Source organism: Paenibacillus glycinis, assembly GCF_009909185.1.
GTDB lineage: Bacteria > Bacillota > Bacilli > Paenibacillales > Paenibacillaceae > Paenibacillus_Z > Paenibacillus_Z glycinis.
On the sequence record NZ_JAAAMV010000023.1, the window covers coordinates 57,672 to 173,014 of the forward strand.

General features: G+C 56.0%; 95 protein-coding genes and 1 riboswitch (2 of these 96 cut by a window edge). Of the genes, 4 read left to right on the forward strand and 91 right to left on the reverse strand.

All coding sequences use genetic code 11. From position 1 onward, the window contains the following. The 5 genes in view from GT019_RS22750 to GT019_RS22770 are tightly spaced (at most 18 nt apart) and all read right to left on the reverse strand, a layout consistent with a single transcriptional unit that may run on beyond the window. A protein-coding gene (locus GT019_RS22750) for a rhamnan synthesis F family protein (RefSeq protein ID WP_161745726.1) crosses the window boundary here: on the reverse strand, window positions 1-2,007 show its 5' portion. It extends 84 nt beyond the left edge of the window; the window shows 2,007 of its 2,091 coding nt (coding positions 1-2,007); its start codon is at window positions 2,005-2,007; the stop codon falls past the left edge of the window. Between the two features lie 8 nt (window positions 2,008-2,015). Then, on the reverse strand, window positions 2,016-4,145 hold the full coding sequence (locus tag GT019_RS22755; protein ID WP_161745727.1) for a hypothetical protein: 2,130 nt from the start codon (window positions 4,143-4,145) through the stop codon (window positions 2,016-2,018). A gap of 12 nt (window positions 4,146-4,157) precedes the next feature. Then, window positions 4,158-4,874, reverse strand: a complete 717-nt coding sequence (locus GT019_RS22760) for an IspD/TarI family cytidylyltransferase (protein ID WP_161745728.1) — start codon at window positions 4,872-4,874, stop codon at window positions 4,158-4,160. Next, complete coding sequence (locus GT019_RS22765; protein ID WP_161745729.1) at window positions 4,871-7,504, reverse strand: CDP-glycerol glycerophosphotransferase family protein; 2,634 nt, start codon at window positions 7,502-7,504, stop codon at window positions 4,871-4,873. Before GT019_RS22765 ends, GT019_RS22760 begins: the two co-directional genes overlap by 4 nt. Before the next feature lie 18 nt (window positions 7,505-7,522). After that, complete coding sequence (locus GT019_RS22770) at window positions 7,523-8,584, reverse strand: NAD-dependent epimerase/dehydratase family protein (RefSeq protein WP_161745730.1); 1,062 nt, start codon at window positions 8,582-8,584, stop codon at window positions 7,523-7,525. 357 nt (window positions 8,585-8,941) lie between these two features. On the opposite strand from GT019_RS22770, the gene GT019_RS22775 reads away from it, so the two are divergent. Then, on the forward strand, window positions 8,942-10,879 hold the full coding sequence (locus GT019_RS22775) for a tetratricopeptide repeat-containing glycosyltransferase family 2 protein (protein ID WP_161745731.1): 1,938 nt from the start codon (window positions 8,942-8,944) through the stop codon (window positions 10,877-10,879). Window positions 10,880-10,975: 96 nt separating this feature from the next. On the opposite strand, the gene GT019_RS22780 is transcribed toward GT019_RS22775, so the two are convergent. From GT019_RS22780 to GT019_RS22940, 33 genes are all read right to left on the reverse strand, one after another. Then, window positions 10,976-11,305, reverse strand: coding sequence for a hypothetical protein (locus tag GT019_RS22780; RefSeq protein WP_161745732.1), 330 nt, complete (start codon window positions 11,303-11,305; stop codon window positions 10,976-10,978). 10 nt (window positions 11,306-11,315) lie between these two features. Then, on the reverse strand, window positions 11,316-11,693 hold the full coding sequence (fliS, locus tag GT019_RS22785) for a flagellar export chaperone FliS (RefSeq protein ID WP_161745733.1): 378 nt from the start codon (window positions 11,691-11,693) through the stop codon (window positions 11,316-11,318). 22 nt (window positions 11,694-11,715) lie between these two features. Next, entirely contained in the window at window positions 11,716-13,194 is a 1,479-nt protein-coding gene (gene fliD, locus GT019_RS22790; protein ID WP_161745734.1) for a flagellar filament capping protein FliD, read from the reverse strand. A 17-nt stretch (window positions 13,195-13,211) separates the two neighbouring features. Next, window positions 13,212-13,610 (reverse strand): flagellar protein FlaG, encoded by a 399-nt coding sequence (locus GT019_RS22795; protein WP_235949025.1) that lies wholly within the window; start codon window positions 13,608-13,610, stop codon window positions 13,212-13,214. A gap of 78 nt (window positions 13,611-13,688) precedes the next feature. Next, window positions 13,689-14,762, reverse strand: coding sequence for a glycosyltransferase family 2 protein (locus GT019_RS22800; protein ID WP_161745735.1), 1,074 nt, complete (start codon window positions 14,760-14,762; stop codon window positions 13,689-13,691). An 84-nt stretch (window positions 14,763-14,846) separates the two neighbouring features. Continuing rightward, complete coding sequence (locus tag GT019_RS22805) at window positions 14,847-15,623, reverse strand: flagellin N-terminal helical domain-containing protein (protein WP_161745736.1); 777 nt, start codon at window positions 15,621-15,623, stop codon at window positions 14,847-14,849. Window positions 15,624-15,758: 135 nt separating this feature from the next. Further along, window positions 15,759-15,992 (reverse strand): carbon storage regulator CsrA, encoded by a 234-nt coding sequence (gene csrA / locus GT019_RS22810; RefSeq protein ID WP_161745737.1) that lies wholly within the window; start codon window positions 15,990-15,992, stop codon window positions 15,759-15,761. Further along, window positions 15,986-16,441 carry a flagellar assembly protein FliW gene (gene fliW / locus GT019_RS22815; protein ID WP_161745738.1) on the reverse strand — a complete coding sequence of 152 codons (456 nt, stop codon included), beginning with the start codon at window positions 16,439-16,441 and terminating at the stop codon, window positions 15,986-15,988. The genes csrA and fliW overlap by 7 nt, the downstream gene beginning before the upstream one ends. 106 nt (window positions 16,442-16,547) lie before the next feature. Further along, complete coding sequence (locus tag GT019_RS22820; RefSeq protein WP_235949028.1) at window positions 16,548-17,126, reverse strand: DUF6470 family protein; 579 nt, start codon at window positions 17,124-17,126, stop codon at window positions 16,548-16,550. A 1-nt stretch (window position 17,127) separates the two neighbouring features. Beyond that, window positions 17,128-18,036: a flagellar hook-associated protein FlgL gene (gene flgL / locus GT019_RS22825; RefSeq protein WP_328804025.1), complete on the reverse strand. Its 909-nt coding sequence runs from the start codon at window positions 18,034-18,036 to the stop codon at window positions 17,128-17,130. Between the two features lie 19 nt (window positions 18,037-18,055). Then, window positions 18,056-19,576 (reverse strand): flagellar hook-associated protein FlgK, encoded by a 1,521-nt coding sequence (flgK, locus tag GT019_RS22830; RefSeq protein WP_161745740.1) that lies wholly within the window; start codon window positions 19,574-19,576, stop codon window positions 18,056-18,058. Window positions 19,577-19,595: 19 nt separating this feature from the next. Beyond that, window positions 19,596-20,096, reverse strand: a complete 501-nt coding sequence (locus GT019_RS22835) for a flagellar protein FlgN (RefSeq protein ID WP_161745741.1) — start codon at window positions 20,094-20,096, stop codon at window positions 19,596-19,598. 10 nt (window positions 20,097-20,106) lie between these two features. Beyond that, the gene (flgM, locus tag GT019_RS22840) at window positions 20,107-20,385 is read right to left on the reverse strand and encodes a flagellar biosynthesis anti-sigma factor FlgM (RefSeq protein WP_161745742.1); all 279 of its coding nucleotides are present in this window, start codon (window positions 20,383-20,385) and stop codon (window positions 20,107-20,109) included. A gap of 147 nt (window positions 20,386-20,532) precedes the next feature. Next, on the reverse strand, window positions 20,533-20,961 hold the full coding sequence (locus tag GT019_RS22845; protein WP_161745743.1) for a TIGR03826 family flagellar region protein: 429 nt from the start codon (window positions 20,959-20,961) through the stop codon (window positions 20,533-20,535). 367 nt (window positions 20,962-21,328) lie between these two features. Beyond that, window positions 21,329-22,138: a ComF family protein gene (locus GT019_RS22850; protein ID WP_161745744.1), complete on the reverse strand. Its 810-nt coding sequence runs from the start codon at window positions 22,136-22,138 to the stop codon at window positions 21,329-21,331. 8 nt (window positions 22,139-22,146) lie between these two features. Next, window positions 22,147-24,183: a DEAD/DEAH box helicase gene (locus GT019_RS22855; protein ID WP_328804026.1), complete on the reverse strand. Its 2,037-nt coding sequence runs from the start codon at window positions 24,181-24,183 to the stop codon at window positions 22,147-22,149. A 178-nt stretch (window positions 24,184-24,361) separates the two neighbouring features. Beyond that, window positions 24,362-25,045 (reverse strand): glycosyltransferase family A protein, encoded by a 684-nt coding sequence (locus GT019_RS22860; protein ID WP_161745745.1) that lies wholly within the window; start codon window positions 25,043-25,045, stop codon window positions 24,362-24,364. 288 nt (window positions 25,046-25,333) lie between these two features. Next, entirely contained in the window at window positions 25,334-26,068 is a 735-nt protein-coding gene (locus tag GT019_RS22865; RefSeq protein WP_161745746.1) for a response regulator, read from the reverse strand. Between the two features lie 7 nt (window positions 26,069-26,075). Next, the gene (locus GT019_RS22870; RefSeq protein WP_161745864.1) at window positions 26,076-27,236 is read right to left on the reverse strand and encodes a sensor histidine kinase; all 1,161 of its coding nucleotides are present in this window, start codon (window positions 27,234-27,236) and stop codon (window positions 26,076-26,078) included. A 71-nt stretch (window positions 27,237-27,307) separates the two neighbouring features. After that, window positions 27,308-30,010, reverse strand: coding sequence for a stalk domain-containing protein (locus GT019_RS22875; protein ID WP_161745747.1), 2,703 nt, complete (start codon window positions 30,008-30,010; stop codon window positions 27,308-27,310). Window positions 30,011-30,159: 149 nt separating this feature from the next. Further along, window positions 30,160-34,503, reverse strand: coding sequence for an Ig-like domain-containing protein (locus GT019_RS22880; RefSeq protein WP_161745748.1), 4,344 nt, complete (start codon window positions 34,501-34,503; stop codon window positions 30,160-30,162). 226 nt (window positions 34,504-34,729) lie between these two features. Further along, window positions 34,730-35,932, reverse strand: a complete 1,203-nt coding sequence (gene metK / locus GT019_RS22885) for a methionine adenosyltransferase (protein WP_161745749.1) — start codon at window positions 35,930-35,932, stop codon at window positions 34,730-34,732. A 236-nt stretch (window positions 35,933-36,168) separates the two neighbouring features. Then, window positions 36,169-36,438, reverse strand: coding sequence for an alpha/beta-type small acid-soluble spore protein (locus GT019_RS22890; RefSeq protein WP_161745750.1), 270 nt, complete (start codon window positions 36,436-36,438; stop codon window positions 36,169-36,171). Between the two features lie 89 nt (window positions 36,439-36,527). After that, a complete protein-coding gene (locus GT019_RS22895) occupies window positions 36,528-37,046 on the reverse strand; it encodes a hypothetical protein (protein ID WP_161745751.1) in 519 nt (172 codons plus the stop codon). 172 nt (window positions 37,047-37,218) lie between these two features. Next, complete coding sequence (locus GT019_RS22900; RefSeq protein ID WP_161745752.1) at window positions 37,219-39,726, reverse strand: hypothetical protein; 2,508 nt, start codon at window positions 39,724-39,726, stop codon at window positions 37,219-37,221. A gap of 150 nt (window positions 39,727-39,876) precedes the next feature. After that, complete coding sequence (locus GT019_RS22905) at window positions 39,877-42,813, reverse strand: S-layer homology domain-containing protein (RefSeq protein WP_161745753.1); 2,937 nt, start codon at window positions 42,811-42,813, stop codon at window positions 39,877-39,879. Window positions 42,814-43,323: 510 nt separating this feature from the next. Beyond that, window positions 43,324-47,499, reverse strand: coding sequence for an S-layer homology domain-containing protein (locus GT019_RS32525; protein ID WP_161745754.1), 4,176 nt, complete (start codon window positions 47,497-47,499; stop codon window positions 43,324-43,326). Window positions 47,500-47,666: 167 nt separating this feature from the next. Then, complete coding sequence (locus GT019_RS22915) at window positions 47,667-48,800, reverse strand: glycosyltransferase family 4 protein (RefSeq protein ID WP_161745755.1); 1,134 nt, start codon at window positions 48,798-48,800, stop codon at window positions 47,667-47,669. A gap of 231 nt (window positions 48,801-49,031) precedes the next feature. Next, window positions 49,032-50,198, reverse strand: coding sequence for a polysaccharide pyruvyl transferase CsaB (csaB, locus tag GT019_RS22920; RefSeq protein WP_161745756.1), 1,167 nt, complete (start codon window positions 50,196-50,198; stop codon window positions 49,032-49,034). Continuing rightward, window positions 50,147-52,267, reverse strand: coding sequence for a DUF5693 family protein (locus tag GT019_RS22925; protein WP_161745757.1), 2,121 nt, complete (start codon window positions 52,265-52,267; stop codon window positions 50,147-50,149). The genes csaB and GT019_RS22925 overlap by 52 nt, the downstream gene beginning before the upstream one ends. A gap of 58 nt (window positions 52,268-52,325) precedes the next feature. Continuing rightward, entirely contained in the window at window positions 52,326-54,038 is a 1,713-nt protein-coding gene (locus GT019_RS22930) for a phospho-sugar mutase (RefSeq protein ID WP_161745758.1), read from the reverse strand. 73 nt (window positions 54,039-54,111) lie between these two features. Further along, complete coding sequence (fabZ, locus tag GT019_RS22935) at window positions 54,112-54,543, reverse strand: 3-hydroxyacyl-ACP dehydratase FabZ (RefSeq protein WP_161745759.1); 432 nt, start codon at window positions 54,541-54,543, stop codon at window positions 54,112-54,114. Between the two features lie 160 nt (window positions 54,544-54,703). Continuing rightward, a complete protein-coding gene (locus tag GT019_RS22940) occupies window positions 54,704-55,288 on the reverse strand; it encodes a CDP-alcohol phosphatidyltransferase family protein (protein ID WP_161745760.1) in 585 nt (194 codons plus the stop codon). Between the two features lie 449 nt (window positions 55,289-55,737). On the opposite strand from GT019_RS22940, the gene GT019_RS22945 reads away from it, so the two are divergent. Continuing rightward, window positions 55,738-57,915, forward strand: a complete 2,178-nt coding sequence (locus GT019_RS22945; protein WP_161745761.1) for a hypothetical protein — start codon at window positions 55,738-55,740, stop codon at window positions 57,913-57,915. A gap of 293 nt (window positions 57,916-58,208) precedes the next feature. Here GT019_RS22945 and GT019_RS22950 read toward each other — a convergent pair whose 3' ends face one another. From GT019_RS22950 to GT019_RS23180, 47 genes are all read right to left on the reverse strand, one after another. After that, window positions 58,209-58,562, reverse strand: a complete 354-nt coding sequence (locus GT019_RS22950; RefSeq protein WP_161745762.1) for a DNA-directed RNA polymerase subunit beta — start codon at window positions 58,560-58,562, stop codon at window positions 58,209-58,211. Window positions 58,563-58,573: 11 nt separating this feature from the next. Beyond that, window positions 58,574-59,398, reverse strand: coding sequence for a flagellar hook-basal body protein (locus GT019_RS22955; protein WP_161745763.1), 825 nt, complete (start codon window positions 59,396-59,398; stop codon window positions 58,574-58,576). Window positions 59,399-59,438: 40 nt separating this feature from the next. Then, window positions 59,439-60,305, reverse strand: coding sequence for a flagellar hook-basal body protein (locus GT019_RS22960; RefSeq protein ID WP_161745764.1), 867 nt, complete (start codon window positions 60,303-60,305; stop codon window positions 59,439-59,441). A gap of 186 nt (window positions 60,306-60,491) precedes the next feature. Continuing rightward, on the reverse strand, window positions 60,492-61,499 hold the full coding sequence (gene mreB, locus GT019_RS22965) for a rod shape-determining protein MreB (protein WP_161745765.1): 1,008 nt from the start codon (window positions 61,497-61,499) through the stop codon (window positions 60,492-60,494). 104 nt (window positions 61,500-61,603) lie between these two features. Further along, on the reverse strand, window positions 61,604-61,891 hold the full coding sequence (gene spoIIID / locus GT019_RS22970; RefSeq protein WP_090575384.1) for a sporulation transcriptional regulator SpoIIID: 288 nt from the start codon (window positions 61,889-61,891) through the stop codon (window positions 61,604-61,606). Window positions 61,892-62,075: 184 nt separating this feature from the next. Next, on the reverse strand, window positions 62,076-62,555 hold the full coding sequence (locus tag GT019_RS32065) for a M23 family metallopeptidase (protein ID WP_235949031.1): 480 nt from the start codon (window positions 62,553-62,555) through the stop codon (window positions 62,076-62,078). Window positions 62,556-62,926: 371 nt separating this feature from the next. Then, window positions 62,927-64,102: a stage II sporulation protein D gene (gene spoIID / locus GT019_RS22980; RefSeq protein ID WP_161745767.1), complete on the reverse strand. Its 1,176-nt coding sequence runs from the start codon at window positions 64,100-64,102 to the stop codon at window positions 62,927-62,929. A gap of 185 nt (window positions 64,103-64,287) precedes the next feature. Continuing rightward, window positions 64,288-65,700, reverse strand: a complete 1,413-nt coding sequence (gene murA, locus GT019_RS22985) for a UDP-N-acetylglucosamine 1-carboxyvinyltransferase (RefSeq protein ID WP_161745768.1) — start codon at window positions 65,698-65,700, stop codon at window positions 64,288-64,290. A gap of 215 nt (window positions 65,701-65,915) precedes the next feature. Continuing rightward, window positions 65,916-66,164: a DUF1146 family protein gene (locus GT019_RS22990; protein ID WP_161745769.1), complete on the reverse strand. Its 249-nt coding sequence runs from the start codon at window positions 66,162-66,164 to the stop codon at window positions 65,916-65,918. 17 nt (window positions 66,165-66,181) lie between these two features. Beyond that, complete coding sequence (locus GT019_RS22995; protein WP_161745770.1) at window positions 66,182-69,217, reverse strand: S8 family peptidase; 3,036 nt, start codon at window positions 69,215-69,217, stop codon at window positions 66,182-66,184. Between the two features lie 303 nt (window positions 69,218-69,520). Continuing rightward, on the reverse strand, window positions 69,521-71,086 hold the full coding sequence (locus GT019_RS23000; protein WP_161745771.1) for an NADH-quinone oxidoreductase subunit N: 1,566 nt from the start codon (window positions 71,084-71,086) through the stop codon (window positions 69,521-69,523). A gap of 5 nt (window positions 71,087-71,091) precedes the next feature. Continuing rightward, window positions 71,092-72,723 (reverse strand): complex I subunit 4 family protein, encoded by a 1,632-nt coding sequence (locus GT019_RS23005; RefSeq protein ID WP_161745772.1) that lies wholly within the window; start codon window positions 72,721-72,723, stop codon window positions 71,092-71,094. Continuing rightward, window positions 72,723-74,600 (reverse strand): NADH-quinone oxidoreductase subunit L, encoded by a 1,878-nt coding sequence (nuoL, locus tag GT019_RS23010; protein WP_161745773.1) that lies wholly within the window; start codon window positions 74,598-74,600, stop codon window positions 72,723-72,725. Before nuoL ends, GT019_RS23005 begins: the two co-directional genes overlap by 1 nt. A 6-nt stretch (window positions 74,601-74,606) precedes the next feature. Continuing rightward, on the reverse strand, window positions 74,607-74,909 hold the full coding sequence (nuoK, locus tag GT019_RS23015) for an NADH-quinone oxidoreductase subunit NuoK (RefSeq protein ID WP_161745774.1): 303 nt from the start codon (window positions 74,907-74,909) through the stop codon (window positions 74,607-74,609). After that, window positions 74,910-75,428, reverse strand: a complete 519-nt coding sequence (locus GT019_RS23020) for an NADH-quinone oxidoreductase subunit J (RefSeq protein ID WP_161745775.1) — start codon at window positions 75,426-75,428, stop codon at window positions 74,910-74,912. A gap of 3 nt (window positions 75,429-75,431) precedes the next feature. Next, window positions 75,432-75,887, reverse strand: coding sequence for an NADH-quinone oxidoreductase subunit NuoI (gene nuoI, locus GT019_RS23025; protein WP_161745776.1), 456 nt, complete (start codon window positions 75,885-75,887; stop codon window positions 75,432-75,434). Window positions 75,888-76,095: 208 nt separating this feature from the next. After that, window positions 76,096-77,106 carry an NADH-quinone oxidoreductase subunit NuoH gene (nuoH, locus tag GT019_RS23030; RefSeq protein WP_161745777.1) on the reverse strand — a complete coding sequence of 337 codons (1,011 nt, stop codon included), beginning with the start codon at window positions 77,104-77,106 and terminating at the stop codon, window positions 76,096-76,098. After that, window positions 77,106-78,206, reverse strand: coding sequence for an NADH-quinone oxidoreductase subunit D (locus GT019_RS23035; protein WP_161745778.1), 1,101 nt, complete (start codon window positions 78,204-78,206; stop codon window positions 77,106-77,108). The genes nuoH and GT019_RS23035 overlap by 1 nt, the downstream gene beginning before the upstream one ends. 6 nt (window positions 78,207-78,212) lie before the next feature. Then, entirely contained in the window at window positions 78,213-79,463 is a 1,251-nt protein-coding gene (locus GT019_RS23040) for an NADH-quinone oxidoreductase subunit C (RefSeq protein ID WP_235949049.1), read from the reverse strand. After that, window positions 79,460-79,978 (reverse strand): NuoB/complex I 20 kDa subunit family protein, encoded by a 519-nt coding sequence (locus GT019_RS23045; protein WP_161745779.1) that lies wholly within the window; start codon window positions 79,976-79,978, stop codon window positions 79,460-79,462. Before GT019_RS23045 ends, GT019_RS23040 begins: the two co-directional genes overlap by 4 nt. After that, window positions 79,963-80,349, reverse strand: coding sequence for an NADH-quinone oxidoreductase subunit A (locus GT019_RS23050; protein ID WP_161745780.1), 387 nt, complete (start codon window positions 80,347-80,349; stop codon window positions 79,963-79,965). The genes GT019_RS23045 and GT019_RS23050 overlap by 16 nt, the downstream gene beginning before the upstream one ends. A gap of 287 nt (window positions 80,350-80,636) precedes the next feature. Beyond that, window positions 80,637-81,671: an FTR1 family iron permease gene (locus GT019_RS23055; RefSeq protein WP_161745781.1), complete on the reverse strand. Its 1,035-nt coding sequence runs from the start codon at window positions 81,669-81,671 to the stop codon at window positions 80,637-80,639. A 58-nt stretch (window positions 81,672-81,729) separates the two neighbouring features. Next, window positions 81,730-82,527, reverse strand: coding sequence for a hypothetical protein (locus tag GT019_RS23060; protein WP_161745782.1), 798 nt, complete (start codon window positions 82,525-82,527; stop codon window positions 81,730-81,732). Between the two features lie 175 nt (window positions 82,528-82,702). Continuing rightward, window positions 82,703-84,502, reverse strand: a complete 1,800-nt coding sequence (locus GT019_RS23065; protein WP_161745783.1) for an ArnT family glycosyltransferase — start codon at window positions 84,500-84,502, stop codon at window positions 82,703-82,705. Window positions 84,503-84,628: 126 nt separating this feature from the next. Continuing rightward, complete coding sequence (locus GT019_RS23070; protein WP_161745784.1) at window positions 84,629-85,429, reverse strand: glycosyltransferase family 2 protein; 801 nt, start codon at window positions 85,427-85,429, stop codon at window positions 84,629-84,631. A gap of 40 nt (window positions 85,430-85,469) precedes the next feature. Then, the gene (locus tag GT019_RS23075) at window positions 85,470-86,930 is read right to left on the reverse strand and encodes an alkaline phosphatase family protein (protein WP_161745785.1); all 1,461 of its coding nucleotides are present in this window, start codon (window positions 86,928-86,930) and stop codon (window positions 85,470-85,472) included. Further along, a complete protein-coding gene (locus GT019_RS23080) occupies window positions 86,927-87,871 on the reverse strand; it encodes a lysylphosphatidylglycerol synthase transmembrane domain-containing protein (protein WP_161745786.1) in 945 nt (314 codons plus the stop codon). The genes GT019_RS23075 and GT019_RS23080 overlap by 4 nt, the downstream gene beginning before the upstream one ends. 314 nt (window positions 87,872-88,185) lie before the next feature. Beyond that, window positions 88,186-88,584 carry a F0F1 ATP synthase subunit epsilon gene (locus tag GT019_RS23085; protein ID WP_161745787.1) on the reverse strand — a complete coding sequence of 133 codons (399 nt, stop codon included), beginning with the start codon at window positions 88,582-88,584 and terminating at the stop codon, window positions 88,186-88,188. Between the two features lie 143 nt (window positions 88,585-88,727). Next, the gene (gene atpD / locus GT019_RS23090; protein WP_161745788.1) at window positions 88,728-90,146 is read right to left on the reverse strand and encodes a F0F1 ATP synthase subunit beta; all 1,419 of its coding nucleotides are present in this window, start codon (window positions 90,144-90,146) and stop codon (window positions 88,728-88,730) included. A 177-nt stretch (window positions 90,147-90,323) separates the two neighbouring features. Beyond that, the gene (gene atpG, locus GT019_RS23095) at window positions 90,324-91,184 is read right to left on the reverse strand and encodes an ATP synthase F1 subunit gamma (protein ID WP_161745789.1); all 861 of its coding nucleotides are present in this window, start codon (window positions 91,182-91,184) and stop codon (window positions 90,324-90,326) included. A 122-nt stretch (window positions 91,185-91,306) separates the two neighbouring features. After that, window positions 91,307-92,821, reverse strand: a complete 1,515-nt coding sequence (atpA, locus tag GT019_RS23100) for a F0F1 ATP synthase subunit alpha (RefSeq protein WP_161745790.1) — start codon at window positions 92,819-92,821, stop codon at window positions 91,307-91,309. Window positions 92,822-92,837: 16 nt separating this feature from the next. Beyond that, entirely contained in the window at window positions 92,838-93,386 is a 549-nt protein-coding gene (locus tag GT019_RS23105; RefSeq protein WP_161745791.1) for a F0F1 ATP synthase subunit delta, read from the reverse strand. Further along, window positions 93,383-93,865 (reverse strand): F0F1 ATP synthase subunit B, encoded by a 483-nt coding sequence (gene atpF, locus GT019_RS23110; protein ID WP_161745792.1) that lies wholly within the window; start codon window positions 93,863-93,865, stop codon window positions 93,383-93,385. The genes GT019_RS23105 and atpF overlap by 4 nt, the downstream gene beginning before the upstream one ends. Window positions 93,866-93,966: 101 nt before the next feature. Beyond that, complete coding sequence (atpE, locus tag GT019_RS23115; protein ID WP_110041963.1) at window positions 93,967-94,191, reverse strand: F0F1 ATP synthase subunit C; 225 nt, start codon at window positions 94,189-94,191, stop codon at window positions 93,967-93,969. 73 nt (window positions 94,192-94,264) lie between these two features. Then, window positions 94,265-95,020, reverse strand: a complete 756-nt coding sequence (gene atpB, locus GT019_RS23120; protein ID WP_161745793.1) for a F0F1 ATP synthase subunit A — start codon at window positions 95,018-95,020, stop codon at window positions 94,265-94,267. After that, the gene (locus GT019_RS23125) at window positions 95,020-95,430 is read right to left on the reverse strand and encodes an ATP synthase subunit I (RefSeq protein WP_161745794.1); all 411 of its coding nucleotides are present in this window, start codon (window positions 95,428-95,430) and stop codon (window positions 95,020-95,022) included. The genes atpB and GT019_RS23125 overlap by 1 nt, the downstream gene beginning before the upstream one ends. Next, window positions 95,430-95,684: a hypothetical protein gene (locus GT019_RS23130; protein WP_161745795.1), complete on the reverse strand. Its 255-nt coding sequence runs from the start codon at window positions 95,682-95,684 to the stop codon at window positions 95,430-95,432. Before GT019_RS23130 ends, GT019_RS23125 begins: the two co-directional genes overlap by 1 nt. Before the next feature lie 186 nt (window positions 95,685-95,870). Further along, window positions 95,871-97,019, reverse strand: coding sequence for a non-hydrolyzing UDP-N-acetylglucosamine 2-epimerase (wecB, locus tag GT019_RS23135; RefSeq protein WP_161745796.1), 1,149 nt, complete (start codon window positions 97,017-97,019; stop codon window positions 95,871-95,873). Window positions 97,020-97,034: 15 nt separating this feature from the next. Beyond that, a complete protein-coding gene (upp, locus tag GT019_RS23140; protein WP_161745797.1) occupies window positions 97,035-97,664 on the reverse strand; it encodes a uracil phosphoribosyltransferase in 630 nt (209 codons plus the stop codon). 182 nt (window positions 97,665-97,846) lie between these two features. Beyond that, complete coding sequence (locus tag GT019_RS23145) at window positions 97,847-98,920, reverse strand: glycine-rich domain-containing protein (protein WP_161745798.1); 1,074 nt, start codon at window positions 98,918-98,920, stop codon at window positions 97,847-97,849. A gap of 238 nt (window positions 98,921-99,158) precedes the next feature. Next, window positions 99,159-99,950, reverse strand: coding sequence for a sugar phosphate isomerase/epimerase family protein (locus tag GT019_RS23150; protein ID WP_161745799.1), 792 nt, complete (start codon window positions 99,948-99,950; stop codon window positions 99,159-99,161). A gap of 67 nt (window positions 99,951-100,017) precedes the next feature. After that, window positions 100,018-102,381 (reverse strand): alpha-L-rhamnosidase-related protein, encoded by a 2,364-nt coding sequence (locus GT019_RS23155; RefSeq protein WP_161745800.1) that lies wholly within the window; start codon window positions 102,379-102,381, stop codon window positions 100,018-100,020. 12 nt (window positions 102,382-102,393) lie between these two features. Further along, window positions 102,394-104,766: a spermidine synthase family protein gene (locus GT019_RS23160; RefSeq protein WP_161745801.1), complete on the reverse strand. Its 2,373-nt coding sequence runs from the start codon at window positions 104,764-104,766 to the stop codon at window positions 102,394-102,396. 4 nt (window positions 104,767-104,770) lie between these two features. After that, complete coding sequence (locus GT019_RS23165) at window positions 104,771-105,601, reverse strand: carbohydrate ABC transporter permease (RefSeq protein ID WP_161745802.1); 831 nt, start codon at window positions 105,599-105,601, stop codon at window positions 104,771-104,773. Window positions 105,602-105,605: 4 nt separating this feature from the next. Continuing rightward, window positions 105,606-106,559 carry a carbohydrate ABC transporter permease gene (locus GT019_RS23170; RefSeq protein ID WP_235949062.1) on the reverse strand — a complete coding sequence of 318 codons (954 nt, stop codon included), beginning with the start codon at window positions 106,557-106,559 and terminating at the stop codon, window positions 105,606-105,608. Window positions 106,560-106,689: 130 nt separating this feature from the next. Continuing rightward, complete coding sequence (locus GT019_RS23175) at window positions 106,690-108,066, reverse strand: ABC transporter substrate-binding protein (RefSeq protein WP_161745803.1); 1,377 nt, start codon at window positions 108,064-108,066, stop codon at window positions 106,690-106,692. 225 nt (window positions 108,067-108,291) lie between these two features. Beyond that, window positions 108,292-109,317 carry a LacI family DNA-binding transcriptional regulator gene (locus tag GT019_RS23180; RefSeq protein ID WP_161745804.1) on the reverse strand — a complete coding sequence of 342 codons (1,026 nt, stop codon included), beginning with the start codon at window positions 109,315-109,317 and terminating at the stop codon, window positions 108,292-108,294. Between the two features lie 263 nt (window positions 109,318-109,580). Between GT019_RS23180 and GT019_RS23185 the strand changes: the two genes are divergently transcribed. Continuing rightward, complete coding sequence (locus GT019_RS23185; RefSeq protein WP_161745805.1) at window positions 109,581-110,255, forward strand: Crp/Fnr family transcriptional regulator; 675 nt, start codon at window positions 109,581-109,583, stop codon at window positions 110,253-110,255. Window positions 110,256-110,438: 183 nt separating this feature from the next. After that, window positions 110,439-110,630: a YgaP family membrane protein gene (locus tag GT019_RS23190; RefSeq protein ID WP_161745806.1), complete on the forward strand. Its 192-nt coding sequence runs from the start codon at window positions 110,439-110,441 to the stop codon at window positions 110,628-110,630. 205 nt (window positions 110,631-110,835) lie between these two features. On the opposite strand, the gene GT019_RS23195 is transcribed toward GT019_RS23190, so the two are convergent. From GT019_RS23195 to GT019_RS23220, 6 genes are all read right to left on the reverse strand, one after another. Then, entirely contained in the window at window positions 110,836-112,083 is a 1,248-nt protein-coding gene (locus GT019_RS23195) for a serine hydroxymethyltransferase (protein ID WP_161745807.1), read from the reverse strand. A gap of 295 nt (window positions 112,084-112,378) precedes the next feature. After that, on the reverse strand, window positions 112,379-112,981 hold the full coding sequence (locus GT019_RS23200) for a TIGR01440 family protein (RefSeq protein ID WP_328804027.1): 603 nt from the start codon (window positions 112,979-112,981) through the stop codon (window positions 112,379-112,381). Window positions 112,982-112,995: 14 nt separating this feature from the next. Beyond that, window positions 112,996-113,463 (reverse strand): ribose 5-phosphate isomerase B, encoded by a 468-nt coding sequence (gene rpiB, locus GT019_RS23205; RefSeq protein ID WP_161745808.1) that lies wholly within the window; start codon window positions 113,461-113,463, stop codon window positions 112,996-112,998. Window positions 113,464-113,581: 118 nt separating this feature from the next. After that, a riboswitch (ZMP/ZTP riboswitch) is annotated at window positions 113,582-113,664 on the reverse strand. 70 nt (window positions 113,665-113,734) lie between these two features. After that, window positions 113,735-114,316 carry a low molecular weight protein arginine phosphatase gene (locus tag GT019_RS23210; RefSeq protein WP_161745809.1) on the reverse strand — a complete coding sequence of 194 codons (582 nt, stop codon included), beginning with the start codon at window positions 114,314-114,316 and terminating at the stop codon, window positions 113,735-113,737. A gap of 31 nt (window positions 114,317-114,347) precedes the next feature. Then, window positions 114,348-114,908 carry a manganese efflux pump MntP gene (locus GT019_RS23215; RefSeq protein ID WP_161745810.1) on the reverse strand — a complete coding sequence of 187 codons (561 nt, stop codon included), beginning with the start codon at window positions 114,906-114,908 and terminating at the stop codon, window positions 114,348-114,350. Window positions 114,909-115,192: 284 nt separating this feature from the next. Continuing rightward, a protein-coding gene (locus tag GT019_RS23220; protein ID WP_161745811.1) for an L-threonylcarbamoyladenylate synthase crosses the window boundary here: on the reverse strand, window positions 115,193-115,343 show its end. 1,079 nt of this gene lie beyond the right edge of the window; only the last 151 of its 1,230 coding nucleotides appear in the window; its start codon lies off the right edge, out of view; it ends in the stop codon at window positions 115,193-115,195.

The window sequence follows — 115,343 nt, forward strand, 5'->3', positions numbered from 1 at the left end:
TACACCCATTTCATCATCGGCTTTAATTTCTGACAATTCGTATATAGGATGATCCAAAAGTCGAATCTTTGTACGATGACCGTCTGAAACGATAAAGCCCTGAAAATCAACCTGCTCTGCTATCAGATTGGCAGCACATTTCAAGCCGATATCTCCCGCACCGTAAATAAATACTTTTTTATGCTGAAGTGCGAAATGATAGATATCCGCGCCTTTGGCCATATCCAAAGCATTACGATATGAATAACTATAATACGGGATACCGGATTTTTTTTTCAATTCGCGAATTATTCCATTAACCATATATCTGTAATTGACTATTTGAATCGCCGCATACTCTTCCGTCATCATGACCCCGCTATAATAGCCTTCGTGCTGAGCGACATAAGGGAAAATACGCTCAATCGCATGGCTAATCGTACCGTCAATCGGCATCGGCTCTTCCGCAAAATCCTCATACTTAAATCCGTATTCAAATAACGACTTTAGCGCTTGCGTACGACACCAAAAAGCGGTTCCAAGCGCAAACGGTCCCTTCTCTTCCGATAGCTTATCATCCAATCCTAAACGGTCTGACAAGATCTTAGTCGCCTGGTAACTCGATGTCCAACTTTCCGCACTTACTCCCAGATAAGATGCATGGTGGGGAGCAGGCGGGGCTAGCCAGCCAAGGCGAGGATTCTTTTCAAAGCAATCGAGAACATTCCAAATATACGCCGAGCTCTTCAGTGTGTTTGTCCATAACAAATCCATGAACGATTGTCCTATCTTCGCGACGCCCACTGCCCCACTTACTTTCTTGTCATGAACAAAGCAAAGATACTCATATCGCAAGAGTAAATCTTTGCACTGTACTAATAACGCGCTCTGTTCCCGTCCTCGGTTACGAGAGAAGACGATGTGCCCGTTGCGAATTCGATGTCGAGAAAAATAGTCCGCGATTCGTTCCCGGGTATCCTCTCTACTAGTCGTCACAATTACGTCAATTTCTTCAGGAATCTGAATAATATACTCGAAGCATTTATCGACCAAATCCGGGTAATAGATATGCGTAATGACAGCTGCCTTGTTATGTATATGTATCGGTTGGACTGCTTCCCTTGTCCTAGTCGAAAAAATATAGTTCAAATGCATGGTCTCGTATAGATCCGTAACATTACAAACACGCAACAGATGATCCCATATCATATTCTCATTGTAGTTAGTATGCTCCCTTATAAAAGCGAGAACATGCGACATATCTTCCCCAGCGGAAATCTCCAATGTTTCCTTTAGTGGGTTAGAAAAATTTTCGCGTTTGATTAGTGGACACTTGCACTCTGCGAGCAGCCTATAGGATTCATGCCAACCATAGGCATAATTATCCTCAGGATTCTCCACAGTAAATAGTTCGGAATCCACGTAAGTATCACGAACATATCCTAACTCTGTAAAAAAGACAGTCAATCTTGCTTCATAGTGAATAGCTGCTTCTTGATAGGTATGAATTTGAGGGAGTGTACTCCAAAAACGTCTAAAATCCTCACTATGTAGAAGTCTATTGCGTATAACCAAAAAATAAGTTTGAATGTGAGCAGGTAAATAGTACGAATCTATAGTTTGTGAGCTACTTTTATTAGGAAGCGAAGGCTGCTCTGTTAATCCCCAGAAATCAATTTCCTTCTGTTTCATTTTCTCAAAGACGATTTCTAGCGGGTACAACGGCCCATAGCAGGAGTTATTAACAATCACTAATTCGTCGTATTGATAAACCCGTTTCCAACCTAACAAGTCCTCAAGTGTCTCTTTAATAGCTGATGCATCGAATCCTTCATTCTTTCGTATGAACACATCTGTTGTATACGTCTGTAACGTTTCCAAACCTTCTTCATTTATGCTTCCGTTGCATACAATAACCAAGTGTTTAACATTTCGGATAATATCAGCCAATAGATGTTCGATGTAATCATCCACGATTCCATCCTCATCCTGCATTTGAAAGATTCCCAGTCGATTATCTGCAGCCATCTACCTGCTCACCCCCCCTTCAAACTAAAGTTTCGATTCGTAAACTCGTCCACTAAAGCTTCCGTTTCAAAATAATTGGTTCGCATAATGCTGTACTGCTCTCGCAAAGAGCGAATAAGCAGATCGGGAACTTCCAAATCCACCTCTCCAACATGCTTGAACCGAAGTTTAGTTTTCTGAAAATAGTCTTTGATCGCATTTTGAATCTCAGTTAAATGTTGAAATTGATCTGCTGTTCGATGCTCAATAGCAAAGACAGGCCTTCCATCTTTATCAAATTGCTGCAGTGAGGGTTCAAAGGACGTAAGAATATTTTCCATAAAGAAATAGTCATCAAGAAAATGCCAACTCGGTTCATAAATGTTGCGAATATCGTACATCGCTTCGATCTTTATATCACTCTTATAGCCGCCCTGAGAATTAATTCGGGCGAAGTAAAGCCCATATAGCTCAAAATCAACAAAATTGGATAACATTCTCTGACATGTTCCCGAAGATACAAAATCAAAAAAACCAACACGAGCCCCATTTGGTATAGCCGCTGAATCCAAGTAACGCGAATAACGATCTCGCGCGATGACTGCTTGTCGTAAAATGGCATCCTTATGCTTCAGTACATACTCCTCATCGCTTTCATTCGCCCGCTGCTGGATATCATCCGGACTCAAATGAAATCTGCTCTGAAGCATATCCCACGTCGAACCCGAGTAAGCCAGTTGAGCCGCATACAGAATATCCTCTTCCGAGTACAATCCTGCCGGTACGGCTGCAGCACGGGACGTATAGAAATATTGCGTGCGAGGAAAGTCGGGGAGCGCGCTACGCAAGGATTGGCTAATCAGCTCCATTAGATAGCCATCTCGCGCACTGAATAATATTCTGTCTAAATCAAGTTCCTTCGCCTTCGCTACAATCCAACTGAAGAAGCGGTATACGACTGGTGCTATGAACGCATACGCCATCTCATAGGGGCTATCGACGCGAAATTTGCCCTGCGTCTCAGCGAATAAAAACGGACTATTAAGCTGTCGTGCAATGAATTCCCCAATCATCAGCCTATTGCTTAGCTTGTTATCATGCTTCAACAGATCACTGGCGTAGCCATCTTCAAGCATGTTCAACGCACTCTTGATGTGAAAGGTATCATGGATGCCATAACGCTTGGCTGATCGTATGTCGGCCTCTTCATTGTCCCCAATGTGGAGCGTCTTTCGAGAACCGACCTTCTCTGTCAGTACATTGAAAAGACCAGCCTCTTTAGACACCCCGAAATCGCAAGAAACAAGCAGATGATCTTCTTGGACATGTATACCTAACTCGGATAACAATGAATACAGCGTGCTTCTCGGCAAATACATATCCGAGACCAGGTAGACATCCTTGCCTGATGAAGCTGAAAATGCGAGAAGCTCGCACATCGACTCTCTTCGCAAGAGAAACTCTCTTTCGATACGAACTTCAAGCTGCTGCCACTTCTGCTTTAGTTCATCAGTAATTAAAAGGAGCTCTTGAATTCTGTTATAGACGGCCGTCAGATTGGGATTCAATCCTTCTCTATATAACTCTCTTTCGGCCTTGATTCGAACGTTTGCGAATGCTTCTGCATGTTCATCTAATTCTTCTATTCTTTCTTGCATAATAAGAAATATATCTTGCGGGTACAGCGTTTGTCGCATGACCAATGTATCGAATACGTCGAAGCTCACCACTTCGGCAGCCATGATTTTTGAAAGTAATGAATGCATGTCCAATTGATTGTACGCAATCATAGACTTGGTCTGGGCAATATCTTGTCCTAGCAGATTGCCATAAATATCGTAAACTCGAATTGAATGCGCGGTACAAAAGTCAGCAATTCTTCTGTAAATTATTTTCACATTGTTGCTGCGTGCCACAATAACAATCATGTCCACATTGAGCATAAACGCTTGATCACACGAAAGTACCGACTTTCCGTAAATCGTCTCCCCTGTTCTTGCATCGTCCATTAAGCCCACTATGTTGTATGTTGAGCAGCAATCCAGAATATACTCGGTGTTTTTTCCAATTCCGTAGATCACAATATTCCGATTCTGATATTTGCCGAAGTTTGTCTGAAATACTTCGGTCACCTGCTCTCGCTCATCCAACGTCTTCATGATTGTCCTCTCTTAAATCCCTATGATCTGTTGATTCTCCAATGCCTCATGTAACGCACGGAAGATATAGTAGTCCGTCGGGCTCGTAATCTTCATATTATTAGCCGGACTCTTAACCATGTGCATTTCTACCTGGTAGATACTTAACATTTGGGCAGAATCAATGCAAAGCAATCCATCCTGAAGCGATTGTTGATAATATTTCCAGATCAATTCAAATTGGAACGTTTGCGGTGCTTTGGCAACATACATGCTTGATCGAGGAGGAACGGCATCGATACGATCGCCTGTGTTGCTCTGAATCACGCTTTCAATTGCAGATTCGACCGTAATCGCAGTTCCAAACTTCCTCGCTTTTGCGATATTTTCGGAAATTAGCTCTTCCGTTATCAACGGGCGCACGCCGTCATGGATCAACACAATATCTTCCGCTTGACAGACTTCGCTCAATGCCTGCAAGCCGTTGTAGATAGACTCGTGACCTGTTCCGCCGCCCGGAATGATCAATTTTACTTTTCCGATCTCAAATCTTCGCAATAACACTTTCAGCTCATCGATCCAACTTTCCAAACAAACAATGACGATGTTATCGATCTCCGAATGACGTTCAAAATGTTCCAACGTATACAAAAGAATCGGTTTACCATGCAGTTCAAGAAACTGCTTTGGCTTAGCACGAGAGTTCATGCGTTGGCCTGTGCCTCCTGCAAATATAAGGGCTGTATTCATTGCTTACCTCCAGTGGCAGTAAGTAGGGTGTGCTTATTGAATTCATGAATGGCTTGTCCCGCTGTTCCATTCAAATTACTTGTCATTTCTCGACAACGATCAAGCTGCTCTTCTGTCCGTGTCTGAGTAAACGGGAACTGATGAAACAGAGTAGTATAATCTAAAAATGTATCCAAACCTATAAGATTCTCAGTGTATATTACATCAAACACGTTGTGAGTTTTCGATAAATGTTTGTTGCTCGCTGTAAACATTAATTTCATGACCGCATTAAAGTCATGCTCGGAAAACGAAATGGGCTGCAGCTTATGCTGAGGCTCATTCATATCCCACTGGAATACAGCATTTCTCGTCAACGCGAGCATTTTATCGTCATGCTGTTTAGCATGAAGATAAGCAAAGTCCTTTGTTCCGGGCAGGTCAAACTCGTTTGCTACGTGAATGCTGTTGGTGTTTACATCAATTTTTAACGCTATACCGGCCTCATCCGGGATTAGCCAAATATAGCCCTGGGCATATATAATCGCTCGATATTTATTGGAGCCTTCAGTTATCACCTCATCCGAAATCATTATTTTTTGATATGACTGCGTATCGCGTTTCCATTTCACGACATAGTTGCCTTTTCTAGCTGTCAACCAGTAGTATTCACCGTCGTAACACACGCGAGAGTAACGTTCGTCTTGCTTCCCGATCTTATAGAATCGATGAGTTAACGTTTGCATGTCAAAGAACATAAGTTCATTTGACACAAATACATTGATTGCGATTTCAGACCCAACCACATGGCCTCCAAGGCACAACAGACCGTCAAAATCGCTTGTTTGTTGCCACTTCGGCCAATGAGGCGATTTTTTAGCTGCGTACTCCACATGACTGACCCAATCCGAACAATACGTCATTTCTCCGATTTCTGTATCGTAACGAATAATCGCCGGGTACATATGAGACACGAAGAACAAATACTGCCGATTCTGTACGACCCTGTTGAATGATTCGTTCTCGCCTGGTCGAAGCCACTTTAATCTTTCTTTATCATGGAACTGCAACTTTCCGAATGTATGTTTATTCTTGTCATAGATCCCAATGTAATTGGCGTAATAAGGTGCGAAATACAGCTTCCCATCCTGTTCCACGACATCCAAATAGAGAAAATGAGCATTTTCTTCAGCAAAACTTCCCATGTACTTCGCAATCATCGTATTCTTATCTACCCGAAACAATCCATTAAAATTATAAGTTGAACCCCATAAATACTGGCCATCGTCATGAATCGTGTTAAGAAGTGCCTTCTTATCCGCCAGCGTTGAGGATTCCATCAACTGTACCATCATAGGCTTTCCCGTGCACGCATAGAGTGCGACCACAGACCCTCCATCGCCATAATACGCATCCGATAAAGCAATGGCACGATGCAAGTCAGCCGTGTCGTCATAAATTCCAATCTGCTGCTGTTTATAATCCTCGACGATTCGCTCATATTCTTCCCGCAGATGCGGACGCATAGACTGATAAGCGGACTTACTAAGGGGATGCGGACGCCACAGCAGGACGACATCATCCCGTTTCTTAAATACCTCGATCACATCGCGCAACTTAACCAGAACCTTCTCGTTCCCTTCCAGCAACGCGGAAAGCGAAGTGTTGTACAGAATAACATGCTTCCCTGTGCCATTCGGCCGCTCGATCAACTTCCGCCATTCATCCGGAACAACACAATCCTCAAGCTTCGTATTCACCACTTTATCAAACTTCGGCGAACCGAGTGCAACGATCTTCTCTTCCACGTTACCGAAGAGGCCTACGCAACGATTCGTTTGTTCAAAGTGCTTAAGCACCCGAATATAGGTCTGCCTAATTTTATCCGATTGCACGATCACCCGATCGGCATGCAAGACTCCTGCGCATCTGCAGAAATGTTCATCCACATCGTCCAAACTAACGAAATACGGAACGTAGACAAGCAAATCCGTCATATCCTTGAGCCGCTTGCTGAAGAAGTCGGGGTGAACCATCGTCATTAAGTTACTGTCATCATAGGGGTTAATCGTGACGATGACATCTGGCCTACGCTCTTCGATGTTATAGCTTTGCCAATCCGTAATCGGCACATTGTCCGGGAATTGACTCCCCTCATATTGCATCTGTCCGATCGCGCCGCCCGGCAGCCTGTCAAAGTAAGGAATCGGCACTACATAAGCGTCATATTGTGGGTCCTTCTTCGCGGCCAGCCAAATGGATTCGCAACTATCCCACATACTGGCCTTATAAGGGAGAAAAGCAATCTCGATTTTGCTCTGTCTAAGCTCGGTCTTGACGCTATCTTCTATCTGCCCAAGCTGTTCCTGCAATGACATGATAGGCGAGGTATTATCGTCCCCATTGTCGGCTCCAACGCTTACGAAATAGAGAATGTCACAATACTTCTCCAGCAGGGATACCGTGTGAGTGCCCTCTCCTTCGAATTTCTCGATATATTGACCGATGTGAAGGGCGAAATCCTGGCAATCTGCCAGGAGCCCTACGAACACCCGCATGTTCTGTTCGGCATATAAACGCGTGAGTTCCCGCTGTGCTTCGTTTAACGTCTTAATGAGCTCCAGCACTTTCTCTTGATGATACTTCCTCATCTCGTTACCTCCGGCTCATCATACTTCTAACGTATTTGAAGCTTCATGCCAATCCGCTATCATTCGCTTGTACATCTCCGCGAGTCCGTACTGGGGCTTCCAGCCGAGCCCTTCCATCTTATCCGAGCTCAATCTCATCGTTACATCGGGGGCGTATCCATGTTTAACGACGTCGGAAGGTCGATCCACTTTAAAAGAGATGCTACCGCCGCTTACCTCGCTGGCAACCAATTCCGCCATCTCCCGAATGGTCATGCTCGTCTCCGGATTGACGATGTTATAAGTCTCGCCGTTTTCACCATTAAGCAATAATAGAATCAGTCCCCGAATTGCATCGCTGACATAACAATAATTACCGCGAGACTTCCCCTCCGTATGCAACACAATATCTGTACCAGATACTGAACTGCGAGCAAATTGCGCAAAAACTCTGGGGTCGTCTATCGGGAATCCTGCACCAAAAGTTTGTGCCAAGCGAGCCACCTTAACCGGAGTGCCGTATTGTGCGAAGGAGCAGTTGCACAGACACTCGCACATTCGCTTACTTTCCGGGTAACTGCTTCTTGGGCTTTGAAGATTGATATACCCCAGATCATTCTCACTCACCCAATCAAGAAAAGGGTCCGTCAGTCCGTATACTTCCATGGAAGACAAGTACACCATGCTCTTGCACCGCTTGTTCTGCGCGATTGTCAAGATGTTCTCGGTACCGCGTAACGAGGTCTCTATCACGCCTATCGGATTAGCCACCATCTCCACCGATCGCGTTACCGCTGCGCCATGAAGGATATAATCCACAGGCCCATTTATATTCAATGGATTTCGGATATCGTGTTCCACAAATTCCACATTGTTCATCTTACTGAAAAGCGTCTTGGCTCTATCTTTGTTCCTACCAAGCGCCAAAATATGCAAACCGAGTCCATGCCTCGCATCCGCTTCAACTAATACCTGAATTAGGAGTGCTCCGATTGCTCCGGTTGCGCCAGTAATTAGAATAACGCGATCGCGCAATTCTCCCCATGGTACATTCCGATCCGTGACAACTCCGTCTATATCTTCTAGTAAAACCTGCGACAATCCGTTCACGCCCCTAGATCTCAAAAATACGCCGTCTCTCTAACATAGATTACATTGATTATATCGGTTTAATTCAGCGCAGACTTAATATAATCCGGATTCAACATTCCTCAGACGGATTATCCAAGTCCAAATAACCTTCAAGAACGGTGAGTAACCATGCTACTACAATCAAAAATAAATTGCACTCCCTAAAGTGAAAGTCAACTCTAATCCTGTTAATCTCATTTGTTATGCACTCCGTTCCGCTATCAGTCATCACACTTTCATTAAACCTCTGTGTATCAAATGCCTAATATTCTAGTCTAGATATGTCGAAGTATAGGTATAACCTCTTATGTTAGGTGGACTACATAGATGAACAAATTGATTTCAGCATGCATGATCGTGAAAAACGAAGAAAAAGTCATTGAACGATGCCTCTCCAGCATTAAAGAATATGTGGATGAAATCATCATCATTGATACCGGCTCGACGGATCGAACGAGAGAAATCGCTTCTGCCTTTACGAATCATATCTATGATTTTGAATGGATCAACGATTTCGCCGCAGCCCGCAACGAGGGGATTCGACGCGCTACTTCCCAGTGGATTTTTGTCATCGATGCAGACGAATACTTTCCTCCGGCGGAAGCAGCAGCATTCAGACGCTTCCTCGAACAGGAACTCCCCGCAGAGGGCGTCGTTTATGAGCTAAGCGTAGTAAATCTTATGGGTGACTCCGAACAGACAAGCAATGCAATAAGCACGGGAGAAATACCACGGCTGTTTCCAAACCATCACGATATCTACTACACCCGGCCTATTCATGAACAACTCTATTGTCTGAACGGAACGAGCCTTCGTCATAAATTAGCCCCGGGATCCTTATTCCATACGGGATATTTAAATGAAACCATACAATCCAAAGACAAGCTTACTCGCAATGCAAGCATCTTCAGCGAGCTGAAAAATAAAAAGGGGCTGTCCGCTTACGATTACTTCACGATTGGGAATGAAAAGGGCATTCAACGCGACTTTCAGAGTGCGATTTATTATTTTGAGCGCAGTCTGAAAAAAGGAGAACGCGAAAGCGGCAACACCTGGTATCCTCGTTGCATCATTGCGTTAACGCAGGCTTATTTGGAGGAAAAGCGACTTTACGATGCATGGAGCGTGGTCGAAAACAAGCTCTCCAAATGGAATGCCTATCCAGAATATCATTCATTAAAAGGCTTAATCTATTTTCAACTGGGATTATTCGAAGCGGCCGCACAAGAAAGCATGGAAGCTCTTCAAACCGCAGAACGACTTGCCGAGAAAACGCATGTATTCTGGCTCGATAGGCCCGACTATGCTTCTACCTTCCCGTTACGTATATTGTTTCAAATCCATTCCTGGGAGAAAGATACGGAAAAATCCATTTATTATTTGACCAAACTATTAGTCCAAAACCCCTACGACCATGGCGCATTGACGCAATTGATTACGATTCTTTCGCAAACCCAGCCGGTTCAAGACATCGGGCGGTTACTGGAAGGGGTCGGTAGCGATCTGAAATATCAGCTTTATTTGTTTAAAACTTCGCTAACGCTTGGTAATGGCGACTTGGCTGCATACTTCCATGAAAAACTAGCCGCAGTTGCTTCGGAACTAAATTTGTTCGATCAACTTAACTACGCGCTTCTCAAACAAAACGAAGCGGATTTTGAAACCATATGGAATCAAATACATGGAGACGACTGTATGCAGTTCGATAAGCTCGTCACGATCACGCTTGGGTCCTTGGTGTGGGGAAAAGACTTTCTTGGCCAGGTAACCATCCCAGATGATCACGCTCTCTCCCAGAGCTATCAAGCAGTCAGGTCCATCATACAAAAAGAGTCCGTTATCCATCATTCGCATATCTATCCTCTATTGACCAAAAGCTATCTGTTTCAGTTCTATGAGCTGTATGACCAACTTGTCAATACGTACAATACGCCCGAAACAATAAACGCATTGGCTAATTTCTTCTATACCAAAAAGCAAGAAGACCTAGCGTTAAATTATTATTCGTTATTGCTGCGGAATAACGAATTGGATGCTACCAGCCTGGAGAATTTGGCAATGTATCATCTCTTCCATAATTATATTGACGATGGCCTCGAGTTCTTGCTTCTTGCCATCGAGAAACGTCCAGACGCCTTGCGTTTCTATACGCTTTATCTCGCATACTGCACAGATGCCGATGCAAAAAGGAACTTTATCCAGAAGTATGGAGATAAATTCTCATTCTATCGTAAAATCCCCGCCCTGGCGCATCTTCTTAGATAGCGGATTGCCGTGCGATAATTGGAATATCGGAAAAACCCCAGAAGCCTATCGGGCTGCCGCTCGATGGGCTTCTGGGGTTTTAACGTTCAAGCAGATCTATTTCTTTTTATCAAAAAACGCTCCGCCTTCGAATGCGTCGGAATCATATACGCGTTTCTGAAGCTTGGACACTTGTATTTTATTGATTCTCATGGAAGCGTCGTCCCTCAGCTCCTGCATACGCTTCATGATTTTTTTGTCGTAGCTCGATAACTCTCGAATGATTGCCCGATCCGTCTCGCCCACAGCATTTCCTGCTTGCAGTTCGGCCAGCGCTCGTTCACGCGACGCAATCAATTGCTCAAATTGCTCCTGCTGTCCTTGATCGAGTTGACTCATGATTGCAACAGTTTCTCTATATAAGGCAGCTAGTGCTGATTCGCTCATCACGAACTCCTTAATTGCCGACAGCTACGGCTGTTTTGGATATTTCTTTCCAAGCCTCGCGAAGCTCCTGCAGATGCTTAATGGCTTCATTGACAAGCGCGACATCCTTCTTCAGATTCGCTTGAATCAGACAATGAAGTACGTATTCATAGATCCTGACAAGTTCCTGCGAGATTTCATAATTGAAATTCAAAGAACCTATCAGCTCATGAATAATTGCCTCGGCCTTGCATAAGAATTGATTTGCTTTATCATAACGGCGTTGCTCGATGCCTTCAATTCCTTGTTTGGAGAAACGAATGGCTCCATCGTACAGCATTAAGACAAGTTGGATCGGTGTTGCGGTTTGCGCCGACAACTGCTGATATTTTTGTTGGGGTGTTAGCATCCTACCGTATCCTCCTTATTTTTTATTGATAGCTGGAAAATGCCGAGGATTGCGCGCTGTATCGGTTCATCGCCGTTTCCATCGCCGAGAACTGTGCGTAATACTGATCCTCTTTGCGCTTTAAGTAAGCGTCCTGATCCGATATTTGCTTCGTGAGGGTACGAAGCTGTTCGCTGATTGAAGAGTTTGCAATAAACGTGCCATTCTTGTCCGTACTGTATGCAGAGGTTCCTGCTTTAGTAGAGAGCATCTGCAGCGAATTCAAGACGGTAGCACTGATTTTGGTGAAGATTCCGGAGTCCGTGCTGGTAGGGTTTTTCGGATCCGTACCTGTTGCCGTAAAAAGTTTTGCTACGCCGTCCGGATTAGACTCTATGGCTTTGCGGAGCTTATCTTCATCGCCTATGACTAGCTTCCCGTAATCCGTCCACTGCCCTGTCGTGATACCAATGGATTGAAGGCTGATTTTGTTGCCTTTGCCATCGTCAAAACCGGTCACCATCATCGTCCGCATGCTGCTGATCATGGAGGATAACGTAGCGTCGTTGCTTAATAGACCGCTCTTCGCTTTGCTCTCCCAAAGCTCGGCTTGCTTATCGCTCATGGCATCTTCCTGATCCTGCGTCAGCGGCTTATAGTCGCGATATATGGCTTCATTCAGTTTGCCGTTTACCTGGTCAAGGATTGAATTGTAATCCGTGATAAAAGACTTGATCGCATTCACGATCTTATCCGTATCGACGGACGTGGAAATGATGGCCGCCCCGTTAGAGCCTGTTGCAGCCTTTAACTGCAGGCTAAAACCATTCACCGTAACATTATTTGTCGAAGAGGAATACGCGAGTCCGTTAATCTTGTAATTGGCGTCTTGTCCGACGACTCTTTGGTAACCCGGATCCGTGGATTCGATAAAGCCCGGACCCGTGATAACCGCGGCTTTCGCGGGATCGGAGGAACTTCCTGTAGCATTATTCGTGATGGATAACCGGCCATTCGAATACATGACCGTAGCATTGATGTCCTTGTCCGAATTGATGCGCTTGATGACGGAGTCAAGTGTATCGTCAGCCTTGATCTCTACCGTCTTGCCGTTTACGGTAAATGTATTTTGAGCGGGATCGGAAGTATTGTACGCGAAGGGATTAGTCCCCCTCGAGGAAACGTTATATATGCCGCTGGACGACGTGGCAACGTTCTGCACGGCTACGTTCATCGTGCCGCTTGCCGAACTGCTCGTCGAAGTGACGGCAACGGCCGAAGAATTTCCGGTCACTTCAGCCTTTCTTGACGTTAAAATGGAATTCAGATTATAGTTGCTCATCTTGTTTTGACGAAAATCGACGAGCGAAGTCGCCACGTCGCGGTAGGCTTCTTGTTTCCATTGCAAGGACGTCTGCTGTTGAACCAGCTTGTCTTTCTTGCCTTGCTCCGCTTTCATCAAAGTCTTGACCATTGCGTCAACGTCCATGCCCGAAGAAAGCCCCGTAATACGAACCGTCATGCTGCACCCTCCTTATATTAAACCCGGTGATCCACTAGAATGCCTGCAATTTCCATTAGCTTAGCCGCTACGTCCAACGTTTTCTCCGGCGGTACCTCGCGAATTAACTCACCCGTATCCTTGTCCATCACTTTGATCATGATGGTATTCGTCTCTTTATGTACCGAGAGATGAAGGCTTGTCTTTGGCCCCTCCATTGCTTTTATGGCCTTGTCTAGTATCTTGATCTTCTGTTCGTCGCCGGCCGAAATCTTTGCACCGCGAAGCTCCGCCAACTGCATGCTCTCCGTAGTATTAATCAAAGAGCTGACTCCCTGATCGCCGGACTGCGTCGTGTGATCCGGACTTGGCGCACCCACGCTCAAATCGGAAGAAATAAACTTGCTTGCGTTGACCGAAGATACATTCATTGACATAGCGACATGATCCTCCCCGATAAATCGTTCTTACCGTATTTATCGGTATAACACGGCTTTTACTTAATATTACATCGGCTATAGTCCCAGATGTGTCAACCTTATTTTTGCTTTCTCGTAGCTTAGATCCATTGCTTGTTTCAAACAATGAACCGCTTCGCTCATTCTTCCGAACGTTTCGTAATAGATAGCCAAATTGTACAGCGCAAGATATGAACCTGTGCCAGCAACCGTGTCATACCGATCCGTTTCGCCGAGAGCGATGCTTCTCTTATAAGAAGCTTCTATTTCCGGCAAATAGGCGATATATTGACCGGGATCGCTCATGACGAGGTCCAAATAAAATATGCCGCATGCAAAATGATAATCCGGAAAGGCCTGTAGCCAGCCGTAGTTCGCTTGTATAAGCTTTAACGCCTCGGTATAACGTTCGACTTCCTTTAATGCGTATATATAATGAACCGCCACGTTTGGCGCGTATCTTTCGTCACCGTTAAGCAGGTTGAATGCTCTTTCGAAGTATTCGCAAGCTTGCTGAAATTCTTGATTGCCTTGAAACTCTCTTGCCAGTTGAAAGTTAATATAACTGCTATTCGGGGTATTCTTTAATTCTGCCAACAATAATGGTATATTTCGGTTCGACTTGTTCCGATGCAAATAGCCGTCGTGAAGCACGGTAATCGGTACATGAATCCGCGGCAGATCCGATATGACCTGTTCATGGATACGTCCTACAAATCGAACGCCGGCAGGCAGCAGGCGCGTGATGTAGCCTCGCGCTTCATTCTGTTCGCCTTGCTCCGATGTCAGGCTGACGACCGTAATCCGACCTAAGCATGCTTGTTCGCTTAAAGCTTGAATAAGAGCGGCTTTATCCAACGCAGTGATATATTCATCTGCATCCAGCACCAGATTCCACGTTGACGTCGATTGGCTCAATGCGTAATTTCGGGCAGCCGCGAAATCATCATCCCAGATATAGTCGAAAACCCGAGCACCGAACCGTTCGGCAATTTGTTTCGTTTTATCGGTCGAACCCGTATCCACGATAATCATATCATCCACATATTGGACGGCGCTTTCCAAACAACGAGGTAAATTCGTTTCCTCGTTACGCACGATCATGACGAGAGCCATGCTGCTGCTATTCATGCCATAAACCACCTTGTTATAAATTGAAAAGAGGCCTTAGATAAGCATCTAAGACCTCTCCTGCTTCTGCTATTGAACCGTCGCTTAACGGAGCAACGACAGTACGCCTTGCGGCGCGGAGTTCGCTTGTGCCAGCATCGATTGCGAAGCCTGCAGCAAGATGTTGTTTTTCGTAAGATTGACCATTTCGCTTGCCATGTCTGTATCACGGATACGGGACTCGGAAGCTGTCAGGTTTTCGCTAGTCGTACCAAGGTTGTTGGACGTGTATTCGAGACGGTTTTGTACCGCACCCAATTTACCACGTTCCGATGCTACGGCAGTAATAGCATCATTAACGGTCGTAAGACCGCTGCTGTCAAGCGTAATGGAAAGGGATTTGAAATCAGTTGTCGTGATGGAACCAATGCTGATAACCGTACCTTTATCGTCAGTAACGATATCTGCGCCGCCAGTAATCGATTTACCATTGAACGTAGTTTTGTCCAAGATATTGTCGATTTGGTCGGACAGTGCCGTAAGTTCGGTTGTAATGTTCGTTTGGTCAGTCGATTGGTAAGTACCGTTCATACCTTGAATCGTCAACTCTTTCATACGGCTAAGCATTGCGGATACTTCGTTCAAAGAACCCTCAGCTGTTTGTACGAACGAGATTCCGTCTTGCGTGTTACGTTGAGCTTGCTCCAAACCGCGGATTTGGCCGCGCATGTTTTCGGAGATCGAAAGACCTGCAGCGTCGTCGGCAGCACGGTTGATGCGAAGACCGGAAGAGAGCTTCTCCATGTTTTTGGAAGCAGCCGTGTTGTTCAGGCCCATGTTGCGGTGCGTGTTAAGCGCACTGATGTTGTGATTGATAATCATTGGTAATTTCCTCCCTGAGATAACAAGTAGCCCGCATCCTTGCGGTAAAGTTGAAAAAAGGTCGGCCGCCCTTAATCAACTCTAAACTATATATCGGCAGAATTTGCTAATTGTTTAGTGCTTTAGACATTATTTTTATTTTTTGAACGCCTTGTAGCGGTCCTGAAGATCGGACAACGCGGACAACGAATTCCGCGCCTCCTTGTTCGTATCGGCAATCGCTACGAACAACTCCTTGCGCAGGATGCCGACCTCTCTAGGAGCCGAAATGCCAAGCTTCACCCCGTCCGCAAGTACCTCCAGCACCGTCAGCTCGATGTCGTTGCCGATCATGATCGTTTCGCCTTTTTTGCGGCTTAAGACTAACATGATGCACCCTCCCCTTCGTTGCCGGGCATCGACGCAAACAGCAAATGCTTGGTGCGGTAAGGCGTGTCTTGCAATACGACCTGAATGGCAGAACGGCTAACCGCGTTCCATACGATGGGGGCCGCAAGATTTGCCGTCGCCTCCTCGATCCCGTCTTTTACGGTTACGATGTTAAGAACCCCGATTTGTTCGGGTTCCGGGTTACCTAATTCATGCAAGACATCCGTCTTCAGCTCGAACTCGTAGTCCGGAAAAAATTCAAAGGGCGATGCCAATACAAAAGAAAGGCTTCCCTCGTCCACGGACTGCAAGAAATAAAACGGGCTGTCCTCCAACGAAATCATCGTATACTTTTTGTATTCAGGAAAACCGGGAATCCCCTGCGGGAAACAAATAATCTCGTTATCTTCGATCTCTAGCTGGCCAAACCGAATGGTTTGAACGATCATGATTCACACCTCGTTTTCATCTCATCTGCCGTTTTAAATACGCAAAAGCTATAGCACGTATGCACGATGCTATAGCTTTACGGGGTAGTTCGCTTTCCGCGTTTTATTATACCATCAGATCGACGATCGGCGGCGGCGTAACCGTTACTTTGGGGTAACGCTCCATCGTGTAATGGACTTTACCCGGCGTAAATTGGATATCCGGGTGCTGATTCGTAACGACATCGATCGAAACATTGCCGGGCTGCACCTGAATATCCGGCTTCTGCACCGAAAACTCGATGCGGGTATTCAGCCTCGATGCCGGGCCGAATACCGGAAGTGCCGGCTTTTGCCTGCCTATGGATGCATACGCCAAATCGGGAATCGGGTTTACCTTGGTTTTCGCCAAATCCGCGATGGTTCGCCATTTGTCGTTAGTTGCCTGAATATATTGTTGCACATAGCTAGTTGTCTGGGATACCAACCGCTTGGTTAATTCCTCAAGTTTACCGCCATTGATTGCATCCCAGGTAGCCGACTGATCCACATTCATCACCGGCCGATGCGATTGAACATCCATATGAGGCTGCTCGGTATGCACGTTCACTTCGGCCCGCTCCGACCGAATGGTCCTGACGCCCCATTCCGTCTGGATACCAAGCACCGCAGGCTGACTGGTGATTTGCAGCTGTGGCAGTCTCATCTTAGTTCAGGAAATTAACGAGCGATGGCGTAATGATCTTCGCTCCGACGGACAAGGAAGCCTGATAGACGTTCTGAGTCACCGTGGAGTCGATAAACAACTGATCGATGTCCGCATCCTCCGTCTTTGATTGCAGCGCGGTTAGCCCGTCGCTCATGGTTTCCATTCGGTTCTGCATCAGCTCTGCCCGGTTCGTCTTCGCGCCGTTTTCCGAACGGGCGGAGATGATTTTGTTCATGCGGGACTTGATGTTCGTGATCTCCGCCGAAACGCCCGCGTAATCCCCTGCCTGCAGGGCAGCCGACAAACGATCGAACGTCGAGAATACATTATCCGTCGTGCCTGCGGGATCCGCGTCGCCAAACACTTGATTCCCCGTCAGGTTGACATCCATCGTGATGCCTTCGCCGATCTCGTAGGTTACGCCGCCGGCGTCCGGAGAGACCGTCTTCGGATCGGTACCGGCCGGAAATGGAGGTTGCTCGAACATCTGGCCGCTAAATACATACTTTCCGTTGAAGCTGCTGTTGCCGATATCCGTCATCTGGTTTTTAAGCTGGGCGATCTCCTTGTTGATGCTCTCCAACGAGTCCGGCGTATTCGTTCCCGTACCGCCTTGAACGGCCAGATCGTTTACGCGCTGCAGCACCTGCGTCGCTTGGTCAAGCTGGGTATCGTAGAAGTCCAACCACGATAACGAGGAGGCGACATTATCCTGATATTGCGTATTCGCCGTAAGATCCGACCGGTAACGAAGCCCGTAGGTCATGCCCACCGGATCGTCGGATGGCTTGTTGATTTTTCGTCCGGTCGAGGTTTGATCCTGCTGAATCGCCATTTTGCGCATGTTCGCGTTCAAATTCTGAACCAAACGTGCGCTCGTCATGTTTTGGGTTACTCGCATCGACATTTCGCTTGCCTCCTAGTGTTTATCTGCCTACCGCACCCGTGCTGTTAATCAATTTATCGAGCGTCTCGTCGATCACGGTCATGAACCGCGCCGCGGCGTTATATGCATTTTGAAATACGATCATGTCCGACATCTCTTCATCCAAGGAAACGCCGCTTACCGATTGACGCGCGCTATCCGCCTGCGTCACCAAGGAGTTGGCATTGTCGTACTGCCGGTTTGCTTCCTGCGCCTGGATGCCGATCGAGCCTACCATGGAATTGTAGAACGTGCCCATCGTCGTGCTCGTAATCGGTCCGCCGGTCGCCGTCTGGTCAAAGGAGAATTTCGTGTCCTTCAACTGGGAAATCAGCAGCGCCATCGTATTGTTGCCGCTGACGACCGACGTGCCGGAGGTGCGCATGGATACCGCGATCTTGTTGCTGTCCTTCACGATATCCGGATTCACCCGGATGCTCGCGGCCGTAAAACCCGACGCGCCGGAAGTCGTATCGAACGTGAAGAAATCCGAGCCCTGCGTGATCGTCTTGTCGTTCGTGAAGCCTAATTTATGCAAGCCGTTCACGCCTTTGACCGTCACGACCTGATCGCTCGCCAGCGTCACGCCGTTGTAGACGGAGCCCGCAGGAATCGTAACCTGCAACTCGCCTTCGGCCAACGTCTTAGCGATCGTGTCGAGTTGATCCTGATAGCCTTTCACGTTCACGTCGCGCGAGACGATCGTCCCGAACAAATCGCCGTTGTTCAAATCCCCGGACGCGTAGGCGCCTTCGATCGACGCGGCCGTCAATTCCGTCACTTCCGTGCCCTGCACCAGATTCGTTCCGCCCATGGCAATGGTATACCCGTCGCCGGTATCGGACACGTTGACGTTCATCATCTTGGACAGCTGATCGGTATAAAGGTCGCGTTGGTCGCGCAGGTCGTTGGCGCTGTCGCCGGTCGATTCGATCCGTTTGATCTGCTCGTTGAGGTCGGCGATCGAGTGAAGGATGACGTTTGCCTGCTGCGCTTTCGTGCCGATCGATTCGGTCAGGTCGTCGCTCAAGCTCTGCAGCTGCTGGCTCGTCTGATTGAAAGCGTCGACAAGCGCGAGCGCGTTTTGTTTGACGATTTCACGATTCGTCGTGTTCTCCGGGTCCTTGCTGAGATCCGACCAGGACGACCAGAAATTATCCAGCACGGTACGAATGCCGGTATCGGAGGGCTCGTTAACGATCGTCTCCAGCTTGCTGAGCGTGTCCGAACGAATCTCCCAACTGCCGAGATACTTGTTCTCGTCGCGAAATTGCGTGTCGAGAAACGAATTGCGGATCCGATTGATCGCCGTTGCTTCAACGCCCGTGCCGATCTGGCCGGCAGCGGTCGAATGGGTCATCCCGAAAGCCTCGATCGGCCGGGACGCCTGAATTTGAACCCTCTGCCGGGTATACCCTTCCGTATTGGCGTTCGAAATATTGTGTCCGAGCGTGCCGAGCCCGACCCTCGTCGTCAATAAGCTGCGCTTGGCGGTTTCTATGCTATGAAATGTCGATGTCATCTCAGCCGACCTCCCTCAATCATCTTCTCTGATCATATCTTGCATACGGGTTTTTGCCGCGCGTATTGTTCTGGGGATGCTGGTAGGTATACTCGCTGTTCGGGTCATCCATCAGCAGATCGATCGAATAGTCGATGAACTTCAGCGATTGCTCGATGAGCTGCTGATTAAGCTGGGTGACATTCTTCAGCTCGCCTAGCGAATCCGTAAGCCGGACATGAAGCTCGGTCAGCCGCTGCTTCTCGTAGGGAGAGGTGACGGTTTTGATCATTTCGCTGATCTTGCCGCCTTTGTAACGCAGCATGTTCAAGCTCGTGAAATATTGTCCCGAGAGTCTCATGCGCTGTTGTTCCAGTTCCTCCGCCGTCTTCAGAAGCTTCCGTTCCTTCTGAATGGTGGCGTTCAGCAGATCCACTTTATTATGAACAAGATAAGGCGTCTTCTCTTTCGCCAAGGCCAGCAATTGATCGTAAACTTCCGCCTGCATTTCCAGCGTTGCGATAATCGTCTCGACGTTCACGGAAATTCACCTATTCTTGTTTATGATTTTTCAGATACGGGAGGAGCTTTTCGGCGATTTTGCCGGATTCCACTCGATAGGTTCCCGAGCTGACGGATTCCTTGAGCTCGTCGATCCGCTTTGCCCGTTCCGGATCGTTGACCCGGCTGTAGGACAGCATCTCCTGCGCCTCCGCCGAAATTTGAACCTCGTCCGTTTTCCGTTTGCGGCTTAGGCTGCCCGCCTGTTGGTCGTTTTGTTTCTGGTACGGATTCACCGCATTAACCCGCTGCGTTTGGTTGATCTTCACGTTCATCCCTCCAACATTTCAAAAAGCCGATTCGCTAATACAAGTATTATCGGCAATTCCATTTAATTATTTATAGCCAATCTTTGGCCTATAAAAAAGCCCGGCGGAGGAGAATCTACGAGATTCGCTTCGCCGGGCATGATGCGGTTATTTGTTTCGCGTGGTTCGATCCATGATGCGGTAGACGGATGCGACCGACGACGGCGCCTTCGCGGGGTCGGCCTGTTCCTTTGCCGGCTGATCCGGTCTCACCTTGTTCACCTCTTGCAGAAGTTTAGCCCGGCAGCTGTCGCATTTGTTATGCTCCCGGATCAGAGTGCCGCACATCTCGCACGGATACATCAGGTTCGGCGCGCCGATCAGGGATATCCGGCCCTCTTTGATAAACTTCGTGATTTGCTTGATGCTTACGTCCGTGGCTTCCGTCAGCTCGGTGATATTGGCGCCTTTATGTTTGCGGAGGTAGTCCGCGCACAACGTGTATTCGTTATCAATGGCTTTAATGCAGGCCGGGCAAACATCGCGGAAATTCTTCGCGAACAATTTGCCGCAGCGCGGGCAGTTGTCGAGATCCATCTCTTCATGCTCCCTTCCAGGTCGCGAATCGTGACTTCATATTAACTCATACGTTGACAAAATTCACCCTTTTTTTTGGACGGGCTGCCGGGAAAGAAACGCGCGCCGGCTGCCGTTGGGCCGGGAGCTGCGGGTATCCGGAAACGTTGCCGTTTACCGTGGCATTGCACGCTCCAATCGACGAGGTTGGCAGCCATCATGCGCCGTCACGCCTCGCCCGAGGAGCCGCGCGAGGTGCAGAAAGTAACGGAAGGACAATCAGAATCGCGGATTTGAATCGATCGTTCGGATCAGGCGAACGGATAGACAGGCAGTTAAACCGCGAGATTGCGAGGCAAGCGGCTGTAGCTGTGCATCGGTCTGATTCCTACGACCGTGCGAGCGTGAGACAGTAGATTTCAAAACGCAGGGTCGGCGCAGCTTGCCTCAAGGCGTCCGCCAAAGCCTCGGCGCAAGCGTTGACCGTGCTGCCGGTCGTGTAAATATCGTCGATCAGCAGAAGGCGGCAGCTGTCCGGCCGGCTGCGCGAATGCAGCAATTCCGCCACTGCGGCGCTGTCGGCCCGGAACAGATTATGCGTGTCGCGCAGCCTCGCGCCCCGTGTCTTGGCGCTTTGCTTGACGCTATGCCGCGTCCGCCGCAGCGCATCGACGAGCGGAATGCCTTCGGATTCCGCCAGGCGCCCGCCCAGCCGCTCCGCTTGGTTGAAGCCGCGCTCGAGAAGCCGGGCTTCGCTGACCGGCACGGGAATAACGGCATCGAAGCGCCGCGGCATGGAAGGCGGGAGCCGGAGTTCGGCGCAAAGGCCGCGATAGGCCATCGTCAGCAATTCGCCCAGCAGAGGTTCGAACGCCTCGTTGCCGCCGTATTTGTACTGCGCGATCCACGCCCGGATCGCGGCGTCATAGCGCACGGCCGAGCGGCTCAGCACGAACGCGGCCCGCGCGCGGCGAACGCAGTCGGGGCAATGCTCGGGCCGGCCGCATATCAGACAATAGACGCGGGTGATCCATGGAATGCCGCGAAAGCAAGTCCTGCACAGGGAGCCGAAATGTCCCTGCTGCCGCGGTTCGCAGCGGCCGCCGCAGACCAGGCAGGCATTCGCGTTCGCGGCGAGCAGCGCCGTGAACGCGGGAAACGCTCGCCGGAACGAGCGCAAAATCGAACCGACCGACATTCTTCCGGTCACCGCCTTTCATTCTCGATAAGATAGCCATGGCGCCTTGCAATGCGGTTCATGCTTCGAATCTGGGCAATCGCGGATGTCTGGGCACGCGTGCGTTCCGGCGCGCAGAAGTAGACGTTCCCCGCGGGATCGTCCTTCGATCTCCCGGCCCTGCCGGCCATCTGGATCAACGACGCCTCGTCGAACAGCCTGCCGTCCGCATCGAGAATGAAGACATCGCTCTTCGGCACCGTGACGCCCCGTTCGAGGATGGTCGTCGTGACGAGCAGCCGGATGGCGCGCGCGCGAAATTGCTGAACCTTGTCCGTTCGATCGGGGTCCTGCGACGAGGTGCCCGCGATGACGATCGCCGGGAAAAAGCGCCGCAGCTTGGCCGCAAGCGGCTCCACGTCGCGGATTTGCTGCACGAAGACGAACAGCTGCGCGCCGCGGTCGATCGAACGGCCGAGCGCGGACGTCAGTCCCCGCGGAAGGCCGCGCTGCCGAAGCAGCTTGCGCACGGGCGGCATGGAAAGCAGGGCCGGCACGGGAAGCGGATGCCGGTGGAATCGGACCGGAACGCGCACATGCGCCAATCGGCCAAGCCTGGCTTCCGCTCGGAGCGCGGCAGGCGGGGTTGCGGACAAGAGCACGTGAGTGCCGTCCGGCGTGCGCGCGTTCTCGGCGGCAAAGTGCAGCATCGGGTCGCCGTGATAGGGAAACGCGTCGATCTCGTCGACGATGACAAGATCGAATCCTTCGCGGAAGCGAAAAAGCTGATGCGTCGTGGCGAGCGTGATCTCGCCCTGCTCCCAGCGCTGCTCGCTGCCGCCGTACAGCGTGACGACCGCCGCGCCCGGGAACGCTTTGCGAATGCGCGGATCCAGCTCCAGCACGACATCCCGCCTGGGCGTGGCAATTAGCGCCCGGCCGCCACGGGCCAATGCCGATGCGATGAGCGGGAAGATCATCTCGGTCTTGCCCGCTCCCGTCACGGCCCAGAGCAGGAACCTGCGGCGGGGCTGCCGGGGGTCGCCCGGGGCGTTGATGTAAGCCAGCGCTGCGGAAGCGGCGGCCGTCTGCGCGGGGCTGAGGTTCCAGACGGCGAGATCGGGCGCCGCAGCTTGGCGCGGCATGGCTCGAGCCGCCGGCATGATGGGCTCGGACCGCGGGCTCACGGCGGGCGAACTGCCGCCGGCGTCGGGAGAGCCCGGCGAGCCGAGGATGAGCAGGCCGCATTCGCGGCTGCGGCCCATGGTGAGGCACGCCTCGCAGTACGCGCATGCGCGGCCGCACGCGGCGCATGGCGTTCGGCGCATGCGCGCCGTGCCGCTGCCGCAGCGCTGGCAGCGGAGCCGCGGGCGCGGCCTGGCGCCCAGCGCTTGCCGCCACCGCAGCAGCCGGGGCTGCGGCTGCGGGGCGACCGCGCCGCCGAGGCGCAGCCGGCCGAGCAGCGCGGCCAGCTGGAGCGCGGGCGCCCACGCGCTCCAAGTCGCCGGCACGGCGCCGGCCGGCCCGGCCGCGCCCGCGGCCTCGAGCAGGGCGAGCGCCTCGCTGACGAGCAGCGCTCGTCCCTGCAGCAGCGCAGCGGCGCGGCAAGCGCGCGCCGCCAGCGCATGCGCGTCCGCGCGGCCGGCGCCCGGCTCGGCCGCGCGCGGCACATGCGCCGCATGTGCCGCAGGCTGCCGCGGAACCGGCAGCCCCAGGCGGGCGTCGCCCGCCCACGCGTCCGCGATCAAACGCGACAACGTTTGATCCAAGCGCCGGCCCGGCAGGCGCCCGCCGGGCCACCGCTCCGCAACGGCCAGCGCATGGCCGAGCGGCAGCGGCTCCGTCCAGGCGACCAGCCGTTCCGCCTCGCCAGCCTCCCCAGCTCCGGCTGCGGGCTGTCGATCGTGCACCCGGCTAGGCGCGTCGTTCCCCTTTTCTCGAAACGCCAGCTCCGCCTCCGCCCGATACCCCGGATCAAGCCAATACGCCGTATCGATCTCGGGCGCCAGCGACCAGCCCGCCCAAGAGCGCTTGCCTGCGGCAACCGCATACACAACAACCTTCACTTGTTCTCCTCCTCCGCATGCCATGCGCCCGAAAAACCAAAAAAGCACGCCCACGAACCGCCTTCCGGCAGTCCTACGGGTGTGCTTCACTCGTCGAAATATTCAGTTGGTCTAATTATACATCGCCCTCCCAAGGCACGCAATCCTTCCGCGCGTTCGCCTGCCGATCCGTCGCCGATCAGAACGGCAGCTTCGACAAATCCGCCGGATCCCGCAGGTCGATCAGGACGGCATGCTCCCTCTCGGATACGATGCCCTCCGCCTGCAGCATCCACAGCAAGTGCGTCGGTTCCAGCGGCTTCCCGCTGCTTTTGCCCGATTGCCCGGACCCGTCCAAGCCCGCGGACGCAGCTCCGCGACCGCCGACTCTCCACCGCCAAACCGCGCGTAACCGTTGCCATTTTCCGGGGTGCCCGTCATGCTTCTTCGCCTCGTCTGCCTTTTCGACAGGGGAAGCCGGCGCAAGCGGCGGCAACTCAGCAGCCGAAGTCGTCTCGCGAACGGCCTCATGACCCCGCGTTCCGTCCCCTGGCCCGACGTCCATCCGGTTCGCCATCATCTCCGCGCTTTCGCCCGCATGTACCCGCACATTCATTCCGTGTTTGGCAAATACCCGCGCAATGCTCAGCGTGTCGTCCTCCGAGCCGTTGTCGACGATCGTCACCTTCACGTCCGTGCCGGTCATATGCGAGAAACGGCGAAGCGAGCGCATATACCATTCCATCCGCGCCCCCTCGTTGCCGGCGATCAGCACGTAATGCTTGGCGCGGCGTTCGCGCCCGAGGCGCATAGCCGAGAAGACGTAGACGACGGCGGCAGCGGCAACGTAGCAGCCCAGGATCCATAATAATACCGTAATCAAAGGCGTCCACCTCCTTTATGTGACATCATATGCCGCCGCGCGCCCAGAGGTTACGGCCATTTGTGGACAAGAAAGGGGCTTTCGGCGACTCGCGCAACAATCTGCGCGGAGGCGACGACGCGTGACGGCAATCAACCTCATGCGCGGAGGTAGCGCATCGTTCCATCCGCATGCATCGCGGTTATTCCGGTCATCCCTTCGATCAGTTCGTTCCCATAATGCCCTTCAACCGCGAAAAAGGCCCCCGCATCGATGCGGAAGCCTTTTTCGTTCGTATGTATAGCCCGTTTACAGCGTAACCCAGCCAAACTTGATGGAGTGAATGACGGCCTGCGTGCGGTCGTCGACTTCCATTTTCTGCAAAATGCTGCTTACATGGTTTTTGACCGTCTTCTCGCTGATGAACAAGAATTCGCCGATCATCTTGTTGCTCTTGCCCTCTGCCATCAACCGAAGCACTTCTGCCTCCCGGCGCGTCAGCGGATTGTCCTCGCTCGGAATGAACTTGACGCCGGTTTCCCTTGCCGCCGCCGCTCCGGAGGTCGCGCCGATCTCGTCGAGATAGGTCATGCGGCGAAGCTGGTTGATCAGCTTGCCCGTCACCTTCGGGTGGATGTACGCATAACCGTTCACGACGGAACGAATCGCGTTCGCCAACGCTTCCGCTTCCATATCCTTTAACAGGTAGCCGCTCGCGCCCTTGCGAAGCGTCTCGAAAACGTAGCTCTCGTCGTCGTGAATGGAGAGTATAATGACTTTTACTTCCGGGAAAATATCGCGGAGCCGTTCCGTCGCCACGACGCCGTTCTCGATGGGCATGTTGATGTCCATGAGCACGACTTCCGGCTTGTTCTGGTTGCAGAATTCCAATACCTGGATTCCGTCGTTGCATTCTCCGATGACTTCCAAATCATCTTCCATATTGAGAATCCGCTTAAGCCCTTCGCGGAATAGCTGATGATCGTCAGCAATCAATACTTTGATTTTGCGCTTGCCGCTAGAAGCTTTCATTTCGATCGTCATTCGTCATTTACTCCTTTCTAGTTTCCGCGTTGATGGGGATATGAATCGTGATTTTGGTGCCTTCGTTGATCGCGGATTCGATCTCCATCCTCCCTTCAAGCAGCTCCGCCCGCTCGCGCATGCCGATCAACCCGAAATGGACGCTGTTTTTGGCTTTGGATTCAATCAGGCTCGGTTGGAATCCGACGCCGTTGTCTTTGACGACAATTTTCACCATTTGCGCTTGATAGTTCATTTCGAGCGAGACATAAGACGGATTCGCATGCTTGAACGCATTGCTGAACGCTTCCTGCACCATGCGGTAAATCGCAGCTTCCATGGCCGAGGGCAGCCGGGCTTCCTTGCCGATCGTTTCGAACATCGTGCGAATCTTGCTTTTTTCTTCGTAATCCTGAATATACTTGCGAAGGGTAGGCACGAGTCCCAGATCATCCAACGCCATCGGACGCAAATTGAAAATGATCTTGCGGATCTCCTCGATGCCCGAACGTACCTGACTCTTCAAATCTATTAATTCTTCCTGCACGATTTGAAATTCCTGCTTCATCAGCATGCGTTCCGCAATTTCCGTCCTAAGCACTATATTCGCAAGCGATTGCGCCGGGCCGTCATGGATCTCCCGCGCGATTCGTTTGCGCTCTTCCTCCTGGGCCAAAATGATCTTCAGCCCGATCTGCTGTCGGTTCTTGGCGGACTCCAGGATACGCGTCACCTGATTCAAGTCTCCGGACAAGTACTCCAGCACCACGTTGATCTTGGAAGCGATCGATTCCGCCCGTTCGATGGACTTCTCGACATTGCGGACCCGCTTCTGCAATTCGTCGCGGCGGGCTTTCAGATACGTTTCTTTTTCCCGGAACATCATTAGATCCAGCTGAAGCTGCGTCGCTTTCTCGTAGGCCGTTTTGATGTCCTCTTCTTTATATCGGACAAAGTCCCGGCTGACTTCAGTCAACCGGATCCTTGCCCGGCGGTAGTCCAGCTCGAGCTGGTCCACCTTATCGATAATATTCCCGGCTTCTTCCAGTACTTGGCTCAATTCTTGGCCCAGCGAAAACATTTCTTTGCGCGCAGATTCGCAAATCTCGAAAATCTGATATTTGCTGTCCTCCATGACAAGAACGGCGTTCTTGATGACTTTATCGATATCGTCCACGCGATAATCCATGCTTCCCCGGCCCACTTTCTGCATGTTCTACTAATTCTATCATATCACATAATCAGTCGCAGGCATCCATATCATTCGACGGTAATCGTGCCCAATTTTCCATCCCAATTTACGCGTAGGCCTAATTGCTCGGATACGAGGCGAATCGGGACAAGCGTGCGTCCGCTGCGGGTGATCGGCGCGACTTCGGATTGCTTTCGCACGCCCGTCAGCACGAAATCGTTACGTCCGACCCACATTTCCAGCAATTGTCCGCCGCGCAGCACGGAGACGCGTTTCAGCGCAGCGTCCCAATCGATCTGGGCTCCCATGGCTTCGGTCACGAAGCGCAGCGGGAGATACGTCGTGCCGTTCAGCAGCAGCGGCGCCACGTCGAGCTTATACGCCTGGCCGCCGACGGTGGCGTTCTTGGAGCCCATCTTCAAGCCGATCTTCGCTCGCGGCGGCTCGGGCACGACCGCCGGGTACTGGAACGCAAGGTTGTCGAACGCCAGCGCGCCCGTCAGCGCGCGTTCGTCCTGCCCGTCTTCCAGCGAGGCGACGTAAAGCCGCTTCAACGTGACGGGATAGGCCATTCCTTCGGCCGCCAAATTTACTTTTATCGTCTTCCATCCGGTCCAATCCACTTGCTTGGCCAGCGTGATCAGGTGCGCGGCGCCCTTGCTGTCGATAAACTCGGCCCGTGCCCAGTTCAGGCTGCCGTCGCCCATCACGTCGATGGTCATCCCGGACGGGCTGCCGTCCACTTTGCGGCCCGTGCCGTTCAGGACGGCATAAGCGGCCTTCGTCCCGCTTCCGCCCGTAAAATCATACTGCAGCTGCACGACGCTCGAACTATTCGTCCCGGGCAATCCCGCGACGACGGAGGACGTGCCTACTACACCATTCGTACCTTGGAACGAAATTGGATAGGTCTGGCTCTCGAAATCTTCGAATTTTTTGTCGGCGCCCGCGGTAAGTACCGCCATCGTCGAGAAATTGTCGTAATGGGCAATGACGTAACCGGCTTCCGCGGACGGGTTCACGGCATCGATCGTGAGCGTGCCGTCCTTCACGGAGCCCGTGAAGCCGCGCAGCTCCCATTTGATCGAGGCTGCCGGAACCGTCATTTTGCGGCCGTCCTTCAGCGTGGCATGCACGGGAAGCGCCATGGATTTGCCTTGCTCGAGCACGAGCGAGCCGGCATCCACCGTCATGGAGGCGATGGCGTCGCCGCCCACGATCTCGATCGGCAGCTTGTCGCTTGCGTTGCCGGATTTTACGGTAATGGTCGTCGTGCCCGCTTTGGCCGCCGTGAACGTGTTGCCCGAGAAGCTGCCCAGCGCCGAGCCGACCAGCCATTGCGGCTGCAGCGTCCCGGGATCGATCGGATTGTAGAACGTATCGTAGGCTTTCATCGCGTACGTCGCCTGCTGTCCGACGAACAGCACGCTGCTGCCGCTCGCTTTGATGCCCATCAGCGCGCCCGCGGGCGCCGTCGAGAAGACGCCCAGGCCGTTCGCGACCAGGCGCTGCGTCACGCCGTATTCCGTCGGAAACGCGAGCTGCGCCGCCGTCTCCCCGAGCGGGCGGGAGATCATCGTCGTGGATCCGCCGCCGTCCAGGTTCATCCCTTTCCATACGCCCGCCTGCACCATAATCTGCTGCAATTCGGAGAGCGTTACGCCCAAGCTGTTATCGCTGTCCTCCACCGTGATGATGAACGCCTTGCTGCCGTCCTTCGAGTACCCCAGCGCCGTGCGCGCGCGGTCGCTGTTCGGACTGATGCTGCTCGTGCTGCGGGAGAAGGATGCCGCGGCGCCGCCGTTGACCAGGATGGTATGTCCGCCGATCAGCATTTGCAGCGAGCCCGGGTCGATCTTCTGGCCGGTCGATTGCGCGATCAGATTATAGCTGGCCGAGACTTGGGTTCCCACCTGCAAATGCGCGCGCGCGTATTCGGCCGCCTTGCCGTGCGTCCGGAGAATATATCCGTCGGCCGGCACGCTGCCCGCGATCATCTTATTGTCGGCGAACTGCGTGACGACGCCGTTCTGCACCAGAATTTCCGTCGGCGTCGTGGAGCTGTCGGTGATGTCCGGTCTCGTCTGCGTCCAAGCGCCCGTATAGATGTACATGGCGTTGGCATGGCTGAACGCGTTGTCCGGCTCCGTCTTGTAAGCCGCCTTGTTGATGCCGGACAGCGGGAAGACGGAACCGTCGGCCGCCGTTACCGCCCCTTCAAAACCATATGTATCAATCGTCGGCTTATGCTCGTTCGTCAGCGCGAAGGCATACATGCCCGTCAGCTGCGAAGGGCTCGAGACGAGCTGTCCGCCCGTCACTTCGGCGCCGATCGGATTGCCTTTGCCGCTGGCCGTATTGAAATAATCCCCGTTCACGCCGGCTACCGCGCCGGTTTGGCTCACCATGTTGCCGACCGAGCCGACGCTCGATACGGAGCCTGCCTTGCCGTTCATGACATCGAGCTTCACGTACGGATTCGTCAGGTCCACTTCGATGACATGCACCTTCGAAGGCGTTGCTCCGGCCTTGCCGGTCCACGAATAATCGACGCGCTTGGCGCCCGACGTAATCATTTCCGCATTGATCTGCACAAGCTGCTTGAGTGCGGCCTGCACGGCATTCGTGTTCGTTCCGTTAGCCGCTGCCGACGCAAAGGCCGGTACGGCAATCATCAATGGCTGCGCAAGCAGCGAAGCCCCAAGTGTCCATATCAGCAAGCGTCTGCCGTTTTTGCCCGGCATCCGGTTCGTCTTCTGTTCGTTCCGCATTTCTCTAACAACTCTCCCGTCTCAAAGTCTAGTAGTTTAGACTAAGAAACCAATGGAAAAGTTACGTCTGATAGAATAGTCCTATCAGCCTCTATTAACCGACAAAAAAAAGCTATCCGTGTCGATTCGACCGGATAGCCCTATTTCTACTAAATATCGAGGAAATTCACGTAGTCCAGCAGACGCTTCACCATCACGGCCGCTTCCGCGCGCGTCGCTTTGTTCTTGCCGCCGAACTTGTTCGCCGCCTGGCCGCTGATGATGCTCGCTTGGACCGCTTTCGCGACGTCGTTCTGCGCCCAGGTGCCGATCTTGCCGCGATCGGCGAACCGTTTTAAGATATTGCCGGCGGTATCCGAAAGCGTGATCTGAACGCCGGCGGCGCTGGCCGCGCGAATCATCATCGTCGCCATCTCTTCGCGGGTGACCGCGTTGTTCGGCTTGAACGTGCCGTCCGTCATGCCTTGGACGATGCCGGACGTGGCGGCCGCCCCGATGTAAGCCGCGAGGACCGTGGACGTGTTCACGTCCTTGAATTTCCCCGCTGCCGCCTTATCGCCGCTAAGCCCGAGTCCTTTCGCGATGAACATCGCGAATTCGCCGCGCGTAACGGGTTTATTCGGCGCAAAGGTCGTGAGCGTGCTGCCTTCGACGATATACTTGTTGGCCATAAGCAAAATGTCGTTCTGTGCCCAGTGCTTCGTCAGATCGGTATATTTCGTCGCGCCTTTCACGACGGCATATACGCTGTTCCCTTTCCGTTTGAACATAATCACGGATTGACCGTTGACCTGCGTTACCTGCGTCGGCACGTACGAAACCTTGTTCGTCTGCGGATCCAGCCAGACGACCGCCGTTTGCTTGCCGTCCACGTTCGCGGAAGTGGTAATCGTGCGGGTTACGTATCCGCTCAGGTTGTCCACCGGTTTCGTCTGCCCGTTGTTCGAGACCGCCAGCTGAAAGCTGACCGGACTCACGAGCGATTGCGCCCCTAAGCTGCCGAGCTGCGTGTTCAAAGCGCCGGCCAGGGAACCTGCGCTCGTGTCGATGGAGACGATCAATTGTCCGACTGCCCCGGCCGCGTTCATCATCTGCGCCAGTTGCGGGAAGTTCAGCGCGCTAAGCGGAATTTCGTACGTGACCGCTTTGTACGCGACGACGATCGAGGCATTGGAGGTCAATTTCTTGGCGTCCTCCATCGCCCCCAGCGGAAAGGCGACGATCGCCGCGTTTTCCGTACTCGGTACGGTAAAGACGACGCGAGGCAACGTGCCGCTGACCGAACGTACCGCATTATACGCATTCGTCATTTTCTCTGCCGTAATGGCGTACTGATTGGTCGGGATACCGGCGGGAGATACGGCGGACGAGGTTGTCGCAACCGATGTTTTGATCGCTATCCCGCCGCCGGTCGCCACTTCGAAGTCTCCTCCGGCGTTATCGGCCCACGTTGTCTGATTCGCCGCGGACACATCGGTAAAGGATGCCGGCATAACGCCCGTTGTCGAGCGGGGGCCGATGCCCGCGTTGCTGTAGCTGACTTTCACAGCGTCTCCGATGCTTATCGCAGGATACACCGTGAGCACGACAGCGGCGCCGCTAATCGTAGCATTGGAAATCGGACGCGTGACATTGTTTACTTTCACCGAGAATTGCGACGTCGTTGGCGTGTAGCCCGTGTTCAACGGCGCCGAGAAGCTGACGGTAATCGTGCCGCCCTTGGCGATAATTCCGTTCAAAGCAAGCGATGATGACCCGTTGCTGCCGTTGGTCGGCATGCTGCTGAAAGCCGGCGCCGCATTGCCGCCGAGATCCGTTAGCGCGGGAGATCCGCCAAGATAGGAGACAAGCACGGCATCTCCCGTCAATGTCGCCGCCGAGAGCGTCAATATGACCTGCGCCCCGCTGATTCTGACGTTGTAGACCGAACGCGCCGAACCATTGACCGTGACGATGAATGCCGATGTCTGCGGAACGAGCGACGAGTTCAACGCCTCGTTATAGGACAACGTAACGGTCGATCCGGATGAGGTTAAGCTTTGCAGTGCCGGGGCTAATTGGTCCTGGCCGTTCTGCACGTAAAAATTGCTGAAGGAAGCCAGCTGGTTGCCTGCCAGATCCTTGAGCGGATACGATGATGAACTTGAGTAGGATACCGACACGGTTTGTCCAGTCGACGGAGCAGCACCGTTGAACGTTAGGAATACGATATTATCCGAACTCGAGATATTCGTAACCGATCGATAAGAATTATCAACGTATACCGTGAACTGCGAACTCGCATAGGAGCTGACTGACGCCAATTCTTCGCTGAAAGTCAAGAGAATCATGTTGCCGCTGACCGAGCCGCTTGCTTGAACCGGCGGCGTCGTATCCGGAACATTGGTCACGTTGACGTTGGAGAAGTTGGCCGCCGCCGTGCCATCCAAATCCTTAATCGGTCTCGAGCCGGCGGAGTATGACACCTGAATGACTTGTCCATACGAAACGGCGCTTTGGAGCGTAAGCGTTACGACATTGCCGCTGATGCTTACGTTCGATACCGTGCGGCCGGCACCGTTTACCGTCACGTAGAAATTAGCACCAACCGGGGTCGCTGCAGCGCTTTCGTTCAAATTTTCGTTGAAGGTAATGGCGATTTTGGTCGAACCAATCAAATTCGCCCCCGTTACCGTAGGCGGACCATAGGAGCTGTTCGACGTCCTAAACCTCCATGCATATTGATTGAGAATCCCCTCATATTCATTTCCGACCAAATCGGTTACCGCGCCTGAGGCTATTTCAACGTAATATTCCGTATTCGCGACCATCGTTCCATTAACGGCAATGCGCAGCTTGCGGTTATTTGACGAATCGATGGAGATCGTGGTAGGTATAGACGAATTGCCGGCAGCCGGCTTGACATTGATTGCCGACGCATTGGAACCAAGCAAGATTGGCTCGTTGAACGTCGCCTCTAGAATCGTCCCTTGCAATGGGACGTTCTGGGCGTTGTTTGCCGGTAAAATCAAGACCATCGTAGGCTTATCATTGTCCTGCGTAACCGTGAAGGACCATGAAGACGATCCCGATATGCCGGCGAAATAGTTTCCTTTCGCATCCGAGAACGCTTGCCCGCCAATTTCCACGTAGTAGCTTGTGTTGCTAGCGTAATTTATGCTGCTGTCCGTTACCGTGATCTTCGTCGTCCCTCCGCCGCTAACCTTGGAGGACGTGACGGGAATGCTTGTGAAAACGGCACCGGAAGGCTGCGAACGAATCGTAATATTGCCTGCTCCCGGATACACCGGCTCGGAGAAATTCATTTCCAGGCTGACCGTTTTCGTTGCTTGCGCGCCTATCGGTTTACGGTCCGACAGCAGCGTCGGCGGCGTCGTATCGTTACCCGGGTCCGTCACGAAGCTCCACGTTCTCGCATCCGAGATGCCCTGATACAGCTTTGATGAATCCGATGCATCCTTAAATGCGTTCGGATCGATCAAAACGTAGAAGCCCGTATTCGGAGCCAAATCGGATGGGTTAATGATAACGTCCGTCCCGCCGTTTGAGCCGTTTGGCACATACGATACGCTGCCCGAGTTGACGTTAATCGTTTGCACCGTCGAATTATCGGAGATTCGATTAAGCGTGATCGTTCCCGTATTGGCAACAACCGCCCTGTTGAAGCTCAATACAAGATTCGTGGATACGCTGACCGCGTAAGAATCGTCAGCCGGCTGCAGCGTTGGATTGCCCAGCGGCGGAGCCGTGGTCGTAAACCTCCATTGCCCCGAGCCTACGCCTGCAAAAGAGTTGCCTGCCGCATCCTGGAAGGCGCCGCTCGGTACTCGGACTTCATAGTTGCTGCTTCCATTCAAAACGTTTGGAAGCGTGACGCTGATGGTACTGGTAGAGCTACCGCTAACCCCAATCGAATTAACACTGATCGACTGTTCATCGGATGACTGCGCCGTGTTCTTTACCGTGATGCTTCCGATCGCCGCATAGACCGGCTCGCTGAACTTCATCGTAAGCGTCGTGCCAACGCCTGCCGTTCCCCCATTCGCGGGAATGAACGGCGCTCCGGAGTTCAGTACCGGAGCCGTCGTATCCGCCGAAGCGACCGTCGTAAAGCTCCAACCGACCGCGCTCGTCAATCCGGCAAAATTGGCATTGTTGCTTTCATTCAAGAAAGCGCCTGCATCGATCGTGACATAATAGCTCGTATTGAGGGCGAAATTCGAGCTCGGCGAAATCGTCACGACATTGCGGTTGTCGCCTGAACCGATAGCCACTCTGCTGTCGGAGGCAACGACGAAAGATTCGACGACGACGTTGTCCAGCTGCCTGTGGAGCTGAATCGTCGCGCTGCCCGTTCCTTTCTTGACGTTCTCGTCGAACGTAAGGCTAAGGTTGGTATTCGTCGGAACGTTCGACGTGCTGGCCATCGGTAACTTGTTGATAATAACCGGACCGCTCGAAGCGGCTTTAACCTTCGTCGGTCCTGCGGTCAATCCGCCTATGACAACCTGCAGGACCAGTAATGCTGCGACTATGAATGATACCCAACTGCGAATACGTACCAAGATTCCCCACTCCCCAAATAAAGACACTCGTACTATAGTTTTCGGCTGGGAGCCGGATGAAATGAAGATGTTCGCGTAAAATGCCTGCCGTCTATCTGATCTTTCGCGCATAAAAAAGCCGCCCCTTCGCAGGAGCGGCTCTCTACGTATAAACTTAACGCAACGCGTCGGCCTTCAACTTATCGGCTTTGTCCACGCGTTCCCACGGGAAATCGATGTCCGTACGGCCAAAGTGACCGTAAGCGGCCGTTTTGCTATAGATCGGACGACGAAGGTCAAGCATCTTGATAATGCCTGCCGGACGCAGATCAAAGTTATTCTTAATGACTTCTACGAGTACTTCTTCATCAACATTGCTAGTGCCGTACGTATCTACGTTGATGGATACCGGGTTAGCAACGCCAATCGCGTAGGCAAGCTGAATTTCGCATTTATCCGCAAGACCGGCTGCCACGATGTTTTTTGCCACATAACGGGCTGCATACGCTGCGGAACGGTCGACTTTTGTCGGATCCTTGCCGGAGAAGGCACCGCCGCCGTGACGGGCGTAACCGCCGTACGTATCGACGATGATTTTGCGGCCGGTCAAGCCGGCATCGCCTTGCGGGCCGCCGATAACGAAACGGCCGGTAGGGTTAATGAAGTATTTCGTTTCTTCGTCCAGCCATTCAGCCGGAACGACCGGTGCGATGACATGCTTGCGGATATCCGCTTGGATTTGCTCCAGCGTGACCTCTTCGGCATGCTGCGTGGAAACGACGATCGCGTCAACGCGTTTCGGTTTTCCATCGACATATTCGATCGTGACTTGCGTTTTGCCGTCCGGACGCAGGTATTCAAGCGTACCGTTCTTGCGTACTTCCGACAATTGACGCGAGATACGGTGAGCAAGCGCGATCGGCAGCGGCATCAGCTCAGGCGTTTCGTTCGAAGCAAAACCGAACATCAAGCCTTGGTCGCCGGCTCCGATATCTTCGTTCTCTTGACGAACGTCTACGCCTTCGCGGGATTCCAGCGCTGCGTTGACGCCTTGCGCGATGTCCGCGGATTGCTCGTTAAGCGACGTCAAGACAGCGCAAGTGCTGGAGTCGAAGCCGTATTTGGCACGCGTATAACCGATTTCTTTGATGGTGCGACGAACGATCGACGGGATATCGACGTAATCCGCGCTCGTGCTGATCTCGCCGATTACGAGCACCAAGCCGGTAGCAACGGATACTTCGCATGCAACCCGCGCATAAGGGTCCACTTCTAGAAATGCATCCAAAACCGCGTCAGAGATCTGATCGCATATTTTGTCGGGATGGCCTTCCGTAACGGACTCGGACGTGAATAGATGGCGTCCTTTAAGTGACATTTAAACCTCAACCTCCTGTACCTCGATAAATTTTAAGTATGATGCATAACCTGCAACGGTTGCTGGGACTCTATGAAGAAATCGTCGTCCCATAAGGGATCTAACGCTGAACGTTTCGATTCCAAAAAATGAACCTTTTCCAATGTGGAAAAGGTCTCATTAAGAACTCTCTAAAACAGTATGATACCGAAACTGTCGCTTTGTGTCAATGGTAATGGGTACTTTCCCGCGCCTGTTTACAGACCTTTAAGCACTTGCTCGGCATGTTGGACGAGTCTTTTGGTAATGCTGCCTCCAACAGAACCCGCATCGCGCGTAGCCAGCTGCGACCAATTTACGTGAGCGCCTCCGGCACCGGCGGTACCGCCTAGCTCCGAACCAAACTCGGTATCTGCCCCACCGGCCGTACCGCCGGTCATCAGACCAAGCTCGGCTGCGATTTCGTATTTCATTTGGTTCAGGGCTTGCGCACATTCAGGCACGACTTTACGATTGCTTCTCGACATTGTAAGCACCTCCTAATGGGATGCTTGTATTGTGTGCGGAATTCCGGCTTTCGAAGCGGATAAGTTGTTGTCAGTTCGGGTAAAAATAACTATTGCTGGACCTGCAACTCGTAAGAACCGCGCACCATCACGGTCAAACCTGTTTTCTGCCCCGGTGCCGGAGTCACGCCTCTCCCGCCTCGCGGGAACAAGATAAGATGGTTATTCGGAACCGGCTTACTATTCGTAATATCCGTTCCATCCGTAAGGTCCGAAATCCCGTTGCTGTCCGCGCTGTAGGCTACAGCCTTTCCGGCGCGAACGATGAACTCGGTGCCATCCTTCGCAATCAGACGCTTCCCGACCGGCACCGTCACGACTTCGACTTTCTGCGCGCCGGTACCTTGGCTCGAATCCGTCTGGCCTCCGCCCTGCTTGGCAAGCTCGGCCTTCACCAAGTCAGCGACTTGCGTATCGATGTAGCTCTTGGTGACGACCGGGTCATTGACGGAGCCTGGCGTGACGACAGCGCTATCTCCTTCCGCGAGGGTAGGAATTTTCAACCCTATCCACAGGGCTGCACCTACGACCGTGATCGAAAGCGCCAGCTTCTTAGCATTAAACTTCACTATTCAGTCCTCCTTGCTTTTCTTTAATTTTCAATATCCGATTACTAGGTTATATCGGCATGAATGCTCAAATTCATAAAAGAAGAGCCGGATATTTATCCACCGGCTCTGCGAAGTTGGTTGGAAAGGATGCCTTAGATAGCAGATAGCGTTATTACGTTGTTCAACGACGCTATTGTCTTTCAAACCACGTCAATTCTTTGGTAGCAAGCAATACTTTTGCTCCCGCTACTTCGTCATATACATTCAATTTATAGTTTTTCATCAATTGAATGTTTGACAGTATGTCCGAATCACTAAATACAAATTCAAGTGGGATGCTTGTTCCGTATTTTAGAGAAGCTACAGATGCTGACTGACCTCCGGTAGGCGGCTCTTCCGTGCTGCTTTGATTAATCGCAAATTCCTTAGTATACGTTGTTTTTCCATAACCTTGGTCAACGAACTCAAACAGCAATTTATGATCTCCCGCGACGTAATCATAGGCTGGATCCAAGACCAAATCATAATCCATGTTCATTTTCACGCCATCCACAGTCGTGCCCGAAACACTAAACGTTGCTTGAATATTGCGCATGCTGAGTGCGTAGGCAGAGAATTTGATGGCGTTGAAATCATTTTTAATGACAGGCGTTTCATTTTTCATGAGATAGGATACTGGATTGACGGTGATTACCTCATCCGTAGTCGTATCTGTTTTCACTTTTACTCCATTACCGATGATAAGGCGATAATTATTCAAATTAAATGATTTTGTAAATTGCCCCCAAGCCGAGATAAGCGCTTTTCCATTTGAAGTTAACTTATCTTTTACGGGAGTAAACGTTACCGGTACGATGACTCCTGCATCATCCTCCAAATAGCCGCTGAGGTCGGACATTAACGCTGCTCTCGCTTCCATGTTTGTCATTTCGAATTCGGTATAAAGATAGTTGTTTTCTTCATTCGTGTACACGTTCGCATTAATTAATTTAACGTTTGATTTGCTACCAACATTATTGATGGCATATATGCTTTGGTTGGAAATTTGAGGAATGGATGATACAGCTTGGCTTGAATACTGATACAACTTTTTGGCATTGGCATCCTTTTGCGATTGCGTTAAAACAAAACTGATTTTATCCACCGTTGTCGTGTATGGGATCTTCGAGAAAACTACCGTATGATAGGTGCCATTCGGTGCAATATTAATCGTTTGATCCAATCCCACAGCAGTACTTTGAGCGTCGACTTTAACGCCATTGATCAGAAAGTATCCCGTTAAATCAGAAGGTACACTCTTTGATGAATTACTCTTATTAGTAATACTCAATTCGGCCAGTAGGATATCATCGTCGCCAGATGGGGTCCTTTGAATGGAGCTTAGTTGTACGGAATAATCGTTATTATAGGTAAACGAACCTCCTACGCTTCCTTCCTGACTCTCGGTTTGAACATTGTAAATTCCAAGCAAATAGCTTTCTTGCGCATCGGTAGCAGCGCTCTTTACAACCAATTTCAGTGCTTTGGATTGCAATGACTTAGGAATGGTGCCAGATAAATTGATATCCTGCTCGATTTTCGGCAACAATACTGTATTATCGCTTTTAGCAAATGTTAAGGGATAAGAAATATTGTCTGGCGTTTGAATTGAAAATTCAAGACCAGGCATCGTTAGAGCAGATACGTCAATGTTATTCAACGTGAAGTCCAAAGCAATGTCAGTACTGCCATCATTCTCATTCAAGATTGCGTTTTTAGCCAAGGTCTGTATTTGTTTCCCCCCAAGATAAACCACTCGGGATTTATTCGCTTCCGTAGCAGACTGAGGTTTTAGCGCAGGCACTTCAAAAGATCCATTCGGTATTTCAATTTTATTCGTATCGTCTTTGGTAAAAGGAATAAGGGCTAGCTTCTTTCCAGTTAGCGTATTAGGAAGCTTAGCATGCAAAGATATAATTTTGCGTTCCTTAGGTTGAAGGGAGGTTAGATCTGCCGTGTTTGCAGCGATATCAAATACGGAATTACTATCCGTTTGAAGCGCAAAACCAAGTTGGCTTAGAGCGGCACTGCTAGAGCCTACATTCTCAAGCAGATAGTTAATCGTTAAATAAATTCCGCTTTGATCTTGTGTTATGTAGTATTGTTTGACTGCGCCTTTTATTTTCGTATTACTAAACAACATCACGCTCGGTTTATACAGAGGCGTTTTGCCGATAGAATTTCCGTTGTATTGGATAGTTGCCAAACTTCGTTCATAGTTAGCAACCGAGAAATCCCACTTTACAATATTGAATGAAAGGTCCGTCAGCTTAGTATTACTGTCTACGGTTGTGTAATAGGTAAGATTTATTGAAGATTTCGCTTCTACATACTTGATATCTTTATCTTCATCCGTCACCGTAGATTTATACGTCTTGCCATTTGAGCTTTTAACTTTGATCCAATAATCAAGTAGATCCAGTGATTGTGTACTATTATTTGTAATGGTTACGGTATAAGCAAGCAGTAGACCCTTTCCTTGCATCAGCAGCTTAGCATCGCGGATTACTAAACTTTTCCCCGTTCCTAATGACACCACTTTACTCGAGAGAGTATTTGACACAGTTGCCGCCGAAGCAACTTTCATCAATGGTATGGGTTGAAAAAGCAAACCTGCAGCTGTTAAAGCCATGATCGATGTCTGCACAATTCTCTTCACATAAATTCCTCCTGTTTCTTATTACTATTATAGACGTTCCTTGACATCTATTTGTTTCGGTCGATGATAGACAACATGTGAGGAATGTATAAAAGACCCCCGTGCATATGCACGGGGGTCTTTTATTAAGCTTGAATCACGATCGGCAAATTATTGAACTTTAACGGACACAGTTCCGACAACACCGTTTTTCGTGATGTAAGAGATAGTTGCTACGCCGTCCTTAGTTGCGGAAGTCGTAATCGTTCCATTTTGTGCAACAGCTGCGACGGAAGAATCAGACGAAGCCCATACGCCACTACCTGCTGGCAAAGCAGTAACGTCTACTCCATACTGATCTTCTACGTACAGATCAGCTTTAACAGAAGTGTCAGTTGCGCCATTTCCAAGGAGAAGTTCTGTTTTGTCAAATGCAACTTTAGCCGCATAAGGAGTTGCATCCGAAGTTGTTACTGCCAGTTCAGCCAATTTGGTTGCGCCTTGGTAAGCAGCAATCGTAGCCGTTCCTTTTGCGTTGGAGAAAATCTTAGAACCTTCTACGTTTACAACGGACAGGTCAGTCGAAGTAATCGAAGTTACGAATGCAGCTTGATCAATTGCAACTGTTTTGTTATCGGATGTCTTACCTGTCACAGTAACAGTTTTTGCATACTTGCCGGTATCACCAGCCGAAGTGTTGGTATCCTTTGCATAAAGCGTACCGATTGTATCGATTGCAAAGTTTACAACCTTGTCATTGCCGATTACCGTAACTTTTTGCTCATAAGACGAGCCAGCTACCGCAGTACCACCGTTTGTGAGGCCGATAAGCAGTGTAGAAGTACCTGCAGCAGCACCTTCAACAGTCAGGCCGTCCAGAGCAGTTACATCGCTTGCAGCTTTTTCAGTTACAGCGAGTGCATAACCAGCTGGAAGCGAAGACATCACACGTCCCCAGTTATCAACAACTTTCACACTGTTAAGGTCGATTACGTCAGAACCGCCAATTCCGTACAGAGTAGCCAGATCTTTCAGACCAGCAACTTTAGTCGGAACTGCTTTTTCTTTGATGTCAACGGTAACTTGGCTTGCGATTTGGTTGTTAACCCAAGCGTAGATTACAGTCGATCCATCCTTAGTATCATCCACGCCGAAGTTCAGAGTCAGTTCGCCTTTGCTGTTCCACTTAGGCGTTACAGTTCCACCACGGTTAGTTGTGAATGTTACTTGAGTGTTGTACGAAGCTTTTGCAAAATCGCCTTTTGCAATTGCGCCACCATAGTTATCACTTGCAACAAAGTTGAAAGCAGCATCTTCACCTTGAGCTACGAGAGCACCAGGACCTTGCAAAGTGAATTTACCAACTTTAGTTGCATCTTCAACTTTGATTGTTACCGAAGTGGAGACGCCATTCTTGGAGTTCAAAGCAGTGATAACGGCCGTACCAGCATTACCTGCAGTGAATGTCAGAACGCCATTCTCGTCGACAGCAAGCGAGTTAGCATCAATGATGTCATTATTGCTAGAGATAAATTGAACATCATCGAATTGAACAATGTTGTCAGTAGTGTTAGTATCAGTAGCTTTCGAATTCAGCACATATTTAGTTCCAGCAGCATCCAAGAAGTTGTAAGGAATTACAACACCTTCATCTCCGGAAGTGATGCGAGTGGATCCTTCAAGCGGTTTAACTGTATCGATTTTCATCGTAACGATAGCGCTACCGTCAGTTGCTTTGAAGGATTTATTTGCGGAAATACCTGTGTCTGGGTTAAGAACAGAAACAATGATAACATCGTCTTTTTCAACTTTGTCGGTTTTCAGATCAACAGTGTAGTCGCCATCAACAATAGTGTAATCAAGCGCTCCTACAGTTGCGTCTGTACCGTCAAGAACATTGACATTCAAGTTCGGGTTTTGTACTTGTTCACCAAATTGGTTGAGTACTTTAATGCCCAATTTTTGGTTGTCAGCAATGACCAATGCTGTTGCGCCGATCTCAATTTTGGAGATTACAGCGTCAGCTACCGTTACTTTAACAGCTTCAGCACCGTTCACACTCACCGAGTATTCGCCAGCTGGCAGATAGTTAGAAGTCACGTTAACCGATTTTTTGTCTTCAGACAGAGTCGTTGTGACAGAATACGGTACATCGTCTTTCTTAACTTCAACTTTCACGGCAGCTTGCTCAGCAGCATTCAAAGCTTGGTTGTATTCAACCGAGATTTTGTTTGCGCCAGTTTGCGAAATCTTCGATACTGTCGCAGCTTGAAGCGTAACAGTAACTTCATACGATTTGCCTTGGTATTCAACCGTTACCTTTGTAGCAACGCCATTAACCAGTGCAGTATCAAGAGCTTTCTTGACTACGCCACCGTCGGAGAACGTTACTTCGATGTTCTTCTCGTCGACGATTTTCGTGGAAGCAACTTTGACAACGTCAGCTGCCAGATCGTAAGTAACTTCTACCAACAGTTGGCGAGTTGCGTTTGTTTGGTAGGAAGGAAGCTCAGGAAGAAGACCAGCTTTAACCGCAGCTGCTACATAACCTTTCGCCCATTCGGATACTTTACCAGTTACAGCATCTGTCGAAGGTTCGATGCCTGCAACCAGGTCAGCAACTTTCGCGATTTGTTCAACCGTTACTTGACCGGATGGACCGAATTTGTTAGCGCCCAGACCGTTCATCAGTTTAGCTTCCGTGGAAGCGCCGATGAATCCAGCTGCCCAGTGAGTAGCAGGAACGTCTTTGTAGACTTTGGCTGCTGCTGCGTTTTCTTCAAGTTGCGTAAGCTTCGTAAGTACTTTCGCGAACTCAGCGCGAGTCATTTGTTTGTCAAGACCAGCGGAACCGTCCGGATACCCGTTGAAGATACCCAGTTCTTTCAGAGCGTCGAACTTTTGTTGTGCTGTAAGATCCGGTGTAGCTGGAGCTGTTGGAGTAGTTGGTGCTGCATCGTCAGCGAACGCTACCGACGCTGTAGTCAGTGTCATAGCTGCTGCCACTAATAGAGATAAACTTTTTTTCATAACCTTTTTTTCTCCTCCTCTAAATTGCTTCGGGTCTTGAGAGTTTTGTTTAGAATATTGTTTGCTCGTTTGTCTCATTAGCCGATTCACCCCCTTTCACGAGTTGAGCATAATTCGTATAAATAATGTCTGCAAAAAGTGATTCCTTGTAGGAACTTGTCGCAGAATCTTGTAAATAAAAGTAGGCATGAAAAAAATGGTAGGGTCCGAACGCCACTATAACATTATACAATGGGCACTTACTAGCGTAAAGGGCTATTTCATAAATAGTACCAGGCCCTTCCAGCGGCTAGTTAAGCTTTCTTACCGCCATCTTCATGTAATTAAACGCAGTGGTTTCAAAAAAGTTGCGATGTCGAGAAAAAAACTTTTAAAAACTTTTTCGCTCGGTATTTCTCGAAATTTTTGTCGATGCGTCGTATGAACCAGGACAGGCTGTCTACCACGGATTTAATTATAGAACGAATGGCCTATTGCCGTCGATAGATAACATTTCCCATGTATAGCGAGCACTACTAAACGCTAGAAATCCATGCAAGAACAAGAAGACTGCCCTGGCATCGCCCAGGCAGTCCTTTGTCAACCATTTTAGTTCAGTTTAGGCAGTCGCTTCAGATCGGCAAGCATTTTGCCGGTGATGATCGCCGCGTCCGAACGGAGCAAGCTGGAATTCGGCTCGAAGGTATATCCCTTTTTCGGATCCTTCGAATCGATAGGGGAACCTTGAATGTAAAGCTTCTTCGCGATTGCAAGCACTGAAGCCTTCGCATAGTAATCGATGTCCGAATAATCTTTGAAGGATTTCTGCAATGCGGCATCTATCTTCTTCGGATCCGTCTCCAGCTTCAGGTTCAATGCACGCGCAAGGAAAACGGCAGCATCTTGTCGCGAAAGGTTAGCGGTCGGTTCAAACGTTCGCGGCTGCGTACCGCGGATGATTCCTTCTCTCGCAGCCGTTTCGATGTAACTGTAATCCCAAAGCGCATCTTGGTTAATGATCGGCGGCACATCATCGAAATGCGGTTTGCTCAGTTCATAGTTCAGCGGAATATCAAGCGCTTTGACGACCATCCGAGTAAACTCCCCGCGCGTCGTGTACATGTCGGCTCCAAAATCGTCAAAATTGGCCGCGTTCATAATGCCCTTCGAGAAAATGGCCTCCATATAGTTGCGCGCATATGGATGATTCGTGACATCCGAGAACGAATACGTCATCTTTGCAACAACATAATAGCCGAATTGATCAAATGGAACGGTGATCGTGTTTTTCTTGGTATCGACGGTTCCGCCCATATTGACCCAGAACTTATTCTCTACATCGTAACGGAAAACCGTAACGATCGTGCCCGCGGTATTCCGAATATTCGGATCAAATGAGAGCGCCAGCGTCCCGCGCTTAGACGTAATCAATTCACGATCGTCCGGACGCTCATCGTATGTTGGAATCTTCGTTCCTCCAGGTCCGGTTGCGCCTGGATACTGATATGGGTCTACGCCCATCTTGAGCGGATCGTAGCTCGGCGTAGTGGTATCGTCCGCAAGCCCGGCATCGATCCAATAAACAGGGCTGGATTTCGAGAAGCGAGTCGGGAACGAAACTCTAAACCGGGTACCGAAGTTTTGCATGATCAAATCAAAATCCGGCGGCGGGCTGTCGTATTCGCGGCGGTCAACGACGCCGTCTTCGGGGTTGGCGATCGCGAACAGCAGTTTATGTCCCGTAAATACTTGGTCTTTCAAATTCGCCGGCACGTTGAAGTCCCTTCGAATGAGCGCCGTTCCTTTCGGGAAGGTCAATGAAACCGCGCCATCAAACACTTTATTCGTGGTGCCCATGTCATTCAAAAATTGCGCGCCCGGAATGTTGGTTGGCGTATAGGTAACCTCGATGAAATTGCTGACTTTATCCGAGGCGCTCTCGATCGTGAAACTGATCTTATTCACGCCCGGTTTGAGCCCGTTAATGGTTGCCTTGTAAGCATTCGGATATTCGATGCCGTTGATCGGATTATTATCGGCATCATAAGAAAATTTATCCGCTGCCACTTTGTTAATTGTTACCTTGTCCGCGCCCTTGGCATTGATGATGACATCGACGAAGTTCTTGTTTACGATGCCCTCTGCCGGCAGATACGGACGAAGGATTTTATAGGGCAGTACGGTTGGGTCGACTTCCAGGCGATAGGTTGCCTTAGGACCGGTCTCTCCGCTGTTGAATACATTGAATAGATAAACGCTGGAGCTGCCGTCGGAATTCAGCTCCTGCTTCTTAAGCAAGAATTCGAAGGATTGCTTCGACACGTCATAACGCACGACCAAATTCCCGTTAATGCTGGCGTTGGCCGGATACATGCCCATCGGAGTATCGCCATTCACGATTTGGAACGGATCCGTTAGTTTCCATGTAATCGGCGTCGTCAACGACGCGCCTGCAATCTTTAAAATATAATCGCTGGCCGGAACGTGATTGGTCGTGCCGTCCGGTGCCATGAGCGAAGTCATTTTGCTGATGACTTCACCGGGCGATTTTCCCAAATCGATAAAATCGAACGTTCCGTACACGTTCATGAACGCTTCCGTCGTGTTGTAAAGCGCTCCGTTCTTCGTGAAATGCGGGTCATTCGTTATCGGCTTCGGATCCGTGATCGCATCCTCGAACGTGAACGGGAAGATGCCTAATGTGTCCGGCGCAGGAATTACCGGAAGGTTGGTTGGAACTTTGTTGACGGTAACGACTTTCTCATAGTAGCTCTTCGAACTCTGGAAAACAAACTTGATCGAGTTTTCACCGTTAAACAACGCGTTGAGCGCATCCGTATAAACATTCGTTCCGATTGAAGTCGTCTCGTCCAACACGAATTTGGTGATATCGGTACTATCCACCGCTCTAAGCGGGAAAGCTACGTTATTAATGTAAAAATAGATCGTTCGCGGTTTGTTATTACTCGTGTTGTAGTTGATCTCGGACGTGTTATTGATATTTTGCAGCACCCCTTGGAAATTGCCAAGCTTGCCATGAATAATATCGTTCACCCGTTCCGAAGGTGACAAAGTAGAATCATCATTAATCGTCATGCCATCAAAAATCGTATTAAAATTCGCATAAGGCCCATATAGCATCGTGAATTTTGCTGAAGCCGCATTCCCGTTCCCTACCTGAACCGTGATCGTTTGGGTGCCCTCATACGGCAGCTTGTAAAACTCCAATACGACGCGGGTAAACACTTGCGGCGCACCGTTAACGGTCTTCGTGACGGTAGAAGTCTCCCGAACGGCGTATTGTCCGGATGCAAGCGTACCTCCCGGAGCCGGCAATGCAACCTTGGTCGGCACCGTTGCCGGGTGACCGTAATTGTCCGCGATCCCCGTTACCGTGACAACGTCCGCACCTGCCGGATTGCCGACCAACACTTCAATACCGATCGGCAGACCGTAAATATTCTTTCCGTCCAGCGAGATGCCTTCAATGCCTTGATAGCTTTCAGGCTTATAACCGGGCAAGTAATTGATTTGACTTACGAACGGCTTATTCTTATCGTGCAGCGTGAAATAGAGCGCGTCCGTGCCCTGTTCGGTAGGCGTCAAATTCAGGTGCGCATTTTCTTCGTTACGCGCCGTGAGCTTCAGATTATACAAGGTATCCAGCGTGCCGGCTGTAATGGCGCCGAGATTGATTTCGTATTGATAAACGAAAAATTTATCGGTAACTGCCGGACTACCGACGATCGTTGCATTGCTGATAGCGGATGTGAGATCCGTGTATGCAGAATCCGTTGCTTTCTTTAAGGCTGCCTTTAGAGAAGCAAGAGGTTTTGTCGGATCCGGATGAGGCAACGTCGCCTTCGTCGGCGGCGTGGTCGTCGGGTCGATGACTTCGTCATATACGCTGTTCGGAACGATGACTTTTCCCGTCACTTTAAGCGTGTTGCCGGTGGTTACGACGAAGTTCGGGCTGTATTCCAATGCGGCCGACTGCAACGTGGTCATATTGTTCATTTCGTTGATATTCACATCATAGAAGGTAACGCTGCCGTTATAAAACGCGATATCGCGCGAGGTCTCGATTACCTGGGTTCCGTTCTTGATACGTATCGTGACCAAGTTCTTGCCTTTTTGCAACGTAATCGGAGCTGCTGCGAACGAGTTGTCATTGCTGCTGTTAACGGAGTACGTCTTGCTGCTTCCATTCACGACAATCGTTACTTGCTGCGCGTTCGGCGCTTTACCCGTGATGCTGATATCGGCCGTATTGCGGCCGCGCGAAGTCGTGGATTGGACGACAGTCGTTCCGTTCTCCTCGATAGGGAAGTTATTGCCGTCCAAGTTGGCCGTCAAATCATACAGCATTGGGCCATTGCGATACTCAACATAAATAGAATTGCTGACTTCTCCGCCGCCCTGCGTTCCTTTGAACGTAATTTTGTTTAGTCCCGGGAAGAGTTGAATGTTAAAAATCTGCACGTTAAAGCCACTCACCGACACATTGCTGGTGAGGTTTTCCCGTACGCTTCCGAGTTTCGTTTCGTCGGTAGGGTCAATGATCTGGTACACGCTGTACGAGATCGAGGATGGGTCGACATTGTTGATCGTTCCTGACAAGGTAACGCGTTCGTCCGTCGTGACGCGGGGCGAGCCGATTTGGTCGCTTTCGCTCGGGAACGTGAAGTTACCTGTTGCGGCTTGGGCGGTTTCGATCTTGCTTGCCGGCACCAGTTGAATAATCAAGGCCAGCAAGATGAACCATGTACCTAATTTCCTAATCACGGTAAGCCTCCTCCACTTCATTCCATACACATAGTTTGTATCATTGTTATCGGCCTTGCGGGACTAAAAGTTTAGACAAGTCCCAGAAAAAGCCGGGCCATCATCGCGCCAGAACGCAAAAAACTCTGTTCCCGATTGGGAACAGAGTTTTATTTTACCAGGCGCAATTATTTCGATCGGGACTGCTCCGTCCTTAACAGCAAGCGCTGCAGGAAACTGATAAGCGGCCTGCGGGACTTGTCGACGATGCCGATCAGCTCGGCTCCGATCTGAAGGAAGAATACGAGCACCAAGATAACGCCGAAGGTAATCCAATTGGCGGCATCCGACTGTACGATCGTGGACTGCAAGATCGCGCATAGTCCGAAGAACGACGCGATGGCATAGATAATCAGCACCGTACGACGATGGCTGAAGCCGAGCTCGCGCAGGCAATGATGCAAATGGCCTTTGTCCGGAGCGAAAATCGGTTTCTTGTTGATCCATCTGCGGATGATCGCAAAGAACGTATCCGACAGCGGCACTCCGATGATCAGCAGCGGCGTTACGAAAGAAACCATCGTCACTTGCTTGAAGCCCAGCATGGAAAGCGTCGCCAGACCGAAACCTAAAAACAATGAACCGGTATCGCCCATGAAAATCTTCGCCGGATGAAAATTATACACCAGGAACCCGATGACGCCGCCCAAAAGAAGCGTACTCAGCAGAATGACCGGCGCAAAGCCCATGACAGCCGCCATCACAAGGATCGTACCGATCGCGATCGCGGACACGCCTGCCGCCAATCCGTCCAGTCCGTCAATCAGGTTGATGGCATTGGTAACGCCCACGATCCAAAGAATCGTGATCGGTATGCTGATCCACGAAGCGACAGGCTGCATGGCCTCGCCGAACGGAATGTTCAGCAGGTCGATTTTGACGCCGAAGCCGAATACGACGACGCAGGCGGCAATGATTTGACCAAGCAGCTTCACCTTGGCCGACAATTCAAAACGGTCATCCAACGCGCCGATGAGGACGATAATGGAACCGCCCGCGAGCATCGCGTTGATTAAATTTTTATCGTAGCTGCGGAAGAGACCTTCCGGAATAAACGGCTGCACGGCGAAATAAGCGCCGATGAATGCAGCATATATACCCAAACCGCCGAGACGCGGCATGATCTTCGTATGAACTTTTCGATGATTCGGCTTGTCGATCGCCCCGACCTTGAACGCGAGTTTGATAACAAGCGGGGTAAGCGCCAGCGCAAGGCATAACGAAATTATGAATGCGGCTGTATAGAGAACGACGTGACTCATTTCCATCTCCCTTTCCTAGCTATCGCCGGATAGAATTATACGCTGTTTGGAAAAGAAACTCCACTCTCATTTTCAAGCGATTTCCACGAAATACCCGATGATTTCGCGTGCTTGGGCCTGGTTTTGCGACATTTTCTCTCACGCACAGCGCTTTCGCTTCGTTTTACGGCCGTATAACTAGATGTCCGCAGGAACCTATGGTTGGATGAGGTAACAGCTTCTATATATAGTTTAACGAATTTTTGCCACTATTTGTTTCGCGGGTTTGCGCGCTTCTTGCTTCAGCCGCGCGATAACGCCGCCATGCGCCGTTCGCCATTCCGCGGACTCGTCGAGCAGTCGGCCTACGGCAGCCGCAAATGCGTCCGGGTCCAGCGATTCGGTCGTCCCGATCGGCTTCAACCCCAATCGGTTCAGGAACTGATCGATCTTCGGATCGTACGAGAGACCGATAAGCGGCACCGATTGATTTGCCGCATAGATCAGCGCATGCAGGCGCATCCCGAATAGCGCGTCGCACCGGCTGACTTCAAGCAGCATCGCCTGCGGGTCGTCGCCCGGCTGCGCGATCTCGGCGACGCTCTCGCCAAGGTCGCCGAGCTGACCGATCACCCATTGCGACGCTTCCGCATCCGAGGGGGTGTGAAACGGGAGAAACCGCAGCCGCACCGCCCGGCTGCGGGCCAGCGCGCCAAGCGCGGCCGCCGCGCGCGCCAGGTCGGCGCCGTCCTTGCGCCAATGCCGCAAGGACACGCCGACCACCGGCAGCGGCGATTTCCCCGCCGCTGCCGCCGGCTCCGCATCGGCGGCCCCGCCGCCGCTTGCAGCTTCGCGCGCAAGCGGCAACCCCATGACCGGATCGGGCACAACGTCGATCCGGTCGCGCGGCACGCCCATCCGCCCAAGCAGCTCGGCGGACTCCGCGTCGCGCACGGACACGTACGCGCTCTTGCGCATGACGCCGCGAATCAGCCGATCCATCCATCGGCGATTCACGGGACCGATGCCTTGCGCGTAGATGAAAGTCGGCTTGCCCAGCAGCTGCGCCAGCTTGATGACGCCCGTGTAGTACGGGATCGTCGCCGCGCCGGTCGCATCCTGCAAGAGGCTGCCTCCGCCGCTAATGAGGCCGTCGCTGCCGCGAATCGCGCGCACGATTTCGCCAAGCTTCATCCGGTGCACGGATTCCACGCCGTACATTTTGGTCGTCCAGGCCGGGTCCACCGACAGAACGACGGGAACAATCTGCACGCCTTGCTCGGCGCCTTCCTCCGCGAGCGCGAACAATATCGATTTGAGCACCGCTTCGTCGCCGCTGTTACGGAAACCGTAATAGCCCGAGACGACTACGCGCCGGATTTGAGGCTTTGCTTTGTCTTGACGAACCGCGGTGACCATCGCTTCCAAACTCCTTCCAACACCTGCCATACGCCGATCAGCACGATGCCGATCAGGGCGCCGAGCACGAGCCCGAGCAGGACGCGAATGAGGGAGATCGGAAGCGGCGTATGAATATGGGCAAAGGTATCCACCATCGACAATTGGCCGATGGATCCTACGATAAATAATACCCACGCCGCGCGATAACGAAGCGCCAGGAATAATCCGGCAAAGAAAAGCGGATGCGACAGCAGGAATTCCTTCGTTCTCGGCCGCACGCCGAAGGTCGTTTCCAAGAAGTTACGGAACGTAAGCTCGATCGACGACGCCGATCCTTCGTTGCCGGTGCGCGACAGGTAGTACATCGCTGCCACGCCCACGAATGCGACGACGACGACCCACAAAACCGTAATTTGCATCTTCAACAGTTTGCGGATATTGCCGATGACGGAATCGCCCGTGTAGAGGAACACATAAAGCGCGGTCAAGGCGATCGGAACCAAGTGAAGCATGCTGACGCCCCTAAATTGTTCCAGCACGAGCTTGTACGTAATATTGTTGAGTAAGCCGACGACGAAAGGAATGCCGCAGAGGGAGATGACGGATGTCGTCGCGAAGATCGCGATTGCCATCGTGAATCGGCGTCCCGCGGTGATGCCCGGGAAGATCCAGCGGAATTGGCCGCCGTCCGTTCGCGAAGCAACGCCATGGTCCCCGCCGCCCACCGGGCGGCGATTGCCGATCGTATGGGTTCTGACGCGACGAATCGCCCATACCATGGCGAGCGTCGGCGCGCTGATGGCCGCGCCGAGCGCGAGCCCCTGTTCGAAGACGGATTTGGAAAGCACGTATAAGCCCGCGCTTCCGATCAGTCCGATGATGAATACCGGAATCGCTGCTCCCACTCCGGGGAGGAATGCTTGGATCAACAGTGCGATGAACGCGATCGCGCCCAATGCGACAAGCGCTTTAAGCGGCTTTTGCCAAGAAGGGGATGAATAGTCGAATTTCTCGGCAGGACCTGCCGTATACCCGAGCTTGTCCAACTTCGCGAGGAAGCCGTCTTCGCCCTGCAGGGAGTTGTAGATGTTCTCCAGCGGGTCCGTAATGGACGACTTGGCCGAATTGCTGGCAGGCGCGGCATTGATGTAGAACATGCGGATGCTGCGGTCTTTGACGGCCAGTTGGAAGCGGTCCGCGATGTCGATCGGTTTCAATGCGGCTGCGTCGCGTTCGGACAAGGAATAAAGTCTCGCTACATTATAATGCGTCAGGTAAGCGAGCGAATTCATGCCCTGTTGCGGTTTAGAATTCTCAATCGTGGCGATTCCGATTCCATGCTTGTCGAGCGAGTCGCCGAACGAAGTCAAGCTCTTCTTCTCGGCATTGTCGCCATACCCTTTGACGGCATTGCCGTCGAACAAAATCCGCGTAACGCCGATCGCTTGGTAGGAATCCAACAGCTTGTCCACGCTGGCGGCGTCATAAGGAATGCGGTCCGACAAACGCGGAACGATCCGGAATCCGGCGTCGTGAAGCATTTGCACGGTAACCGGGTCGGGCTGCATCGTTTTGAGCATCGCATCCTCGACCGGCGTTTCCAGCACGAGCCCGTTGCTGCCTTTGAAGCTGAACGGCGAGGTGGAGATATCCCAGCTTTTGAAAGTGTCCGCGATGATCGGACTCAACGATTCCTCGTCCTGCTTCGAATTGAAGAGCAAGTACGTAAAGTTCTCGTCCGCGCTCAGCGGCTTCCCCTGCAGGTCGCTTAAGGTGTCGGAGCCGTACAAGGAAATGCGTCCCGCCCACTTCAGTTCCTGAAGCGACGTTTCGAAGACGGCCATCGAGCTGATGCCTGCCGCTTTCATTTTGCCGAGCTCTTGTTGGATGAACTGCTGCGGATGGGTTTTGTAAGCCGATATTTGAAGCAGATCGCGGTAGTCGAAGACAATGTCCACTTGCTTGGAGCTGCGCTCCGTCTTCCACCGCGTCGCGCTTACGGGCAATGCCGCGATAATGCCGATGATGATCAAGATGCACAATGCCGCGATGGCTTTGCGATTCCAATGCTGCCAATTCTGACGCACAACTTCCACTCCTTAACGTATTCCGGCGGGGACAACGCCCCGCCCGGAAGCTTTCTGCTTAAGCCTTGCTGTCGACGCGCTGCATCACGGTTTCCGTCAGCGCCTTGATGGCGTCCTGCGCCTGGCTTAACGATTGACCGCGTACGGCAACATACACTTTGATTTTCGGTTCCGTTCCCGAAGGACGCAGGCAGAACCAGGAGCCGTCCTCCAGCATGTATTTGAGCACGTTCTCGGGCGGCAACCCGTCCAAGCCCGGCAAGTAATCCAATACCTTGGTCACGCGCACGCCGCCTACTTCCGTCGGCGGATTGCCGCGCCAGTCCTGCATGATGCCGGCGATTTGTTGAACGCCGTCCACGCCCTTCAGCGTGCGGGACTCCAGATGCTCCATGAAGTAACCGTACTGCGCATACAACTCCAGAAGCACGTCGTACAAGGTTTTGCCTTGGCTCTTGTAATAAGCGGCAGCCTCGCAGATAAGCAGCGAAGCGACGACCGCGTCTTTATCGCGGGCATACGTGCCGGCCAAATAACCGTAGCTTTCCTCGTAGCCGAACAAGAAGGAATGCTCTCCGCTCTTCTCGTATTGGGTGATTTTCTCCCCGATGTATTTGAAGCCGGTCAGCGTGTTCACGACCTCGGCGCCGTAAGAAGCCGCGATATCGCCGCCCATCTCGCTCGTGACGATCGTCTTGACGACGACGCCGTTCGCCGGCAGCTGGCCGCGGTCCTTGAGCGTGCCAAGCAGATAATGCACCATGATCGCGCCGGACTGGTTGCCCGATAGCACGACGTACTCGCCGTCATTATTGCGGACGACCGCGCCCATCCGGTCGCAATCCGGATCCGTTCCGATCATAATGTCGGCGCCGACTTCTTGGCCCAGCTTGATCGCCAGCGTGAACGCTTCGCGTTCTTCAGGATTCGGGGATTTGACCGTGCTGAAATAGCCGTCCGGTTGTTCTTGTTCCGCTACTATATGTACATTGGAGAGTCCTGCCGCCGCGAGCACTTCGCGCACCGGGATGTTGCCCGCCCCGTGAAGCGGCGTGTAAACCACCGTCAGCGCTTCGCCCAGTCCGTTTTTCAACAACTCGCTATTCAAGCTTTGCGCCGCGACCGTGCGGATGAAGTCTTGGTCTTCCGCTTCGCCCAGCCATTGCAGCAAGCCTTGGGCCTCCGCGTCTTCCCGGCTCATGCGTTTCACTTGATCGAAGCCAGTAACGGCTTGGATCGCGCCGATCACTTGCTCCGCGTCCGCCGGCACGAGCTGGCAGCCGTCGGAACCGTAGGCTTTGTACCCGTTATATTCGGGCGGATTGTGGCTGGCCGTTATGACCACGCCGCTAGTCGCGCCGAGCGCGCGTACCGCGAAAGACAACTGCGGCGTCGGGCGCAAAGATTTGAACAAATATGCCGTTACGCCGTTCGCAGCAAGCACAAGCGCCGCGTCCAGCGCGAACTCGGGAGAGTTGTTGCGCGAATCGTGGGCGATGACGACGGATGGTTTCGACGATTTGCCGAGGGTCCAATTCGCCAGTCCTTGCGTGGCTTTGCCGACGGTATACACGTTCAACCGGTTCGTCCCTGCGCCCATCACGCCGCGCAAGCCGCCCGTGCCGAATTCCAGCTCGCGGTAAAAGCGATCCTCGATTTCCTTGTCGTTGCCCCGAAGAGCCGCCAGTTCCTCTTTCGTCGCAGCGTCGATAGAAGGGTCCGCAAGCCAAGCCTCGTAACGTTCAACAGCAGTTTGGTTCATCTCCAGCATCCTCTCCATTTTTTATATATAGTTCAAGCGCGAAGGGGCTCGGTTTTTTGCCGGGCAAGGCCCGTTCGGCAAATTATTCCGGGTCCTTCAGCGCGAACATGATCTCGCCTTCGGCAACGACCTTATCTCCCACCTTGGCCGTGGCTTGTCCTTTGCCGATCGGCCCTTTGAGGCGCGTAATCTCCACTTCCAGGATCAACGTATCTCCCGGGGTGACCTGTCCGCGGAACCGAAAATTATCGATGCCGGCGAAAAACCCGATTTTGCCGCGGTTCGCTTCCACCATCAGAATAGCCACGGTTCCGACCTGCGCCAGCGCCTCGACGATCAAAACGCCGGGCATGACCGGATACGCCGGAAAGTGTCCCGTGAAAAACGGCTCGTTCATCGTCACGTTCTTCAGTCCGACCGCCCGCTTGCCTTCTTCCACTTCTAGGATGCGGTCCACCAGCAGAAACGGCGGCCGATGCGGAATGATTTCCTGGATTTGTCGAATATCGAGCATAGCTCAAACTTCCTTTCGTCGCGCATGTTATAAATTGCTTATTATTGTGCCACAATAAGGCCATCCTACACGAAACTGCAGTCGTGGGGTTAAGATAAGGGAGATTGAACGCGTGCTTCTTGAAGAAGTTCCGCGCGTTCGATCTCCTTTTTATCGTGTCTCAGGCTTCCCGAGCGTGATGCTCTTTGTTGTCCGCGTCGGTCGGCGTCCCCTTGATCTTCGCCTTCTTGCCCTCCCTGTTTAACGCCAAGAACAATCCGATGTAGATAAACGACGTGATGAACGAAAAGGCGATGACGCCCCACAAATACGTGCGCGCCCAAGGCATTTCGAAGAAAATAAAGAAAATCGCCAAGTAATAAAGCATTGTCGTCAGCTTGCCCATCCAGTTGGCGGGCACGGTTTTCTTCCCCCGAAAGTGAAAATAAGCCGATCCGACGATCATGCCCGCGTCGCGAACGAAAATCGCCGCGCCTGCGCTCCATGGAATATGTCCCGTAATCAGCAAGGACAGGATGACGGCAATCATCATCATTTTGTCCGCCAGCGGATCCAGCATGGAGCCAACCATGGTGACCTGTCCATACTTACGCGCCAGATAGCCGTCCAATACATCGGTCAATCCGGCAACCACGACGACCAGGAAGGCCCATTTCATATGATTCGTGGAGTCCGAGGCATATATGGCTACATAGACGGGAATCAACGCAAACCGAAGCATGGTGAGCATATTCGGTACATTCATAATGCTTACGCCTCCTTACCGATTAGGTGACGGGCGATTGGTTTGCGCGGACGGCAGGCTGCGCAGCATTCGCCCACGGGCGATTGGTTTGCGCGGACGGCAGCCGACCGTCCTTCATCCCAGATATGCGATGATCCGTCCTGCAGACATTCTAAACCATTATACCGCTACGCTGGAAAAAATAAAACCTCGCCCAAGCCCCAACTCCCGCGTACGGCACCGCATAAACGAGGGACTATTTCCCTCTTTGCGCGAACTAAATCTGGCAGAATATGCATAATGACTTCAATTTCCGTCCCAACGAACCGTTAAATATAGAGACACGATGAAACGCCGCCGTCCACGCAGCGCGGTATGCTCATCCCTTCATTATATAGAAGCTCGGCGGACGATTCGCTTTCCTTCTATTAATAAAGGAAAATTTCTGTCTCTGGAGGTTATGAATCAGCATGCGCACGAACAAACCCGCCGCCCCTGCCAAATTCCGCCCATGGCTCACTTTCCTGTTAGCCATCGTCTTGACGTTCTCTTCCTTTGCAGGACTGGCTTACGCGGACGACGTCGTCACCGGCATTTCCTTCGACAACGCTCCTTCCCCGGCCCGGATCTATATCGATGACGATACGCTGCAGGTCGACGTCGTCGCGTCCATATCCGGATCGTCCTCTCAGAAAAACGTCACGTTGGACGCGGCTTGGACCACCTCGAATTCTTCGATCGTCAAAGTCACGAGCGGACAATTGACCGCCATCGCCAAAGGCAGCGCAACGATCAGCGCTACCTATAAAGGCTTCAAGGTCTCCCTGCCTGTCACCGTTGATTATTTATATGACAGCGTGACGATCAAGAATGACGGCACTGCCGTAGATTCCGCGATTAACGTCAAACTGGGCGACGAGCTCGACTACGACCTCATCGCCGTCAAAAGCGGATCGGCCGATCAGAACGTCACCGACGACGCGACGTGGACAAGCTCCGATGCCGATGTCGCGACGGTCGAAGACGGCAAGATCAAACTGCTGGCGGCCGGCGTCACGACCATCACCGCCAAATTCAAAGGCAGAACGGACACCGTTAAATTGACCGTTGCCTCGCCTTACAAATCGCTCTCGCTCTCGAACAACGATTTGTTGGAATTCACCTACGGCGATCCGACGGAAGCCTTGACGGCAACGTCGCTCTCCACCGAAAGCGTCAGCAGCGACGTCACGGGCAAAGCGACATGGACGACGAGCAGCGCAACCGTCGCGACGGTCGACAAAGGCGTCGTAACGCCCGTCGGCGTAGGCACGGCCACGATTACCGCCGAGTACCTCGGCGTGAGCAGCAGCGTGACCGTCGTCGTAAGGCCGGCCTTCGAAGCGATGCGCCTCACCCCGAAGGAAGATCAGCACATCCTGCTGAAAGAAAGCCCGGTTCCTTTTACCGCCGTCGTACTGAACGGCGATGACGCGCCGCTTGACGTCACCGCCAAAGCGACGTGGACATCCAGCAACGTGTTCGCCGCTACCGTCAGCAAAGAAGGGCTCGTGAGTCCCAAAGGAATCGGCGCCACCGTTATTAAAGCATCGTACATGGGCGTCACGCAGCAAGTAAACGTAACGGTTTATCCGAGCGTCAGCAGCTTGACGGCGGCCAAAGACAAGATGGACGCGTACGTGGACGACGACAACGTAACGCTGCCGAAAGTTTCCGCCACGACGATCGCCGACGAGACGGTGGATGTATCGAGCGTCGTCACCTGGACCAGCAGCGACAAAGACATTTTCGATAAAGTAGACGGCAAGTGGAAAGCGAAGAAGGTCGGCAAAGTCACCTTGACGGGCGCCATCCAGTCCAAGTCCGTCACGGTTACCGTGAACGTGCACGAACAACCGCTGATGCTGAGCTCCGACCAAGAGAACTTGTCGGTTGTCATCGGCAAGGACACGAAGCTCCCGACCATCACGATGACGTACGACAGCGGCAACGAGGAGGACGTCACGTCCTTGGTGACATGGAAGAGCTCTTCGGCCAACCTGATCGTGAAGGCCCCGAACGTCAAAGGCATCAAAGCTTCGGCCGTCACGCTGACCGCTACGTACCTGGGCAAATCCACGTCGATCCGCGTCACGATCGAAGAGGAAATCACCAAACTGCTCGTGGATAATCTCGCTCCCGTCTACAGCCCGGCGCGTACCTATACGCTCAAGGTAACGGGTGTCTACAAAAGCGGCAAAACCGTCTCCCTCGCCTCCAAAATGAACTGGACGATGGATTCGGAAGAGCTCGCGACGATCAAAGGCAGCTCCATCAAAACGATTAAAGAAGGTACCTTCAAGCTGACCGGCACGTACCAAGGCAAATCCGTCGTCATCTCCGTCTCGGTCATCGGCAAGCTGAAGAAAATGACGCCATCCAGCAAATCGCTGACGATGGCGCCCGCAGCGAAGGAAACCGTCAATGTGACCGGCGAATACGAAGGCGGCCGCGTCGGAGACGTAACCAAGGCGGCTCTATGGACAACCGGCAATAACAAGGTAGCAACCGTCGAAGACGGCGTCATTACCGCGATCGCGAAAGGCTCGACTTATGTGCGCGCGAAGGTAGAAGGCAAAACGATCAGCATTCACGTATCCGTAAAATAATCGCTTGACCGGATTCAGGCCCGCATCTCGTCGTTGGACGGTGATGCGGGCCTTTTGCACGCTTCCCGGAACGCTTGCCGCTTGGTGACCAGCCTAACACCGCCCAGAGCACAAAAAGCCTGCTTAGCTGGGCTAAGCAGGCTCTTATCGGAAATGCCGCATTCAAAGCTCCGCTTTGAACGCAAACCAATCCTTTATCGGAATGCTGCATTCAAAGCTCCGCTTTGAACGCAAACCAATCCTTTATCGGAATGCCGCATTCAAAGCTCCGCTTTGAACGCAAACCAATCCGATTAATCAGCAAAGATAAGGTCATACATATGCTTCCATGTCTCGATTTTGAGAATGTCGCCGCCCGGCTGTTTGCCGACCACCGCGTAGCCGATGTACATGCCGCCCAGGATGGCCAGCACGCACAGGATGGGCACGATGCTTTTGAGCAGCGTCCACCTCAGCGCGCGGACGGCCGGATGGCGTTTCTTGCGCACGTTCGTCTTTTCTTTCGCCGCGCTCGACTCCCGCGTCGGGCGCTTCCCGGTTCCGCGGACCGCATCCCCGGCAGTCGAAGCGCCGAGCAGGTTGCTGCGTTCCGCGGACGTTACGCCCTCGAGACCTGCGGCTGTTTCTTTCTTTGAATCCATAGGCATTCACTCATTTCCTATGCGCGCAAATTGTTCGCGAGCCCCATCATCGTGTCGCTCGATGTCAATGCTCTTCCGCTAAGCTGGTAAGCCCGCTGCACGCTAATCAAATCCGTCATCTCGTCAGCCAAGACGACGTTGGATTGCTCGAGATAACCTTGTTTAATGGCGATTTTGGACTCCGCGCTAGCCGTAACGTCGTGCATCACGTCGCCGACTTGAACGCCGTCGGCTACCGTAAACAAATTGTCCGACACCTGCGTCAGCAGCCCAGGCTTGTCTACCTGAACCAGCTTGACCTGGCCAAGCTGCAAGATGTCTCCCGCGGGCGTCGTGCCGATCACATTGCCGGAAGCATCGATGCGAACATTCGATTGCACTTCCGCCGGAATTTCGATCGAGCCGCCGTTGACGGAGGCTACCGGGTAACCTTCTTTGGTGGTAAGAATATTGATGCCCATATTGGTAAAGGTAGTCTGGAACGATCCGCCTCGCGTATAGCCCGTATGCCCCGCGTCGTCCACGGTAACCTGGAACAAAGCATTGCCTTCGATGGCCACGTCGTATGGCTGGTCCGTTTCTTTCAGCGGCCCTTGGGCCATATCCGGCTGCACCATCGTGAGACGGGAACCCCAGCCTTGGTTGAACCCCATCGGCGTAAGCCGGCCGGGCTGTTTGAACGCATCTGGCTGCTGCTTCAGCGTCGTCAGAAGGTCTTCGAACGTACCGACCTTCCGTTTGTAGCCGACCGTATCCACGTTCGCGATATTGTCGGCCAACATGTCGAGCTTCTGCTGCAGTCCGCTCATGGACGCCATCGCACTGATCATTGAGCCGTTCATTCCTGTAGCCTCCCCTGCCTTGCGTTCCTATACGCCGAAGTTAGATGCGTCCGATTTCATTGACCGCTTTATCCATGCTTTTATCGTAAAATTGAATGATTTTCTGGTTCGCTTCGTACGCTCTTGCCGCCGACATGAGGTCGACCATCGACTGGGCGGCATCGACGTTGGAGCGTTCGATGTAGCCTTGGCGCACCTCGACGCGATCGGTCGCGTTGACGGCCCGTACGCCCGTCTCGCCGTCCGCAAGCTTGAACTTGCCGTCGCCTTCGCGAATCAACTGGTTCGGGTTCTCCACCCGCGAGATGAGCAGCTGCCCCGCGCTCGCGCCCGTCAGCGGATTCACCAGCCGGTTATCGGCCGTGATCGCCAGGTCGTTGATGGTCATGCCCGCCGGAAGCTGGAACGGATTGCCGTCCGCGGCAAGAACGCGGGATCCGTCCGGCAGCGTCAGGAAACCCTGCTCGTCCAGTTTGAACTGACCGTCGCGGGTATAGCGGGTCTCGCCGTCCTTGTTCTGCACCGTGAAGAACGCTTGCGGCTGGAATATCAACTCCCCGTCCGCCGTGACCGACTTGCCGGAAGAATCGAAATTAACGCCGGGCACGCCGATATCCGAGGAAATCGCGAAATCACTGAATTGATTGGTCTGCATCAGATCGCCCTGCAGGTTGATCTGCAGGCTCTCCTCCGCGAAGACGCCCGTGCTCAGCTTGCCGAGCGATTTGCCGTTGTCGACGTCGTCGCTTCCCGTCAATCGCAGGAGCATGTCCGGGAAAGAATGGGTGACCGCGTATTTCTGCTTATAACCCGGCGTATTCATGTTGGCGATATTGTTGGTGATGGTATCATGTCTGTTCTGCTGCGAAATCATTCCCGCGGCAGCCGTATAAAGTCCTCTTAGCATGGAGATCCTCCCGGGCGCTTGTCTGATTATCCGAACGTTGAAACCTTACCGTATATATCGGATAAACCCGTTCCGTCATGAATAGACAGGCATTGCGTCTAAAGACCTATTCTGCAGCCATGCTCCTCGGCGCGCCTCCCTACGGCACCCTACCCGAACATCGGCTTGCCGCCTATTCCGTCGGTCCTAGCGCTTCGAGATATCCCGGCGAGGCGCGCGGTCAAGATGGTCCAGCAGCAGGCCTGTCCCTTTGACGACGCAGTGCATCGGATCCTCGGCGATCAGAACCGGCACCTTCAACTCTTCCGCGAGCAATGCATCGAGTCCGCCGAGCAGCGCCCCGCCGCCCGTCAGGATGACCCCGCGGTCGATGATGTCGGCCGACAGCTCCGGAGGCGTTCGTTCCAGCACGGATTTGGCGGCCGAGACGATCGACGACACCGGCTCCCAGAGCGCTTCGCGCACTTCTTCCGAGTAAATCGTCACGGTCAGCGGCAAGCCGGTTACCATGTCGCGTCCGCGAATGTCGATCTCGTCCCTGAAGCCGTTGTCGTACACGGTGCCGATCTTGATTTTGATATCCTCGCTCGTCCGTTCGCCGATCAGGAGCTTGTACTTGTTTTTGATATACTTCATGATCGCTTCGTCGAACTTGTCTCCCGCGACTTTGATCGAGGAGGCCGTCACGACGTCGCCCATGGACAGCACGGCCACGTCCGTCGTGCCGCCGCCGATGTCGACGACCATGTTGCCGCTCGGCTGGTAGATGTCCATGCCGGCGCCGATGGCCGCCGCTTTCGGCTCTTCTTCCAGAAAGACGTCCTTCGCGCCGCTGCGCTCCGCGGCTTCCCGGATCGCCTTCTGTTCGACCGACGTAATGTTGGTCGGGGCGCAAATAAGAATGCGCGGGCGGCTGTACCAGGACCGGCCGCCTACGCGATCGATGAAAGCTTTAAGCATGATTTCCGTTATTTCGAAATCGGCGATGACGCCGTCGCGAAGCGGTCGGATGGCAATGATGTTTCCAGGGGTCCGTCCTACCATCCGATGCGCTTCCTCGCCGACGGCAAGCACGCGTTTGGTCTCGCTTTCGATCGCTACGACCGAAGGCTCATCCAAAACGACGCCTCTCCCCCTAACGTGAATGGACACATTTGCGGTTCCCAAATCAATCCCGATATCCTTGCTAAACATAAGTCTGAAGTCCTCCAGCGCGAATAATAGTCGAGTACAATCCTCATCCAGTATAGTATTCGCTGAATTGAACGAAAATCCTCTATTTTTGTAGAAAAAATCGCTTACGATTTTGCCGCGGCAAGGACTTCGCGCTTGCGTCCGGAGCTCTTCTTGTACTTGATCTTGGTTGCTTCTCCTCCCCTCAGGTGCCGGATCGACTTGTGGTATTCCAGAATGTGCTTGACCTGATCCGCCAAATCGGGATTTATCTCCGGCAACCGCTCGGTCAAATCCTTGTGCACCGTGCTTTTGGAGACCCCAAATTCTTTCGCGATCGTACGAACCGTATGCTTCGTCTCGACGATGCAACGGCCGATTTTTATGGTCCGTTCTTTGATATAATCGTGCACGCTCCCGCCTCCCTACTCGAGATAGTTTGGTACATTATATGAGGGGTACGGGTATATATTCTTTGTGTCCAAGCGTGACAAGCCCAAGAACTGCAAATATTTTCAAAAGCGGTCCCGAAACACAAAAAAGAAGGCAGGGAGTCCCTGCCTTCGAAAGGTTTTGCGGCCCATTGCCGCCTTGCCGTTATTGCTGCGCGTTTGCGCTCGCGGTTTCGATCAGCGTCGAAGGATCGATCGCTTTGCCGTCCTTGCGCACTTCGAAGTGCAGGTGGACGCCGAGGTCTTTCTCCAGCTCGTCGCGGCCCGCTTTCGCGATGACGTCGCCTTGCTTCACGTCTTGACCGACCGTGACTTGCACGTCGCTGAGGCTGTTGTAGATCGTCACGAGGCCGCCGGCGTGCTTGATTTGAACCACGTTGCCGTTAACCGGGTTTTTCTCGGCTACCGTTACGACGCCGCTCAGTGCCGCGGTAACGTCGAAAGCTTTATCTTCTTTGCCGAGGTCGATCCCCATGTTGGCGACGATCTCGTTGTTCGGGGCTTCGATCAGGGCAGCCTGGCGGTCTTCATTGCTGGACTTGCTGCTGTAGAACGGTGCCAATACGTCGAGCTGGCTCTTGTCGGCCGGCCATTTCATCGTTTCGTCTTCCGACTTTTGGATCATGGCTTCGTCGTCCGACGGCGTAGGCTCGTCCAGGGTTTGCTCATCCGTTACCCCTTGTGTGCTATCTACGGTGGTGCTGGCCGGTTTGTCCGTTGTTTCCCCAGCTCCCCCATAGAGCCACATTAAGGTTACGATGATTGCTGCGGCGGCCAAAAATGCTGATGGTGCTGCCCATTTCTTTGCCATCAGTTTTCTCCACGCAGACGGTTTGACGGCTTTGCCTCCCATTGTGTTTTTGGGAGCCTCTTCATTGAACTTTGATTTGTTATCACTCATTGTTCGATCACCTCACTAGCCATTGTTGCCAGAACCTAGCAGTTTATACGTGAGGGATTTACATTTTTTGAGATTGTTAGATATAGCGATCGGCGCTAGTCTAGCACGCCGGATGCCGGCACGACCGCGGCTCCCGAATAATAATGCGCCAGGATTTGCCGCGCCGTTGCGCCTTCCTTCGCCATTCCGTTCGCGCCCCATTGGCTCATGCCTACTCCGTGACCATAGCCTTTCGTCGTGAACGTCATTGCATTGCCAGAGATAGACCACGTGAAATCCGAGGATGCGAGAGCCAATTTCTCGCGAATCTCTCTTCCGGTGAAAGTCTTCCCGCCGAGCTTGACCTCCTTCACCCGGTCGCCTGACGTCATGCCCACGATGCGCATGCCGCGGATCTCGCCCGTCTTCACGCCGAGCTTGGCCGCCGCGTCCTTCAGTCCGATTTCGACGGTCTGCTCGTATTTGGGCGAAATCGCCTTGTCCCACGGGCTGGCCACGCTGCGCAAATAAGGCAGGTCCAGATTCCAATAATCCGAAGCATTCTCCGTATACCCGTTGCTCGTGGAGAAAAACGACGCTTGAATCGGCTCGCCGCCGTACGTGACGATCAGGCCCTTCGTTTCCTCGACCGCCTCGTTCAGCTTCCGCAGATTCGCCTCCTTCACGGTCCCGCTCCAGCGGTTCAGCAGCGCGCCGATCGATACGTACGCCTGGTTCATGACCGTATCGTCGACGTCGGCCTTCTGCTCCTTCCCGCTCAGACCGCTCCTGTCGCCCGTCAGCAGCCGCCTGTAGATGTAGGTCCGCGCGGCAATCGCCTGCGCCTTCAGCGCCTCCAGCTCGAAATCGACCGGCATTTCGCCGGCCAGGACGCCTCGCACGTAAAGCTCGATCGGCATTTTCTCGATCTGCCGCTCCCGGGTCAAATACACGGATACCCAGAGCCGGTCGTACGCGCTGAGCACTTTGGACTGCTTGTCCGCGCTGTCAATGCCCGAAGAGGCCGGGATGTCGGCCTTGGGCGTCTTGGGCACCGAGGCGGATGCCGCGTTCGGCGGCCCGACTTCGGACTCACGCTCGGCCGGCGCCGATTCCGCGATCGTCCCTATCGATTCCCGGCCTTCGGATGCCGTCGTCCCCGGCGCCATATAATGAACGATCGCTTTCACGAGAATCACGAGCAGCAGCCCCCATAGAAACCCAAGCCACCACCCTCTTGTCCAAAAACGACGGCGATAAGAGCGCCCTGCCTTCCACTTCGCTCGCTTCATGCTCTGCTCCTTTCGGTTCCGCGACTCTCTGTCTCTCGTTCTCCGCCTATTTCATTCTATGAACCGAAAAGATAGGATAGTACCCAAAACCGGCCGCGATGCTTCGGGTGCAAACGCAAAAAACCCTATTTCCGCCTTTTCCGGAGAAAGGGACGAAAATAGGGTTTTTTGAAGGAAAATGGCTATTAGGCCCAGGTTGGCTGCGCTTTGATGCGCGGCAGTTCCTTTTCCCGCTTGGCAGGCTCCTGCGTCCTGGCCGCAACGATGGCCGGTTCCGTCTCTTCGAGCGCGGCGGCAACGCCTTCGAGCACCTTGGCGTATGCCTTCGATTCAGCCGGCATTTCCTCGTCGCGGAAGATATCCGCGCCAAGCGCCGCCAGTTTGCCCGTAATGTTGACATAGCCGCGGTCCACGTGGTGAATGCCGGCAATTTCGCTTTCGCCGTCGGCGCAGAGCGCCGCGCATACGAGCGCCGCGCCCGCGCGCAGGTCGGTTGCCGTAACTTTGGCGCCCGTCAGCTGCGTGCCGCCGGATACGATCGCCGTGCGACCGTCCACCTTGATGTGCGCGTTCATCTTCTGGAACTCCTCGACGTGCATGAAACGATTCTCGAACACCGTCTCCGTGACGATGCTCGTGCCTTCCGACACCATGAGCAGCGCCATCATTTGAGATTGCATGTCCGTGGGGAAACCCGGATAAGGCAGCGTCTTGACGTCGACCGACTTGAGCTTCTTCGATGCCGTCACGCGAATGCCGCCGTCCGTCTCCGTCACGCCGACGCCCATTTCTTGCAGCTTGGAAATCACCGGCGCCAAGTGGTCACTGATTGCGCCCTCGATGTGGACGTCGCCGCCGGTCATGGCCGCGGCAATCATATAAGTACCCGCTTCTACGCGGTCAGGGATAACGGTATGTGCAACGCCGCTGAGCGATTCCACGCCTTCGATGCGGATAATGCCCGTTCCCGCGCCGCGGACGATCGCGCCCATGGCATTGAGGTAATTGGCCAAATCCACGATCTCCGGCTCTTTGGCCGCGTTCTCGATCGTCGTCGTTCCGTCCGCCAGCGCGGCCGCCATCATGATGTTCTCCGTTGCGCCGACGCTGGCGACATCCAGATAGATCTTCGCGCCCTTCAGCTTGCCGTCCGTGCGGGCCTCGATAAAGCCTTGGCCAAGCACGATCTCGGCGCCCATGGCTTCGAACCCTTTCAGATGCTGGTCGATCGGACGCGTTCCGATGGCGCAGCCGCCCGGAAGCGAAATTCTCGCGCAGCCGAGACGGGCCAACAAGGGACCCATGACGAGAAAAGAAGCGCGCATCTTGCGCACCCATTCGTACGGCGCTTCGAACGATACGAGATGCTCGGCGGAAATGCGCATGGTCTCATTAGCATATGTCAGCTTCCCGCCCAAGGCGGTCAGCACTTGTTGAATCGTCATCACATCATCGAGATTAGGTACGTCGTGGATGACGCTTTCGCCATCCTTTGCGAGTAACGTGGCAGCGAGTATCGGTAATACGGCGTTCTTGGCGCCGCTCACGCGGACAGTTCCGGATAGTCGCTTGCCGCCGCGGACGATTATTTTGCTCATCTTAAGGTTTCCCTCCGCGTGCAGTAGATTCTTTTACCTATTTGAGGAAATATCTGGTACTATGATACGCACTCAAAGTACATCTTAACATCCGCTTACAGGAATCGACAAGCGTTATTTTCTCCCTGTCGAAACGCGGTATTTTATACCATTCGCAAGCGATTTCGTCTTTCGTACCGTCATCTATTACCCATTGTTAACATGTTTCGAGCTTGTTATTCGACAATTCCTTTGAGCAGGCTCGACCAGTTCCAGTAAGCGAGGACGAAGGAAGCGAAACCGTGTCCCAGGACGATCGACAGGACAATTTGCAGCGCCCGGGCCTGAGGTCCCCGGGGACGCTTGACGATCGCGTCCCATTTCAGCTCCTGGATCACGATCCAGGCCAGCGCGATGCTGAACAATTCAATGACGATCGACAATAACGCGTGCATGCCGGCCGTAGAAGCGACTTGATCCATCATTTCAATGACTCCCTATTCTAAATTCCGGCGCTCAAGGCGCGCAGCAGCACGGACGCGAACTCGGCCCGCGTCGCGGAACGCTCCGGCTCGAACCGGTTGCCGGGGTAACCGCCCATGAGTCCCATTTGCTTGACGGTCCGGACGGCCGGCGCCGACCAACGCCCTGCCGGCACGTCGTCGAACGCCGCCGCGCTTGCGCGCCCGCTCTCGGCGTTCAGCGCGCGCAGCAGAATGACGGCCATTTCCTCGCGGGAGATCGGCCGTCCGGGTCCGAAGATGCCGCCGGGATAACCCCCGATCCAACCGGCGCGAGCCGCGCCGGCGATCGCCGAATACGCCCAGTGGCTGCCGCCGACATCGCGGAAGCCCGCGCCGTTCCCGCCGCTGCCCGCGGGCTTGAACGCCCGAACGAGCATGGATACCGCTTCCGCGCGCGTGATGCCTTGGTCCGGGCCGAACCGGTAATTCCCGCTTCCGCCGACGATGCCCTTCTTGTTCAAGGCGACGATCGCCGATTCGGCCCAATGGCCGTCAATGTCCCGAAATCCGGCGACGAGCGTCTCGGTCTTCACGCGGAGCCCGTAGTATTGTTTATCGAACGCGGCGCTTGCCGACAGCTTGACGTAATACAGTCCCGCATCCAGCCGCGCCTCCTTGGTCATGGACGAAGCGCCCGGCGCCGACTTGAGCACGTACAGCGACTTCTGGCGCTTGTCGAGCAGCTCCGCCCTCATCGCGATGCCGGCCGGGATTCCGCTGACCTTCAGCGTCACCATCTGAGCGGCGGTCAACCGCAGCTGGTACCAATCCACGTCGCCCGGCGCGCCGATAACGCCGGAGTAACCCGCGCCGGGCGATATGCCGGTGGCTTCGTACGTCCTGTCATTGGGCTCGTTGGGATCCGTATGCCGCGTAATGAACAGCACGTTCAGTTTATATTGCGATGCCGTCGGACTGGCCTGCGCGGACGCCGCGTTGTGCACCCGGATGTAGTACGTGCCCGGCGTCACGTCGATCGGCGGGGACGACTCCCCTTCGCCTTCGCCGTTCTCGTCTTCTTCCGTCAGCGCGCCGCCCTGCCGCTGATAGGCGAGACCGGGGTCCATGCGCGCGGAATCCGCCGTCAGGGACAGCTTCAGCATGCCGCCCGTCTCGAAGCGGATCGCGAACCAATCCTGATCCCCCGTCTGATGGAAATTGCCGACGATCTGCTGGGATACGGGCTTTAACGCAAACGCCTGGTATTGCTTGTCGTTCGTCTCGTACGCATCCGGCTCGTTCTCGAAGGACGACGTCAACAGGTAAGCCAGCTGCTGCTTGCTCGTTCTGCCGAAGAAACGCACCTCGAAATCGTTCCGCCCTTTTTTTACGTGCCATTCCACCGTTTGGTTGCCGAGCTTGATATCCTTCGTCGCGCTTGCGGACGCGTCGCCGGCGTGCGTCAACTGCAGCGTCGGGGCGCTCTCTCCGGCTGCCGGCAGGCTCTGGACCTGGATCGCGACCGTGCCGTCGTACGGCGCTTCGACGCGATACCAATCCGTATCCGCTGCGCCCGCCAGCTCCGCGGCGATCTTCGTGCCGAGCGGAAACAGCTTCGCCCGCTGCCGGTCGTCATTCGGCTCGAAGGCGTCCGCCTGCAGCGCGGCGGTAACGGCCTTATCGATCCGCAGCAGCCCGTAACCGCTGGCGTTGTCGAAGCCCGGGTTGCCGATGTCCTTCGCCGACTGACGAAGCAAGGCGCGCACCTGATACGGCTTATAGCCGGGATGCACCGCCCAGACGAGCGCCGCCGCCGCGGCTGCCTGCGGCGCGGCCATCGACGTGCCCTCTTCCTGCTTATAGCCTCCGCCAAGCGCCGTCGTATATACGCTCCAAGGCGCGGCGAGGTCGATCTCGGGTCCCGCGTTGGACCTCGTCTCCGGCGCTCCGTCCGCCGTCGCCCCGGCCACCGCCATCACCGTCGGGTAGGCGGCGGGGTATTTGACCTTGGCCTTGCTGCCGAGCAGCTCGCCGTCGTTGCCGCTGGCCGCCACCAACAGCGCCCCCTTGGATTCCGCATAGGCGGCGATGTCCTTCAGGTAAGGCGAATAGCGGTAGAGCCCGACCGAAAGCACCAGGATGCGCGCCCCGTGATCGACGGCGTACGTGATGGCTTCGCCGAGGCGTTCTTCGTCGCCGTAGCCGTCGGCGTCCAGCGCCTTGACGGGCATGATCTTGGCATGCCAGAGGATGCCCGCGACGCCCAGCTTGTTGTTGCCTTCCCCCGCGATGACGCCCGCCACCGCCGTGCCGTGGCCGTTGTCGTCTTCCGGCGGCTTGCCCGGCGAGACGAGGTTCGTTCCCGGAACCAAGTTATCCTTGAGGTCCGGGTGATCCAAGTCGACGCCGGTATCGATGAGCGCGATCGTCAAATCCGTCTGATCATGCGCCATGGTCCAGGCGTCCGCGGCGCCGATCTGCGCCAGAAACTGCTGCTTCGGCAGTTCCGGGTCGTTCGCCGCCGGTTCGGCCGCCAGCATATGCACGCGGCCGACCGGCTCGGCGTAGGCGAGCTCCGGCGTGTGCTGCAGCCGGAGGAGCCACCGGGCCGTGTCCGCCCCGGGGTCCGCGGGGCGGACGACGTCCACCGCCGCCTCCGGCAGGGCGAGGCGGCGCAGCACGCGCGTGCCGGGCAGCGGCTTCGCCTGCGCGGGGTCGCGCCATTTGATGAGCCAGTCGCGCGGCTGCGGCTCATCCGGGCCGCCGTCGGCGGCTGGGGCGGCAGACCCATCGGGGCCGCCGATGGCCGCCGCGGGCGGCTGGGCCGCGCGAGCGGCCCCTGCGGCGAGCGAAGCCGCCTCCGCAGGAGCGCCCGCGAGCAGCAGCGCCGCGAGGGCAGCGCGCAGCGCCAGGCGCGCGAAGCGCGCCGCGAGCGCCTGGCGCTGCCGGCGCCGGGCCGCCTGCCCGGCGCCGATCTTCCCGGCGACGGGCACGACGGAATAGTCCCCGCGAAGCACGGAGCCCGGCTTTGACGATATGGAATTGGATCGCGCTTTCCCATTACGGTTGATCATCATACTCAGCCTTTAACCTGCAATTTGGTATCTGAAACTGTTCGCTTCCCGCCCCCTGATATCCTTTTGACAAATTATAGAAATGCGACGATTCAGGTCTATCGTCCCGGGTTCCCATCGCATTCATCGATATGTATGCGTCTTTGTGCATGCTTACGTTTGAATTTTGTATGAACATTTCCGCCGCAAGCCAAAAAACCTCCGGCCCCGATTGCGCAATCGGATGCCGGAGGTTCGGAAGCGCATGGCGAAAAGGCGGACGCGCCATCGATCGGCGTCCAACCAGCCGCTGCCGGACTGGCTTTACGGTACGAACTGCACGAACAAATCGTTCACGATCGTGAAATGGCTGTTGACCCAATCGAGCGCCGGGCCCGGCACGATGCCGAGCGCGACCGTCGCGATCGCGCACAGCCAGATCACGATGCCGCTCGTCGCCGGAACCCGGACATCCGAATCGTTCGTCGAACGCATGAACATTTGGCGGATCAGTCCGAAGTAGAAATAATACGAGATGACGCTGCTCGCGACCATGACGGCGGCGATCCAATAGTCTTTGGATTGCATCGCGCCCAGCAGGATGAACAGCTTCCCGAAGAAACCGCCCGTAACCGGCAGGCCGGCAAGGGAAAGCAGGAACACGACCATCGCGACCGCCGTCCACGGCGCCCGGTGGTACAAGCCCGCGAAGCTCCCGACGTCGTCGTTGCCCTCCGACTTGCCGATCACGCCGATGACCGCCAGCGCGCCGATCGTCATCAGCAGGTACGCGGCCAGATAGAAGACGAACTCGCCGAAGCCCGAGGCGTGCATGCCTTTGATGGACAAGCCCAGCGGGACGAGCATATACCCGGCATTCGCCACGCCCGACAATGCCATGAGGCGTTTGGCGTTGAACTGCCTCAAGGCCATCGTCGAGCCGATGAGCATCGCGGCGGCGGCCAGAATCAGCAGGACGAGGAACACGTCGTTCGTCACCGGCTTGCCCGGCGAGGAAGCAAAGAAGGCGGTATTGTAAATGATCCGGAAAATAACCGCGAACGCTGCGCCTTTGGACACGACCGCCAGAAACGCGGTAATCGGCGTCGGCGCGCCTTGGTACACGTCGGCCGCCCAATAGTGGAACGGCGCCGCGGCGATTTTGATGCCGAGACCCGCGATGAGGAAGAAGAAGGCCACGTACAGAATGGCGGGAAAATCGATGCCGTGCTCCTTGATGCCTTGGGCGATCGCGCCGAGGTTCGTCGCACCCGTGATGCCGTACAGGTAGGACATGCCGAACAGGACGAGCGCCGACGAGATGCCGCCCGTCACCACGTATTTGAATGCCGCTTCGGTCGATTGCACGGCATGCTTGCGGATGCCGACGAGCACGTAAGTCGTGATGCTGAGCAGCTCCAGTCCGATATACAGCGTGATCATGTCGCCGGAGGACGCCATGATCATCGCGCCGCAGACGGCCGGCAGCAGCAAATAATAATATTCGCCCCGATCCGAGATATCGGATCGCTTCACCGTGCCCAGACTCATCAAGACGGTGAGCGCCGCGGCGACGAGGAAGACAATCTTGAGCAGGCTCGAGAAATAATCGATCCGGTAGCTGTCCGCCATGATCCGGATAATGCCGTTGACCTGCTGCCCGGCCGCGTCCGTCTGTCCCGCCGAGTTCGCAAGCTCCGTCAACCGCCAGACGACAAATCCGAGCGACGTGAGCAGCCCGGCAAGCGTCAGCCAACCCGTCAAGGCGCGCCGCGGCAGGAACAGATCGAGCACGGCCAGGCCGATCATGAACGCGATCAGGATCCATTCCGGGGCGAGATAGGCCGCATCGCTCCAAGAGAGGGATTGCAGCTGCTGTGTTGCGTCCATTTCCCCTACCTCCCCGCCTTGTCAGATAGCTGCCGAAGCAGCGAGTCGAAGCCATGCTGCATCGGCAGCGTCAATACGGCCGGGTAAATGCCGATCAGCACGATGAACGCGAGCAGCGCGATCATCGGCACCGCCTCCACGAGGCGAACGTCGCGAATCGCGGCAAGCCGTTCCGGCAGCGCGCCGAAGGTGATGCCGAGCACGCTCCGCAGCACGTACACCGCGGTCAGGATGACGCCAAGGACGGCGATCGCCGTAATGATCCGCATGGAGTCGAACAAGCCCAGCAGCGACAGGAATTCGCCGACGAAGCCGGACAACCCCGGCAGTCCGAGCGATGCCATGCCGGCCGCGAGCAGGATGCCGCTCAGGAACGGCATGCTCCGGGCGAGCCCGCCCAGATCCTTCAGCTCCGTGGAGCCGGTACGCTCGTAGATGCTGCCGACGAGCAGGAACAGCAGCGCGGAGATCAGGCCGTGCGAGACGAGCTGGATGACGGCGCCGTGCAGCCCGATTTCGTTCAGCGACGCGATGCCGAGCAGCACGATGCCCATATGGCTGATGGACGAATAGGCGAGCACGAGCTTGAATTCCTTCTGCACGAGCGCGAGCACCGCCCCGTACAGGATATTGACGACGCCGAGTATCGCGAGCACCGTCGCCCAATCCTTGGTCTGCGCCGGGAACATGAAGACCCCGAACCGCAGCAGGCCGTAGGCGCCCATCTTGAGCAGCACGCCCGAGTGGATCATGACGACGGAAGGCGGCGCCTCCGCGTGAACCTTCAGCATCCACGTATGAAACGGAAAGATCGGCAGCTTGATGCCGAACGCGATCAGTAGCAGCAGGAAGATGACCCAATGCATGCGTTCGGACAAGTACAGCGGGTTATCCGTTCCCTGCGTTTGCTCCGGCGACAGGTTGACGTACGCGTTCGGGTCGGCCAGATTCGCGCCGATGACGTCGTAGCTGCCGCTGTAAGAGAGATGGGTCTGCTGCTGTTCCGGCAGCTGTTCCGCCCGGAAGCCGGCCGTCGCGACGAGAAACACGAAGGCCAGCAGCATGATCGCCGATCCGATGCCGTTGTAGATCAAAAATTTATTCGCCGCCTGCTCCCGGTTCATGTAACCCCAGATGCCGATCAGGAAGAACATCGGGATCAGCGTCATTTCGAAGAAAACGAAGAAGAGGAACACGTCGCGCGCCAGGAAGACGCCGAGCATGCCGACCTCCAGCAGCAGGAACCAGATGTAGAAGGCTTTCCACCGTTTCTTGATGTGCACGGACGCCAGCGCGGCCATGACGCCGACGATGGTCGTCAGCAGGAGCAGCGGCATCGATAAGCCGTCCACGCCGAGATGGTACTGCATCTCGAACGTATAGGAACTCACTTCGCCGACCGCTTCTTTGTTGAGCGAGGTCGAAATCCAGGTCGCTTGTTCTTCGTACGGTTTTCCGCCCTTAACCCCGTCGTAATCGGCATAGAGCCAGAACGAGAGCAGCAGCGGCAGGAGCGTCGCCGTGATGGCCGTCACTTTCAGCCATCGGCTGCGGTGCTTCGGCAGAAAGAGCAGCACGAGCAAACCGAGCAGCGGCGAGAACGTAATCAAGGAGAGTATCGGAAGATCCGCAGGCATTACCAGAACCTCCTTAAGGCGACGGCCGCGATGAGAATGACGAGCCCGAACGCGGTGATCAGTCCATAGGTTTGAAGCTGGCCGTTCTGCATCCGCGTGCCTCCCCTGCCGAGCAGGACCGCCGCGCCGCCCGCAGCGCGCACCAAGCCGTCCACGACGTAGTCGTCAATGGCGTTCAGCAGCCCGCCGAGCGCCCGAAGCGGCCGGACGATCAGCCATTCGTACAGCTCGTCGACGTAATACTTGCGTTCCAGCAGTCTGACCAGCCAAGGCGCCCGGGCGGAGACGAAATCGCGCGGGATCATGCCCTTCACGAAGACGAGCCATCCCAGGTACAACCCGAGCAGGCCGATCGCCGCGGAAATGACCATCACGAGCCCGCCGCCTCCGTTCTCCCGCTCCGCGCCGTCCGTCAGCCAGTTGCCGAGCGTGTCGTTCCACGGCGTCTGCACGAAACCGGCGACAACGGCAAGCACGGCGAGCACGATCAGCGGAATCGTCATGGACGAAGGCGACTCGTGCGCATGGGCATGCTGCTCTCCCTTGGGCTTGCCCATGAAGACGAGGAAGAACAGCCGCGACATGTAGAAGGCGGTGAAGAACGCCGCGACGACGCCTACCACGAACAGCCCGGGCTTCTCGTGGTAGGCGATATTCAAGATCATGTCCTTGGACCAGAACCCCGAGAACGGGGGAATGCCGGAGAGGGCCAGCGCGCCGATGCCGAACGTCCAGGCGGTGATCTTCATCTTGGAGCCGAGTCCGCCCATCTCTTGAATGTTCTGCGTATGTACGGCGTGGATGACGCTTCCCGCCCCAAGAAAGAGCAGCGCCTTAAAGAACGCGTGCGTAAAGAGATGAAAGATCCCGCCCGTCATCGAGTTCAGCCCGAGCCCCATCATCATGTACCCCAGTTGGCTGACCGTCGAGAAAGCGAGGATGCGCTTGATGTCGTTCTGCGCCACGCCGATGGTGGCCGCGAAGATCGCGGTGAACCCGCCGATGTAAGCCACGATGTCCATCGCCGTCTGCGAAGCTTGGAAGATGTCGAACGTCCGCGCGACCAGGAACACGCCCGCGGCGACCATCGTCGCGGCATGGATGAGCGCGCTGATCGGCGTCGGGCCTTCCATCGCGTCAGGCAGCCACACGTGCAGCGGAAATTGACCGGATTTGCCGACCGCGCCGACGAAGATCAGAATGGCGATCCAAGTCGTCACGCTGGCCGCGATGACGCCGGAGCCGCCCTCGAACGCATTGCCGATCCGCACGAAATCGAGCGCATGATCCGGCATGTACCAGTAAAGCAGCAGAATGCCGAGCAGCAGGCCCGCATCGCCGATCCGCGTCACGATGAACGCCTTCTTGGCGGCCGCTTTCGCTTCCGGCTTGCTGAACCAGAAGCCGACGAGCAAGAACGAACAGACGCCGACGAGCTCCCAGAAGATATACAGCGTCAGCATATTGTCGGACAGCACGAGTCCCAGCATGGAGAACGTGAACAGCGCGACGTAGCCGTAGAAAACGGAAATCCTTTCGTCGCCCTTCATGTAGCCGGCCGAGTACACGTTGACCAGAAAGCTGACCGTCGTTACCACGACGAGCATCAGCGCCGTCAAATTCGTCACTTCGAAGCCGGCCTTGAAGACGACGGTGCCCGTGTCGATCCATTTGAAAGCGTATTGATAATACTTGGTGCCGTCCGTCATATGTTCGATCAGGACGAGAAGGGATAACGCCAGGCTCGCGAGCGAGCTGATCGAACCGAGCGCGACGCCGATCGTTCGCGAGGAGCGGCCGAAAGCCAGCAGCAGCAGGAACGCGACGAACGGGAAGACGGGGATGAGCCAGGCGATCTGCGAAAAAGTCGTGTCCATGCGCGCTTACCTCCTCATCTCGTCGTAATCGTCCACGTTCACGGTTCCGCGCGCCCGGTACAGCGCTATCAGCACGGCGATGCCCACGGCCGCTTCGGCCGCCGCGACGGCGATGCTGAAGAGCGTGAACATTTGGCCCGACAGCGAGGGCACGACGCCGTATTTGGAGAACGCGACCAGGTTCAGGTTGACGGCGTTCAGCATCAATTCGATGGATAATAGGACGATGACGGCATTCCGTTTCGTAAGGGCGCCGTACAGCCCCAGACAGAACAGAATCGCCGCCATGGTCAAATAGGAAGACAACATCTAATCCGCCTCCTTCTTGGCGAGCACGATCGCGCCGATGAACGCGACCGTCAGCAGCACCGATACGAGCTCGAACGGCACGACGTAGCCGGTAAACAGCGCTTGGCCGATGGCCATCGTATTGTCGACCGTTTGATCCGCCGCCTGCGGAGGCGCCGGAAAATCCGATTGGCGGATCGCGTAGAACAGAATGCCGAACAGCGCGAGCGCGCCGATGGCCGTCAGCGTGTCATGCAGCGTGCGGGGCCGCTCCGCCTCGGCTTCCTGGTGCTTCGTCATCATGATGCCGAAGATCATCAGGATCGAAACGGCGCCGGCATAGATGAGCACCTGCACGAAAGCCAGAAACTCCGCATCGAGCAAGATGAACATGCCCGCGACGCCGATGAACACGGCAGCCAGCGACACGACCATATGCACGACTTTCGTGAAGCTGACCATCAGTACCGCGCCGCTGATGATCATGACCGAGAAGACGAAGAAAGCGACGAACTCTCCGCTGAAGTTGAAATTGAACATGCGTTACTTCGCTCCTCCCTTGGCTGCGGCGGGAGCGCCGATGTTGTTGTTGTCCTGACGGACATTGCGGTTGTTGTCGTCCAGCCACTGCATGTCTTTGAACAAATCGTCGCGGCTGTAGGACGCCAGCTCGAAGTTGCCCGTCATGACGATGGCTTCCGTCGGACACACCTCCGTGCAGAGATCGCACAGGATGCAAATCTCGAAATTGATGTCGTACGTATCGATGACCTTCCCCTTCTTCTCGGGGTCCGGGTTCGCTTTGCCCGTGAGCGTGATGCACTCCGTCGGGCAGATTCGCACGCATTGGTTGCAGACGATGCATTTATCCGGCTCGAAATGCTGGATGCCGCGAAATCGGTCCGGCATGACGATGGGCACGTCGGGATAGGAGGTCGTGACTTTCTTCTTGGTCATGGATTGCAGCGTGACGCCAAGCCCTTTCAAGAGTCCTTTCATTGCTTCCCCCTCCTAAAAGTTTTGTGCGAAGCCTTTGCCGCTGGCCCCCAGCAATTAAACAAAACTGCTTCGGAAGCTTATGCTTAAGTATTGTGCGACGCCTTTGCCGGGGCTCCCGGCAAGCAAGGCGAGAAGGCTGGCGCCGTTCTTATGGCGGCGCCGCTCGTCTTCATTCCTGCGCAATGCAAACTTACTGGAGACCGTCGTCTCACTTCACGAACAGCTCCATGTAAACCGCGGTCAGGAACACGTTCAGGATCGCCACCGGCAGCAGGACCTTCCAGCCGAGCCCCATGAGCTGGTCGATGCGAATCCGCGGCAGGGTCGCCCTGATCCAGAACAGGAAGAAGACGATCGACGTGAATTTAAGCAGGAACCAGATGATGCCCGGCACCCAATCGAGGAACGGGAACGGCGCATGCCAGCCGCCCAGGAAGAGCACCGTCGTCAGCGCCGCGATGGCGTAGACGTACACGTACTCCGTCAGCATGAAGAACGCGAACCGGAAGCCGCTGTACTCGACGTGATAACCGGCGACCAGCTCCGATTCCGCTTCGGGCAGGTCGAACGGCGTCCGGTTGAGCTCCGACACCGCCGCGATGATGAAGACGACGAACCCGATGATCTGCGGCAGAAAGTTCCACTGCCAGAACCAGTCGCCCTGCTGGTCCGCGATCGAGCGCAGGTTCAGCGAGCCCGACAGCATGACGACGCCGACGACGGAGATGACGAGCGGCACCTCGTAGCTGATCATTTGCGCGGCGGAGCGCATGCCACCGAGAAGCGCGTACTTGTTATTGGACGACCAGCCGCCCAAGATGATCGCGATCGTCGAGATGCCGGACAGCGCCACGTAATAGAGCAGCCCGACATTGATATCGGCGAAATACAGCTTCTGCGTGTACGGAATGACCGCCAGCACCGCGAACGCCGGCACGTACGCCAGCGCCGGGGCCAGGATGAACAGCGCCCGGTCCGCCTTGCGCGGGATGGTGTCTTCCTTGATCAACAGCTTGGTGATATCGGCGACCGACTGCAGCAGCCCCCAAGGTCCGACCCGGTTCGGGCCGATCCGGTACTGCATCCAGCCGATGACCTTCCGCTCGAAGAAGATGGCGTACGTCACGAAGCCGAGCACGACCAGAAGCAGAATGACGCCCCACAGGAAGAACAGGAGCGCGTGGCCCCAGGTCAAGGTTTCGTCCAGCCAAGCTCCCATCAGCAGTCGACCTCCCCGACGACAATATCGATGCCGCCCAGAATCGTAATGAGATTCGTCATCGTCTCGCCGACGAGCAGCTTCGGCAGGATCTGCAGGTTAACGAACGACGGACGGCGGAATTTCAGGCGGTACGGCTCCGCTTTGCCTTTGGATACGATATGGCAGCCGATCTCGCCGCGCGGCGATTCGATGCCGACGTACAGCTCGCCCGCCGGCGGCCGGATGACGCGCGGCACCTTGCCCATCACGTCGCCGGGGCCGGGGAACTGCTCGACCGCCTGCTTCAGGATGCGCAGCGATTGGCGGACTTCCTCCAGCCGGATGTTGTACCGGTCGTAGCAGTCGCCGTTCCGGCCCAGCGGCACATCGAACTCGAATCGATCGTAGAGGCTGTACGGCTTGCTTTTGCGCAAGTCCCAATCCACGCCCGTCGACCGCAGGTTGGCGCCTGACAAACCGAAGTTGATCGCCGTTTCCGCGTCGTAGCGGCCGACGCCCCGTATTCGGGCAAGGAAGATCTCGTTGCCGCTGACGAGGTTGTGGTATTCGTCGAGCTTGCCTTCCATGTACGGAATGAAATCGCGCACCTGCTCGATCCAGCCCGGAGGCGCATCCCACTTGACGCCGCCGACGCGCATGTAATTGTACGTCAGCCTGGCGCCGCACAGCTCGTTGAACAGGTTAATGATGATTTCCCGGTCGCGAAAGGCGAACAGGAACGGGCTCATCGCCCCGATATCCAACAGGTACGTCCCCCACCAGACGAGATGACTCGCGACGCGCTGCAGTTCCATGACGATCAGCCGCATGAATTCCGCCCGCTCCGGCACCTCGAGCCCCATCATTTTCTCGACGGCGTGGCAGAGCACGTAATTCGTCGTCATCGCGGATACGTAATCCATCCGGTCGGTATAAGGAATGATCTGCGTATAGTTCAGGTCTTCCGCGAGCTTCTCCGTCCCCCGGTGCAGGTAACCCATGACCGGCGTCGCTTCCGTGATCACTTCGCCGTCGAGCTTGACGATGATGCGGAAAACGCCATGCGTGCTGGGATGCTGCGGGCCGACGTTAAGCAGCAGTTCTTCGGTTCGAATCACGGCTCATCACACCTCCGGGTCCAGCGGTTCGTAATCTTTGCGCAGCGGATGCCCGACCCAACCGTCCGGCATCATGATGCGCCGCAGATCGGGATGGCCGGGAAAATCTACGCCGAGCAAATCGTAAATCTCGCGCTCGTTCCAGTTGGCCGTCTCCCAGACCGGCGCGACGGAGGGCACCGACGGCGCTTCGCGGTCCGCTTTCACCTTCACCGCGATTTCCTGCCCGGACTGCAGGGATACCAAGTGGTACACCACTTCCAGATGCGTCTCGTAATCGACGCCGGATACGTTGCGGAGATAGTTCATTTGAAGCGCCTGGTGCGACTTCAGCAGCTCGGCCGCGGCAATCAGCCGCTCGCCGCGTATAATCAAGGTCGGCCGGTGGCCGTCCAGTTCGTTTATGTATGATTCCTCGATGGCATCCTCGGCTGCCTGCGTGCGGATCAGCTCCACCGCCAGATCAAGCTGCGGCTGCATCGGGGACGGCGGCTTCGGCTCGGCAGGGGCAGCGGCTTCGCCGTCCGCGGCCGCCTTCGCCGCGGCGCGGGCCGCGCGCGCTTCCGCGGCCGCCTTCAGCTTCGCTTCCTTCTCGGGATCGGCCGCGGACGCTTCGCCGCTTGACGGCGCCTGGGCGGCGTCCGCCGATGCGGGTGCACCGCCCTCGGCCGCCGCTTTCGCCGCGGCACGGGCTGCGCGCGCTTCCGCGGCAGCTTTCAGCTTCGCTTCGCGCTCGGGGTCGACCGCCGCGGGCGCTTCGCCGCTTGGCGGCGCCTGGGCGGCATTCGCCGGATGCGCGGAAACATCGTCGCTCTGCCCGGCCGCGGCGTCGGAAGGAGACGCCTTCTCACCAGAGGCGGCTGCGGCCGGGGCATCCGTCGATGACGCCGGCGTTCCTTGAGCGGCGGACTTGTCTTCCGCTGCAGACGCAGCGCTTAATTTGGTATCGTCAGCCGCCGCAGGGGCGGCGGTTAAAGCGGAATCGTCACCCGCCGCAGGAGCAGCGGGCGATGCGGATTCATCGGCCGAAGCCGGGCCGCGCGATTCTTCCGATGAAGCCGCGCTTGCAGGAGAAGCGGCTGCATCAGCCGGCTTCGCATCCTCTTCGGACGGCATACCCGGCTCGTGCGCCGGAACGACATCGCCGTCGGGCTGCGCGGCTGCCGTTGCCTCGTCCGCATCCGGTCCATGGGTCGCGGATGCTTCCGATTCCGGCAGGCTGCCTTTCTCCGGTTCCTTTTCCTTCCCGTCGCTCATCGGCTCGTCACCCGCTTCCCGGTCTTCGCTTCATAGCGAATCTTCTCCTGAAGCTTGTTGATGCCGTAAATAAGCGCGGCGGGATTCGGCGGACAACCCGGAATATACACGTCGACGGGCACGATTTGGTCGACGCCCTTCATGACGGAGTAGGATTTGACGTACGGCCCGCCCGCCGTGGCGCAGGAGCCCATCGCGATCACCCATTTGGGTTCCGGCATTTGGTCGTACAGCCGGCGAAGCAGCGGTCCCATCTTCTTCGTTACGGTCCCGGCGACGATCATGACGTCGGATTGGCGGGGCGACGTGCGGAACATGACGCCGAACCGGTCAAGGTCATAATGCGACGCGCCCGTGCCCATCATCTCGATGGCGCAGCAGGCCAGCCCGAACGTCAGCGGCCACAGCGAGTTGCTCCTCGCCCATGCCTTCAGCTGCTCCAGCGTGCCCATGAATACGTTGCGTTCCAGCTCCTGCCGCTCTTCCGGGGAAATCGACTCTAAATTGAATTCCATTTCAGCACCTTCTTCTTCCAGGCGTAGAGTAATCCGATCAGCAGAAGTCCCGTAAAGATCGCCATCTCGGCAAGCACAAAAAGGCCGAGCTGCTTATACGCAACGGCCCACGGATATAGGAAAACGGTTTCGACATCAAAGACGACAAACATAAGCGCGAACAAGTAGTAGCGCACGTTGAAGCGAACCTGCCCCTCCCCTACGGGCTCGTTCCCGCTCTCGTACGTGGTTTTCTTCTCGTCGTTCGGCTTGTTGGGCCGAAGCAGCCGGCCGACGGTCAGCGCGACCACGGGAAGCAGAATGCCGATAACAATGAAGATCGCTACAATAACGTAATTGTTGATGTACTTCTCCACAACTTTCGCCTCCATGGTTAGGGATCTACAGGGCGCAAATACGTGCAGCGAACTTGGACAAAATTCCCTCACAATTATAACAAAACCTGCCACTTGCGTCTATGACGGAGTTGGATGCGCTTCCTTGCTCCAATGCTCAGTTATGCCCATTCCCGCCCTTCTTGAAAACCGCCGCCGTTTGAAATCTATATGCTCGTTCGCCCCGAAAAAGTTATGACGATTTAGCCAACGATCTGCCAGACGCAAAAAAGCTCCCCCTTCGACGGTACGAAGGAAGAGCTTGCCGGCATGCAATACGCGGTTTATACGGCCGTCGGAGCGCCTTTGCGAACCTGTTGTTCGTCATCGGCGCTCGCGGGAGTCGCCGCAGGCTTTGCGATAAGGGCGGATGCCTGCGGCATGCTCGGATCGGCGTGCGCGTCGTCCTCCCTCGCTTTCGCCGCGGCGAGGCCGGCGACCTTCTTCTGCCTCGCGATCAGGACGAAGACGAACACGTAGTAGAGCCAGTAGCAGACGAATTCCTCGAGCGACGGATCTTCCGAGTAGCCGAGGAACGCTTTGAAGAACACGCCTGCCTGCCCATGGAAAACCGGATGATGCCCGGTGTCCCGGATATAATTCGCTTCGTCGATCGGATGCTCGGGCAGCAGCCAGGTCAAATCGTACATGGCCGCGACCTGCCCGCCCGGCGTCTTGTAGACGCTGCCGATGACGCGCAGATCCTGCATGACGCCGACCGCCTGGACCAAGAGGCCCGCGGCGATCATGATCAGGAACACGCTCGTCACCTTGAAGAACGTGCCGATCTGGATTTTCTTGCTGCCCTTGAAAACGACCACGCCGAGCGCCGCCGCCGCGAGCAGGCCCGCGAGCGCCCCCCAGCTTTGCAGCACTTTGGAGATGTCGCCGGAAGAGATGGCCGCGAAGAAGAATACCGTCTCCACGCCCTCGCGCAAGGTGACGAGGAACGAATGCACGATCATGTTGATCGCGCCGCCGGCGGTCAGTATGAGCGCCACCTTGCTCTGCAGCTTGCTTCGCATCTCGCGGTTCTGCTTGCTCATGAACAGGATCATATGCGTCAGCAGGCCCGCCGAAACGATCAAGATGCCGATCCGCAAATAATCCTTGCTGCCCATGGTCGCGTAGCCGTCGAGCACGTTCTGGAACAGCATCGCGACGCCGAGACTCGCGGCGACCGCGAGCGCGACGCCGAGCCAGACGTATTTGTTCCAGCGGGATTGCCCGATCCGGTTCAAATACGAAATGATGATGCCGACGATCAATATCGCTTCGAACGCCTCGCGAAACGTGATGAGAAACGCCTGCAGGTTCATGGTGAACGCTCACTCCTTACTTTATCCTTGTTCGTTTGCTTCGCCGCGGGAGGAGCGGCTACAGCAGGCCTTTGCGGCGCGCCCAGAAGACGGCTCCGCCGCCGATGACGACGATGCCCGCGATCACGCCGACGGTGATCGCGGGGTTCGTTTTATTTTCCCGCTCCATCGCCGCATGCTCCTTCGTGCCGTCGATGGTATCGGGCTCGGCGGCCTGGACGGCCGCATCCGGATCCTTCGCGCCTCCGGCCGCTTCGCCGGGCGCGTACGGAAAGAGCGGCTTCAACGCGCCGTACACTTGGTTCACGGCGGTTTGGAGCGCCTGCCCGTCGGCCTCCTTCTTGCCTACGCCGAACAAACCGGGGTTGCCGATCGCCTCCAGCGCGGCGTCGAAATCGGCGGACAAGCCGTCCAGCTCCGACTTGGACAGCTTCGCTTCCGCATAAGGCACGAGCGCCTCGTATGTCGCGCGGGCTTTCGCCAGCAACAGCTTCGCCTGCGTATAATCGGTTATGCTCTGAATCGCGTTATCGAACCGTCGGTCCAAATTCATGATCAGTATGGCTTTATAATTGGCTATCGTAACGTCCGCGTCGCGGGATCGGAAGTTCGCGTCCAAGGTCGCGGCGACTTCTTCGCCGAAGTGGGAAGCAATCTCCTCCCGCCTTTCCTTGTGGGCGGCTTCCGCGCCGGTCCAATCGGCCGGCGTCTTGCCCAGGTCGGAGACGACGAGCTTGAACGTTTCGGCCACATCCTCGGTATTGGCATCGCCGTAGGAATAAGCCCAGGCGCCCGCGGGCGCCAAAGCGAGGAAAAGCGCAATGAACAGCATTGCGGTCTTCACCATCATGCGCATGGCTGCAATTCACCTTTTTCTGGTCGTCTTTGCCATTCAAACAGGCGCACGGCAACGGTCCGCCCGCTAACAACGATAATCATTTTCATTTAGCGTGTCAACAGGTTTATTATACGCTCCCCGCCGGTCGAAAAGTGTGAACAACCGGTGTACATTCCCGCGATTGGGCGGCCGCTCAGTGCTCGCCGACCCATTCGTACAACGCGATATGTCCATAGACCGGATCGAATAACGGATCGCTGTCATAGGCCGCTATCGGCTTCACCTGGCCTGCCAACGACCCGACCTGCGCTTCGAACCCCTTCAGGACGTGGTCGGTCAGCAGGATCGTCGCTCCCGGGTCCGCCTGCACGTCCGCGATAAAATAATCGTATGTCTCGATTCGACGGTTCGACACCGGCACATGCAGGTAATCGAGGACGCGCGTCTCCTCGTAGGTGTAGACGACGAAGCGGTTGTCCGGGTGCGCCGCCGCCAGCTCGCGCAGCCCTTGCCCAAGTTGGTAGACGGCCGGCGGCTCGTCCGCCTGCCGCGCGACGAGCGCGCCGCCCCGCGCGGCTTGGAGCGCGACCACGCCGGCGGCGATGAGCGCGCCGGCGGTTCGCAGCGCGCGGCGGATGCGCTCGCCGCGCGGCGGGGCTTCGCCGGCGCCGGGGTCTGCCGGCGCGGGCGGCCGCTGCGGCGCAGCGGCGTCATCGCCGGGCGCGGCCGGCGATTGGGGCGCGGCGGGCCGCGCCGATGGCGCTGCCGCGCAGAGCAGCGCAAGCAGCAGCCACATCACGCCGATGAGTGGCGTGATGTGGCGCGGCTTGTCGATGTTCTGCGCCAGCAGCGCCCAGGCGCCGTAGGCGCCCGCGAGCGCGGCGAGCGCGCCCGGCAGGCCCGAGCGGCGAAGCCATGCCGCCGCCCGGGGCGCCAAGCGGGCGCCGGCGCTCGCGCTGTCGCGGGGCGGGCGCGGCCGCGCCCCCGCGGAAAGCACGGCGGCGAGCAATAGCGCCGCCGCCGCGGCGAACAGCGCGGTGGACCGGGCGAACATCCCGGTCCAGAGCACGTTGTCGCCCGCGAAGCGCAGCAGGCGCGCCGCGAAGGAAAGCTCGTCACCGGCGGAAGCCACGCCGCCGCCCCACTCGCTGAAGTGGCCTTCCGTGAAGGCGACGGCCAGCTGTAGGAATCCTCGCACGCCGCCTTCGCTAAGCGCCAATCCGGCCACCCATAGCAGCTGGCACCCGGCCGCGATCGCCGCGAAGATGACCAGTTTCGGCCATAGCCGCCTCCGCTCCCCCCGCCAGTCCGCCCAAGCCGCGGCCAACAGCCAACAGGCGCCGAGTCCGAAGGGAGCGAACGACAGGCGCACGCCCATCAACAGGCCGAATACGAACAACGCCGCCGTCATCCGCCCCCATGTCCTGCGCTCCATCGCCCGCCGCCAGCACCACAGGTACCACCACAGCACGGCGATGCCCGCCGCCTCCGACATCGGACGGACGGTCTGCAGCCAGAGATATGGCGACGTCAAGATCAGCAGCACGACGAGCAGCGACCATGCAGGCGTCAGACGCCGCCGCGCCAGCCGCCATATCGGATAGACGGACGCGGCGCCGAGAACGATATTCAACGATTCGTAGGCGCGGGCGGGATCGCCGACGAACCGACGCAATGCCATCGCCCCCATCACGAAATACGGATAGCCCGGGAAATGCGGCTGCATCGCGAGCAGATCGAACCGGTCCAAGGCCAATACGAAATCCGCCTCGTCCCAGCTCGCGACGAAAGGACTGCGCTGCGTCCAACTGTATGCCGCCCAGAGCAGCGCGACAAGCACGGCGATTATCGGAGCAGCCTTGTTCAGCCGCGACGCCCCTTTCCGTCTAAGGGATTCGCCGCTTCCCGATGGATGGCCGGGATTGCTCGGAGGCGCAGCGGGTATCCCGGTGTCGATCGCCTGATCCATCTTGTCATCCCCGCGCAGCGTCACCGCCCCCTCCCTCGTTTACTCATAGCACTCGCGTACGCTTAGCAATAACCACGCATAATTTCTCACGGTACAGCGCGATCCACGCTCAAACGGGTTTGTGTGCCAGCGTCCAATCTAGCGCCCTCGTCATCCGTACCGCTGTTCGCGTTCTACCTTTGCCGTCAGTCCCCGCCCCGCCGTCGGCGCGCCTGCAGGAGGCAGCGTCTCGCGAGCGGCGCTTCCGCGTCTGACCGCCGGTCGTCGCATCTCCCGCCAGATCGCCGGCAGCACGTGACCGAGGTAGTTGCGGAATTTGATAAAGGATTGGCCGTGCACCCGAACCCGGTACGTGATCGGCACTTCTTCCATCGCGAAGCCCTGGCGCACCAGATTGAGCGTCAGCACCTGCGCGTAATTGTAATCATGAATGATGTCCGCGTGCTCCATCGCCTCGCGCGAGAAGCCGCGCATGCCCGACTGCCCGTCCCAGATCATGCGCCGCAGCAGCACGGCTTGGAGTATCGTAAAGCAAATATTCCCTACGCGGCGGTGCAGCCTCATGCCGCGAATGGTCCCTTTAAACCGCGATCCCATCGTATATTCGGCCCTGCCTTCGCGAATCGGCGCGATGACGTTCGGAATTTCCTCGGGCGGGTACTCATTGTCGGCATCGATCATCAGCCCGATATCGGCGCCCAGCCGGAGGCAGCCCGCAAGCCCTTCGCGGACCGCGGCGCCCAAGCCGCGGTTCGCGGCAAACGATACGACGTGGTCGGCGCCCGCCCGCCGCGCTTCCGCAACCGTGCCGTCCGCGGAGCCGTCGTCGACGACCAGCACCTCGACGGTCCAATCGCGCCCCATTTCCCGGGGAATACGCGCAATGACAGGCCCGATATTGCCTTCCTCGTTATGAGCGGGCAGAAAAACGACCAGTTTTCTCTTCTTCATGCTGTTCCACTTCTTTCTGGCGGAGTCCTCGGAATCCCTGTTATTCAAAAGCGTCCGTCAGCACGGGACCGCGGCTATGGCTCGGGAGAGGCGCGCCCAGCAAATAACTGAGCGTAGGCGCGACCGAGACGAGCGATTGCTTCGCGTCGATTTTCACGCCTTGGCGCACCCGCGGCCCATGCAGGAAAAACGGAACGTACCGCTCGCCTTCGTCCAAATGCCCATGCCCGCCGATGCCGTCGGCTTGTCCGTGATCCGCGCATACGATGAACGTCGCATCGTCCGCGTCCCCGCGTTCCGTAAGCCAAGCGACGAATTCGGCGATCAGCGCATCCGCCTCTTCAATCTTTTGCCGATATTCGCCATACAATGCGCCCATGCTGTGTCCCGTCTGGTCCGTCGCGATGAACTGCACGACCAACAGGTCCGGGTCCTGCTCCGCCATGATGAGCTTCGCGCGTTCCATGATGTTGCGGTCCGCCTTATCGTTATGCATGACCGCCGTTACGCTCTCCACGTCGTCGCCCATGGAATCGATGAGATGCGCGATCCCGAGCAGCCTTCCGCGCTTGCCGACCTTCCTCAGGCTGTCGAAGATCGATTCCACCTTGATTCCGAGCTTCCATACCATATTCGACGTAATGCCATGCTCGCGCGGATAAGTGCCGGTGAACATGGAGGAGAAGCAGACGACCGTCCGCGCCGGGTATACCGTCTCCATCTGCGTGTACTCCGTGCCTGCCGCCCGCCATTTCTTCAGGAACGGCGCATCCGCTTCCTCGAAACGGTCCTTGCGCATCCCGTCGATGACGAGGACGAACACTTTCCCTTCCGGGCGGTCCGCAGGCGCCTCGATCGGCGTCGTATAGCCCGGCATCTCTTTCGGCTTCCAATCGAACAGGTTGCGGTGCATCACCCATGCGAACAGCGCCGTCCCGGCGAGAAACAGCAGATACGTTCCCCAGCCGAAATCGCCGCCCGCCGCCGAAGCGTCCGCCCATTTCGCTCCTGCCGTATCGACCACGAAGAGCAGCAGCAGGAACTTCGGCAACTGCTCCTGCGCATTGCCGCTCGTCGAATCGCTGTTCTTCAGCACGAGCTTCCAGAAGCGCTTGAAATTCCACCACGACGTGCCGATCCGCAAATGATAATAGAACGTCCCCCAGAAATAAATCGTGAAGAACAAAAACAATCCGATCGCAAGCGCGTATAAGCCCAGCTCGAGCGGCGCGTCCCGCCAGAGGATCAGCGCCGCAACGACGGGGAACCAGAGATAATTCCGCAGAAACAGCGGAAAATCGTAGTGAAAATACAAGGCGAACAGGGGCAGCCCCGCGAGCAGGCCCAAGCCGAATTGCGTCCAGAACGCGCCGTCTCCCCACGATCCCATATGGTAAAGCGCGTAGACCGACACCGTGAAGATCGGCGTAAACGGTTTCCCCTCGTTCAACAAGTTCCAGCAGCGCGCCGCCACGATCTCGAACCCGGACGCTTTCTTCATTCCCCATGCCCCTCTCTTCGGCGCAGCCTCAGCCAACCCCGCAACTCCGTCCATGTGACGGCCGTCAGGACGATCGATAACGTCCCCGTCACGTAAGCAAAAACGAATTTGTACCCATGCGACAACAGAGCCGCCGTATAGGCCGCGCTCCCGGCGATGCCCAGTACGCCGAGCGATGCCGTCAGCGTCGTCTCGTAGGTGCCGATCCCGCCCGGCGTAATATGAAAGACCTGCCCGGCAATCGTCATGCCGGTCGCCCAGACTGCCTGCAGCGGGTTAACGGATAGCCCAAGCGCTCGTGCAACGCCGTACACGACCGCGCCTTCGAGCAGCCAGCAGGCAAAAGTGAGCAGCGCCGCCATTGCGCCTCTCCCGGAAGCCAACGTCGTCCGCAGATGTTCGTAATGCCGCAGCGCCAAGCCGGACAGTGCTTCCATGCGTCCGCGCCTGCGCCCTCCCCCTCTCCGCAGCCGCTCCAGTCCGAACCACGCCGCGCCAGCAGCCAACACGCCCATTCCAAGCACGACCCCATACCGGGGAGATGTCTCCAAGCCGAGCATGAGCGCGCCGGCGGATCCGATCAGCAGCAGCGAAGCCATATCGAGCACGCGCATGGCGGCTACGGAATGCAGCGCATCGTCCCAGCGTACCGACGTGCTCCGAACGTACAACCCGGTACGCGCCAAGTCTCCTGCTTTTACGGGCAGGACATGATTGATCAGCAAGCTCACGAACAACGGATGCATATAGTGCCGCAGCGGGTCCAGCTTCTCTCGACCGGCATAGAGCCGCCAAGACAACGCCTTCAACCAGAAGGATAAGCCATAGCCCGCCGTCATCAGGAGAAGCATGTACGGGGCGTGCAGCAATCGGATCGCCGCATCGCCCAGCGCCTTCCCCTGGAACCAGCGCATCGTAAACCAGACAAACAAGGCAGCCAAGGTAAGCCCGCCCAAGGAAATACCTATTTTCCGCAAAATCATGCCTTCCTGTCGTGTCCGCCGTCCTTCTCAACAAGTGAGAACCGTTATCACCAAGTATAGTGAACGGTACCTGCTCCGTCAAACCATTTCCGCAGATTTGAAAATCGCCGAAGGCTTTGCGGCCCGCGCAATCCGCCATGCTGCCTGGCCGAGATACGCTTCATTCTACCGCTCTCATTCGTTTTCCTTCACTTTGTGCGCATGCAAAAAAAAAGCCGATTCCCCGCAGATGGGAACATCTGCAAAAGAATCGGCTTCCTGCTACGAATCCATTAGCCTTGTTTGACGGCGATCCGGTTCATCGCGCGCTGCAGCGCAAGCTCGGCACGCAATTGATCGTAATCGTCCTTTTTGCCGCCCAGGCGCTGTTCGGCGCGCTGTTTGGCCGCTTCCGCACGAGCGAGATCGATATCGCCCGGCAATTCCGCGCTTTCGGCCAGAATGACGACTTTATCCTTGCGGATCTCGAGAAAACCGCCGCCAACGGCGATTTTTTCTTCGGCGTTATTCTTTTTGATCGTAATGGGCGCGATCTTCAAAGGCGTGACCATCGGGATATGATTCGGCATGATGCCCATCTCGCCCTCGGAGCCTTTGACGATCACCATATTGACATCCTCAGCGTAAACCTTACGCTCAGGCGTTACGATTTCCAGTAAAAAGGAGCTCATGATCTTACCCTCCCATGCGCCCTACGACGTAAGACGCAACTTCGTTAGCTTAGGCGTATGTCCGACAAAAGTCGTTTTGGCGCTTGCCCATCGAATGATGGAGCAGCCTTCGGCGGCGATAATCGGACGAACTTCCTGGCGAATTAAACCTCTTGTGCCAGTTTTTGCGCCTTCGCAACTGCATCTTCGATCGTTCCGACGTTGTGGAATGCCGGTTCCGGAAGGTCGTCGTGCTTGCCTTCGAGAATTTCCTTGAAGCTGCGTACCGTTTCTTTAACCGGCACGTACAGGCCTGGCATGCCATTGAACGCTTCGGCAACGTGAAGCGGCTGCGACAGGAACAATTGGATACGGCGAGCGCGGATAACGATGAGTTTGTCTTCTTCGGACAACTCGTCCATGCCGAGGATCGCGATGATATCCAACAGCTCTTTGTAGCGTTGCAGCAATTTCTTAACGCTTTGAGCGACTTGGTAGTGCTCTTCGCCAAGGATCTCAGGCGTCAGGATACGGGAAGACGAGGCGAGCGGGTCAACGGCCGGGAAGATACCCATTGCCGCGATGTTACGCTCAAGGTTAGTCGTTGCGTCCAAGTGGGCAAACGCCGTTGCAGGAGCCGGATCCGTATAGTCATCGGCAGGAACGTAGATCGCTTGAATGGAAGTAACGGAACCTTTTTTCGTCGACGTGATACGCTCTTGCAGTTGACCCATTTCAGTTGCCAGCGTCGGCTGGTAACCTACCGCGGACGGCATGCGGCCGAGCAATGCGGATACTTCGGAACCGGCTTGCGTGAAGCGGAAGATGTTATCGACGAACAGCAGAACGTCTCTTCCCTCTACGTCACGGAAATACTCAGCCATTGTCAAGCCCGTCAATGCTACGCGAAGACGCGCGCCCGGAGGCTCGTTCATTTGACCGAATACCATCGCGGTTTTCGCGATAACGCCGGAATCGCTCATCTCGTGGTAAAGGTCGTTACCTTCACGCGTACGCTCGCCGACGCCGGCGAATACGGAGATACCGCCGTGCTCTTGCGCGATGTTGTGGATCAGCTCTTGCATCGTTACGGTTTTACCTACGCCCGCGCCGCCGAAGAGTCCGATTTTACCGCCCTTGGAGTAAGGAGCCATCAGGTCGATAACCTTGATGCCCGTTTCCAGGATTTCTTGGGAAGTCGACAGTTCCTCGAACGGAGGAGCTTGACGGTGGATCGGGTTCGCGATCGAACGGTCTACGTCGCCGTTGTTGTCGATCGGATCGCCGAGCACGTTGAATACGCGACCCAGCGTTGCCGGACCTACGGGAACCGTGATCGGATTGCCCGTATCTACGGCTTCCGTGCCTCTGACAAGACCGTCGGTGGACGACATCGCAACGCAGCGGACCAAGTTGTCGCCGAGATGCGTCGCGACTTCAACCGTCAGGTTGATGTTGACTTCGCCCGGGTTTTGCGCTTGTTTCTCAATTTTGATTGCATTAAGAATCTCAGGCAGATGGCCGTTCTCGAACGCGATGTCGACAACCGGACCAGTGACCTGGACTACATGCCCCTTGCTCATTCTTGTACCTCCTGTAAGCTTTCCGGAGGAAAGCTGGCTCCGGAAGCGTAATCTTTAGCTTTCCGGAGAAATGCTCGCAACCGGAAGCGTATATTGGGTTTTCCGGAGAAAATCTCTTCCCGGAAGCACTGCTTTATCGCTGTTCCGAAGGACGCCCTCCGGGATGATCGTATGCATTTATTGCTGCGCGTTCGCGCCGCCGACGATTTCCGCGATTTCCTGCGTGATCGCCGCTTGGCGGGCACGGTTGTACGTCAACGTCAAGCCCGCGATCATTTTCGTCGCGTTCTTCGTCGCATTGCCCATTGCGGTCATACGTGCGCCGAACTCGCTTGCTTTGCCTTCCAATACCGCGCTGTAAATCACCGTTTCCGCGTATTTGGGCAGCAGCACGTCGAGTACCTTCTCAGGCGACGGCTCGTATTCGTAGCTTGCCTTCGCGCCCGTAAATTGCGACTGATCCAGCGGAAGCAGCTGCTTAATGACCGGCACTTGGGTGATCGCGTTGTAGAATTGGTTGTACACGAGGTTCAACTCGTCGTATTTGCCGCTTTCGAAACCTTTGACGGCAGATGCCGCCAACGATTTGATGTCGGCGAATTTCGGCGAATCGGAAAGTCCCGTCACTTCATCCGCAGGGGTAATGCCCCGGCGCTTGAAATAATCGCGGCCTTTGCGCCCGATGACGAACACGTCGTATTCCGCGGGAGATTTATGCTTCTCCTGAATCGTCAACCATACTTTACGAAGCACGTTCGCATTGTATCCGCCCGCCAAACCGCGGTCCGACGTGACGACCAGATAGGCCGTACGCTTGATTTCGCGGCTTTGCAGCATCGGATGCTTGATTGCGCCTCCGCCCGATGCGATGCTCGCCACGACTTCGCGGATCTTGTCGGTATACGGACGGGATGCCACGGCCGCCTCCTGAGCTCGCTTCAGCTTAGCGGACGCGACCATCTCCATTGCCTTCGTGATCTGCTTCGTATTCTGGGTGCTCTTGATCGAGCGTTTGATTTCGCGCATGCCTTTAGCCATTCGTTGTCACCACCTTATTGCCGGCTTACCCGGACGAAGCTTCCCTTCGCCCTCGGCCGGTTCTATTCCGCGCTAGTATTCGAACCGCACGCGCGCGTGCGGCCCGAAGGTAAAGATATGGTTTATACCGACGTCGCAAAGCTGTTTTTGAACGATTTGATCGCTTCAACCAGCGCTTTCTCGTTGTCGGAAGTCAGATCTTTCGTATCGCGGATGGAAGCGTAAATCTCAGGCTTGTTGGCATCCACGAAAGCAAGGAGTCCAGCTTCGAAACGGCGTACATCCTGTACCGGGATGTCGTCCGTATGTCCGCGCGTAACCGTGTACAGCGATACGACCTGGCGCTCTACCGGCAGCGGCTGGTTAACGCCTTGCTTCAAGATTTCCAGAGTGCGCTCGCCGCGGTTCAGACGGGATTGCGTTACTTTATCGAGATCGGATCCGAATGCCGCAAATGCCGCCAATTCGCGGTATTGGGCAAGGTCGGTTTTGAGCGTGCCCGCTACTTTTTTCATGGCTTTGATTTGAGCCGAGGAGCCTACCCGGGATACGGAGTTACCAACGTTGACCGCTGGACGCTGACCGGAGTAGAACAGATCGGATTCGAGGAAGATTTGACCGTCCGTGATGGAGATAACGTTCGTCGGGATGTAAGCCGAGATATCGCCGGCTTGCGTCTCGATGAAAGGCAGGGCAGTCAGGGAACCGCCGCCGAGCTCGTCGTTCAGCTTCGCCGCGCGCTCCAGCAAACGGGAGTGCAGGTAGAATACGTCGCCCGGATAAGCTTCCCGACCCGGAGGACGGCGGAGCAGCAAGGAAAGCTCGCGGTATGCTGCCGCTTGTTTGGAAAGGTCATCATAGATAACAAGTACGTGTTTGCCGTTGTACATGAAGTACTCGCCCATCGAGCAGCCCGTGTAAGGCGCGATGTAGAGGAGCGGGGACGGCTCGGAAGCGCTCGCCGTTACGACGATCGTGTACTCCAAAGCGCCTTGTTGGCGAAGGGATTCGACGACGGTACGAACCGTGGATTGCTTTTGTCCGATGGCAACGTAGATACAAACCACGCCGTTGCCTTTTTGGTTGACGATCGTATCGATCGCGATTTGCGTTTTACCGGTTTGACGGTCGCCGATGATGAGCTCCCGTTGGCCGCGGCCGATCGGAATCATCGCGTCGATCGCCTTGATGCCGGTTTGCATCGGCTCGAATACCGATTTACGGGCCATGACGCCCGGTGCCGGAGATTCGATCGGACGCGTAGCCGTCGTTGCGATCGGTCCGTTGCCGTCGACCGGTTGACCCAGTGCGTTCACGACGCGGCCCAGAAGCGCTTCGCCTACCGGAACTTCCATGATGCGGCCCGTGCGTTTTACTTGGTCGCCTTCGCGGATGCCGGTGTACGGCCCCATGATGACGACGCCGACGTTGCTCTCTTCAAGGTTAAGGGCCATGCCCATAACGCCGTTCGCGAATTCGAGCAGTTCGCCCGCCATTGCGTTTTCAAGGCCGTGCACGCGCGCGATACCGTCACCGACTTGGATGACCGTACCGACGTCAACGACTTGAATTTCGGATTTAAATTGTTCGATCTGTTGTTTAATCAGCGTGCTGATTTCATCAGGTCTGATACTCAATTCCGTTCACCCCTATCTACAGTGCTTGAGTTTTCAACGCTTGTTCAAGTCGAGCAAGCTTGCCGGAGAGGCTGCCGTCGTAGAGACGGTCGCCGATGCGCACTTGTACGCCGCCGAGCAGAGCAGGTTCAACGATTTGTTTCGCGATGATGCGTTTGCCGACCATTTCGCCGAATTGCGCCGCTACTTTGGACAATTCTTCGGCGCTGAGCGATTTGGCCGTATATATCGTAGCGTGTGCCTGACCAAGCGCCTCGCCCGCTACTTTCGTATAAGCTTCGTACACGTCGCCGAGCGCGTTTTGACGCCCGCGAACGATGAGAAGCTCTACCGTGTTCAATACCATAACCGATACTTTGTCGGACAAGGCGCCCTTGATGATGGCGATTTTTTGGCTGACTTCGACGTTCGGCAGCGCCATGAATTTGCGGATTTGCGCATCTCCGGCCAAGGCGTCCACGACGATCTTCAGCTGTTTCTCGACATCGGCAACCGCGTTGTTGCTTTGAGCCAGCTCGAACAGCGCTTTAGCGTAGCGTTTAGCTACGACGCTCTCGCGGCTCATTTGCTTCCAACCTCGTTCAAGTATTGGTTAACGAGTTGTTCTTGGGACTTGTCATCGATTTGCTTCTCGATGATCTTGGACGCGATCATGACGGACATGCCGCTGACTTGGCCGCGCAGGGCCGCGATCGCTTTGTTTTTCTCGGTTTCGATATCCTTGACGGCGTCGTCCTTCAGGCGGCTGGCCTCGGATTTGGCTGTCTGGAGGATTTCGTCCGCTTGCTTGGAGCTCGTTTGTTTCGCTTGCTCGATAATTTCATATGCGTCTTTGCGCGCTTGTTGCAGCGTTTGTTTTTGCTCTTCGAACTGCTGTTCCGCCTGCTTGCGGCTGTTCTCCGCGTTATCGAGCTGTTCTTTCACGAACTGCTTGCGCTGTTCCATGATGGAAAGCAGAGGACCGAACGCATAACGGCTAAGCAGCCAGTAAAGAATTCCGAAAGCAATCAGTTGGATGAAAAAATTGGACCATACGATATCCAACGTACGTCACTCCTTTCCGTAAATTAGCCAGCTGTTCTATGGCAGCTAGCAAAAGGAAGGCGCGGAGGCATTGGCACTCCCCGCCATTTGCAAGTTTAGTATTAAGCTTCGCCGTAGAAAATGAACGCAAGAACGAGGGAGATGATCGGCAATGCTTCGACGAGCGCGACCCCGATGAACATGGTCGTTTGCAGCGTACCGCGAAGTTCCGGCTGGCGGGAGATACCCTCAACCGTGCGACCTACGATCAAACCGTTACCGATACCCGCGCCAAGTGCTCCAAGACCAAATACAATTGCTGCTGCAATTAAAGCTGTTGCTCCCATTAATAAAATCCTCCTTAAATGTTTGGAAATAGTAGTTTTATGTTGTCCCGCGTTGAACGGGGTTGTTGCTGCGTTAATGATCCTCGTGCACGATCGCCTGCGACATGTACACCATCGTCAGCATGACGAACACGAACGATTGGATCGCGCCGATAAACATGCTGAAGCCTTGCCATACGATGAGTGCAGGAATACCGACCCAACTCAACTGCATGATAACGGAGATCATGACCTCGCCGGCGAAAATGTTCCCGTATAGACGAAGCGACAGGGAAAGCGGCTTGGAAATTTCTTTGATGACGTTCAGCGGGAAGAATGGGATGTAAGGCTCGAAGTAGTGTTTCAGGTAATGTTTGCGGTTGCGTCTCAAGCCCTCGACATGCGTGAGGACGATTACGATCGCCATCAAAGCCCCTGCAACGGCTACGTCCGCGGTCGGCGATTTCCACCACGAAATATGCGCCTCTTCCTCTCCGTCCGGCAACACGAGATCCATGCCCAGGAAGGTCGACCCGTGATGCGCTTCCGTGACGATACCGAGCGGCAGGCCCAGCATGTTCGCTACGAAAATGTACATGATCAACGAGATTCCAAGAATCAGGTACGGACGGCCTTTCTTCACATCCATGGAAGTTCCGATCAGGTTAATGACGAACTCGATCACCCATTCCAGGAAGTTCTGCATTTTCGTCGGGTTGGTCACGGATGCCCCGCGTACCGCCACCTTCGCAAGCACGAACACGATAATGCTGGTGACCAAGATGGTGAGGATCGCAGCCAAATCCCAACGGATTCCGAGCCAATGCACTTCAGGAAAAATATGTTCCATTAGTTGTTTTCACCCCTTTCATCGGAAGAATGCCTAGCGGCCGATCTGCCCTTGGATCGAAATCCCAGTATGAGTGTTGCCAATTGAGCAACAAATAATCCCGCGACCGTTCCGTAGACACTAAAAGAAAAGTACCGTGTGGCGACGACCACCGCAAGCAAGCCGATGCACGCGCGCGTGAGAAAACCGAGGTTATTCCTCTTGGCGCCTTTCGCGGCCGCGTTCGCGCCGATCCGCTGTACTTTCCATGAAAGATGGAAGGCGTTTACAAGACTGGCCGCAGCGCCGAGAACAAGTCCGCCGAAGAGCGGCTTTTGCTCCGGATAAAGGGCCCACCCGATAAAGCATAGAGACAAAAAAAAGAAGGTGATACGCATTACCGTTCGAAGGTGGCCGGACAAGTCATCCATTACTTCGCTTTGCCCCCTATAAACGTTCGGATCAAGAGTATGGTCATGATGACGGCTACGACAAAACCCGCAGCCATGCCGGCAATGGCGCCATACCCGTCGTTCATTTTGGAGCCGATCCAGTAACCCAGTCCCAGACATGCGGCAATGGTGCCGCCGACGGAACCGATCAGCCCCATGGCTCGCCACGGATTATCGCCGAAATTGCCGTTTCCTGCATCGCGATTCTTGTCGTTATGGGATGAATTCACCATGAATCACTCCAAAACTCTTATTTATTTTAGCCAAGCGGGTTCCCGTTTGTCAATTGATATAAATTCAAACATTTAGTGAACGGCAAGCCGAAAACCCTTGATTTACCTAGGGTTTCCGGTTTCGCAAACCGTACAGTAGCACTGTATGCTGTAGCGTTGGCGGGCATGCATGCCTACTATCGCAATCTATGAACGTTGTGTGAACGGAGCCGGACGTTCGCCGACCCTTCCAAAATGATGCAAAATCGCCTGCACGATCCTGACGGAGGCTTGTCCGTCGCCGTACGGATTGGCCGCTCGGCTCATCCGTCCATAGAGCTGCGCGTCCGACAATAACGCGCGCGCGCGTTCGTAAACCGCGGCCTCGTCGGTGCCGACAAGCTCCAGCGTGCCCGCTTCTATGCCTTCCGGACGCTCCGTCGTATCGCGGAGCACGAGCGTCGGCACGCCGAAGGACGGCGCCTCTTCCTGCAAACCGCCGGAATCCGTCATGATCATGTGCGCGTGCGGGTAAAAGTTGTGGAATTCGAACACGTCGAGCGGCTCGATCAGCTTCACGCGCGGGTGATTGCCGAGGATCTCGTTCGCCGGCTCGCGGACGGCCGGGTTCGGATGCACCGCGTACACGATGGCCGCGTCTTCGAATTCGTCCGCGATCCGCTTCACCGCGCGGAAGATATTCCGGTGCGGTTCGCCCAGCGCTTCGCGGCGGTGCGCCGTCATCAGGATCATCCGTTTGCCCGCCGCCCAATCGATGACCGGATGGGCGAAGGACTTGTCCACCGTGTATTGGAACACGTCGGCCGCCGTATTGCCCGTTACGTAGATCGCGGACTCCGGCTTGTTCTCTTTGCGCAGATTGTTCGCCGACCATTCGGTCGGCGCGAAGTGCACGTCCGCAAGAACCCCGACCAGCTGGCGGTTCATCTCTTCCGGATACGGAGACAGCTTGTTCCATGTCCGCAGCCCCGCTTCCACGTGGCCGACGGGAATCTGCTGCAGGAACGCCGCGTAGCTGGCCAGGAAGCAGGTCAGCGTGTCGCCGTGGACGAGCACGATGTCCGGCTTCGATTCGCGAAGCACCGGCTCCAATCCTTCCAGCACGCGCACGGTCGTTTCCGTCAGCGTCTGACGGTCTTTCATGACGTTCAGGTCGTAGTCGGGCACGATTTTGAAGAAATCGAGCACTTGGTCGAGCATTTGGCGGTGCTGCGCCGTCACGCAGACGACCGATTCGATCTCTTCGGGGTGCTTCTGCAGCTCCAGCACGAGCGGAGCCATCTTCACCGCTTCCGGGCGCGTGCCGAAAACGGTCATTACTTTCAACTTGGACAATGGAGTCACTCCTAACTATTTGGTTCCGAACATGCGGTCGCCGGCATCGCCGAGGCCCGGCACGATATAGCCGTGATCGTTGAGATGGCTGTCCAGCGAAGCGAGGTAAATGTCGACGTCGGGGTGCGCCTGTTGGACGGCCGCCACGCCTTCCGGCGCCGCGATCAGGCACATCAGCTTGATCTGGGTGCAGCCGCGCGATTTGAGCGACGCGATCGCCGCATTGGCGGACCCCCCGGTCGCCAGCATCGGGTCGACGACGATCAGCAGCCGTTCCGTCGCGTCGGCGGGCAGATTCACGTAGTACTCTACGGGCTGAAGCGTTTCCGGGTTGCGGAAGAGTCCGATATGGCCCACCTTCGCCGCCGGTATGAGCTTGAGCATGCCTTCCACCATGCCGAGGCCGGCGCGAAGAATCGGAATGACGCCCAGCATGCGGCCGGATATGACGTTGCTCGGCGCCTCGACGATCGGCGTCGTGACGCTGATCGTCTCGAGCGGCAGGTCCCGCGTGATCTCGTAGGCCATCATCGTCGCGATTTCGTCCACGAGTTCGCGGAAATCTTTCGTTTTGGTATCTTTGTCGCGAATATACGTCAGCTTGTGCTGAATGAGCGGATGGTCGCAAATCGTAAGAGTGCCCATTATTCAATCCTCCTGGAGATCTTCTTCAACTGACAATTATAACATCCGGAGCCCGATTGTGCACACGGCGTTCGCCAGGCCAAAATCCTCCTGCAAAGTATGCCCGAACGCGCCGAATACTTGCAATTGAACGCATGGCGCCAGCTTCGGCGAAACAGGCTCCGGCGAGGTCGCCATTGGAGCTAATTGCTGCCGCAGGACGATCCGCCGCCGCAGGAAGATCCGCTGCTACATGAGGATCCGCCGCTGCCGCCGTCGCCGCCGCCGCAGGAGGAGCTGCCGCCGTCCGGCGAACCGTCTCCGCCCCCGCCGCCGTCCGTCCCGCCATCGCCAGTGCAGCTGTATGAACCGCCGCAAGCGCTGTCGTTATTTCGGCGCTCCTCTTCCGTTTGCAACCCGTCCATCTGCGACCGGAATTGGTCTTCCGAGCCCCAGGAGTAGTAGAAAAGCCCGGCCGACATCATCCCCGTCAGCATCGCGGGCGACGACCAGTCGTCCCCGCTGCCGTTGTTCGTCAACGGTTCGTTCCGCGAGGCCGCCAGCCTTCTGCCCCGTTCGATCAGATAGTCGACCGTCGCGTTCAAGTCCGGGAACAGCCCCGCGGAGCGCGCGTTGAACCGCGCATTGCGCAGCGCTTCCGCGCCGTGCGTCTCCAGCTCGAGCATGAGCTCGCGCGGCATCGGGGTCCGGTAGAACGCCCCCCACAGCCCGGCGCTTCCCGAAGCCGGCAGAAACAGCTCGCCGTACACCCAATCGAACAACGCCCGTTCGCCCGGACTCGGCTTCGAATCCGGCGCGTGCGGCGCATGATGGATGAGCTGCCCGCAAAACGTTTTGCAGAACTCCTCGTACTCCCTCGTAAACATCAGCATTTCGTGCCAGACCTCGTCGACCCGCTCGCTGTACATGGGCACCCCGCGCAGGACGCCGCACAAGAGAAAATAACGCTTCAGCTCGAACCAGCGCCACTGCCATTCGACATCGCGCATGTTCGGCGCTTGGCGAAGGACCCGGTCTCTGACGCGCGTCTCGAAATCCGCCGTAAGCGCCGCTTCCAAGCGTTCCGCGGCGGGCCTGGCCGGGTGGCCGGCAGGTACGCCGAGGCACTCGGGAGGCGTGCGCGGCGGCGCGGACGGACGGCGGATGTTCGCGCGTCCGCCGTTTCCGCGGACGGCGCCCGGGCCGCCTTTGGGCTTCGCGAGATTAAACAGGACGGCGACGGTGATAACGATGATGACGATCGCAAAGAGAGGCATTCGGATGGCACCCCTTTATGAAATATGTATCTCCATCATAGCATGCCGGACAACGCTTCCAAGCGGTTTTGAGGAAAAATTAACCTCGGGCGAGCAGGCCCGAGTTGCGCCGTCCGGCGGAAGAGTCCGTCCCTGATATTAAAAGAACCCCTTCGGACAGGCGACGCTGTTCGCGCGCCTCCCGAAAGGGTTCCGCTTGCAAATGCCCGTTCCGTGGAACGCGCGGTCGAACATTCATTCATCCCCGCAGCAGCAGCCGGTTCATGTAATCCACCGTAAACCGGACGCCTTGGTCGCCCAGCTCGCCCTTCCACGTATCGGAATGCGGCTCGATGCTCAGGCCGCCCGCGTAGCCGACGCCGTACAGAATCGCCATGAACGTGCCCCAATCGGTCTGATCGAGTCCGGCCGGCGGATCGTCGAAGCGCTTGCCGTCGATAATCACCGAGCCTTTGATGTGGACGTGGAGGAACCGGTGGCCCCAGTCCGCCATTTCCTTCAAATAATTTTGTCCCGCGTACCGGGCATGGGACGGATCATACTTGATGCCGAGCTCCGGCAGATGGCCGTGAATGAGCTTCCAGGCCGTTTCATCAACGATGTAGCTGTTCCAATGGCAGTTATACGTCGCGATGCGAACGCCGCGCGCGCGGCCGTAATCGAGCAGCAGCGTGAAGAAGGCGATCGAGGCGCGCGCGTTCTCGTAGTACGACAGCTCCTCGACGTAGTTGGCGCCGCAGACGAACACCGGGCAGCCCAGCTCTTGGCAGGCATCGATCAGCATATATGCCGCTTGAAGCTCTTCTTCGATGATGCTGCCGTCCTTCGCGATTCTGTCCGAGCCCCAGCGGCCGATCGATCCCACTCCGACGCCCGTCCGCGCGCCCGCCGCTTTCAGCTCGGGAACGGCCGCTGCGAATTCGCCCGCCGGCGTGCCGACGTTGATGCAAAATTCCAAGAACGATAAGCCGAGGCCCGCGGCGTAGTCGAAGCTTTCCGCCTTCGGATCGGCGATGATGCCTAGTTTCATGTTCGTTATTCCTCCATTCGATTTTCAACTCGCGCCAATGCGCGCCAGCCGCTCATGCAGCCGGCCTCTATTCATTTCGACGAATCAGTACCTCATGCCTGCCCGCATCGGCAATCCGGAAGAGCGCCGATCCGTCTTCCCGTACGGCCGAAGGCGAAGCCGCTTGCCCGTCGATCGTGACTTCCGCTTCCGCGGACGCGGCCAGATCGAGCATGACCGACCACCCCGCCCGCTCGAGCTCGAATCGAATGGCATCCGCCTTCCCTTCTTCCGCGCGGGAGATCGCGAGACGAAGCGCGTTGCCGGCATCTCCCAGCCCAAGGGCCACCCGGTCCGCCGCGATGTCGTTCCACGCTTCCGGCAGCCTTGGACGAAGCGTCAGCGTCCGCTCGTGCGCCTTCGGCTGAATGCCGAACATCCGCGTGAGCATCGGCCATACGATGCCGTAGACCGTCCAAGCTTGGACGAAGCAGCCGTAGTCCGGCGACATCTCCGAGATGGAGCCCGGCAGGCGCATGTTGAAGGTGGACGCGATCAGGCGGATGAAGCGCAGCGATTCGTCCATCCGGTCGTAGCGGGCTTCCGCCATCGCCTGCACGCCCGTCGAGATCGTCATCATTTGATCCCGGTATAATCCGGAGAGATAAGTTCCCCACGGTCCCGTGAATTCGTCCGTGCCCATGCGGTCGAGCGCCCGGAGCGCCTTGCCGCGCGGAGCGAGTCCCGTCTCCATCGGCGTGTTGATGACCCAGTTCTTGAACAGCCAGCCCTGCTCGCGCTCCGGCTCCAGCCGTTCCATCTGCGCCTTCATCGCCTCCATGTCGGCGACGGCGCCCGCGGCGCCCATCGAACGGGCGCGTTCGATATAAACGTCGATGCGGCTCCTGACTTTGCCGACGGAGGCCATCGCGTCCGCGTACAATCCCTCTTCCTCCAGCCACAGCTCCGTATTGATCGTCTGGCCGAGACGATCCGCCAATTCGGCGTATTGGACGGCTTGGCGCGGCTCGCCGAGCAGCTCGGCCATCCGTGAGCCCGCGTTCAGGGCCGACCAGGTGTACGCCGCGGTATCGATCAGCTCGACGTTGAGGCCTTCGATCTCGATGATGCCGTAGCCCTCCGGCAAGAGATCGCCGTCGGGATCCATGTCGCCGAGCAGCCACGCCAAGCCCTGCTTCACGCCGGAATACATGCCCCGGAGAAAGGCCAGGTCCCCCGTCCATTGGAACACTTCCCATACGCATTGAATGAAATGCGCGGTCTCCTGGGTATTGCCGGGATTCGCGACGAGGCCGCTGGTGGACAGTTCGTGGATGATCCTGCCGTTGCCGTTCTCCGCTTCGGAGGCGTCGCGGATCAGCTCCAGCGTCTCCTGCGCCATCGCGAGCCCGCCCACCGGCAGCAGGCCGAGCAGCGTATAGCTGTTGTCGCAGCCGAACCACCACGGATATTCCGGATGGCCGGCTCCCATGCCGCGACCGATCCCCGGCACGTCCCGCACGAACCAATCGTTATGGAATTTAACCCAATTGAACACATGCTGCAGCTGCTTGTCCGGGATGGTCAGCACGGTCTGCGCGGCGATCCCCTCGTAGCGGCGGCATTTCTCGTCCCATAACCGGGCATGATGGTCCGCCAGCTTCCGATAGGCGAGCTTCGCCTCTTCTTCCGAGCTGCAGGAGCCCGCGACGAAGAAACGAATCTCGCTCTCCCCGCCCGCCGGCACGGCGACCGCGCGATACGCCAGCTCGCCGCCGACGCCTCTGCCCGCCGTCCAATGCGGGCCGAACAGTTCGCGGTCGACCGCGCCCGAATCGAAGCCGCGGTCGGCGCCTACGGCGACATGCCACGGATTCGCGGAGTCGCGCGCCAGAAACAGCCCCTCTTCCCGGGATAGGCGCCCCTCGTCGAAGCCGTCGACGATTCCCTTGCCCTCCGAGAACCATACCGGACTGAGGTCCGTTCTCGCCAGGAAACGAAGATCAAGCGCCCGGTCCGTGCCGCCGGTATCGCGCAAAATGTAGCTGACGACCAACCCTTCGACGTCGTCCGGGCAAAACTGGCGGCGCGTGACTTCAAGCCGCAGCGACGGAAGCGCGTAGCGATGCTCGTTGAAGAACGGATAATTATGAAAGCTGTCCGCTTCCGTCAGCCATTGGCCGTCGGCCTCCGATACGGAACCGCTGTCCGCGATCCGGAGCCAGAAGCCGTCCAGCAGCTTGATAGGATGCAGCCAAAGCCCGCCCATCTCGTGCTTGACGTGATGGCCGAAGTCGGGGAAGCCCCCGTTCTGGCTGCCGATCAGATAGGTCCGGTTGCCGGGCGTGATATAAAGGTCCTTCCAGGATAGGCCGCGCGTCTCCCGCGACTCGCGATAAGCCTCGAGAACCGGCCCTGCGTCCAGTTTCGTCATTTCAACCTTTGCGGTCATACGTCCTGCCTCCTAAGTCGTTCGATATCTTGTTACGGCGAGAAGGGCATAGCATGCGCAGCCCATGATCAACGCGGCGCTGAGCCCCGAGGCGATGGAGGCCGCTACGGCCAGCCAGGAGCCCCAGACGCCGGCAATGCCGTTCAGCGCGAAATAAAACGGCGCGCTTCCCGGGACGCGCCGGTCTTCCGACTGAAGCCCGGCCGGCAGCGGGATGCCGAGCACCACGCCATATACGAACATGACGGTTCCGATAACCGCCAGACGGCCGCCTTGCCCGAGCGCCATAAGGCCGTCCCCCGCGGCCGCCTGAAGCGCGAGCAGCCCGGCGGTCAGCGCGATGACGGCGACTGCCGCCGCGAGCGGCTTGACGGCCCGGCGCCCGGCGAGCCGGCTGCCGAGCGTGCCCCCGAGCAGCATCGGGACGATGACGATCAGCGCGGCGAGCGCGGGCGTGCCGGAGTAGGCCAGGCTTTTCTGGATCCAAACGGTCTGGATGCTCATGTAGCCGATTCCGATCAACCCGTAGTACGCCCAAGCGCCAAGACGCTTGCCCGGTCCTCCGGCTGGTGCGCCGTACCTCCAAACAAGCAGGAAGAACGATAGGGTAAGCGCCGCGATCGCGATGAGCCATTGCCGCAAGGCGGCCGGCAGCGATTCCTCCACCAGGAAGAAGAACGGTTTGTCATCCGTCGTCGGGTAGACCTTGTACTCGGAATCGCGGACGAACGCGTCGAACGGCGTCCGGCCGTCCAGCAAGGGCCGCAGCAGCTGCTCGTCGGACCCGGGAAGAAACAGCGCCTGCAGGCCCAGCGACCGGGCGCCCGCCCGCAGCAGGTCAAGCTGGCCGGCCGCAAGCGGCGATTTCTGGATCACGCTCAGCGTCAGATCGGGCGCGGACGAGCCTTCGGGAGCCAGCAGCAGCGTGGTATGCTTCGCGGCTTCCCGCGGCGGGACGCCGCCGCCCGCGCGCATGAGCGCGTCGAACCCCGTATAGTACGCCCGCAGGCCTTCGATGCCTTGATGCGAGATCACGATGATTCGGCCGTCCGGCGTCAGCCGCTCCAGATACGTCCGGAACGCCTCGCGGGTAAACGCGTAATTCTCGGACAGCGCCTGGCCGCCCACGCCGCCCACCTGCGAATAGACAAGGTCGAGCACGATCAGGTCGTACGATTCGCCGCTGCGCTCCAGCACGCCGCGCCCGTCGCCGACGACCGTATGAACGCCCGGGCGGTCGAGGATACCGCCGTTGTAGTCGGCCATCGATCGCACCGCGCTCACAAGCCCGGGGCTCAGCTCGACGGCGGTAATGTCCTTGGCGCCCGCCATCAGGGCATACAAAATGTCGCGTCCGCCGCCGGCCCCGACGATAATGGCTTTATCCGCCTTCCCCGCCGCGAACGGCAAAAACTCGATATCGCGCGCGAGCTCGCCCATCTGGCTCAGATCGCCGCCGAATTTGTACATGTAGCTGCCTGCGCCGCCGTCCACGAACATGATTCGCCGGCGGTCGTCGGAGGTGGCGACGGCGTCCGTGCGGGCGAAGCTGTCCCAGTCCGTGCGCAGGATCCGCGAGGCCGGGTCCGCGGCCAACGTGCCGACGATCGTCTTGTCCGGGGCGGCGCCCCTCATGCCCGCATAATCCAGCCGCCAGACGTCTGCGGACGATGCCGGCCAGACGATCGCCCCGGCGATAATGGCAAGCGCCAAGCCGCCGATGGAACGAAGCCGCTTGCGCGGCGAGTAGCCGGCGCCCGCGCCGCGCGCTTCGGCATGCATTCCGTCGCCTGCTTCCGCGTTCGCCGCGCCGGGCGCCAGGAACAGTACCGCGCCGGCCGCAAAGCATGGCGCCGACAACGCGAACACGGCCGCGAAGCCGCCGAAGCGCTCCAGCAGCGCATACCCGAGGAGCGCGCCGAGCGAAGCGCCGAGCAGGTCGGCCGCATAGATCCGCGGCGCGGACGCGGCGCCGCTGCCGAGCGCCTTCCCCATCACCCAGCCGAAGAGCGCGAAGGGGATCGTGCCGAGCAGCGCGTACAACGCGAGCTGGTGGACGTACGGAAACTTGGCGAGCGCGAAGCTGAGCAACGCGATGAACAGACCGGCGGCCGCGCTTACCCAGCCGGCCGTCGACAGGTCCGCGTCCGCGGCAGCCTGGCCGGCCCTGCGCTTCCCGCCGGCCGCCGCGCGCGGCTTCGTCCGGTATGCGGCAAAGGCGCCCGCGCCGATGCCGAACACCGCGAGCGACACGACGAGCGAGACGTAGTGGTACTGCAGCAACACGCCGTACACGCTGGTCAGCGCGATTTCCAGCCCCAGCAGCGAAGCCGACATCAGTCCCACGCCCAAGCTCCAGCAGGCGCTTCTCGTAAGCTTGTTCATGCGCTCATCCCTTCTGTCCGGTCAGCGTAATGCTCTCCACGAAATACTTCTGCCCGACGAAATAAAAAATCAGCGAAGGCAGCATGGTCACGACGGAAGCGGCCATCAAGAAGTTCCATTGCACGTTGTTCTCGCTCTTGAAGAAATTGATCCCAAGCGCGAGCGTGTACAGGCCCGGCTTGTTCAAGTACAGCAGCGGACCCATGAAATCGTTCCATACCCCGTTGAATTGAAAAATCGCGACCGTGATGAGCGCGGGAACCGTGAGAGGAAGGATGACGCGCGCCAGAATGCCGAGCGTGCTCGCGCCGTCGATCTTGGCCGCCTCCTCCATCTCCGTCGGAATTCCCATGAAAAACTGCCGCAGCAGGAAGATGAAGAACGCGTTGCCGAAGAACGCCGGCACGATTAACGGGTAGAACGTGTTCATCCAGCCGAGCAACTGGAACAGGTAGAATACCGGAATCATCGTCACGGTGCCCGGAAGCATCATCGTGGACAGCATGACGATGAAGAGCAGGTTCTTGCCCTTCGCGCGAAATCGGGCGAAGCCGTAAGCCACGACCGTGCAGGACGCCAGCGTGCCCAAGATCGTGCTCAACGTGATGATGACCGTATTGCCGAGCCATTTGCCGAACGGAAGCCCCGTGAAGGTTTCCACGTAGTTGTGCCATTTGATCGGACTCGGAATCCACCTGACCGGCACCTCGAACACCTGGAACGATTCCTTGAGCGAGGTCGACAGCATCCACGCGAACGGGACGAGCATGACGAGCGAGCCGAGCACGAGAAGCGCGTACACGACCGTGGATTTGATCAGCTTGGCTTTGTTCATGCCGTCACTTCCTCTCCCCTTCGTAATACACCCACGCGTCCGACGATTTCACGACGACGAGCGTAAGCGCGAGAATGATCACGAACAGGAACCAGGCGAGCGCGGAAGCGTACCCCATGCTGAAGTTCTCGAACGCGTTCTGGAACAAGTAGTAGTTGAAGAACAAGGTGGAGTTCATCGGTCCGCCCTTCGTCATGACGTATGCTTGCCCGAAGGTCTGGAGCGCGCCGACGATGCCCATGACCAGATTGAAGAAGATCGTCGGCGTCAGCATGGGAACCGTCACGCCGCGAAATTTCTGCCAGGCGTTCGCCCCGTCGAGGTTCGCGGCTTCGTACAACGTCGGCGAGATGCCCTTCAGACCCGCGAGCCAAATGATCATGCCGCCTCCGATGCTCCACAAGCTCATGATGACGAGGGACGGCATCGCCCAATTGGGGTCGAAAATCCAGCCAGGGCCGGCGATGCCGAAATACCCGAGCACTGTATTTAATAATCCGATTTGCGGATTGAAAATCCACATCCATAGCACCATGACGGACACGCCGCTGACGACGGCCGGCATATAGAAGATCGTGCGGAATAAACGCATGCCCCATGCCGCCTGATTGAGCAGCAGCGCGAGCGCCAAGGAGAAGATCAGCCCGAGCGGGACGGAAAACACGGAATAGACGACCGTCACCTTTAGCGACTTCCAGAATAAAGGGTCCAGGCGGAGCGCTTTCTCATAATTCTTGAAGCCGACGAATTTGGCCGGCGTCAGCAAATCCCACTTGGTCAAGCTGATGATGAACGACGCGATCATCGGGCCCAGCACGAAGACGAGAAAACCGATCAACCACGGGGAAATCAAGGCATAGAACCAGATGGCCTCCTTGCGTAAGGCGTTCATCCGGATCGTCTTGCGGATCGTGTCAGGTACGGCAGCTGCCGCTTGCTGTGACACCGGCTTGCTCATTTCATCACCTCGGGGTTAGTTTGGCGGCTTCGCCCGAAGCGGCGCCGCCGGTTAAAGAAGGGGCGGACGAACGCTTCGTCCGTCCGGCCCCGCGGTAGTTTGGCCGGCTTGCCTTTCTTGCCCGGCATCGTTACTCGGTCTTCGCGGTCTGCAGATCGGCGTCGCCCTGCTTTGCGGCGGCGTCGAGCTCCTTCTTGACGTCGATCGGCTTGCCGAGCATCATTTTGTCCATGACCGACTGCAGCGTCTTGCCGCCGGACACGCCGAAGAACGGGGAGATTTTCTCGGGGAAATCCTTGATGTTCGGCACGTCGTCGAGGAACGGCTTCAGCGCCGGGTCGTTCGTCTGGCCGAGCTTATCCGCCGTGGCTTTGACCGCCGTGAACGCGTGCTGCGCCATCAGCTCCTGGCCTTCGGGCCCCGTCAAGTATTTGAGGTAATCCCAAGCGGCGTCCTTGTTCTTGGACTTGGCGTACAGGCCGTAGCCCGAATAGCAGATCGTGTTGGACGCGCCTTGCGGTCCGACCGGCATCTGCGCGACGCCGAACGAGAGATCGGCATTCTTCTTGTAATCCTCCACCGGCCACCGGCCCGTCATGTTCATGGCCACCTTGCCGACCGCGAACAGATCGACGCCTTTGAACGCCTGGCTCTCCGTGCCGGACGGGGAAATATGGTCCTTCAAATACATGTCCTGGTATAATTCAAGCGCTTTCACAGTGCCGTCGCTGTTCATGTAGCCGTCGATCTTCTCGCCGTCCGGGCTGATCACGCTGCCGCCGTACGATTGAATGAGCGGGAGAATCGCGCGAACCCAGCTGCCCGGCAGATTAACGCCCCATTGCGTATACTTGTCCCCGTCCTTCTTCGTCAGCTTCTTCGCGGTTTCGTAGAATTGATCCCAGGTCCAGCCCGCCTGCGGATAAGGAACGCCCGCGTCGTCGAACATTTTCTTGTTGTAGAACACCGCGATGTCGGAGTAATCCTTCGGCATCGTGTAATATTTGCCGTCGGCCTTGCCGACGTCCAGCACGCTTTGATAATAATCGTCGGTATTAATGCCGTTCGAGCCGCCGATGTAGCTCGTCAGATCCTCGAGCGCGCCCTTCTTCATGAACATGCTGACGTCGCCGTCGCCGATCTGGAAAATGTCCGGCGCTTGACCCGCGGCGATCTGCGTCAAAATCTTCGTGCCGTACTGATCGGGCACCGATTCGATGGAGATGGACACGTTCTCGTGCGTCTTCTTGTAATTGTCCGCGATTTGCTGCTGCAGCTTTAGGCCGTCCCCGCCTTCCCAGGTACCGATGCGAAGCTCGACTTTCTTCTGGTCGGCTCCGCCGTTGTCCGAAGTGCCGGCGTTCGCCGCCCCGTTCGTTCCCGCGTTAGCGGATTCCTTGCCCGAATTGGCGTTGCCGGAATTGCCGTTCCCGCCGGAACCGCAGCCGGACAGCGCCAATGAAGCCGTAATGCCGAGTGCCAGAAATGCCATACCCCTGTTTTTCATCTTGCACGCTCCTCAGATTGGGATTGTATATTTAAGAGCTCCGCTTGCGCAAAGCGCCAAATATCGAAAACTCCAAAACGTTTCGGATTAAAAATAAAAAAATATAATCCCTTTATCCTATTAGTTTTGTAAACTAATGCATTCGTCAACCAAACTATAAAGCGCTTACTTTTATCCTTAACGTTTCGGATTATGCCGGCAAAAATCGCCCTTCGGGTGCCGCGGCTAGTTGCTCTTCCGTAAGGGCGACGTGCTCTCGCGCACGATGAGCTCATTGTGCAGGACGATCTTGCGTTGGATGTTGCGGCCTTCGAGCATATCGATCAAGAGCTGCGCGGACTGATAGCCCATCTCGTATTTATCCTGCCGGACGGTCGTCAGCCGCGGGGAGCAATACGAAGCGATGACGATGTCGTCATACCCGACGATCGAGATTGTCTCCGGCACCTTGCCTCCGCTGCGCTCGACCGCCCTCAGCGCGCCCAGCACCATCAAATCGCTCGCGGTGAAGACCGCCGTAACCTCGGGATGGTTGCGCAGGATCAGATGCATGGCGTCGCCGCCGCCTTCTTCCGAGAAATTCCCGTTGTAGACCAGCTCCGTCCGGAAAGGCAGACCATGCTTCTCCAGCTCCAGCCGGTACCCGTTCAGGCGCTGCTGGCTGACCGAAGCTTCGTTGTGGCCGTTGATCATCGCGATATTGCGGTGGCCCAGCTCGACGAGATGCCGGACGGCCATTCTGGCGCCCTGCACGTTGTCCGTCGTGACATGGCCGAGATTGTTGCCCTCCGCGGGAATGTCGATCAGCACGCACGGAAAGCTCGTATCGACCGCAACCTCCTGCAAATACTGGTCGTTCACCCGCAAGCCCGAAATAATCGCCCCTTCCACGTTCCGTTCCTTGCACAGGTCGGAATACGACTTGGACAGCTGCTTCTTCGGATTCGTGCTGAACAGCAAAATGTCGTAGTCGAGTTCGGAGGCCCGGTCGTTGATGCCGCACAAAATTTCGTACAGCATGGCGTCCTTGGCCCCTGCGCGGTTGATTTCCGACAGGATCACACCGATCGAACGGGATTTCTTCGTGACCAGGCTTCTGGCCAGCACGTTCGGCCGGTAATTCATTTCTTCCGCGACCCGCTTGATCTTCCTTCGGGTCTCCTCGTTCACGTCGTCGTACCCGTTTAACGCCCGGGACACTGTCGTAACGGAAACGCCCGCAATTCTCGCTAGGTCTTTAATGGTCGTCAAAGGCGTCTTCCTCCAAGGTTCCAAAACGTTTTGGAAATGCTCTAGCGCTATTATAGCGGGTTAAAGAAAGCGATTGCAAGTACTATTTTGCCAGGCTTGCCCGGCCGATTTGAAGCCTGCGCTCCGAATCGGCTCCGCGGCGCGCCATCGCGCCGCTTACCCTATCCGCAGGATGAGCGAATGACAAACGATCCCTTTCCTTGTATACTGGCATCAATAGATGACCTGCCTGCCCAGACCAACGCAGAAAGAAGGAAACAGCCATGACGCTATCCGTACAGGCGGAGCTGCCGCGCATCCTCGAGTTGTTCCCGAGTTTGGCCGAGATCGGCCCGGAAAATTGGGGGAGGGAAGACGTCGTCTTGATCGAGCTGCCGCCCAACCACCTCGTGCAGGAAGGACAGCTTCTCGATTATGCGGTCCTGCTGCTTGACGGTACCATTCGCATGTTCAAGATCAGTCCCGGAGGAAGGGAAATCACGCTGTACCGCATCCAAGGCGGGGAGTGCTGTCCGCTCATGATGACCAGCATCCTTGGCGAAAGCGAATACGAAGCCTCCGCCTGCATCGAGAAGCCTAGCCTTGCCTTGGCGATTCCGTCAGGCTTGTTCAGGGAATGGATGGACCGATACCGCGGCTTCCGGCAGTATATATTCAAAATGGTGGGCAAGCGCCTGATCCTCATGTCCAATCTGCTCGACAGCATCAACTTCAAAACCATCCCGGGGCGCGTCGCGGAATTTCTCTACGAGCAAACCGCGTCCGGGGCGGATACGCTGGCGCTGACGCACGATGCGATCGCCACGGAGCTCGGCACGGCGCGGGAAGTGATCAGCCGAACGCTGAAGAGCTTCGAGAAAGAAGGCATCCTCGCCCTTACGCGGGGCCGGATAGCCGAGATAAAGCGCGACGAGCTTGAACGCTATTTGGAATATTGAGCACGGACAAAACAGTCGGTTCCCGTAAAGGGACCGGCTGTTTTCTTGTTGCGGATGCGCCGCTTCCGCCTTCGAATCGTTTATCGCTACATGCCGTGTGACTTTGTCACGGAAGAAGAACCGTACGGGATGATATGCTTCATCACAAGAACGAGCAAGCCCATTCAAAGGAGGAAGCCATTCATGAGAAACGTCGGAGGAGCGGACCGGACGATCCGGATCGTGCTGGGTATCGCGTTGTTGTCGTTGTTCTTTGTTCTGCCGGGGTATTACAAATTATTCGGTCTCGTCGCCACGCCGCTGCTGTTCACGGGATTGACGCAACGCTGCGCGATCAATCAGCTGCTTGGTCGAAATACCTGCAGAATTCGTTAACTTCAGCGAGCGCCTGTCGTATAGTCGGTGCCTGTACGGCCATCCATGGGCAACAAGAAGGCAGGCGGATAAGCTCGGCATTCACGGGCTAGTCGCGCCGGGAAAGCCGCGCATAACGAAAAAGTCGTTGGTCTGCTGCGAGATGCAGCACCCAACGACTTTTTGTTTATCGGATCGGCCCTAAATCGACCTACCCGACCGGATATTAGTACGTCATGCCCGGATACAGCGGGTATTGCGACACGAGGTCGCTGACCATGCCGCGCGCTTTTTCCAGCACGGCTTCGTCTTTCGGGTTCTTCAGCGTCATCGCGATGACTTCGGCGATCGTCTTCATCGCGTCCACGCCCATGCCGCGGGAAGTAGCCGCAGGCGTGCCGATGCGAATGCCGCTCGTGACGAACGGGCTGGTCGGGTCGAACGGAATCGCGTTCTTGTTGACCGTGATTTGAACGGAATCGAGCACATGCTCGGCGTCCTTGCCCGTGATGTTCAGGTTGCGCAGGTCGATCAGCATGAGGTGGTTGTCCGTGCCGCCGGAGACGATGTTGATGCCTTGGGCAATCAGCGCTTCAGCCAGCGCATGGGCGTTGTCGACGACGTTTTTGCCGTATTCTTTGAACGACGGCTGGAGCGCTTCGCCGAAAGCGACCGCCTTGGCCGCGATGATGTGCATCAGAGGGCCGCCCTGGGAGCCAGGGAAGACCGCTTTGTCGATCGCCGCCGCCCATGCTTTGCGGCATAGGATCATGCCGCCGCGCGGTCCGCGGAGCGTTTTGTGCGTCGTGGTCGTCACGAAATGCGCGTGAGGCACCGGGCTCGGATGCAGACCGGCCGCGACCAGACCCGCGATATGCGCCATGTCGACGAAGAGCAGCGCGCCCACGTCGTCGGCGATTTTGCCGAGCGCTTCGAAATCGATGATGCGCGGGTACGCCGAAGCGCCTGCGACGATCATGCGGGGACGGTGCTTGAACGCCAGCTTGCGCACTTCGTCATAGTTGATCGTGAACGTGTTCTCGTCGACGCCGTAAGCAACGAAGTTGTACAGAATGCCGGATGCGTTGACCGGGCTGCCGTGCGTCAAATGGCCGCCGTGCGCCAGGTTCATGCCGAGCACCGTGTCGCCGGGCTGCAAAGCCGCCAGGTAAACGGCCATGTTCGCCTGCGCGCCGGAGTGGGGCTGGACGTTCGCGTGCTCGGCGCCGAACAGTTCCTTGGCGCGGTTGCGCGCGATATCCTCGGCGATGTCCACGTGCTCGCAGCCGCCGTAGTAGCGCTTGCCCGGATAGCCTTCGGCGTATTTATTCGTCAGCACCGTGCCCATCGCTTCCAATACGGCTTCGGAGACGATGTTCTCGGAGGCGATCAGCTCGATGTTGTCGCGTTGGCGCTGCAGCTCAAGGCCAAGGGCTTTCATGATTTCGGGATCTTGCTTGCGTAGGTTTTCCATGATTATTCCTCCTAAAGTTTTATGGCGAAGCACGAACCGGTAAGAGCCGGTTCGGAGAATAAAACGGCTTCGAAAGCATACGCTTCGTTTTATGGCGAAGCACGAACCGGTAAGGGCCGGTTCGGAGAATAAAACGGCTTCGAAAGCATACGCTTCGTTTTATGGCGAAGCAAGCGCCGTCGTTGCCGGCGCGAAAAATAAACGGCTTCGTAGGCATATGCCTCGTTTTATGGACGAAAACACGCGCCTCGGTTGCCGGTGTGGCATCGGAAGCATTCGCTTCGATTTTTAATACTCAGTCGCAATTGCCGCTCTCGGCATCCGACTCCGACGGGCGCGAATAAACCGCCCGTTCCCCGCCGATCAGCTTCGGACGCGTAACGGCCATCGTCACGTGCGCCGACCCGATGGACCGGATCGACGGCCGCACGGGGACCGCCACGCGTTTCAGATGCATGCCGATGAACGTGTCGCCGATGTCGATGCCCGCATGCGCCTGCACCGTTTCCGTCAGCACCGCGTCCCGCAGCGCGCCGAACGCATACGCCGCCATGGAGCCGCCCGCCTTGCGCACCGGCACCGCCGAGACCAGCTCAAGCCCGTACCGTTCCGCCGCCTCGCGTTCCATGACGAGCGCCCGGTTCAGGTGCTCGCAGCATTGGAACACCGGAAAGAAGCCCAACTCGCCCCGCACGGCCTCGATGCCCTCATAGATCGCCCGCGCCGTCTCCAGCGTGCCGGACGTGCCGATGCGCTGGCCGAGCACCTCGCTCGTGGACACGCCGATCACGAGCAGTTGCCCCTTGCGAAGGTTGCCGGTTTCGGCAAGCTCCCGCACGACGGTCTCGACATCCCTGGTTAACTGAGCCGCATTTCCGCCTGCTGCCGTATCGTTCACGTCGGATCCGCTCCTTATTCCGCGTGCGCCGGCTGCGCGTGTTGTTCTTCGATCCGCTTCACCTTGTTCAAGCGGCCGACGTGGCGCTCGCCGTTCGAGAACGGCGTTTCCAGCCAGATGCGGATGATTTCCTGGGCGACGCCCGGTCCGATCACGCGCTCGCCCATAGCCAGCACGTTCGTGTCGTTGTGGTCGCGCGTCGCCTGCGCCGAGAACATGTCATGCACGAGAGCGCAGCGGATGCCGGCCACCTTGTTCGCGGCGATGGACATGCCGATGCCCGTGCCGCAGATCAGAATGCCGCGGTCGGCCTTGCCCTGCGCGACCCGCTCGCAGACCGGCAGCGCGTAATCCGGGTAGTCGACCGACTGCTCGCAGGTGCACCCGACGTCCTCGATTTCATGACCCAGCGACTGTATATAAGGCACGACGATTTCTTTGAGGCGATAGCCCCCATGGTCTGCTCCGATGGCGATTTTCAACCTTGATATACCTCCCAATGAGACCGCGCAATGGCGGAAATTGTCGATTCGCAATGGTTCTAGTATACCTGATTTCGCCGGAAAAGACGAAAAAAGAGCAAGCATGCTTACGCACGCTGCTCTTTGCCCAGGCGACCGGCCGTATGATCCGATGCTCCACCGTGGTTGGACCCACTTTCGTCGCCAGTTACATCGGAAACCGTCTTAGTTAGCTTTATCATACCGGATCGGCCCGGCAAAATCAATCCTTCGCCGCAATCGCCCGCGCCCGTTATTTGCGCTGCTGCAGGCGGTCCAGCAGCTTGCGCAGCGCCGCTTCGATCTCGGCCGCGCTGTCCTCGTACACGTGCAGCGGACCTCCGAACGGATCGGCAATGTCGAAGCTCGGGATGGAAGCTTCCAGCTCCAGCAGCCGCCGGCGTTCCGCGTCCGTCAATTGTCCGCCGAGAGCCTGCTTCATCTGAAAATCCGTATAGAGGCTCTCCAGCTCCGCGATGCGCCCCAGCCCTTCTTCGTCGCGGTCGACGAATTCCAGCAGCGTGTACGTCTTGTCCACGGCGCTCGGAAATCGCTGCAGCAAGTGGCGTTTATGGCTGGCGGTCATCGTCAATATGAGATCGGCCCACGTCACGGAGCCGCTTTCGAGCGCGGTGGAGCCGTTGTTATGGCGGATGTCCCGGCGCCGCAGCACCGATTGCGCGTGCGTCGATACGGGCAGGCCGTCCACGGTCGAAACGCCCGCGGAGCGGACCTCCAGCGACATCCCTCGCTTCTGCGCCAAATCCCGAAGCATCGCCTCCGCCATGGGCGAACGGCAAGTGTTGCCGGTACATACGAACAAGATCCGTTTCATGCGAGAACCTCCTTCAGGTGGGCTTCAGAATTCAAAACAAGATGAGCAGCCCGAACGTCAATAAAATCACGCCGCCGACCGCTTCGCCGTAACCGCCCAGGCTCGAGCTGACCCGGCGGCCGATCAGCAGGCCCGAGATGGACATGACGCCGCCGGCGAGGCCGAACAGCAGCACCGCCAGCAGCATATCCACGGCAAACATGCCGAGCGACAACCCGACGGAGAAGGAATCGATGCTGACGCTGAGCGCGAACAGCAGCATTCCCCAAGCGCTGCGGTGATTGATCGACGGAACCGCATCCCCGCGCAGCGAGCTGTAGATCATATGGCCGCCCAGCAGCAGCAGCAGCGCGCCGCCGGCCGAAGTCGCCACGCCGCCGAGCAGCGTGCCGACGTATTTCCCCGTGAAAATGCCCATAAGCGGCATCATGACGTGAAAAAGCGCGATAATCGCGCTCAGCTTGAGGACATCAAGCAGCCGAATGCCTTTGAGCCCGATGCCCACGCCCAAAGAAAAAGCGTCCATCCCGAGCGCCAACGCGATCACGATCAGCGTCAGCAGCTGTCCGGCCTGCAGGCCCGCCTCAACCATGCCATCCACTCCCTGTCCATTATCTCATCCAAGCATATGCGGACAAGACGGGAAAGATGACGGGACGGCGGGACAAGCGGCAAATCAGGCGCGAAACGCTCGCGGGACGGCCGGAGAAGCAGGCCGGCGACTCGTATCCGGAAGCGGCGGCGCACGCAGCGATTCGTGCGGATGACGTCAATGCCCGATGCTCGTCGATGGCGGTTCAATGTTAGTATACCATCGCTTCCGGCCGACTCCCCGCAACGTGAATTTTGCGCCTTGGCGGCCGATCGTCCGCTGCCTTAGACGCGGACGATCGCGTGGCCGGCCGCCTTGGCCAGGCGGTTCATGAGCGCGTGCCCGATGCCCTGCTCGGGACATGTCTCCGCCCAGATGCGCTGCACGCCGCGGGCGTCGAATTCACGCAGCGCGGCATATAAGCCGTGGGCGGCC

Bases quoted from the DNA above. Each gene is read 5' to 3' on its own strand.
- GT019_RS22755 (WP_161745727.1), bottom strand. From the start codon at position 4,145: ATGAAGACGTTGGATGAGCGAGAGCAGGTGACCGAAGTATTTCAGACA.
- GT019_RS22760 (WP_161745728.1), bottom strand. From the start codon at position 4,874: ATGAATACAGCCCTTATATTTGCAGGAGGCACAGGCCAACGCATGAAC.
- GT019_RS22765 (WP_161745729.1), bottom strand. From the start codon at position 7,504: ATGAGGAAGTATCATCAAGAGAAAGTGCTGGAGCTCATTAAGACGTTA.
- GT019_RS22775 (WP_161745731.1), top strand. From the start codon at position 8,942: ATGAACAAATTGATTTCAGCATGCATGATCGTGAAAAACGAAGAAAAA.
- GT019_RS22780 (WP_161745732.1), bottom strand. From the start codon at position 11,305: ATGAGCGAATCAGCACTAGCTGCCTTATATAGAGAAACTGTTGCAATC.
- fliS (WP_161745733.1), bottom strand. From the start codon at position 11,693: ATGCTAACACCCCAACAAAAATATCAGCAGTTGTCGGCGCAAACCGCA.
- fliD (WP_161745734.1), bottom strand. From the start codon at position 13,194: ATGACGGTTCGTATTACGGGGCTTTCTTCGGGCATGGACGTTGACGCA.
- GT019_RS22795 (WP_235949025.1), bottom strand. From the start codon at position 13,610: ATGTCAATGAATGTATCTTCGGTCAACGCAAGCAAGTTTATTTCTTCC.
- GT019_RS22800 (WP_161745735.1), bottom strand. From the start codon at position 14,762: ATGAATAGCAGCAGCATGGCTCTCGTCATGATCGTGCGTAACGAGGAA.
- GT019_RS22805 (WP_161745736.1), bottom strand. From the start codon at position 15,623: ATGATTATCAATCACAACATCAGTGCGCTTAACACGCACCGCAACATG.
- csrA (WP_161745737.1), bottom strand. From the start codon at position 15,992: ATGTTAGTCTTAAGCCGCAAAAAAGGCGAAACGATCATGATCGGCAAC.
- fliW (WP_161745738.1), bottom strand. From the start codon at position 16,441: ATGATCGTTCAAACCATTCGGTTTGGCCAGCTAGAGATCGAAGATAAC.
- GT019_RS22820 (WP_235949028.1), bottom strand. From the start codon at position 17,126: ATGAGACTGCCACAGCTGCAAATCACCAGTCAGCCTGCGGTGCTTGGT.
- flgL (WP_328804025.1), bottom strand. From the start codon at position 18,036: ATGTCGATGCGAGTAACCCAAAACATGACGAGCGCACGTTTGGTTCAG.
- flgK (WP_161745740.1), bottom strand. From the start codon at position 19,576: ATGACATCGACATTTCATAGCATAGAAACCGCCAAGCGCAGCTTATTG.
- GT019_RS22845 (WP_161745743.1), bottom strand. From the start codon at position 20,961: ATGGATCTCGACAACTGCCCGCGCTGCGGCAAATTGTTCGCGAAGAAT.
- GT019_RS22850 (WP_161745744.1), bottom strand. From the start codon at position 22,138: ATGTCGGTCGGTTCGATTTTGCGCTCGTTCCGGCGAGCGTTTCCCGCG.
- GT019_RS22865 (WP_161745746.1), bottom strand. From the start codon at position 26,068: ATGACGATCGAAATGAAAGCTTCTAGCGGCAAGCGCAAAATCAAAGTA.
- GT019_RS22870 (WP_161745864.1), bottom strand. From the start codon at position 27,236: ATGGATTATCGCGTGGACGATATCGATAAAGTCATCAAGAACGCCGTT.
- GT019_RS22875 (WP_161745747.1), bottom strand. From the start codon at position 30,010: ATGCGGAACGAACAGAAGACGAACCGGATGCCGGGCAAAAACGGCAGA.
- metK (WP_161745749.1), bottom strand. From the start codon at position 35,932: ATGTCACTTAAAGGACGCCATCTATTCACGTCCGAGTCCGTTACGGAA.
- GT019_RS22890 (WP_161745750.1), bottom strand. From the start codon at position 36,438: ATGTCGAGAAGCAATCGTAAAGTCGTGCCTGAATGTGCGCAAGCCCTG.
- GT019_RS22905 (WP_161745753.1), bottom strand. From the start codon at position 42,813: ATGAGACAAACGAGCAAACAATATTCTAAACAAAACTCTCAAGACCCG.
- GT019_RS22915 (WP_161745755.1), bottom strand. From the start codon at position 48,800: ATGAGTCACGTCGTTCTCTATACAGCCGCATTCATAATTTCGTTATGC.
- csaB (WP_161745756.1), bottom strand. From the start codon at position 50,198: ATGGTCACCGCGGTTCGTCAAGACAAAGCAAAGCCTCAAATCCGGCGC.
- GT019_RS22930 (WP_161745758.1), bottom strand. From the start codon at position 54,038: ATGCTGGAGATGAACCAAACTGCTGTTGAACGTTACGAGGCTTGGCTT.
- fabZ (WP_161745759.1), bottom strand. From the start codon at position 54,543: ATGCTCGATATTCGACAAATCCAGGAAATCATTCCGCATCGGCCGCCG.
- GT019_RS22940 (WP_161745760.1), bottom strand. From the start codon at position 55,288: ATGAATGTACCGAATATGCTCACCATGCTTCGGTTTGCGTTGATTCCC.
- GT019_RS22945 (WP_161745761.1), top strand. From the start codon at position 55,738: ATGCGCACGAACAAACCCGCCGCCCCTGCCAAATTCCGCCCATGGCTC.
- GT019_RS22950 (WP_161745762.1), bottom strand. From the start codon at position 58,562: ATGCCTATGGATTCAAAGAAAGAAACAGCCGCAGGTCTCGAGGGCGTA.
- GT019_RS22955 (WP_161745763.1), bottom strand. From the start codon at position 59,398: ATGAACGGCTCAATGATCAGTGCGATGGCGTCCATGAGCGGACTGCAG.
- GT019_RS22960 (WP_161745764.1), bottom strand. From the start codon at position 60,305: ATGCTAAGAGGACTTTATACGGCTGCCGCGGGAATGATTTCGCAGCAG.
- mreB (WP_161745765.1), bottom strand. From the start codon at position 61,499: ATGTTTAGCAAGGATATCGGGATTGATTTGGGAACCGCAAATGTGTCC.
- GT019_RS32065 (WP_235949031.1), bottom strand. From the start codon at position 62,555: ATGATCCAAAAGTCGGAAGACGAAACGATGAAATGGCCGGCCGACAAG.
- spoIID (WP_161745767.1), bottom strand. From the start codon at position 64,102: ATGAAGCGAGCGAAGTGGAAGGCAGGGCGCTCTTATCGCCGTCGTTTT.
- murA (WP_161745768.1), bottom strand. From the start codon at position 65,700: ATGAGCAAAATAATCGTCCGCGGCGGCAAGCGACTATCCGGAACTGTC.
- GT019_RS22990 (WP_161745769.1), bottom strand. From the start codon at position 66,164: ATGATGGATCAAGTCGCTTCTACGGCCGGCATGCACGCGTTATTGTCG.
- GT019_RS22995 (WP_161745770.1), bottom strand. From the start codon at position 69,217: ATGATCAACCGTAATGGGAAAGCGCGATCCAATTCCATATCGTCAAAG.
- GT019_RS23000 (WP_161745771.1), bottom strand. From the start codon at position 71,086: ATGGACGCAACACAGCAGCTGCAATCCCTCTCTTGGAGCGATGCGGCC.
- GT019_RS23005 (WP_161745772.1), bottom strand. From the start codon at position 72,723: ATGCCTGCGGATCTTCCGATACTCTCCTTGATTACGTTCTCGCCGCTG.
- nuoL (WP_161745773.1), bottom strand. From the start codon at position 74,600: ATGGACACGACTTTTTCGCAGATCGCCTGGCTCATCCCCGTCTTCCCG.
- nuoK (WP_161745774.1), bottom strand. From the start codon at position 74,909: ATGTTGTCTTCCTATTTGACCATGGCGGCGATTCTGTTCTGTCTGGGG.
- GT019_RS23020 (WP_161745775.1), bottom strand. From the start codon at position 75,428: ATGTTCAATTTCAACTTCAGCGGAGAGTTCGTCGCTTTCTTCGTCTTC.
- nuoI (WP_161745776.1), bottom strand. From the start codon at position 75,887: ATGAAAGGACTCTTGAAAGGGCTTGGCGTCACGCTGCAATCCATGACC.
- nuoH (WP_161745777.1), bottom strand. From the start codon at position 77,106: ATGGGAGCTTGGCTGGACGAAACCTTGACCTGGGGCCACGCGCTCCTG.
- GT019_RS23040 (WP_235949049.1), bottom strand. From the start codon at position 79,463: ATGAGCGACGGGAAGGAAAAGGAACCGGAGAAAGGCAGCCTGCCGGAA.
- GT019_RS23045 (WP_161745779.1), bottom strand. From the start codon at position 79,978: ATGGAATTCAATTTAGAGTCGATTTCCCCGGAAGAGCGGCAGGAGCTG.
- GT019_RS23050 (WP_161745780.1), bottom strand. From the start codon at position 80,349: ATGGAGGCGAAAGTTGTGGAGAAGTACATCAACAATTACGTTATTGTA.
- GT019_RS23055 (WP_161745781.1), bottom strand. From the start codon at position 81,671: ATGAACCTGCAGGCGTTTCTCATCACGTTTCGCGAGGCGTTCGAAGCG.
- GT019_RS23060 (WP_161745782.1), bottom strand. From the start codon at position 82,527: ATGCGCATGATGGTGAAGACCGCAATGCTGTTCATTGCGCTTTTCCTC.
- GT019_RS23070 (WP_161745784.1), bottom strand. From the start codon at position 85,429: ATGAAGAAGAGAAAACTGGTCGTTTTTCTGCCCGCTCATAACGAGGAA.
- GT019_RS23075 (WP_161745785.1), bottom strand. From the start codon at position 86,930: ATGAAGAAAGCGTCCGGGTTCGAGATCGTGGCGGCGCGCTGCTGGAAC.
- GT019_RS23085 (WP_161745787.1), bottom strand. From the start codon at position 88,584: ATGAGCTCCTTTTTACTGGAAATCGTAACGCCTGAGCGTAAGGTTTAC.
- atpD (WP_161745788.1), bottom strand. From the start codon at position 90,146: ATGAGCAAGGGGCATGTAGTCCAGGTCACTGGTCCGGTTGTCGACATC.
- atpG (WP_161745789.1), bottom strand. From the start codon at position 91,184: ATGGCTAAAGGCATGCGCGAAATCAAACGCTCGATCAAGAGCACCCAG.
- GT019_RS23105 (WP_161745791.1), bottom strand. From the start codon at position 93,386: ATGAGCCGCGAGAGCGTCGTAGCTAAACGCTACGCTAAAGCGCTGTTC.
- atpE (WP_110041963.1), bottom strand. From the start codon at position 94,191: ATGGGAGCAACAGCTTTAATTGCAGCAGCAATTGTATTTGGTCTTGGA.
- atpB (WP_161745793.1), bottom strand. From the start codon at position 95,020: ATGGAACATATTTTTCCTGAAGTGCATTGGCTCGGAATCCGTTGGGAT.
- GT019_RS23125 (WP_161745794.1), bottom strand. From the start codon at position 95,430: ATGGATGACTTGTCCGGCCACCTTCGAACGGTAATGCGTATCACCTTC.
- GT019_RS23130 (WP_161745795.1), bottom strand. From the start codon at position 95,684: ATGGTGAATTCATCCCATAACGACAAGAATCGCGATGCAGGAAACGGC.
- upp (WP_161745797.1), bottom strand. From the start codon at position 97,664: ATGGGCACTCTTACGATTTGCGACCATCCGCTCATTCAGCACAAGCTG.
- GT019_RS23145 (WP_161745798.1), bottom strand. From the start codon at position 98,920: ATGCCTCTCTTTGCGATCGTCATCATCGTTATCACCGTCGCCGTCCTG.
- GT019_RS23150 (WP_161745799.1), bottom strand. From the start codon at position 99,950: ATGAAACTAGGCATCATCGCCGATCCGAAGGCGGAAAGCTTCGACTAC.
- GT019_RS23155 (WP_161745800.1), bottom strand. From the start codon at position 102,381: ATGACCGCAAAGGTTGAAATGACGAAACTGGACGCAGGGCCGGTTCTC.
- GT019_RS23160 (WP_161745801.1), bottom strand. From the start codon at position 104,766: ATGAACAAGCTTACGAGAAGCGCCTGCTGGAGCTTGGGCGTGGGACTG.
- GT019_RS23165 (WP_161745802.1), bottom strand. From the start codon at position 105,601: ATGAACAAAGCCAAGCTGATCAAATCCACGGTCGTGTACGCGCTTCTC.
- GT019_RS23170 (WP_235949062.1), bottom strand. From the start codon at position 106,559: ATGAGCAAGCCGGTGTCACAGCAAGCGGCAGCTGCCGTACCTGACACG.
- GT019_RS23175 (WP_161745803.1), bottom strand. From the start codon at position 108,066: ATGAAAAACAGGGGTATGGCATTTCTGGCACTCGGCATTACGGCTTCA.
- GT019_RS23185 (WP_161745805.1), top strand. From the start codon at position 109,581: ATGACGCTATCCGTACAGGCGGAGCTGCCGCGCATCCTCGAGTTGTTC.
- GT019_RS23190 (WP_161745806.1), top strand. From the start codon at position 110,439: ATGAGAAACGTCGGAGGAGCGGACCGGACGATCCGGATCGTGCTGGGT.
- GT019_RS23195 (WP_161745807.1), bottom strand. From the start codon at position 112,083: ATGGAAAACCTACGCAAGCAAGATCCCGAAATCATGAAAGCCCTTGGC.
- GT019_RS23210 (WP_161745809.1), bottom strand. From the start codon at position 114,316: ATGAAACGGATCTTGTTCGTATGTACCGGCAACACTTGCCGTTCGCCC.
- GT019_RS23215 (WP_161745810.1), bottom strand. From the start codon at position 114,908: ATGGTTGAGGCGGGCCTGCAGGCCGGACAGCTGCTGACGCTGATCGTG.